123 protein-coding genes, 2 tRNA genes, 1 rRNA gene, 1 other RNA gene, 3 pseudogenes and 1 riboswitch (1 of these 131 running past the window's edge) are annotated in these 115,343 nt (G+C 28.9%); of the genes and pseudogenes, 50 read left to right on the top strand and 80 right to left on the bottom strand.

Annotation, left to right across the window (positions count from 1 at the left end):
* The 28 genes from yqeK to T514_RS0111945 form a co-directional block, all read right to left on the bottom strand.
* Positions 1-569, bottom strand: the 5' portion of a protein-coding gene (gene yqeK / locus T514_RS0112080) for a bis(5'-nucleosyl)-tetraphosphatase (symmetrical) YqeK (protein WP_027625008.1). Its footprint begins 4 nt before the window's first position; only the first 569 of its 573 coding nucleotides appear in the window; the start codon lies at positions 567-569; its stop codon lies off the left edge, out of view.
* 61 nt (positions 570-630) lie between these two features.
* Positions 631-1,233 (bottom strand): nicotinate-nucleotide adenylyltransferase, encoded by a 603-nt coding sequence (gene nadD, locus T514_RS0112075; RefSeq protein WP_027625007.1) that lies wholly within the window; start codon positions 1,231-1,233, stop codon positions 631-633.
* 27 nt (positions 1,234-1,260) lie between these two features.
* Positions 1,261-1,551 (bottom strand): ribosome assembly RNA-binding protein YhbY, encoded by a 291-nt coding sequence (gene yhbY / locus T514_RS0112070; RefSeq protein WP_027625006.1) that lies wholly within the window; start codon positions 1,549-1,551, stop codon positions 1,261-1,263.
* A 54-nt stretch (positions 1,552-1,605) separates the two neighbouring features.
* Positions 1,606-2,880, bottom strand: coding sequence for a GTPase ObgE (gene obgE, locus T514_RS0112065; protein WP_027625005.1), 1,275 nt, complete (start codon positions 2,878-2,880; stop codon positions 1,606-1,608).
* A gap of 31 nt (positions 2,881-2,911) precedes the next feature.
* The gene (locus tag T514_RS0112060; RefSeq protein WP_027625004.1) at positions 2,912-3,454 is read right to left on the bottom strand and encodes a Spo0B domain-containing protein; all 543 of its coding nucleotides are present in this window, start codon (positions 3,452-3,454) and stop codon (positions 2,912-2,914) included.
* A gap of 61 nt (positions 3,455-3,515) precedes the next feature.
* Positions 3,516-3,821: a 50S ribosomal protein L27 gene (rpmA, locus tag T514_RS0112055; RefSeq protein WP_027625003.1), complete on the bottom strand. Its 306-nt coding sequence runs from the start codon at positions 3,819-3,821 to the stop codon at positions 3,516-3,518.
* A 1-nt stretch (position 3,822) separates the two neighbouring features.
* A complete protein-coding gene (locus T514_RS0112050) occupies positions 3,823-4,152 on the bottom strand; it encodes a ribosomal-processing cysteine protease Prp (protein ID WP_027625002.1) in 330 nt (109 codons plus the stop codon).
* Between the two features lie 2 nt (positions 4,153-4,154).
* Positions 4,155-4,469 (bottom strand): 50S ribosomal protein L21, encoded by a 315-nt coding sequence (gene rplU / locus T514_RS0112045; RefSeq protein ID WP_027625001.1) that lies wholly within the window; start codon positions 4,467-4,469, stop codon positions 4,155-4,157.
* A 125-nt stretch (positions 4,470-4,594) separates the two neighbouring features.
* Positions 4,595-6,037 (bottom strand): Rne/Rng family ribonuclease, encoded by a 1,443-nt coding sequence (locus T514_RS0112040; protein ID WP_027625000.1) that lies wholly within the window; start codon positions 6,035-6,037, stop codon positions 4,595-4,597.
* A gap of 118 nt (positions 6,038-6,155) precedes the next feature.
* On the bottom strand, positions 6,156-6,869 hold the full coding sequence (locus T514_RS0112035; RefSeq protein ID WP_034869023.1) for a TIGR03936 family radical SAM-associated protein: 714 nt from the start codon (positions 6,867-6,869) through the stop codon (positions 6,156-6,158).
* Complete coding sequence (locus T514_RS0112030; protein ID WP_027624998.1) at positions 6,844-8,700, bottom strand: TIGR03960 family B12-binding radical SAM protein; 1,857 nt, start codon at positions 8,698-8,700, stop codon at positions 6,844-6,846. Before T514_RS0112030 ends, T514_RS0112035 begins: the two co-directional genes overlap by 26 nt.
* Before the next feature lie 69 nt (positions 8,701-8,769).
* Positions 8,770-9,627 carry a M50 family metallopeptidase gene (locus T514_RS0112025; RefSeq protein WP_027624997.1) on the bottom strand — a complete coding sequence of 286 codons (858 nt, stop codon included), beginning with the start codon at positions 9,625-9,627 and terminating at the stop codon, positions 8,770-8,772.
* A 16-nt stretch (positions 9,628-9,643) separates the two neighbouring features.
* Positions 9,644-10,411 carry a M23 family metallopeptidase gene (locus T514_RS0112020; protein ID WP_027624996.1) on the bottom strand — a complete coding sequence of 256 codons (768 nt, stop codon included), beginning with the start codon at positions 10,409-10,411 and terminating at the stop codon, positions 9,644-9,646.
* Positions 10,412-10,744: 333 nt separating this feature from the next.
* A complete protein-coding gene (gene mgsA / locus T514_RS0112015; RefSeq protein ID WP_027624995.1) occupies positions 10,745-11,119 on the bottom strand; it encodes a methylglyoxal synthase in 375 nt (124 codons plus the stop codon).
* 12 nt (positions 11,120-11,131) lie between these two features.
* Entirely contained in the window at positions 11,132-12,241 is a 1,110-nt protein-coding gene (rodA, locus tag T514_RS0112010) for a rod shape-determining protein RodA (RefSeq protein ID WP_027624994.1), read from the bottom strand.
* Positions 12,242-12,325: 84 nt separating this feature from the next.
* Entirely contained in the window at positions 12,326-12,595 is a 270-nt protein-coding gene (gene minE, locus T514_RS0112005) for a cell division topological specificity factor MinE (RefSeq protein WP_027624993.1), read from the bottom strand.
* 11 nt (positions 12,596-12,606) lie between these two features.
* Complete coding sequence (minD, locus tag T514_RS0112000; RefSeq protein ID WP_027624992.1) at positions 12,607-13,407, bottom strand: septum site-determining protein MinD; 801 nt, start codon at positions 13,405-13,407, stop codon at positions 12,607-12,609.
* A 14-nt stretch (positions 13,408-13,421) separates the two neighbouring features.
* A complete protein-coding gene (gene minC / locus T514_RS0111995; RefSeq protein WP_027624991.1) occupies positions 13,422-14,054 on the bottom strand; it encodes a septum site-determining protein MinC in 633 nt (210 codons plus the stop codon).
* Positions 14,055-14,252: 198 nt separating this feature from the next.
* Positions 14,253-17,105: a penicillin-binding transpeptidase domain-containing protein gene (locus tag T514_RS0111990; RefSeq protein WP_027624990.1), complete on the bottom strand. Its 2,853-nt coding sequence runs from the start codon at positions 17,103-17,105 to the stop codon at positions 14,253-14,255.
* Positions 17,106-17,118: 13 nt separating this feature from the next.
* Entirely contained in the window at positions 17,119-17,610 is a 492-nt protein-coding gene (mreD, locus tag T514_RS0111985) for a rod shape-determining protein MreD (RefSeq protein WP_027624989.1), read from the bottom strand.
* A 20-nt stretch (positions 17,611-17,630) separates the two neighbouring features.
* Positions 17,631-18,491 carry a rod shape-determining protein MreC gene (mreC, locus tag T514_RS0111980; RefSeq protein WP_027624988.1) on the bottom strand — a complete coding sequence of 287 codons (861 nt, stop codon included), beginning with the start codon at positions 18,489-18,491 and terminating at the stop codon, positions 17,631-17,633.
* Between the two features lie 2 nt (positions 18,492-18,493).
* Positions 18,494-19,507, bottom strand: coding sequence for a rod shape-determining protein (locus tag T514_RS0111975; RefSeq protein WP_027624987.1), 1,014 nt, complete (start codon positions 19,505-19,507; stop codon positions 18,494-18,496).
* A 20-nt stretch (positions 19,508-19,527) separates the two neighbouring features.
* Positions 19,528-20,214: a RadC family protein gene (gene radC / locus T514_RS0111970; RefSeq protein WP_027624986.1), complete on the bottom strand. Its 687-nt coding sequence runs from the start codon at positions 20,212-20,214 to the stop codon at positions 19,528-19,530.
* A 15-nt stretch (positions 20,215-20,229) separates the two neighbouring features.
* Positions 20,230-20,808, bottom strand: a complete 579-nt coding sequence (locus tag T514_RS0111965; protein ID WP_027624985.1) for a Maf-like protein — start codon at positions 20,806-20,808, stop codon at positions 20,230-20,232.
* A 275-nt stretch (positions 20,809-21,083) separates the two neighbouring features.
* Positions 21,084-21,785 (bottom strand): hypothetical protein, encoded by a 702-nt coding sequence (locus T514_RS0111960; protein ID WP_156939898.1) that lies wholly within the window; start codon positions 21,783-21,785, stop codon positions 21,084-21,086.
* 204 nt (positions 21,786-21,989) lie between these two features.
* Positions 21,990-22,589 carry a C40 family peptidase gene (locus T514_RS0111955; protein WP_027624983.1) on the bottom strand — a complete coding sequence of 200 codons (600 nt, stop codon included), beginning with the start codon at positions 22,587-22,589 and terminating at the stop codon, positions 21,990-21,992.
* A gap of 1 nt (position 22,590) precedes the next feature.
* A riboswitch (cyclic di-AMP (ydaO/yuaA leader) is annotated at positions 22,591-22,740 on the bottom strand.
* 190 nt (positions 22,741-22,930) lie between these two features.
* The gene (locus T514_RS0111950; RefSeq protein ID WP_027624982.1) at positions 22,931-23,572 is read right to left on the bottom strand and encodes a lactate utilization protein; all 642 of its coding nucleotides are present in this window, start codon (positions 23,570-23,572) and stop codon (positions 22,931-22,933) included.
* Entirely contained in the window at positions 23,572-24,096 is a 525-nt protein-coding gene (locus T514_RS0111945; RefSeq protein WP_027624981.1) for a GNAT family N-acetyltransferase, read from the bottom strand. The genes T514_RS0111950 and T514_RS0111945 overlap by 1 nt, the downstream gene beginning before the upstream one ends.
* A gap of 259 nt (positions 24,097-24,355) precedes the next feature.
* Here T514_RS0111945 and T514_RS0111940 point away from each other — a divergent pair, with 259 nt between their 5' ends.
* On the top strand, positions 24,356-25,246 hold the full coding sequence (locus T514_RS0111940) for a DegV family protein (RefSeq protein ID WP_027624980.1): 891 nt from the start codon (positions 24,356-24,358) through the stop codon (positions 25,244-25,246).
* Between the two features lie 176 nt (positions 25,247-25,422).
* On the opposite strand, the gene recQ is transcribed toward T514_RS0111940, so the two are convergent.
* Positions 25,423-27,585: a DNA helicase RecQ gene (gene recQ, locus T514_RS0111935; RefSeq protein WP_034868985.1), complete on the bottom strand. Its 2,163-nt coding sequence runs from the start codon at positions 27,583-27,585 to the stop codon at positions 25,423-25,425.
* 299 nt (positions 27,586-27,884) lie between these two features.
* Here recQ and hutG point away from each other — a divergent pair, with 299 nt between their 5' ends.
* Positions 27,885-28,910 carry a formimidoylglutamase gene (gene hutG / locus T514_RS0111930; protein WP_027624978.1) on the top strand — a complete coding sequence of 342 codons (1,026 nt, stop codon included), beginning with the start codon at positions 27,885-27,887 and terminating at the stop codon, positions 28,908-28,910.
* Between the two features lie 873 nt (positions 28,911-29,783).
* Here hutG and T514_RS0111915 read toward each other — a convergent pair.
* The 8 genes from T514_RS0111915 to aroC all read right to left on the bottom strand — a co-directional run bounded on the left by T514_RS0111915 (position 29,784) and on the right by aroC (position 36,764).
* Positions 29,784-30,692 carry a hypothetical protein gene (locus tag T514_RS0111915; protein ID WP_027624977.1) on the bottom strand — a complete coding sequence of 303 codons (909 nt, stop codon included), beginning with the start codon at positions 30,690-30,692 and terminating at the stop codon, positions 29,784-29,786.
* Entirely contained in the window at positions 30,685-31,230 is a 546-nt protein-coding gene (locus tag T514_RS0111910; protein ID WP_084284523.1) for a sigma-70 family RNA polymerase sigma factor, read from the bottom strand. Before T514_RS0111910 ends, T514_RS0111915 begins: the two co-directional genes overlap by 8 nt.
* A gap of 143 nt (positions 31,231-31,373) precedes the next feature.
* Positions 31,374-31,566: non-coding RNA, 6S RNA (gene ssrS / locus T514_RS26150), on the bottom strand.
* 60 nt (positions 31,567-31,626) lie between these two features.
* A tRNA-Leu gene (locus T514_RS0111905) sits at positions 31,627-31,708 on the bottom strand.
* 42 nt (positions 31,709-31,750) lie between these two features.
* The gene (locus T514_RS0111900) at positions 31,751-32,299 is read right to left on the bottom strand and encodes a lytic transglycosylase domain-containing protein (protein ID WP_027624975.1); all 549 of its coding nucleotides are present in this window, start codon (positions 32,297-32,299) and stop codon (positions 31,751-31,753) included.
* 18 nt (positions 32,300-32,317) lie between these two features.
* The gene (gene coaE / locus T514_RS0111895; RefSeq protein ID WP_027624974.1) at positions 32,318-32,914 is read right to left on the bottom strand and encodes a dephospho-CoA kinase; all 597 of its coding nucleotides are present in this window, start codon (positions 32,912-32,914) and stop codon (positions 32,318-32,320) included.
* Positions 32,915-32,957: 43 nt separating this feature from the next.
* Complete coding sequence (polA, locus tag T514_RS24520; RefSeq protein ID WP_034868983.1) at positions 32,958-35,594, bottom strand: DNA polymerase I; 2,637 nt, start codon at positions 35,592-35,594, stop codon at positions 32,958-32,960.
* 24 nt (positions 35,595-35,618) lie between these two features.
* Entirely contained in the window at positions 35,619-36,764 is a 1,146-nt protein-coding gene (gene aroC / locus T514_RS0111880; protein WP_027624973.1) for a chorismate synthase, read from the bottom strand.
* 278 nt (positions 36,765-37,042) lie between these two features.
* Here aroC and T514_RS0111875 point away from each other — a divergent pair, with 278 nt between their 5' ends.
* Positions 37,043-37,693, top strand: coding sequence for a hypothetical protein (locus tag T514_RS0111875; protein ID WP_027624972.1), 651 nt, complete (start codon positions 37,043-37,045; stop codon positions 37,691-37,693).
* A 37-nt stretch (positions 37,694-37,730) separates the two neighbouring features.
* Here T514_RS0111875 and T514_RS24515 read toward each other — a convergent pair whose 3' ends face one another.
* From T514_RS24515 to T514_RS0111860, 3 genes are all read right to left on the bottom strand, one after another.
* Positions 37,731-39,725, bottom strand: coding sequence for a sigma 54-interacting transcriptional regulator (locus tag T514_RS24515; protein WP_051542024.1), 1,995 nt, complete (start codon positions 39,723-39,725; stop codon positions 37,731-37,733).
* A gap of 136 nt (positions 39,726-39,861) precedes the next feature.
* Positions 39,862-41,046 (bottom strand): M20 metallopeptidase family protein, encoded by a 1,185-nt coding sequence (locus T514_RS0111865; RefSeq protein WP_027624971.1) that lies wholly within the window; start codon positions 41,044-41,046, stop codon positions 39,862-39,864.
* Positions 41,047-41,102: 56 nt separating this feature from the next.
* Positions 41,103-42,626, bottom strand: a complete 1,524-nt coding sequence (locus T514_RS0111860; RefSeq protein WP_027624970.1) for an AbgT family transporter — start codon at positions 42,624-42,626, stop codon at positions 41,103-41,105.
* Between the two features lie 278 nt (positions 42,627-42,904).
* Here T514_RS0111860 and T514_RS0111855 point away from each other — a divergent pair.
* Positions 42,905-42,991 (top strand) — tRNA-Leu (locus T514_RS0111855).
* A 246-nt stretch (positions 42,992-43,237) separates the two neighbouring features.
* Here the strand turns inward: T514_RS0111855 and T514_RS0111850 are convergent.
* The 5 genes and pseudogenes from T514_RS0111850 to T514_RS26645 all read right to left on the bottom strand — a co-directional run bounded on the left by T514_RS0111850 (position 43,238) and on the right by T514_RS26645 (position 49,264).
* Entirely contained in the window at positions 43,238-43,795 is a 558-nt protein-coding gene (locus T514_RS0111850; RefSeq protein WP_027624969.1) for an outer membrane protein assembly factor BamD, read from the bottom strand.
* A 690-nt stretch (positions 43,796-44,485) separates the two neighbouring features.
* Positions 44,486-47,035 (bottom strand): RyR domain-containing protein, encoded by a 2,550-nt coding sequence (locus tag T514_RS0111845; protein WP_027624968.1) that lies wholly within the window; start codon positions 47,033-47,035, stop codon positions 44,486-44,488.
* 100 nt (positions 47,036-47,135) lie between these two features.
* Positions 47,136-47,916: pseudogene (locus T514_RS24510) on the bottom strand (pseudouridine synthase).
* 202 nt (positions 47,917-48,118) lie between these two features.
* Entirely contained in the window at positions 48,119-48,970 is an 852-nt protein-coding gene (locus T514_RS0111835) for a DegV family protein (protein ID WP_027624967.1), read from the bottom strand.
* Positions 48,971-49,090: 120 nt separating this feature from the next.
* Complete coding sequence (locus T514_RS26645; protein ID WP_156939896.1) at positions 49,091-49,264, bottom strand: hypothetical protein; 174 nt, start codon at positions 49,262-49,264, stop codon at positions 49,091-49,093.
* Between the two features lie 249 nt (positions 49,265-49,513).
* On the opposite strand from T514_RS26645, the gene T514_RS0111825 reads away from it, so the two are divergent.
* On the top strand, positions 49,514-50,509 hold the full coding sequence (locus tag T514_RS0111825) for an alpha/beta hydrolase (protein WP_027624966.1): 996 nt from the start codon (positions 49,514-49,516) through the stop codon (positions 50,507-50,509).
* Between the two features lie 403 nt (positions 50,510-50,912).
* Here T514_RS0111825 and T514_RS0111820 read toward each other — a convergent pair whose 3' ends face one another.
* Positions 50,913-52,022, bottom strand: coding sequence for a Coenzyme F420 hydrogenase/dehydrogenase, beta subunit C-terminal domain (locus tag T514_RS0111820; RefSeq protein WP_027624965.1), 1,110 nt, complete (start codon positions 52,020-52,022; stop codon positions 50,913-50,915).
* 177 nt (positions 52,023-52,199) lie between these two features.
* Between T514_RS0111820 and T514_RS0111815 the strand changes: the two genes are divergently transcribed.
* Together T514_RS0111815 and T514_RS0111810 are read left to right on the top strand one after the other, a co-directional pair.
* Positions 52,200-53,096, top strand: a complete 897-nt coding sequence (locus T514_RS0111815; protein WP_027624964.1) for a LysR family transcriptional regulator — start codon at positions 52,200-52,202, stop codon at positions 53,094-53,096.
* A 161-nt stretch (positions 53,097-53,257) separates the two neighbouring features.
* Complete coding sequence (locus T514_RS0111810) at positions 53,258-54,037, top strand: TSUP family transporter (RefSeq protein ID WP_034868979.1); 780 nt, start codon at positions 53,258-53,260, stop codon at positions 54,035-54,037.
* A gap of 122 nt (positions 54,038-54,159) precedes the next feature.
* Here T514_RS0111810 and T514_RS0111805 read toward each other — a convergent pair whose 3' ends face one another.
* Positions 54,160-55,110, bottom strand: coding sequence for a LysR family transcriptional regulator (locus T514_RS0111805; RefSeq protein ID WP_034868977.1), 951 nt, complete (start codon positions 55,108-55,110; stop codon positions 54,160-54,162).
* 199 nt (positions 55,111-55,309) lie between these two features.
* Here T514_RS0111805 and T514_RS24505 point away from each other — a divergent pair, with 199 nt between their 5' ends.
* The 4 genes from T514_RS24505 to T514_RS0111785 all read left to right on the top strand — a co-directional run bounded on the left by T514_RS24505 (position 55,310) and on the right by T514_RS0111785 (position 58,599).
* A complete protein-coding gene (locus T514_RS24505) occupies positions 55,310-55,873 on the top strand; it encodes a 5' nucleotidase, NT5C type (RefSeq protein WP_051542023.1) in 564 nt (187 codons plus the stop codon).
* Between the two features lie 162 nt (positions 55,874-56,035).
* Positions 56,036-56,185, top strand: coding sequence for a hypothetical protein (locus tag T514_RS26640; protein WP_156939894.1), 150 nt, complete (start codon positions 56,036-56,038; stop codon positions 56,183-56,185).
* A gap of 185 nt (positions 56,186-56,370) precedes the next feature.
* Entirely contained in the window at positions 56,371-56,712 is a 342-nt protein-coding gene (locus T514_RS0111790; protein ID WP_027624961.1) for a DUF3784 domain-containing protein, read from the top strand.
* Positions 56,713-56,886: 174 nt separating this feature from the next.
* Positions 56,887-58,599 carry a methyl-accepting chemotaxis protein gene (locus T514_RS0111785; protein WP_027624960.1) on the top strand — a complete coding sequence of 571 codons (1,713 nt, stop codon included), beginning with the start codon at positions 56,887-56,889 and terminating at the stop codon, positions 58,597-58,599.
* 159 nt (positions 58,600-58,758) lie between these two features.
* On the opposite strand, the gene T514_RS27560 is transcribed toward T514_RS0111785, so the two are convergent.
* Positions 58,759-58,893, bottom strand: a complete 135-nt coding sequence (locus T514_RS27560) for a hypothetical protein (protein ID WP_278246526.1) — start codon at positions 58,891-58,893, stop codon at positions 58,759-58,761.
* Positions 58,894-59,157: 264 nt separating this feature from the next.
* On the opposite strand from T514_RS27560, the gene mreB reads away from it, so the two are divergent.
* The 3 genes from mreB to T514_RS0111765 all read left to right on the top strand — a co-directional run bounded on the left by mreB (position 59,158) and on the right by T514_RS0111765 (position 61,860).
* The gene (mreB, locus tag T514_RS0111775) at positions 59,158-60,159 is read left to right on the top strand and encodes a rod shape-determining protein (protein WP_027624959.1); all 1,002 of its coding nucleotides are present in this window, start codon (positions 59,158-59,160) and stop codon (positions 60,157-60,159) included.
* A 311-nt stretch (positions 60,160-60,470) separates the two neighbouring features.
* Positions 60,471-61,166, top strand: a complete 696-nt coding sequence (locus tag T514_RS24495) for a GGDEF domain-containing protein (protein ID WP_051542022.1) — start codon at positions 60,471-60,473, stop codon at positions 61,164-61,166.
* Between the two features lie 70 nt (positions 61,167-61,236).
* The gene (locus tag T514_RS0111765) at positions 61,237-61,860 is read left to right on the top strand and encodes a cupin domain-containing protein (protein ID WP_027624958.1); all 624 of its coding nucleotides are present in this window, start codon (positions 61,237-61,239) and stop codon (positions 61,858-61,860) included.
* Positions 61,861-61,983: 123 nt separating this feature from the next.
* Here the strand turns inward: T514_RS0111765 and T514_RS0111760 are convergent, their stop codons facing one another.
* Together T514_RS0111760 and T514_RS0111755 are read right to left on the bottom strand one after the other, a co-directional pair.
* Positions 61,984-63,348: a DUF4179 domain-containing protein gene (locus T514_RS0111760; RefSeq protein WP_027624957.1), complete on the bottom strand. Its 1,365-nt coding sequence runs from the start codon at positions 63,346-63,348 to the stop codon at positions 61,984-61,986.
* The gene (locus T514_RS0111755) at positions 63,338-63,865 is read right to left on the bottom strand and encodes an RNA polymerase sigma factor (RefSeq protein ID WP_027624956.1); all 528 of its coding nucleotides are present in this window, start codon (positions 63,863-63,865) and stop codon (positions 63,338-63,340) included. Before T514_RS0111755 ends, T514_RS0111760 begins: the two co-directional genes overlap by 11 nt.
* 528 nt (positions 63,866-64,393) lie before the next feature.
* On the opposite strand from T514_RS0111755, the gene T514_RS0111750 reads away from it, so the two are divergent.
* Positions 64,394-64,666 (top strand): CD3324 family protein, encoded by a 273-nt coding sequence (locus T514_RS0111750; protein WP_027624955.1) that lies wholly within the window; start codon positions 64,394-64,396, stop codon positions 64,664-64,666.
* Between the two features lie 123 nt (positions 64,667-64,789).
* A complete protein-coding gene (locus T514_RS0111745) occupies positions 64,790-65,539 on the top strand; it encodes an alpha/beta fold hydrolase (RefSeq protein ID WP_027624954.1) in 750 nt (249 codons plus the stop codon).
* 371 nt (positions 65,540-65,910) lie between these two features.
* On the opposite strand, the gene T514_RS0111740 is transcribed toward T514_RS0111745, so the two are convergent.
* On the bottom strand, positions 65,911-66,108 hold the full coding sequence (locus T514_RS0111740; RefSeq protein ID WP_027624953.1) for a hypothetical protein: 198 nt from the start codon (positions 66,106-66,108) through the stop codon (positions 65,911-65,913).
* Between the two features lie 88 nt (positions 66,109-66,196).
* On the opposite strand from T514_RS0111740, the gene T514_RS0111735 reads away from it, so the two are divergent.
* From T514_RS0111735 to T514_RS24490, 4 genes are all read left to right on the top strand, one after another.
* Positions 66,197-66,751 carry a GNAT family N-acetyltransferase gene (locus T514_RS0111735; protein ID WP_027624952.1) on the top strand — a complete coding sequence of 185 codons (555 nt, stop codon included), beginning with the start codon at positions 66,197-66,199 and terminating at the stop codon, positions 66,749-66,751.
* 159 nt (positions 66,752-66,910) lie between these two features.
* Entirely contained in the window at positions 66,911-67,624 is a 714-nt protein-coding gene (locus tag T514_RS0111730) for an alpha/beta hydrolase (protein ID WP_027624951.1), read from the top strand.
* Positions 67,625-67,643: 19 nt separating this feature from the next.
* The gene (locus T514_RS0111725) at positions 67,644-68,270 is read left to right on the top strand and encodes a hypothetical protein (RefSeq protein WP_027624950.1); all 627 of its coding nucleotides are present in this window, start codon (positions 67,644-67,646) and stop codon (positions 68,268-68,270) included.
* Positions 68,271-68,309: 39 nt separating this feature from the next.
* Positions 68,310-68,774: a hypothetical protein gene (locus tag T514_RS24490; RefSeq protein ID WP_051542021.1), complete on the top strand. Its 465-nt coding sequence runs from the start codon at positions 68,310-68,312 to the stop codon at positions 68,772-68,774.
* A 231-nt stretch (positions 68,775-69,005) separates the two neighbouring features.
* On the opposite strand, the gene T514_RS26635 is transcribed toward T514_RS24490, so the two are convergent.
* Both T514_RS26635 and T514_RS0111710 read right to left on the bottom strand, forming a co-directional pair.
* Positions 69,006-69,200 (bottom strand): hypothetical protein, encoded by a 195-nt coding sequence (locus T514_RS26635; RefSeq protein ID WP_156939893.1) that lies wholly within the window; start codon positions 69,198-69,200, stop codon positions 69,006-69,008.
* Positions 69,201-69,437: 237 nt separating this feature from the next.
* Complete coding sequence (locus tag T514_RS0111710) at positions 69,438-69,689, bottom strand: hypothetical protein (RefSeq protein ID WP_027624948.1); 252 nt, start codon at positions 69,687-69,689, stop codon at positions 69,438-69,440.
* A gap of 189 nt (positions 69,690-69,878) precedes the next feature.
* Between T514_RS0111710 and T514_RS0111705 the strand changes: the two genes are divergently transcribed.
* Both T514_RS0111705 and T514_RS0111700 read left to right on the top strand, forming a co-directional pair.
* Positions 69,879-70,784: a YIEGIA family protein gene (locus T514_RS0111705; RefSeq protein ID WP_027624947.1), complete on the top strand. Its 906-nt coding sequence runs from the start codon at positions 69,879-69,881 to the stop codon at positions 70,782-70,784.
* 14 nt (positions 70,785-70,798) lie between these two features.
* Positions 70,799-71,005, top strand: a complete 207-nt coding sequence (locus tag T514_RS0111700) for a capping complex subunit for YIEGIA (RefSeq protein WP_027624946.1) — start codon at positions 70,799-70,801, stop codon at positions 71,003-71,005.
* On the opposite strand, the gene T514_RS0111695 is transcribed toward T514_RS0111700, so the two are convergent.
* Complete coding sequence (locus tag T514_RS0111695) at positions 70,992-71,561, bottom strand: nucleotidyltransferase family protein (RefSeq protein WP_027624945.1); 570 nt, start codon at positions 71,559-71,561, stop codon at positions 70,992-70,994. The two genes, T514_RS0111700 and T514_RS0111695, sit on opposite strands and share 14 nt — an antisense overlap.
* A gap of 86 nt (positions 71,562-71,647) precedes the next feature.
* Between T514_RS0111695 and T514_RS0111690 the strand changes: the two genes are divergently transcribed.
* Complete coding sequence (locus T514_RS0111690; RefSeq protein ID WP_027624944.1) at positions 71,648-72,478, top strand: FUSC family protein; 831 nt, start codon at positions 71,648-71,650, stop codon at positions 72,476-72,478.
* A gap of 151 nt (positions 72,479-72,629) precedes the next feature.
* Here T514_RS0111690 and T514_RS0111685 read toward each other — a convergent pair whose 3' ends face one another.
* The 6 genes from T514_RS0111685 to T514_RS0111660 all read right to left on the bottom strand — a co-directional run bounded on the left by T514_RS0111685 (position 72,630) and on the right by T514_RS0111660 (position 78,867).
* Complete coding sequence (locus tag T514_RS0111685) at positions 72,630-73,127, bottom strand: (2Fe-2S)-binding protein (protein WP_027624943.1); 498 nt, start codon at positions 73,125-73,127, stop codon at positions 72,630-72,632.
* Positions 73,128-73,131: 4 nt separating this feature from the next.
* Complete coding sequence (locus T514_RS0111680) at positions 73,132-73,962, bottom strand: FAD binding domain-containing protein (protein ID WP_027624942.1); 831 nt, start codon at positions 73,960-73,962, stop codon at positions 73,132-73,134.
* Positions 73,949-76,294 (bottom strand): xanthine dehydrogenase family protein molybdopterin-binding subunit, encoded by a 2,346-nt coding sequence (locus T514_RS0111675; RefSeq protein ID WP_027624941.1) that lies wholly within the window; start codon positions 76,292-76,294, stop codon positions 73,949-73,951. Before T514_RS0111675 ends, T514_RS0111680 begins: the two co-directional genes overlap by 14 nt.
* A 526-nt stretch (positions 76,295-76,820) precedes the next feature.
* Positions 76,821-77,678, bottom strand: a complete 858-nt coding sequence (locus T514_RS0111670; RefSeq protein WP_027624940.1) for a DL-endopeptidase inhibitor IseA family protein — start codon at positions 77,676-77,678, stop codon at positions 76,821-76,823.
* 171 nt (positions 77,679-77,849) lie between these two features.
* Positions 77,850-78,395, bottom strand: coding sequence for a cyclase family protein (locus tag T514_RS0111665; RefSeq protein ID WP_027624939.1), 546 nt, complete (start codon positions 78,393-78,395; stop codon positions 77,850-77,852).
* A gap of 1 nt (position 78,396) precedes the next feature.
* Positions 78,397-78,867, bottom strand: a complete 471-nt coding sequence (locus tag T514_RS0111660) for a MarR family transcriptional regulator (protein ID WP_027624938.1) — start codon at positions 78,865-78,867, stop codon at positions 78,397-78,399.
* Between the two features lie 257 nt (positions 78,868-79,124).
* Between T514_RS0111660 and T514_RS24485 the strand changes: the two are divergent.
* Together T514_RS24485 and T514_RS0111650 are read left to right on the top strand one after the other, a co-directional pair.
* A pseudogene (locus T514_RS24485) lies at positions 79,125-79,823 on the top strand (ABC transporter ATP-binding protein).
* A complete protein-coding gene (locus tag T514_RS0111650) occupies positions 79,823-82,066 on the top strand; it encodes an ABC transporter permease (RefSeq protein WP_027624937.1) in 2,244 nt (747 codons plus the stop codon). Before T514_RS24485 ends, T514_RS0111650 begins: the two are co-directional and overlap by 1 nt.
* Before the next feature lie 99 nt (positions 82,067-82,165).
* On the opposite strand, the gene T514_RS0111645 is transcribed toward T514_RS0111650, so the two are convergent.
* The gene (locus T514_RS0111645) at positions 82,166-82,435 is read right to left on the bottom strand and encodes a hypothetical protein (RefSeq protein ID WP_027624936.1); all 270 of its coding nucleotides are present in this window, start codon (positions 82,433-82,435) and stop codon (positions 82,166-82,168) included.
* A 258-nt stretch (positions 82,436-82,693) separates the two neighbouring features.
* On the opposite strand from T514_RS0111645, the gene T514_RS0111640 reads away from it, so the two are divergent.
* The 8 genes and pseudogenes from T514_RS0111640 (at position 82,694) to T514_RS0111600 (ending at position 88,076) form a co-directional block, all read left to right on the top strand.
* Positions 82,694-83,686 (top strand): hypothetical protein, encoded by a 993-nt coding sequence (locus T514_RS0111640; RefSeq protein ID WP_027624935.1) that lies wholly within the window; start codon positions 82,694-82,696, stop codon positions 83,684-83,686.
* 87 nt (positions 83,687-83,773) lie between these two features.
* The gene (locus T514_RS0111635; protein ID WP_027624934.1) at positions 83,774-83,956 is read left to right on the top strand and encodes a hypothetical protein; all 183 of its coding nucleotides are present in this window, start codon (positions 83,774-83,776) and stop codon (positions 83,954-83,956) included.
* A 433-nt stretch (positions 83,957-84,389) separates the two neighbouring features.
* Entirely contained in the window at positions 84,390-85,103 is a 714-nt protein-coding gene (locus T514_RS0111625; RefSeq protein WP_027624932.1) for a histidine phosphatase family protein, read from the top strand.
* Between the two features lie 93 nt (positions 85,104-85,196).
* Entirely contained in the window at positions 85,197-85,592 is a 396-nt protein-coding gene (locus T514_RS0111620) for a hypothetical protein (protein WP_242850596.1), read from the top strand.
* 315 nt (positions 85,593-85,907) lie between these two features.
* Positions 85,908-86,048, top strand: a pseudogene (locus T514_RS27690) (acetyltransferase); the annotation flags it as partial.
* A gap of 41 nt (positions 86,049-86,089) precedes the next feature.
* Positions 86,090-86,821, top strand: coding sequence for a polyprenyl diphosphate synthase (gene uppS, locus T514_RS0111610; protein ID WP_027624930.1), 732 nt, complete (start codon positions 86,090-86,092; stop codon positions 86,819-86,821).
* Positions 86,818-87,366 carry an RNA 2'-phosphotransferase gene (locus tag T514_RS0111605; protein ID WP_027624929.1) on the top strand — a complete coding sequence of 183 codons (549 nt, stop codon included), beginning with the start codon at positions 86,818-86,820 and terminating at the stop codon, positions 87,364-87,366. The genes uppS and T514_RS0111605 overlap by 4 nt, the downstream gene beginning before the upstream one ends.
* Before the next feature lie 218 nt (positions 87,367-87,584).
* Positions 87,585-88,076 carry a DUF6803 family protein gene (locus T514_RS0111600; RefSeq protein WP_027624928.1) on the top strand — a complete coding sequence of 164 codons (492 nt, stop codon included), beginning with the start codon at positions 87,585-87,587 and terminating at the stop codon, positions 88,074-88,076.
* 163 nt (positions 88,077-88,239) lie between these two features.
* On the opposite strand, the gene T514_RS0111595 is transcribed toward T514_RS0111600, so the two are convergent.
* Positions 88,240-88,926, bottom strand: coding sequence for a DUF6033 family protein (locus T514_RS0111595; protein ID WP_027624927.1), 687 nt, complete (start codon positions 88,924-88,926; stop codon positions 88,240-88,242).
* Between the two features lie 390 nt (positions 88,927-89,316).
* On the opposite strand from T514_RS0111595, the gene T514_RS0111590 reads away from it, so the two are divergent.
* The 9 genes from T514_RS0111590 (at position 89,317) to T514_RS0111550 (ending at position 97,203) form a co-directional block, all read left to right on the top strand.
* Positions 89,317-89,805, top strand: a complete 489-nt coding sequence (locus tag T514_RS0111590; protein WP_242850595.1) for an NUDIX hydrolase — start codon at positions 89,317-89,319, stop codon at positions 89,803-89,805.
* Positions 89,806-89,886: 81 nt separating this feature from the next.
* Positions 89,887-90,399: a GNAT family N-acetyltransferase gene (locus T514_RS0111585; protein WP_027624925.1), complete on the top strand. Its 513-nt coding sequence runs from the start codon at positions 89,887-89,889 to the stop codon at positions 90,397-90,399.
* Positions 90,400-90,639: 240 nt separating this feature from the next.
* The gene (locus tag T514_RS0111580; RefSeq protein WP_027624924.1) at positions 90,640-91,086 is read left to right on the top strand and encodes a hypothetical protein; all 447 of its coding nucleotides are present in this window, start codon (positions 90,640-90,642) and stop codon (positions 91,084-91,086) included.
* A 325-nt stretch (positions 91,087-91,411) separates the two neighbouring features.
* Positions 91,412-92,278 (top strand): DUF4085 family protein, encoded by an 867-nt coding sequence (locus T514_RS0111575; RefSeq protein WP_027624923.1) that lies wholly within the window; start codon positions 91,412-91,414, stop codon positions 92,276-92,278.
* Between the two features lie 33 nt (positions 92,279-92,311).
* A complete protein-coding gene (locus tag T514_RS0111570; protein WP_051542020.1) occupies positions 92,312-93,082 on the top strand; it encodes a YhfC family intramembrane metalloprotease in 771 nt (256 codons plus the stop codon).
* 311 nt (positions 93,083-93,393) lie between these two features.
* Complete coding sequence (locus T514_RS0111565; RefSeq protein WP_027624921.1) at positions 93,394-94,101, top strand: hypothetical protein; 708 nt, start codon at positions 93,394-93,396, stop codon at positions 94,099-94,101.
* A 319-nt stretch (positions 94,102-94,420) separates the two neighbouring features.
* On the top strand, positions 94,421-95,767 hold the full coding sequence (locus tag T514_RS0111560; RefSeq protein ID WP_027624920.1) for an MATE family efflux transporter: 1,347 nt from the start codon (positions 94,421-94,423) through the stop codon (positions 95,765-95,767).
* Between the two features lie 261 nt (positions 95,768-96,028).
* Entirely contained in the window at positions 96,029-96,601 is a 573-nt protein-coding gene (locus T514_RS0111555) for a phosphatase PAP2 family protein (RefSeq protein WP_027624919.1), read from the top strand.
* A 20-nt stretch (positions 96,602-96,621) separates the two neighbouring features.
* Positions 96,622-97,203 carry an undecaprenyl-diphosphatase gene (locus tag T514_RS0111550; protein WP_027624918.1) on the top strand — a complete coding sequence of 194 codons (582 nt, stop codon included), beginning with the start codon at positions 96,622-96,624 and terminating at the stop codon, positions 97,201-97,203.
* 273 nt (positions 97,204-97,476) lie between these two features.
* On the opposite strand, the gene T514_RS0111545 is transcribed toward T514_RS0111550, so the two are convergent.
* From T514_RS0111545 to T514_RS0111530, 4 genes are all read right to left on the bottom strand, one after another.
* Positions 97,477-97,776, bottom strand: a complete 300-nt coding sequence (locus tag T514_RS0111545; protein WP_027624917.1) for a hypothetical protein — start codon at positions 97,774-97,776, stop codon at positions 97,477-97,479.
* 33 nt (positions 97,777-97,809) lie between these two features.
* Complete coding sequence (locus T514_RS0111540) at positions 97,810-98,178, bottom strand: hypothetical protein (protein ID WP_027624916.1); 369 nt, start codon at positions 98,176-98,178, stop codon at positions 97,810-97,812.
* A 262-nt stretch (positions 98,179-98,440) separates the two neighbouring features.
* Positions 98,441-98,704 (bottom strand): hypothetical protein, encoded by a 264-nt coding sequence (locus T514_RS0111535; protein ID WP_027624915.1) that lies wholly within the window; start codon positions 98,702-98,704, stop codon positions 98,441-98,443.
* A 95-nt stretch (positions 98,705-98,799) separates the two neighbouring features.
* Positions 98,800-99,168, bottom strand: a complete 369-nt coding sequence (locus T514_RS0111530; protein ID WP_027624914.1) for a hypothetical protein — start codon at positions 99,166-99,168, stop codon at positions 98,800-98,802.
* Between the two features lie 250 nt (positions 99,169-99,418).
* Here T514_RS0111530 and T514_RS0111525 point away from each other — a divergent pair, with 250 nt between their 5' ends.
* Complete coding sequence (locus T514_RS0111525) at positions 99,419-99,757, top strand: hypothetical protein (protein ID WP_027624913.1); 339 nt, start codon at positions 99,419-99,421, stop codon at positions 99,755-99,757.
* A 56-nt stretch (positions 99,758-99,813) separates the two neighbouring features.
* Here T514_RS0111525 and T514_RS0111520 read toward each other — a convergent pair whose 3' ends face one another.
* From T514_RS0111520 to T514_RS0111510, 3 genes are all read right to left on the bottom strand, one after another.
* Positions 99,814-100,479: a hypothetical protein gene (locus T514_RS0111520; protein WP_027624912.1), complete on the bottom strand. Its 666-nt coding sequence runs from the start codon at positions 100,477-100,479 to the stop codon at positions 99,814-99,816.
* A 233-nt stretch (positions 100,480-100,712) separates the two neighbouring features.
* Complete coding sequence (locus T514_RS0111515) at positions 100,713-100,982, bottom strand: hypothetical protein (RefSeq protein ID WP_027624911.1); 270 nt, start codon at positions 100,980-100,982, stop codon at positions 100,713-100,715.
* Positions 100,983-101,563: 581 nt separating this feature from the next.
* Positions 101,564-102,259, bottom strand: coding sequence for a hypothetical protein (locus T514_RS0111510; RefSeq protein WP_027624910.1), 696 nt, complete (start codon positions 102,257-102,259; stop codon positions 101,564-101,566).
* 185 nt (positions 102,260-102,444) lie between these two features.
* Between T514_RS0111510 and T514_RS0111505 the strand changes: the two genes are divergently transcribed.
* Positions 102,445-102,960, top strand: a complete 516-nt coding sequence (locus tag T514_RS0111505) for a hypothetical protein (RefSeq protein ID WP_027624909.1) — start codon at positions 102,445-102,447, stop codon at positions 102,958-102,960.
* A gap of 18 nt (positions 102,961-102,978) precedes the next feature.
* On the opposite strand, the gene T514_RS0111500 is transcribed toward T514_RS0111505, so the two are convergent.
* Together T514_RS0111500 and T514_RS0111495 are read right to left on the bottom strand one after the other, a co-directional pair.
* Entirely contained in the window at positions 102,979-103,749 is a 771-nt protein-coding gene (locus T514_RS0111500) for a DUF4367 domain-containing protein (protein WP_027624908.1), read from the bottom strand.
* The gene (locus T514_RS0111495) at positions 103,746-104,324 is read right to left on the bottom strand and encodes an RNA polymerase sigma factor (protein WP_027624907.1); all 579 of its coding nucleotides are present in this window, start codon (positions 104,322-104,324) and stop codon (positions 103,746-103,748) included. The genes T514_RS0111500 and T514_RS0111495 overlap by 4 nt, the downstream gene beginning before the upstream one ends.
* 197 nt (positions 104,325-104,521) lie before the next feature.
* On the opposite strand from T514_RS0111495, the gene T514_RS24475 reads away from it, so the two are divergent.
* Together T514_RS24475 and T514_RS0111485 are read left to right on the top strand one after the other, a co-directional pair.
* A complete protein-coding gene (locus T514_RS24475) occupies positions 104,522-104,869 on the top strand; it encodes a DUF3795 domain-containing protein (RefSeq protein ID WP_242850594.1) in 348 nt (115 codons plus the stop codon).
* Positions 104,870-105,095: 226 nt separating this feature from the next.
* On the top strand, positions 105,096-105,959 hold the full coding sequence (locus T514_RS0111485; protein ID WP_027624906.1) for a cation diffusion facilitator family transporter: 864 nt from the start codon (positions 105,096-105,098) through the stop codon (positions 105,957-105,959).
* Positions 105,960-106,044: 85 nt separating this feature from the next.
* On the opposite strand, the gene T514_RS0111480 is transcribed toward T514_RS0111485, so the two are convergent.
* From T514_RS0111480 to T514_RS0111445, 8 genes are all read right to left on the bottom strand, one after another.
* Positions 106,045-106,344, bottom strand: a complete 300-nt coding sequence (locus tag T514_RS0111480) for an ArsR/SmtB family transcription factor (protein ID WP_341350169.1) — start codon at positions 106,342-106,344, stop codon at positions 106,045-106,047.
* Between the two features lie 156 nt (positions 106,345-106,500).
* A complete protein-coding gene (locus tag T514_RS0111475) occupies positions 106,501-106,728 on the bottom strand; it encodes a thioredoxin family protein (RefSeq protein WP_027624904.1) in 228 nt (75 codons plus the stop codon).
* Between the two features lie 32 nt (positions 106,729-106,760).
* Complete coding sequence (locus T514_RS0111470; RefSeq protein ID WP_027624903.1) at positions 106,761-107,777, bottom strand: permease; 1,017 nt, start codon at positions 107,775-107,777, stop codon at positions 106,761-106,763.
* 27 nt (positions 107,778-107,804) lie between these two features.
* A complete protein-coding gene (locus tag T514_RS0111465; protein ID WP_027624902.1) occupies positions 107,805-108,137 on the bottom strand; it encodes an ArsR/SmtB family transcription factor in 333 nt (110 codons plus the stop codon).
* 252 nt (positions 108,138-108,389) lie between these two features.
* Positions 108,390-109,460 (bottom strand): ACR3 family arsenite efflux transporter, encoded by a 1,071-nt coding sequence (gene arsB, locus T514_RS0111460; protein ID WP_027624901.1) that lies wholly within the window; start codon positions 109,458-109,460, stop codon positions 108,390-108,392.
* A gap of 89 nt (positions 109,461-109,549) precedes the next feature.
* Positions 109,550-111,295 carry an arsenical pump-driving ATPase gene (arsA, locus tag T514_RS0111455; RefSeq protein WP_027624900.1) on the bottom strand — a complete coding sequence of 582 codons (1,746 nt, stop codon included), beginning with the start codon at positions 111,293-111,295 and terminating at the stop codon, positions 109,550-109,552.
* Positions 111,296-111,315: 20 nt separating this feature from the next.
* Positions 111,316-111,687, bottom strand: a complete 372-nt coding sequence (gene arsD, locus T514_RS0111450) for an arsenite efflux transporter metallochaperone ArsD (protein WP_027624899.1) — start codon at positions 111,685-111,687, stop codon at positions 111,316-111,318.
* 17 nt (positions 111,688-111,704) lie between these two features.
* Positions 111,705-112,028 (bottom strand): ArsR/SmtB family transcription factor, encoded by a 324-nt coding sequence (locus tag T514_RS0111445; protein WP_027624898.1) that lies wholly within the window; start codon positions 112,026-112,028, stop codon positions 111,705-111,707.
* A 320-nt stretch (positions 112,029-112,348) separates the two neighbouring features.
* Here T514_RS0111445 and T514_RS0111440 point away from each other — a divergent pair, with 320 nt between their 5' ends.
* The 4 genes from T514_RS0111440 to T514_RS0111425 all read left to right on the top strand — a co-directional run bounded on the left by T514_RS0111440 (position 112,349) and on the right by T514_RS0111425 (position 114,958).
* Positions 112,349-113,149, top strand: a complete 801-nt coding sequence (locus tag T514_RS0111440) for a GNAT family N-acetyltransferase (RefSeq protein WP_027624897.1) — start codon at positions 112,349-112,351, stop codon at positions 113,147-113,149.
* 335 nt (positions 113,150-113,484) lie between these two features.
* On the top strand, positions 113,485-113,682 hold the full coding sequence (locus tag T514_RS0111435; RefSeq protein WP_027624896.1) for a helix-turn-helix transcriptional regulator: 198 nt from the start codon (positions 113,485-113,487) through the stop codon (positions 113,680-113,682).
* 3 nt (positions 113,683-113,685) lie between these two features.
* Positions 113,686-114,090, top strand: coding sequence for a hypothetical protein (locus tag T514_RS24470; RefSeq protein WP_051542019.1), 405 nt, complete (start codon positions 113,686-113,688; stop codon positions 114,088-114,090).
* 178 nt (positions 114,091-114,268) lie between these two features.
* Entirely contained in the window at positions 114,269-114,958 is a 690-nt protein-coding gene (locus tag T514_RS0111425) for a DUF421 domain-containing protein (protein ID WP_027624895.1), read from the top strand.
* A gap of 34 nt (positions 114,959-114,992) precedes the next feature.
* Here the strand turns inward: T514_RS0111425 and rrf are convergent.
* A 5S ribosomal RNA gene (gene rrf, locus T514_RS0111420) occupies positions 114,993-115,109 on the bottom strand.
* Positions 115,110-115,343: the final 234 nt, after the last annotated feature.

Raw genomic sequence — 115,343 nt, 5'->3', positions numbered from 1 at the left:
TCACCTACTATTTTTATTAGGTAATTTCTACCCTCTATAGTATTTAGATGAAGCATTTGCCCTTTTTCAACAACATATTTTATAGTTACATCAAAAGATTGAATTAAAGCTTTATTAATATCTTTATATGCTAGTTCCCTTAACTCTTCTACTCCTGGATATTTTCTTAAAGGCTCTACATAATCAGCTAAATATATTATTTTCTCTAATAAAGACATATTTTTTCTTCCAGTAGTATGATAAGCTATAGCATTAAATATGTCCTTATCTTTTATTCCCATGGTCTCTTTGGCAATAATAGCACCTACTAGTCCATGTAAAAGTTGCGGACTTTCTTCGTATATTGAACTAATTTTATATCCATGTTTTCTAGCTATATTCATTAGTTCATATCCATTCATATTTTTAGCACAATCATGTACTAATCCAGCTATTCTAGCTTTATTTTCATCTTCTCCATAGCATATAGCCATTTTAACGGCTGTATCTCTTACGCTTAAGCTATGAAGGAATCTTTTGTTATCTAACTTATCCTTTAGATAAGTTTCTATATGTTCTTCACTCCACATCCCTTAATCACTCCTAATAGTAAAATACAAGAAAAAGTCCATCTCTGTATAAGACCTTAGGCTAAGTATAAAGTTTTAATTGTGTAATTGTATTGTAAACACCTTCTGGGAGAAAGTATCTTACATTCTTTTTCTCCCTTATTAACCTTCTAACATCTGTAGAGGATATATCTAGTAATGGGATATCTAAAAAAATTATTTTTTTATTATATTTTTCTTCTACTCTTGCTTTTTGTTTTAATATGTCACATTTATCAAAACCCGGCCTATTAAATACTACAAATTCACATATATCCATTATTGCATCTATTTTCTTCCATCCATTTAACTCCATTAAGCAATCCACTCCAGTAAGAAAGTACCACTTAACTTGTGGAAACTTATTCTTAAAATATTCTAAAGTCTCATAAGTATAACTTAGTCCCTTTTTCTTTATCTCATAATCGCTTAATTCAAACTTTTTCTCGTCTCTTATAGACATGCTTACCATTTCGTATCTAATATATCCATCAGTAATTTTTTTATTAGATTTATGAGGTGGACTTCCTGAGGGAATAAATATTATCTTATCAAGATTTAATTTATATAACGCCTCATAGGCTATATGGAGGTGGCCATTATGAATAGGATCAAATGTTCCTCCAAATATAGCTTGTTTTTTCATGACAAATCTAACCTCTCCATTATATTTCTATGGTAACTCTATTTTAGGCTTCTTTTTAGATCTTCTATACAACACCAATTTATTCCCTATAGCTTGAATTCCTTCACATTGTAATTCTTCACATATAATATCTGATGCCTCACGAGCAGTTAATCCACTATTATTTAAAACTGCAACTTTGATTATTTCTCTTGCTTCTAATGCACCATCAATTTGCTTTAAAAAATTTTCTTCAATTCCACCCTTACCTACTTGAAATATTGGCTGAATTGTATTAGCGATAGATCTTAAATAACTTCTTTGTTTGCTAGTTATCATACTTTTCCTCCTAGTAGTGTTTTATATTTAAGCAAATTTTACCTATTACTTATATTATAATACAAAATCAAATTCAAAGTCATTAAGTCTTACAGCATCTCCATCTTGAATACCCATTTGTATTAATTCATCCATAATACCTTTATTCCTAAGTACAGTATGGAAATATCTTAATCCATCAGGATCATTTATATTAACACTTGCAAGTAATCTATCCACAAAGCTACCTTCAACTATATAAACATTTTCTTCTTTTCTTATAGTATAAGTAAATTTCTTCTCTTCTGGAATATATCTATCTTTTTCCTCTATCTCTAAGTCTGTTAATGGTATTGTAGATAATACCCTAGCTGCTTCTTTCATAACTTCTGTTATTCCAGTATTTGTTGCTGCAGATATTTTGAATATGCTCTTGTACCCAAGTTCTTCTACTTTCTTCTTAAAGTCTAAGAAAATAGTTTCATCTTGTAATACATCACTCTTATTTGCTACCACTATCTGTGGTCTATCCCATAGTTTTACACTATATTTTTTAAGCTCTTCATTTATTCTTAAGAAATCTTCAAAAGGATCTCTTCCTTCTATACCAGAAATATCTACCACATGAATAAGTAATCTTGTTCTTTCAATGTGTCTTAAAAAGTCTAAACCTAATCCAACACCTTCTGAAGCTCCTTCTATTATTCCTGGAATATCTGCTATAACAAAAGGTTCTATTCCTTTTACTGCTACCACACCTAAGTTAGGGCTTAAAGTAGTAAAATGGTAGTTAGCAATTTTAGGTCTAGCATTTGATACCATAGAAAGTATAGTTGATTTTCCTACATTTGGGAAACCTATTAAACCTACATCTGCCAATAATTTTAATTCTAAAACTACATTTCTTTCTTCTCCTGGCATACCTGGTTCTGCAAAATTAGGAGCCTGTCTTGTAGGTGTAGCAAACTTTACATTTCCTTTGCCTCCCTTACCACCTTTAGCTACTATAAATTTATCTCCTGAATGAGATAAATCCGCCATTATCTTGCCAGATTCTTGATCCTTTATAACTGTTCCCATAGGAACTTTTATAAATAAATCTTCTCCATCTTTTCCATAGCATTTAGATCCTGAACCATTTTCTCCTCTTTCTGCTACATACTTCTTTTTGTAGGTAAAGTCCAAAAGAGTAGTCATATTGACATCAGCCACTAAAACTACATTTCCACCGTCTCCACCATCTCCGCCGTCTGGGCCTCCTAGTGGAATATACTTTTCTCTCCTAAAAGATACAGAACCATTACCACCGTCTCCAGATTTAACAAATACTTTTACTCTATCTATAAACAAGTATATTCACCTCTTTTTATTAAATTTTTATCTAGCCTTTAAATACAAGTCTATAAGCTAGACACTCTCCGAACTCACATTTATATACTTCTATATCTTCTATACAGTTGTCTAAAATACTCCAACTATCCATCCAATTGATTTCGTCTATCATAGAATCATCATTGGAAATAAATAGACTTACTCCTATAGAATCTTCAAAGAAATAAATATATATGCATTTAGGTTTATTTTTTTCTAACTCATTAAATATATTATTAACTAAATTTATTTTTTTATTGTATTCAAGTTCAAAAGGATTTTTATTAAACTGTGAAATTTCTATATCTATATTAATTTCTATATCATTAGAATTACACTGCTTTATATTTTTTTCCAAGCTATACGCTAAATAATTATCACCTAAACCATATATTTCACTTAAAGCCTCATTTTGCAAACTTAACTTTTTTATGTAATCTTTCGCTTTATTCTCTTTTCCTATTTGTAAATAGCCATATACTATTTGAAGATCATTCATAAAATCGTGTCTTTGCTTTCTTAATGCTTCTATAAGATTATATAGGTCATCCATAAAAATAAACCCCTCTATTAAAATTTTAAAAAAAGCACCCTAAACCAAGGGTGCTTTAAAACTATTCAGCTGCAACTGTTTCTTCAACTTCTATTGGATAAACAGAAGCTCTTTTTTTGTCTTTACCAACTCTTTCGAATTTAACTATTCCGTCGGCCTTTGCAAATAAAGTATCATCGCTACCTTTACCTACATTTACACCTGGATGAATCTTTGTTCCTCTTTGTCTAACTATGATGTTTCCAGCTAAAACGAACTGACCATCTGCTGACTTAACGCCAAGTCTCTTAGATTCACTGTCTCTACCGTTTCTTGAGCTACCTACTCCTTTTTTATGAGCAAATAACTGAAGGTTCATAAGTAACATACTACTCCACCTCCTCCACTTTTACTTTTATATATTCACCGTAACTAAGTTCTACATTTTTCAATCCAAGTAACATAGTATCCATTAAAACTCCACACTTATGTATCATTTCATCACTTTCATCTTCTAAACTTAAATTTAGAAATCCATCTTCTGCTTCTACATAAGCCTTAGCTTTTACAACCTCAGTTATACCATTAGCTATAGCTAAAGATATAGCTGACACAGCCGAACATACCAAATCATAACCTTCATCTACTGAATCAGCATGACCTTTTATGTTAAATGAAACTAAATTATCTCTTCTTTTTTTAAATACTGCATTAATCATAATTATGCATTAATTTTTTCTATCTGAAGTTTTGTGTAAGGCTGTCTATGTCCTTGTCTCTTTCTGTAGTCTTTCTTTCTCTTGTATTTGAATACAAGGATTTTCTTAGCTTTGCCCTGCTTTACAACTTTAGCAGTAACTTTAGCTCCTTCAACTACAGGCTTTCCAACTACTAATTCTCCATTTTCCTTGCTTACTGCAAGTACATTGTCTAATTCTATAGTTGCTTCAGCTTCAGCATCTAATTTTTCAACGTATATTACGTCTCCTTCAGATACTTTGTATTGTTTTCCACCAGTAACTAATATTGCGTACATTAAAAACACCTCCTCTTACCAGTCTCGCCAATTAGGGTACACAGCCAAGGCCATGATTTACAAACCCTTTCTGTGCGGTCTACAAAAGCCATTTTAACATATAAAAAACCCTTTGTAAAGTTTTTTTATCCATATACTTTATACATTTGTAAATTTTCTATTTGATTCATAAAAATAAGAGGTTCTACTTTAACATAATCTTCCTCGTTTACAAACTTTATGTATATAATTTTATCTAAAGAATTTATATCTTTAACAAAGCTTACAATATCTCCTCTAATTTCATATTCATATACATTACTGATTTCTATGTATATATGTTTTATATTATCTTCATTACGAATTTTTGATAACTCATTTTTAATCAAAGAGTTTATATAGGATAATTTAAGTCTTCTTCCTTTACCATGACATTTTTTACAAGGCTCATCTATATACTCATATATAGCTTTTCCTACTCTTCTTCTTGCAATTTGAACAAGATTTAATTCTGTAAAAGGATATATTACAGTTTTGCTTTTATCCCCTTCAAATCCTTCTCTAAGTTTATCTAATACTTTCACCCTATCTTCTTCCTCATTCATATCAATAAAATCTATAAGAATAATGCCACTTAAATTTCTAAGTCTTATTTGAGAAGATATTTCTTCTGCTGCCTGCATATTAGTGATAAAAGCTGTTTTTCTTAAAGAAGCACCTTGGGTATTCTTACCTGAGTTTACGTCAACAACATACATAGCTTCTGTTTTCTCAATAATTATATATCCACCACAGTTCAACTGTACTTTACTATTTCTAAGCTTTAATATTTCTTTTTCTATACTATAATAATCAAATAATTCTCTTTCTCCTTCATAAAGCTCTAAATATACATTTATATCCTTTGTATTTGATATATAATTATTTATCTTTTCATGATCTTCAGAATTATTAACATATATTTTTATAGTATCACTATCTAATTTATCTCTTAATATTCTTCCAAGTGTTCCACCAGTTTTAAGTAAGATACCTGGCTTTAAGGAATAATCTCCTTGTTTCTTAATGTCAGTATATATTTTATTTATGCCTTCTATTTCATCATTTATTATCTCAACTGGTACTTTTTCAGCATTGGTTCTTATCATAAGGCCAACATTTTCAGGTTTTTTTATATTTTCCTTTATATATGTTTTAACATTTTCATCTTCTATTTTTTTTGAAAAAGTTATAGAAGAATCTAAAGTATTAAATACACAATATCTTCCTGGTATAGATACTGCATTGGTTACTTTAGGACCTTTCTTACCCATGGATTCTTTTACCACTTGAACTAATATATGATCTTCCTTTTTTATATGGGTATTTTTAAATTTTCTATCCATATACATATAACAATTTTCTTTATATCCAATATCCACAAACGCACATTTTATTCCAGGCACTATGTTTTTTACTATGCCCTTATATATTTCCCCAGGCATAGGTTCTCCTGTATCTTCTTCTATAAAACACTCTTTTAATTTATTATTTTTTTTTATAGCAATTCTCAATATATCCCCTTGACGTTCTATAAATATTTCTTTCAAAGTTAACACCCCTTTCTTCAGTGAATAATTAAAAATGAAGAATAAAGGATTATTATTCTTCACTATTCATTACTCATTCTTCACTTCCAAGTTTCTATGTTCTAAATTTTACTATTTTTTACATATTTCCAAGGCATTTATAAAGAGGTACATATTTCTTGTTTTCAATAGCATACATTTCTTCTCTTTCTACTTGAACAAAAGCGTCCATATTAGCATTAGAAGTATTATTTTGTATAAACTTTGATAAAAGATCAGCTGATAAATTTTCTCTACTTCCACAGCTTACAAGAACCTGTAAGTTTAAAGTATTATCTTCTATCTTAAACTTAAATTCCTTTATCATTGGCTTTATATCAACTTCTTTTTCTCCGCTCTTTCCCTTTTTAATAATATTCCACTGCTTCATTTTAGGTAATGCTTTAATTTCTTCATCAATTTTTGAACCATCTTTGTATTTTATTCTTATTGAATATCTTGCTCCATCTACAGCTGCCATTGATTGAGGTATTTTCTTTTCATTATCACCTATTTTTCTAATTTTAACTACCTCAATAAACCTAATTCCTGATGGAGAATTTTCATTAAGTTTATCCTTTATATATAAATTACTTAATTCTTTACTAAATACCACATCCATATATTCACCTTTTGAATACATACCTACAGAAAGTGGTTGAGCTATGGAAATATTCATATGTGGATTAAATCCCTGAGAATATTCTATGGGAAGCTCTGCTCTTTTCACTATTTTTTGTAAAGTCCTCATCAAATCCAAATGAGATACAAATTTTATATTACTTTCCTTACTGAATTTTATTAGATAACGCACCTTCAAAACACTTCCCTTCTAGATTTACATTTACGCCACAATTAGTACAACCTAATCTACAATCTGGTGTAATTATTCCCTCTTTAGCCTTATTATTTTCACTAATAAGGAATTCTTTGTTTACTCCAATATTTACAAAATCCCAAGGCAATATTTCATCATAGCTTCTTTCTCTATAAGCATAAAATTCTGGATACACTCCGCATGTTTTGAAAGCATTCATCCATATTTCATAATTAAAATATTCAGACCAACCATCAAACTTAGCACCATTTTTAAATGCTTCTACTAACACGCTGCAAACTCTTCTATCTCCTCTTGCAAAAATAGCTTCTAAAAAGCTCACCTTTGAAGCATGATAGTTAAAGGATATAGCTCTGCTCTTTATAGAATCCTTTATTGCATATACTCTTTCCATAACATCCTCTTCTCTAAGTTGAGGAGCCCACTGGAAAGGTGTAAAAGGTTTAGGTACAAATATAGAAGCACTAGCTGTTACCTTTAATCCTTTCTTTCTCTTATCCTTTGGTAAACTGTAATACTCATTTACAACTTTTTCTGTTGTATATCCAATACCTTTTACATCTTCTAAAGTTTCATAAGGAAGACCTATCATATAATAAAGTTTTATAGTTGACCAACCAGATTCAAAAGCACTTCTTGTAGCATTTAAAAGATTTTCTTCTGTAACTCCTTTATTTATAACATCTCTCATTCTCTGAGTACCTGCTTCTGGAGCAAAAGTTAATCCTGTTTTTCTAACCTTTTGAATTTCGTTGATTAAATCCACATAAAAAGAATCTATCCTAAGGGATGGTAGTGATACTCCCACCTTTTCATCTTTATGTTTTTCTATTAATGAATAAATAAGATTTCTTATATCAGAATAATCACATATACTTAATGAAGTTAAAGATATTTCATTATATCCTGTAGTCTTTAAAAGACTTTGTGCTAGCTCCATAAGTTTATCTGTCTTCTTTTCTCTAATTGGTCTATAAATCATACCTGCCTGGCAGAATCTACAGCCTCTAGTACATCCTCTAAAAGTTTCTAACATAATTCTATCATGAACTATTTCTGTATAAGGTACTATAAGCTTATCTGGGTAAGCTACATCATTAAAATTAGTTATTATTCTCTTTTTAACCGTTTTTGGTACATCATCATATAAAGGCTTAAATTCTTTTATAGTTCCATCATCTTTATAAGATACTTCATATAAAGATGGTACATAAATTCCTTCTATTTTACATACAGCTCTTAAAAACTCTTTTTTAGTTTTTCCCTTATACTCTTTATATAAATCTAATATCTCGTTTAAGACCTCTTCCCCTTCTCCCATGATAAACATATCTGGTATATCATAAAGAGGTTCTGGATTGTATGCACAAGGTCCTCCGCACATAATTATCGGATCTTCATCTCCTCTTTCTGAGGCTCTTACATTTATTCCTGCCATATCTAACATATTTAATATATTTGTATAGCTCATCTCATATTGAAGAGTAAATCCTATCATATCAAATTCTTTTAAAGAGTCTTTAGTCTCTAACGTAAAGGATGGTATATTATTTTCTTTCATAAGCTTTTCCATGTCTGGCCATGGAGCATAGGCTCTCTCACAATAAGTATCTTCTCTTTCATTTAGAACATGATAAAGTATTTTTGATCCCAAATGAGACATTCCAACCTCATAAACATCTGGAAAACAAAATGCATATCTTATATCTATTTTTTCTTTATCTTTTTTATATGAATTAAATTCTTCTCCTATATATCTAGCTGGTTTCTCTACTTTATATAGAATATCATCTGGAATTAAGTTCATTAAAAATTCCTCCTCATAGGTTATTCAATTTTATATTCTAACATATAAATAAAAAAATTGAAAATCAATTTATATTTCATTTCTATCTTCAATTTCCATTAATTGTTCTAATGTTATATTTCCATAAAGCTTTAAAGCTTCTATTATTTCCTCTTCATAAATTATATCCATAACTTTCATATTGTCGTCTAAAACAAAAAAAATATTATACTTATTTTTTTCTACAATACCTAAAACGTAGATTAAATCATTTTTATAAAAAACGGACATACTCTTATTTTCAATATACCCTCTTTTTTTAAATTTATATTTCTTTTTTATAATATCTCCCATAATTAAATATACTATCCTTTCTCGCTCTTTTAATGAAGCCATTATTATAAATAAAGATATAATACCTAAATTAATATTTTTTACCCCTACAAAAAATAAAAAAATATAATAAAGAATTAATATGCTTCCAATAATTATACTTACATATACTGTTATTTTATTAGCTACCTTATATATAAACTTAAAATTTATTAAATCTCTTAATATTCTTCCTCCATCTAAAGGATACGCAGGAATAAGATTAAAAGAACCTATAACTAAATTACATTGAAAAAACAAGTTAAATAATTTAATAGAATACCTTACATTTAACTTATAAAAAATAGCTGCCATAATTAGGTTTACAAGCGGTGCAGACAAAGAAATTATTAAATCTTCCATAGGCGTTGCTTCTTCCACATCTTTAAGTTTTAAAACTGTACCTATAGGTAATATCTCTATATCAAAACCCGTAAATCCTAAACATCTGGCAACTATATAATGGATTATTTCATGAAAAAAAACCACCACAAAGGATATCAGTAACTTTTCTCTAAATCCAATAATCATTAGTACTAAAATATATGGAATAAAATATCTGTTTACTTTAATCAATTTACCCTTCCTTATCTCACTTAATTGCTATATAATTTTGTGGATTTTTATTTTCTCCCATATAAAGAAGCTCAAAATGAAGATGAGGTCCTGTAGACTTCCCCGTATTTCCTGACTTTCCTATAATATCTCCCTTTTTAACTTCCTTTCCCTTTTGTACTGATAGTGAATTAAGATGCCCATACTTTGTTTCTACGCCTTCTCCATGATCTATTAAAACATATTTTCCTAAAACTTTATCTTCCCCTGCGTCCTTAACCTTTCCGTTAAAAACTGCTTTTACTTCTGTATTTTCCTTCACATCAATATCTATACCTTCATGAAACTTTTTACTCTTATCTATAGGATCTTCTCTATATCCATAAGGAGATGAAACTTTTCCTTCTACTGGCATCTGAAACTGATTTTCTATTCTTTCCTTTATGGTTTTTCCCCCAGTAACCTTTGCTTTCATTTTTTCTATAAAATCTGTAGCTTCTTCTTCTATACCTTGTAAATTCAAAGACTTAATCTTGGTATATGCTTGTTTATAATCGTAGTTCTCATTCACAATTTTTTTGGAATAGTTATAAACAGCCTGAGTTTGTGGAGTAACTACTAATTTGCATATAATCACAATAAAAAATAATAATGTTGTACCAATTAAATCCCTAATTATTCTTCTTCCAATATATCCTGAAGCTGGGCTGGAAGATTTTTTATTAAAATAATTAAATCCATTTCCTTCTCTTCTTTTTCTCAAGTTTCTATAATACTCTTCATACTGAGAATTATAACTTCCCATTTTTCCTCCCCTTTCTTATCTAACCTAAGTATTATTTAATTCTAAAATTACCCTACAGTTATTTACTACTTATATATATTTAACAATTTTTTTAAATATTACCTTAAAGGAGATAAAAAAGAGAGTAGTTCACTTTTTTAGAGTAGAAAAGACAGTTGATAAGAGACAGGGTACAATTCATAGTTATAGATAATTTCTCGTTGCTAAACTTTAAATTAAAGATTAGAAATAATAAAGTAAATCTTAAACAATAAAAAATAGAACATATATAAAATTTTTGTTTTATCAAAAATTCCATACATGCCCTATGATTTTCACTTTATAATCTATAATCTAAAACTCGTGAGCTTTTAATGCTTTAACAAATACTTCTGCTGATCCAACATTTGTAGCAAGGGGTATGCAATGAACATCACAAAGTCTTACAAGCGCAGAAACATCCGGTTCATGAGGCTGTGCTGTTAATGGATCTCTTAAAAATATTATAAAATCCATATTTCCTTCTGCAACTTTTGCCCCTATTTGCTGATCTCCACCTAAAGGTCCTGAAAGAAATCTATGAACAGCTAGTCCAGTTTTTTCCGCTATAAGTCTTCCTGTTGTACCTGTTGCATAAAGTTCATGTTCTGCAAATACATCTTTGTACCTAGTTACAAATTCAATCATATCTTCTTTTTTCTTATCATGCGCTATTAATGCTATTCTCATAAAGTACTCCCCCTAAAAATTAATTTTCTTCCTTCTCATACCTACATTCAAAACTAATCCAACAGCCATAATATTTGTTATATAAGAACTTCCCCCATAACTCATAAAAGGCAATGTAATGCCTGAAATTGGTGCAACTCCAATAGTCATACCAATATTTTGATATATAGAAAATAACATTATAGATACTACACCTATACTGAGCATAGAACCAAAAATATCCTTAGAAGTTCTGGCTATATTTATAAATTTATAAATTAAAATACCATATAAGGTTAGTAAAAATACAGCACCTAAAAGTCCCCATTCCTCACCTACAACAGCAAAAATAAAGTCTGTATGAGATTCTGGAATGAAGCCTCCTGCTACCTGAGTTCCTTTCAAAAATCCCTTTCCTAAAATTTCTCCAGAACCAATACCTATTTGAGATTGAAACAGCTGGGCTCCAGCTCCTAACTGATCTGCTTCCGGGTCTAGAAAGGAAATTAATCTTATTTTCCAATACTCATGCATTAAAGGAGAATTCCAAACTATAGCAATCAACGTTATTATGCTTGCAAGTCCCGCACCTATTACCTTTAATTCTAATCCTGCTGCAAAAAATATTCCTAAAACAATAAAAAAACATACCATCATCATTCCCATATCTGGCTGAATTACAATTAAAATCATAGGAATCGCAGCATACATAGCTAGATTCAAAAAGTTTTTAAGATTGTTAATATTACCTTCCATACTATCAAGTTTCTTAGCAATCATTATTATCATACCTAACTTAGCAAATTCCGAAGGCTGCCCTATAGTTACAGAGCCTATCTTCATCCAAGAACCTGCTCCATTAACAGTTGACTTAAAAATTGTATCATTTAAAGCCAATAATATTACACCAGACCAATAGATAATATTAGCATATCCTTGAATTAAAGAATAATCAAAAACAAGTATAAAGTATAGTAAAACCATTCCAAACAAAATCCATACTATCTGTGATTTAAAAACACTTATTCCTACTGCGCTATAAATATTCATGGCACCAAATAAGCTTATTGCAAGAACTATAATTATAGCACTAAAATCTAATTCCCTAATTAATTTTTTATTAATCTTTAGCTTATCAAGCATTATTTAAATCCCTCCAATACAAGTATGATTATAGCAGTGTAGACCAAAAAAAGCTATGTATAATTTATACATAGCTTTAAAAATTTATCTTCTTTTTTTCATTTTTTTTATAGGAATACTAGCTATTAATGCAGGTGAACTACCTTCTACTTCGTCAGTACTTGTCATTTTAACTTCTAGCTCTTCTGTATCTATTTCTGCATATTTAGAAATTACAGCCATTATCTCTTTCTTTATATTCTGAAGTAGTTCTGGTGATAAATCTGCTCTATCATGTATTAAAATTAGCTTTAATCTTTCTTTGGCTACTTCTTTGGAGGCAGGTTTTTGCCCAAATAAACTAAAAAAATCCATATGTATCCCTCCTACTTAATGCCAAACAGCTTCTTTAATGAACCAAAAAATCCAGCTTCATTGTTATTATCAAAAGTTAAAAATGGTACCTGCTCTCCTGTAATTCTTCTTGCTATGTTTTTAAAAGCTTGCCCTGCCAAAGCCTTATCATTTAAAACAATTGGTTCTCCCTTGTTAGTTGATACAGTTATACTTCTATCATCTGGAACAATACCAATAAGTTTTACAGCTAAGCTGTCTAATATATCATTTACGTCTAACATATCTCCATTTTTTACCATCTCATTGTTTATTCTATTCACAATTAACTGATGATCTTCCAATCCCTTTGCTTCAAGCTTTCCTATAACTCTATCAGCATCTCTTACAGAAGTTACCTCTGGGTTAACTACAATTAATGCTCTATTTGCACCAACTATTGCATTCTCAAATCCCTGTTCAATTCCAGCTGGACAGTCTAATATTACATAATCAAATTCTTCCTTTAATTCATTTACTAAAGTCAACATCTGTTCCTTTGTAATATCAGTTTTATCTCTAGTTTGAGCTGTTGGTAATAAAAACAAGTTTGGTAATCTTTTATCTTTTATTAAAGCTTGCTTTAACTTACAGTTTTCTTCTAGCACATCCATCAAAGTGAAAACTATTCTATTTTCAAGTCCCATAAGAACATCCAAATTTCTAAGTCCTGTATCTCCGTCTACCACCACTACTTTTTTACCCATAGACGCTAATGCTGTACCTATGTTCGCAGTAGTTGTAGTTTTTCCAACTCCTCCTTTACCAGATGTTATAACTATTGCTTCTCCCATATAATTTCCCTCCATTAAATAAATTTATTAGGTAAATAAGGCTCTACTACTATTGTGTTTCCTTTTATTTTTGCTACTTCTGGATATTGAGGTTTAACATTATCTTCGGGTGATCTAGTAGCAATATCTCCAATTTGAAGTATTTGTGGCTGCAAATAAAAAGCTGCTACTATAGCCTTTCCATTCCCTCCCATGCCAGCATGCACGTATCCTCTTAAAGCTCCAAGAACTATTATATTTCCGCCAGCATATATTTCAGCGCCAAAATTCACATCTCCTACTATAACGATATTTCCTGGGTAATTAATGATTTGTCCACTTCTTATAGTTCTTCTCATAAACTTAGTTCTTCCTTCATATATGCCTGAAAAAATTTTATTAGTTTTTTCTTCGGAGTTTTCAAAGATGCAGTCTTTAATCAAAAATTCATCAAATAATACATCCTTTAGTCTTCTTAAATGCTTTTCGTTTATATATTTAAGTTCTGTAGTAATTTTAAGAGTACAACCTTTATAAAAAATTCTTCCTTTAGATAGTCTTTCAATTAATGATTCGAGCATTTCGTCAAAATCTTTAAATTTATTCATATTTATAACTGCGTTAAGTCCTTCTTTATTACCTTTTATGATTATACTTTCATCTAACATACCTTAAACCTCCAAAAGTCGGCATATGTTTATATTTCAACAAATATTCTTTAATTCCTTCTGTAAATTTATAGTTTTTTAAATAAGGGCATATACTATTGTACATGCCCTTATAATTTATCTGATGACTTCCCGCTCTAATACTCCCATCTTTTTTAAAGTGGAAGTAAAAATTCCCTTTGAAGTCAAGAACTCTGTTTATTTGTCGTATTTATACTGAAAATTGTAATTTCGTTTTGTTAATTCGTCCTTAAAGTATGCTTCATACATTGCTTGAGCTACAGGAACTAAGTTTCCTCCGTGTCCTCCATCAAAAACAAATACACATACAGCTATTTCTGGATTTTCATATGGTGCAAATCCTACAAAAACTGCTGCTGAAGTTCTTCCTATTTTATCCTGAATTTTTTCATTAAAAGTTGCTGAACCTGTCTTACCTGCATTTTCAATAGGGAAAGTATTCAAAGAAGAAGCTGTACCATCTTCGGTAACTTTCCTCATTCCTTCCTTTACTGCTGCTATTGTTTCAGGTTTCACATCTACTTTTTCAATAACTTCTGGTTTAACTTGTTGTATTAAATTATTATTTGAATCTAAGAATTTATCAACAAGATGAACCTTATATCTAGTTCCACCATTTGCAATAGTAGCAACATAATTTGCTAATTGTAGTGGTGTAAATTGGTTAGAACCCTGACCAATAGATGCATTATAAACATTACCTGGTCTAGTGGATTCCGCTTGAACATCATTTACTTCCTTGAAAATTTTATTAAGTGCAATAGATATATCTCCATCAGTAAAATTCTTATCCTTTAAAGAAGGAGTTTGTTCAATTAATTGTTTTAATAGCCCTTTAACAGTATCAGAGAAATTATTTACATTTTTAAATCTCATTTGTTGTTTTATTGTATCTTGAATATTTCCTTTTAAATCTTTTATTGCTTTGCTATCACCAGTTTGTATCTGTATATCTATTCCGTAATATCCGTTTCCATCTTTATTTCTTTTTAAATTTCTTAGCTCATCATAAAGTAACCACATATGTGGGTTAGCTATTTGATTTTTTTCTGATTGTACATTAAATACCTGACCAAAATTTTCTGGAATTTCTATTCCAGTAGATGGTATTGCCTTTCCTTTTGGATCTACTCCTAATCCAAATTTCCATGCATAACTAGCTAAAGTATCCAAACTCTTTTGATATAATCTATCTCCTACTTCCCAGAAAAAATAGTTGTTAGAATATGCAAGAGCTCCTGCAACATTTAACGCTCCTTTACTTTCAGTATTCCAGTCTTTTCCGTTATATCCATGCTTAGTATATATCAAACCATCATATATTGTTTCTGTTGGAGTTATTACTCCTTCTTCTAATCCTGCTATAGCTGTTAATGGCTTAAAGGTAGATCCTGGAGCCGTTAATGCTGAAGTAGCATAATTGAAGAATGGCTTAGGATATATATCATAATTGTCTCTTCTTTGAACTTTTCCTGATTTATTATCTTGATTATTAATAGGTGGAAACAGTTCATCCACAGTTACTGGTAAACTTCTCGCACTAATATAATCCTTGGCAAATTTCTCTAAATCAGGATTAAAAAATTCATTATATTTTTCTGTTGTAAGTTTTCCTGGAGTAGAAAATATATTGGGATCATAGCCTGGTCTACTTGCAAGTGCTAGTACTCCTCCTGTTTTAACATCAATAGCTACTGCCGCACCTCTTGTAGCATTGGATGTATTTACACCGTCATAACTTACATTAGGATTTTTCCTTAAATCCTCCATAACTTTATCCAATGTTCTTTCCGCTGCTAACTGAACATTTTTATCTATTGTAAGTTGGAGAGTTTGCCCTGGATACGGCTCTCTTCTTCCTAATTCTTCTATTACTCTTCCTAATTTGTTTAACTTTACAGTTCTTCCACCTTTTGATCCCTTAAGTCTATCTTCATATACATATTCTATGCCTGCAGTACCAATATAATCAGAACTTACATCATATCCTTTTTCCTTATATCTTTCTATGTTATTGCTTATTTTAGAAATGTATCCTAAGAAAGCTGATCCTAAATCTCCAAATTCATAATGTCTCAAAGGTTGAGTAGTTACATCTATTCCTGGAAGATCATTTAATCTTTCAAGAAAAATAAAGGCTGTATCCTTTTTAATATTGCTACCTATTATTACAGGTTTATATCCTGAGTAACTTTGCATTTTGATGGTGTCTTTTATTATCATATAACTTCTTTGAAGCTTTAAGTCATATTGCATTTTATCAATACCATATTGTAATACTAAATTTTCAACTATCTTCTTCTTATCTTCTTTAGACTTGATATTCTTATATGCTTCTAATTGAGTTTTAAAGTCACTTTTAGGGTTTATCTTAAATCTTTCCAATATAATTCTGTAAGCTTCGTCACCATCAATCTTATATTGTTCTAAAAGATTTTTAAAATCCTCTTCCGGAGATATATTATACTTCTTTACCAATAAATTATAAGTTTCTTCAGGAGATATTTTAGCTAATTCCTTATCTACCATCTTATTCTCTTCATTAGTAAATTTTTCTTGTGGCTTTTTATCAGGAAATAATCTTTTTTCTATATCTTCATTTAAATTTCTATCTCTCTTAAATCTTATTTCTTGAATTTTTTTTGCTGTCTCATCTTCTGTTTTAAATTCAAATCTATAAGGGTTTATCTTTAATTCAAAATCATCTTGTTGTGGTTCTCCGTTTTTGTCTAAAAGGTTAAATATTTTATCCATAGTTTCAAAAAAGTATATTTTATTATCACTAGTTTCATTATATACAAGCATATAACTTTGATTGTTACTAGCAAGGACAATACCATTTTTATCTACTATATTTCCTCTTGGTGCTGGATCTGGAATCTCTGTTATAGCAGCCATTGCTCTTTCTTTATAAAATTCAGCCTTTATTACTTGCAAATCTATAAGCTTATACCCTAATATAGAATATATTACAGCAATCACCAAGAAAAACGATGTATATCTATTTAATTTTTTCTTTTTACCTTTCATAAGTCACCCTTCCTTAAAATTTCCACTTTCTTTGCATATATTCTTTTTTACATAACCAGTAAACAAACTTATACATCCCTACAGAAACTATCATATTATATATACCATTAAAAAATATAACTTTCATTTCCATCTCCATCTTTATGAAATATAATATGATTAGCACAAATAAACCTTTAAATATGCTTAAAAAAAAGCTAGAAATAACAGGTATAAAAATCTTTTCTTTAAATATACTAATGCCTATGAATCCAGCTAGTACACAACTTACCATATTAGTAAAAGCATTTATTCCTAAAACATTAGAAAAGTATAAATCTTGAAGCAATCCGGAAAAAACACCCAGCCACAAACCTTCCCAGCTTTCATTTATTATAGAGTAACTTATTATAAATACAAATAATAAACTAGGGCTAAAACCTTTAATGGCCAAAAATGGGGCAAAGGAATTGTCCAATATTAATAATAATATAGTTATTGAAAACAAAGTAATTATTTTTTTCATATTTCATCACCCTAGTTTTTTTAATCTAATTTATTTTTAGGAACTATAACAAAAACCTCTTCCAACTTGTTAAAATCAACATATGGTTGAACAACAGCATTTTTCATAACTCTACCTTTGTCCTCTTCTATGTCTATTACATATCCTATTCTAATTCCTTTAGGATATAATCCAGCAATACTAGAACTTGTTTCTGAGCCTATTCCTGAAGTTAGTATTACATCACCCTTTTTTATCTTAGAATCTAATGGAAGGTAATATAATTTAGCTAGCTTACTATTATTGCTGTCCTTATAACCTTTTACTATACCTACACTTTCCCTAGTTGATTGAATAATGCCACTAACTGCCATATTCTCATTTGATAGTGTTTGCACAATAGAATAATTATCAGCTACAGATGTAATCTGGCCCACAAGTCCTTCATTGGTTACAACTGGCATTTGCTTTTCAATACCATCTTTTCTTCCTTTATTTATTACAAATTCATCTAAAAAAGCTCCACCACTTTTCCCTTTGATATCACAACCAACATAATTGTACTGAGTTGTTTGATTCTTAAAGTTTAACATTTCTCTTAATCTATCATTTTCAGCTTTTACAACATCATACTCTGATGCCTTAATTTCTAAATCAATATTTTTTTGCTTTAATTCTTCATTTTCTTTTTTCACATTGGAAAAATTCCAAAAAAACTCCATAAACCCTTTAATACTACTATTCATATTATAAAAAATCCCTTGAACAGAATTAACTGTTACACCTACGCCGTTTTCCACAAAAGATACCTTATCTCTTTTATAACTATAACCAATCAATGCTAAAAATGTAACTGACAGTACAACTATTGTTACTGCCAGTTTATTCTTCAAGAAGTTCATATTTATCTTTTCTTATTGCTCATTAATGTATCTAAAGTATCCAATGCTTTTCCGGCTCCAAGGGCAACACAATCCATAGATGATTCTGCTATATGAACGGGCATATGAGTTTCTTCATTTATAAGTAAATCTAATCCTTTTAATTCTGCTCCTCCACCAGCAAGCATTATACCTTTATCCATAATGTCTGAAGCAAGTTCAGGCGGTGTTTTTTCAAGAGTACTCTTTATAGCATCTATAATAGAAGCTACTGGCTCTCTTAAAGCTTCTCTTACTTCGCTTTCTGTAATATTTATAACCTTTGGAAGTCCTGTTATTAAGTCTCTTCCTCTTATTTCCATTGAATTATCTTCTCCTGTATCGTATGCAGAACCTAATTCAATCTTAACATTTTCTGCTGTTCTCTCACCAATCATTAAATTATATTGTTTCTTAATATAACTTATTATAGCTTGATCAAGCTCATCCCCTGCAACTCTTAAAGACTTACTTGTAACTATTCCACCTAAAGATATTATAGCTACTTCTGTAGTTCCACCACCAATATCTACTATCATGCTACCTGTAGGTTCATTAACAGGTAGACCAGCTCCAATTGCTGCCGCCATTGGTTCTTCCATTAAAAGTACTTCTCTTGCTCCAGCTTGTTTTGTAGCTTCATCTATAGCTCTTTTTTCTACTTCAGTAACTCCTGATGGAAAACATACAACTATTCTTGGGCTAGTAAAAGCACTTTTTGGACTTACTTTTTCTATAAATTTTTTAAGCATAGTTTGAGTAACATCAAAATCTGCAATAACTCCGTCCTTCAAAGGTCTTATAGCTATTATATTTCCAGGCGTTCTTCCTATCATTTGTTTTGCTTCTTCACCTACTGCTAAAACTCTCTTTGTATCACTATTTATAGCAACAACAGAAGGTTCTCTTAAAAGCACACCTTTTCCCTTTACATATATTAGTGTATTCGCAGTTCCTAAGTCTATTCCCATATCTCTAGATATTCCAAATAATCCCATTAATTTTTCTCCTTTCACTCTTACAATATACCTTTTTCTTTTAAACTTATATAAACTCCATCTCCAATAATTATATGATCTAACAATTCTATACCAATTAGTTTGCTGCATTCTCTAAGTCTATTAGTTATATTTATATCTTCACTACTCGGTAACGGATCACCCGATGGATGGTTATGGCATATAATTATAGATGAGCTACTATTTTTTATAGCCTCACAATAAATTTCTCTTGGATGAACTATAGAAGAATTTAAGCTACCTATAAATACATCCTTAACCTTTATAACATAATTTTTAGTATTAAGCATTATAACTCTAAGAAGTTCCTGCTTCAAAACTCTCATTTCTTCCATAATCAATAAAGCTACATCATTAGGATTGGTTATCTTAAAATTGTCTCCAGATTTAAATGATTTAAATCTTTTAGATAATTCCGCCAATGCCAATATTTGAGCTGCTTTTGCATTACCAATTCCTTTGATTTGTAATAATTCTTTTGAAGAGGAATTTAAAATACCATTTAATCCTCCACATTTCTCAATTATTCTTCCACAAAGATTAAGTATATTCTCTTTATTACTTCCAGTTCTTAAAATTATAGCTAATAATTCTACATTAGATAAATTTTCAGCCCCATATCTTAAAAGTCTCTCTCTTGGTCTTTCACTCTCAGGTAAATCAATAATTCTAAGTTTTTTCTCCATGAGTTCAAACTCCTTTTATAGATCTACCCCCATCTCCTTTAAAAGAAAATATAGCTTATTTAACGGAAGCCCTACAACATTATAATAGCATCCATTAATTTTTTCAACAAAAATTCCTCCATAACCCTGTATTCCATAAGCACCAGCTTTATCCATCGGCTCGCCAGATTCTATATACTTTAATATTAAATCATCCGGTATATTAGAAAACTTTACCTCTGTACAAACATATTCTGTAATTATTTTTTTATTATACGTATTGTAAATTGCTATGCCTGAATAAACCTGATGAATTTTTCCACTTAACGATTTGAGCATATCAAAGGCTTCTGATTTATCCTTAGGTTTCCCTAAAACCTTATTATCTAAAAAAACTACAGTATCAGAAGCTATAATAATATCTTCATGTGTATTTAGATTTGAGGCTACATTTAAAGCTTTTCCTTTAGCTAAATCCACTACATATGAGCCACAATCACCTTGGAATTCAATTTTGTTTTCATCAAAATTACTAACTACAATTTGAAAATTATCTACAATTCTCTTGAGTAATTCTTTTCGTCTTTCGGAAGCAGACGCTAAAATAATATTCATTTTTTTCACTTCCTATACTAACTATTTAGTATTCTTGCCATAATTATACAAAATATAGCTTTATTGCCACATTTTCCATACATATAATTATTCACAATTCTATGTCTTTTATAGTTTATCATTTAATAAATTGTTAAACAAGTATATATAATATATTGTTAATAATTTTTTTATAAATAAATTCATTCCAATAATAAATAAAAGAAAAAATTAGAGATTTATGTAGATAAATCTCTAACTTTTCTATAAAATAATCATTCTATTATATATTTTTCCTAGCTCAATTTTTTCAATAAATTATATAAAAATACATAATTTTCAGAAGCCTTATCTTTAGTTGTTTCATCTGGAAGTTTATTTACTCTATCCTTTAATTCATTTAACAATTTAATATTTTTATCCTTATCTTTAGCTCCCTTAAGAGAAGCACACCAAGTTTTTAATTCTTTGGTTTGTATGGATTTAACCTTAGCTTCAGATAATTTATTAATTACTTGTGTATAAGCATTAATTATTTCAACGATTTCCAAATCACATACATCTTCACATTTTACTTCAAAAACTATTTTTGAATTTTCTATTTTCTTATCATTTAACATTTTAGTTATCTTTTCACTTTGCTCTTCTGTATATATTCCTAAAAGAATTCTTTTACAATCTTTTTCTGGTATAATAAAAGGATTTCCAAAAGCACTTATTTTTTTAATTGATTCATTAGCATATGCTTCATTTTGATACATCCCCTGCTGAACTGCTATATACTTTATCTTTTTTCCCTTTGCTGGAACTACTGCTTTTGTATTTTTATCTACATTACTTTTATTATCATTTTTGCTTTCAGTAGGTTTTGCTTGTTTTTCTTCTATATACTCTACTTCTTTAATATTCGATGAAGTCTTAGACTGTTTATCTTTTATAAATATTTTAGAAAATAAACTTCCTAATATAAGTGATAATATTAATATTACTATAATCATAATAAAAAACACAAAATTATTTTTCCTTTTTCTTTTCAGATCATACCTAGTATATTTAATTTTTATCACCTCCGCTAATGATTATTTTACCTTACTTTAATAATATTTTATAACTTTACTATTTATGATAAAAAGTTGCCACACAACTTTTTATATATGTATTCTAAAAAAAATACCCAACTTAATTAAAAGTTGGGATAAAAACTATTTTAGTATTCTTCTAGCTCCAGCGTATCTAGAGCTATAATAGCTTCCTGAAAGTTCGCTAATTGTTACTTTTCCACTTCCTGATGAAGCATGGATAAATTGTCCTCCACCTATATAAATACCAACATGTGATACACTTTCATAAGTGTTAAAGAAAACTAAATCTCCTGGCAGAAGATTATCTTTTGATACTGATTGTCCTACTCCAAACTGAGAACCAGTATAGTGATCTAAACTTACACCAAATGAACTGTATACGTATGCAGTGAACCCTGAGCAATCGAATGATGATGGACCTGAAGCCCCCCAAACATAAGGCTTGCCTAAAAACTTATAGGAATATGATACTATATCGCTTCTTCCACTGCTACCTCTACTTACCGATGTTTTTGATTTAGATGCACTTGAATCATTAGTTTTCTTAGGAGTTACTATTACTTTATCTGTTTTCACGCTAGCAGAACGCACAACTGTTTTAGTATTAGAATTCTTAATAGTAGCGTCAGCCTTTACATGGTTCACTTTGTTTGAACCAAACATCAATATTGAGAATATAAACAGACTAAATAACATAATTTTTTGTTTTGCCAGTTTCATTTTTTTCCACCTTTCTTGCTTCCGAAGTTAGCTGCCGGGTTCGGGAGAAGGTTCCCCTACTTAACTATCCTTAATACATTAGTTAAGATTAACCCCAAATATTGGTTCCTCCGTACCTAAGCAATATCTTAGGATTCAGCCATTATTATTATAATTTAACTATATGCCAAAAGTCAATAAAATTTAATAGATTTTTTAAAATTAGCACTTTTTTCTGAAACTTTTACCAACTTTATTACGTATTAATAAGTTTAGACCTTACTTTATTGAAAGCAAAATAGTAATTAACAAGTTAACAATTTATTAACTTGTTAATTACTATTTACACTCTAAATTGCCATTTAATATCCAAGTTCTTTACCAACAATAATAACCTTAATTCTTCCCTTAGTTCTTTGTCTTTTCATAACTACATAATCACAACAAATTCTATCTTCACTATTACAATCCATACAATAACCTATTTTTGCACAAGGAGTATTTTTGTTTAATCTTTTTGCATTAATAGGTGAAGCAATTCTTTCTAATCTTTCTTCTCCTTCTTTTAAATCTTTTACAATCTTATTTACACCAACAATAATAATAACCTGATCTGGTCCATATATCATAGCAGCTACTCTATTGCCATTTCCATCTATATTATATATTTCTCCCTGCTCTGTTATAGCGTTACTACTTGATAAATACGTATCAGCAAAGAAAGTTTGTCTGTATATATTTTTTACTTGTTCAGGAGTTAAACCTTCTTCATATCTATCTAAAAATTTGTATTTTCCACTTCTTAAAAATTCTATAATACCTGCTTCAAATAAAGTCATAGATCCTCCTACAGATACTGTTGAATCTTCCTTTATTAACTCACATAATTTATTCTTTAATTCATCTTCGTCACTTACATAATAAGCTTCCATATTATTATTTTGTAAAGCTTTAATAGTTCTTTCTACCCTTTTTTCTAAATTCCATAAAACATTTTTATCCATCATATCACCCTATCCTTCTTTTTTAAAATAATCATATCTATGTCTTTTCCATCTATATTGTAATAGTTTTTAGAAATTCTCAACACTTCATATCCATTGTTCTTCCAAAAACTCATTCCATTATAACGTTTACCCATAATAGTAGAATAAAAATACTTCACACCATACTCATTTTTAACATATGTCATAAATTCTTGAAGAGCTTTACTACCAATTCCCTTATTTCTTACGTCTTTTCCAAGAAAAAAACACCATATCCAAGCTTCCGCATCATTTTTAAATTCCAATCTTCCTTTTAACACACCTATTAATTTATCTTCTCTGTATATCTTTAAAAAAAATTCATTTTCACTTATATAACATTCTAAAAACCTTTCATATAATTCTTTTAATTCCATGGAATTGTCTCTTTTATTTTTCATATAAAAACTTTGTAGATTAATCCAGTTATGCAAAGTTAGGATATCTTCTTTTTGGATATTGGATATAGTAATATCATCAAAGGCTACTTTTATATTTAACATAAATTCACCTCACTTTACCTCACTTTATTTATTTTTATTCTACAACTTTTATAAAAATCCTCTTATTTCCCTTCAATTGTATATTAGCTTTAAAATCATTCCAAATATAATTTTTTTATTTATAAAACATCTTTATTAATTTGCTTATATCTAATATAATATAATTTACTAATCGGTATTTTAATGTACTATATTACATTTTTAAACATTATACATCATCATAATTGTGTCGAAATATTACCTATATGGAGGATTTTATATGAATAAATTTACTATTATGACCGATTCTTGTTGTGACTTACCTATAGATTTTATAGAGAGAAACAATATTCCATTTGTTAGTTTGACATGTAATTTTAATGAAAAAGAATACTATGATGACTTTGGTAAAAGTTTATCTTCTGAGGATTTCTTTAATAAAATTAGACAAGGTGAAATTCCTAAAACTTCTCAGCCAAGTAGCCAAATTATATATGAAAAATTTAAAGAACTCGCCCTATTTGGAAACGATATCATCTATATTTGTGTATCCTCTGGATTAAGTGGAACTTTAAATAGTGCAAATATTGCTAAATCTGCTATAGGTGAAGAATTCCCTAATACAAAAATTTATATAGTAGATATTTTAACTTCTTCTCTTGGACAAGGATTGATGGTAATAAAAGCAGAAGAAATGCGAAAAAATGGGGCATCCTTTGAAGAAATAATAGATTATCTTGAGAATATAAAACAATATTTAAATACTTATATTACAGTAGATGATTTAAGTTTTCTAAAAAATGGTGGAAGAATATCTTCTACTGCTGCAATACTAGGTACTGTTCTTCACATAAAACCTATACTTACATTAAATCATGAAGGTAGAGTAATTCCTGTTCTTAAAGTAAAGGGCAGAAAAAAATCTATAAATACATTAGCAGATATAGTTAAAGAAAGAATTGAAAATCCAGAAAATGAGACAATTTCTATTTGTCATGGTGATTGCTTAGATGGAGCTTTATCACTTAAAAATGCAATACTAGAAAAAGTAAAAATTAAAGATGTCTTAATTAACAATATAGGCCCTGTGGTTGGATCTTATAGTGGCCCTAATGCTTTAGCAGTATTTTTTATAGGGAAACATAGACAACATCATATGATCAAAAATTAATAAAAAATATAGATTTTTTTCATAGCATAAAGTATAGATTAGTCTTTTTACAGTAAAAAGTAAACACTAAAAAGCAAAGGATAATTTTTCTTCGTTTAAATTATCACGAAAATTTTTTTAGTCTAAACTTTTCATAATAAAACGATAAAAATTATCCTTAACTATTCACTAAAAAGTTAGCTTGTTAAAGAATTACTATTGGAAATTTTTTGACTCTTATACTTATACCAAACAAACTTTATAGATGTATAATCAACCTGATCTGGTAGCGCCTCTTTTATTGGTTTTAATTTATTACCACCTACGCTCTTTATTGCATCTACTATTATTTCTTCATATTCTTTTTTAATAAAATTATCTACATTAATGTCCATACCTTCAGTTAGACATTTAAACAAATGCTCTTCTATTGTTGTTTTGCTTAAATCTCTTTCTTTAGCAATTTCCTCTATACCTTTTCCTTCTTTATATAAATTATATGTAAGTATATGAGTTTTAATTTTATTTTCCTTAGGTAGAATGCTTGTTTTATCATCTACAATTTCATTTTTTATTTCTATATTATTTTCCTTAGCATATTTAGTAATTGCATCTATAAATTTTTCTCCATAAACCTCAGCTTTTCTCTCTCCTATTCCTTTAATTCTTAACAGCGACTCTTTATCTCTTGGCATATATTGACTTAGTTCTTTTAATGTGGAATCATGGAAAATCATAAACGGAGGAATTCCTTCCTCTTGTGATATCTCTTTTCTTAAATCTTTTAAAATATTTAACAATGTGTTATCTTCATTTACTACTTTCTTTACTTTTGTAACTTTCATAAATACAGATTCTTTACCCTTTAATACATTAAAAGATTTAGGTTTTAATTTTACTACTGGATACATGTCATCTGTTGTTAATAAATAATCATCTGCTATTAATTTATTTATTAAAGCTACTATATTCTTTTGAGAAAACTCTTTCATTATTCCATAGGTAGAAAGCTCATCTAACCCTAAAGTTAAAACCTTTTTATTTTTTGATCCTTTAAGCACATCTGCTATCATATTTGTTCCAAAACGTTCTTTCATCCTATATACACATGAGAATATCTTTTGAGCTTCTATAGTAATATCCTTTTCTTCTCTATCATCATTACAATTACTACAATTATTACATTTCTCCCTAACATCTTTTTCACCGAAATATTCTAATATATAAGCTCTTAAGCATTTTGAAGTATAACAATAATCTACCATAGCTCTTAATTTATTGTATTCATAATTTTTTCTATCCTGTGGTAAATAACCTTCATCTATAAAATACTTTTGAGTTTGTATATCCTGTGGTGAAAACAGTAGTATACATTCACTTTCTTCTCCATCTCTTCCCGCACGACCTGCTTCTTGATAGTAAGCCTCCATATTTTTAGGAATATTATAATGAATAACAAACCTTACATTAGATTTATCAATTCCCATACCAAATGCATTGGTTGCAACTATTATATCTATATTATCAAATGAGAAATCATCTTGAACCCTTTTTCTCTCTTTATCACTTAATCCAGCATGGTATACGCCTGCCTTGTACCCTTTAAGATTCAACTTATTATATATACCTTCCGCTTCTCTTCTAGTAGAAGTATAGATTATACCAATCTTTCCTTTATTGCTTTCCAAATAATCATATATAAATTTGTCTTTATTTTCTCCTTTTATAACTGTAAAGCTTAAATTTTTTCTATCAAATCCTGTTATAAAAATTTGAGGATTTTGTAAAGCCAAAAGATTTAATATATCATTTCTAACAACCTCTGTAGCTGTAGCCGTAAATGCTGAAACTATTGGTCTGTGTTCTAAACTATTAATAAAAGAAGTAATTCTTGTATAACTAGGTCTAAAATCATGTCCCCACTGAGAAACACAGTGAGCTTCATCTACTGCTACCATTGAAATATGTAAATTATTTAAACTCTCACAAAAACTTTCTGATTCTAATCTTTCTGGCGCAACATAAATCAGCTTATATATGCCCTGTCTAGCATTATGAAGTGTTTCATTTATCTCTAAATTGTTTAATGAACTATTAATATAAGCAGCCTCTATCCCTAATGCCTTCAATGAATCCACTTGATCCTTCATAAGTGAAATAAGTGGTGATATTACTATGGTAACTCCCTGTAAAAGCAAAGCAGGTATTTGATAACATATGGATTTTCCCGCTCCTGTTGGCATAATAGCTAAAGTATCATCTTTATCTAAAATACCTTCTATAACTTTTTCTTGTGCTCCCCTAAATTCATCATATCCAAAATATTTCTTCAAAACCTGTTTGGCAGCTTCTACTGACATGCATATCTCTCCTTTACTATTTTTCCATAAACAGAATTCTTGGCTTCAGGGGGAGTTTTTTCTCACACTGAAGCTTAGATAGTTATCCATGGACGTAGCCGCTCTTTACTTCCACTTTGAATAAGATGGGAGTATTAGAGCGGGTAGTCATCGGATGAACCTATGTACCATTATACCCTAAAAACATAGTTATTTTCACTATATACTAAAGAATAATTACATCTTAGTTCATCTTGTATTATTAAATGTAAATAATATATAATTATTATATTAGGAGCATATAGACGGGAGAGGATAAAATGTTTAATGATAATTATAAACCTACAGATGACACAACTTGGCAGGGAAGAATAGACAGCGATAGTAATTTTGATGCTTTTAGATGGCATCAATGGATTAAAAATATTGATTTAAGAGATGAAAATTTAGTTCCCTTTACTGGCAAATTAGGTTTTGCCTTTATCGGTTTTTGCTGCGATGAAGGGGTTAGACGTAATAGAGGTAGAATAGGAGCTGCTAATGGTCCTCTAAGTATTAGAAAAGAAATGAGTAATTTACCATGCTGTTTTTCACAAGAGGTTAAACTTTTTGATGCAGGAAATGTATTTTGCGAAAATATAACTTTAGAAGAAAGCCAAGCTCTACTTTCAAAAGCAGTAGATAAGATTTTAAGTTTAAACCTATTCCCAATAGTATTAGGCGGTGGTCATGAAACTACCTTTGGACACTATAATGGTGTTTTAAGTCATTTGTCAAAAGATGAACCTAAACCAAATATAGGTATAATAAATTTTGATGCTCATTTTGATCTTAGACCTTATCCAAATGGGGGAAGTTCAGGAACTATGTTTAGACAAATATCAGATATATGTAAGGAACGTGATTTAGACTATTCATATTTGTGTATGGGCGTTCAAAAACATAGTAATACTGTTGATTTATTCAAAACTGCAGATAGATTAGGCGCAGAATATATATTAGCAAAAGACATTTCAAATGGAGATACATGGTCAGTATTAGAAAAGTTAGATCACTTTATAAAACATCAAGATCATATTTATATTACTATTTGTTCTGATGTATTCACCTCAGCCTTTGCACCTGGAGTAAGTGCAACTCAATCATTAGGTTTAAACCCAGAAACAGTATTAAAATTTATCAAATACATATTAAGATCTAATAAAGTGGTTAGCTTTGATATAGCAGAAGTTTCACCAAGATTTGACCAGGATAATACTACTGCAAACTTAGCTGCAGTAATAATCTTTTCATTAATTGATACTATATCAGAAATACACAACTTATCTATTGAATATTTAAGATAAATCTTATTTGAATAATAATAAATATTATTGAAATTTATCCGACGGCTACCATCCGTAACACTCCCATCACACTCTGTGAAAGCGATTCACACAAAATCAAAGATTTTAGTTCTCTGCTTTTCTTTAGGTGGGAGATATAAGAACTCTTGAGCTTCAGCGATTTAGAGTTCTTATGCTGTGCATAACAGCTGACACGCCCCTGGATAAGTTCTTCTAAGACTCAGATGAAGAAAGGTATTCCTCATAAACAAACTCCACCTGAGTCTAAGAATCACTTGATGTTAAAAAGTTATTTACAACATTTCCATTATATGATATTATTATAATGTAATTAAAGTAAATTTTGTTTAAGGAGGTAGAGTTATGTTAAACTTCAATTTTTTATCAACAGATTCAACTAATTTAATAAAAATTATTGATAACTCTGCCATAAGTGTCTTTTAAATACTTACTTTATGCTTTTATGTCCATGGGTTATCATAACCCATGGCTTTTTATTTTTAATATTTTGTTTTGATATTGAAAAAGCCGTGGAACTTCCACGGCTTTTTTTATATAAAAAATGTGAAAGGAGAGATGTATGATGAGTAACACAAAAATTAACTTAACACACAACACTATATTGGGAGGTGATATGCATGCTTATGTTCGGTGTACCTAATTTAGATTATTATGTAAACTCTTTTGATAGCAGTAAATATAATAATAATATTAAATTATACTGCAAAAATGAGGGTTTTCATTTAGAATATTTTAAAACATTATTATCTTTAATTTTAAGGAAATAATTATAAATACAAAAAAGCTATGTCAAAGTTTTATTTTGACATAGCCTTTTATCTTTTAAAAATTTCATTTCAAACTAGCAATTACCTAATCCAAAGGTTTGGGTATATCCGTTCCCTTTCTTTCTTCTATAGATAAATTCAACTGTGCCCCATACTTTTCTTTAAATTCTTTAAGCTTATTTTCGGCTTCTTCATAAGATTTATAAATTCCAGTTTCCATACAGAAGGTGCCTTTTGAATCTTTAAGCATTCTTATCCCTTTTTCATTATATAAAATTTCTTCTACCTGACCAATTCCCTCACCAAATGGCTGAGAAGCAGTTCTTATAGAATACATAGTTTCGTCTTTAGCATTATCCTCTTTTAAATTAACTTCTAAATAGGCAGGTTCTTTATATTCCTTCACTTCATATTTTACAGGCTCTTTTAATACCACTGTAAATCTAACCATAGAGTCATCAAGAGTCATAAGCTTATATACATCTGATATATACTTGCTCTTTTTTAAATCTTCAAAATAACTTTCAGCATTTAACTTCCTTGCCCCACTTATAGTAAAAGTGAGAGTATAAGGATTAGTATTATATTCCACTTTATAGCTTGGTGATATAGTTGCAGCTTTTTCATTCTTTGCAAAATTAATTAATATACTTTCACTGTTTTTATAACTTTTAATCCTTATAAGATTTACATCAGCTCCATCTGTTACCTTTCCACCATTTCCTTCTCCATTATTAAACTGAAGAATTTTAACCAACCTCCCTACCCCTGGAACACTAATTAAAGTATTAGCAAACACAGGCATAGTATTTATACCTATTGTTGCTGCAATAATTATGGCTGCTGCAATTCCGCTGCCCTTTAACCATCTTCTATTCCCCTTTTTCATTTTACCTTCTCCTTTCCTTAGAGCGCTATTAACCGCTTCATCTAAATTTTCAGGAATCTCTATATCATCATAAATTTTCTTTAAGTCATCTATCTTATTATTCATCTAAATCCACCTCCTTAAGACTTATCTTTAGTTTTTCTAGTGCACGGTATAATTGTGTCTTAACTGTGCTAATAGGTAAATCTAAAACTTCTGCAATTTCACTTAAGGTCATATCTTCAAAATACTTCAATATTATTACAGTTTTATATTTTACATCTAGTTTTTCAAGTTCTCTTTTCAAATCTATTACTTCTTCATTATTACAATTTGTATAAGTATCTTTAATATAGCTTTCATCCATATACACAACTTTTTTATGCTTTCTTAAATGATTTATAGAATAATTTATAGTAATTCTAATTATCCAAGTATTAAAGTATTCTGGTTTCTTTAAATCTTTTATAGATATTAATGCTTTATAAATAACATCCTGAACTATGTCCAAAGCATCCTCAACATTATTTACATAGCTATAAGCTATTTTATAAATTTGTTCTTTTCTTTCCTGTATTAGTATACTAAAACTTTCTTTATCACCTTTTATTGCTTTTTGTACTATATCTACCAGTGTTATCACTTCCTTACAGCTTAAAATCATAGACCTATATAAATCAAACTTAACTATTAACTACCTGGCTTCATCAATTAGACAAACCATCTTCTTAAAAAGTTTCATTTAAATAAAACTTTTTAAGAAAATTAAAAAAGAGAGATATTTCTATCTCTCTTTGTGTTTACTAGTTAAAATCCAAAATACCGTCACCCTAATTTTGACACCTATCTTCCGATAGGTGGGTGTTCTCACAGATGTTTCTATCGCCTTCAATGCCATATAGAGGTCTCACAAGAAAGTACATATCACCATCTAAATGTTGAACTCCCTTTTCTGTAATGTAGGTTCAAAATTTAGAGCCCGCGCATATTTCAGAAATTATTCAATTTTGCTACAATTGTATTTTATCAAATATTATTAAAATTTGCAATAGTTATTTTTTGGTGCGAAAGACGGGACTTGAACCCGTACGGTCTCCCACACGCCCCTCAAACGTGCGCGTCTGCCATTCCGCCACTCTCGCATTACAATATTATTATACTATCCTATGTAATATTGTCAATAACTATTTACTGTATAAAAATCTATAAATATTATAACTTACCTTTACCTTCTTTACATACTTATCTGTTTCCTTAAAAGGAATGTAGTGAAGATTTTTTCCATCCTTAGAATGCTCAGTTTCGCTTAACCATTTTTGCACGTTCCCTCTTCCACCATTGTATGCAGCTAAAACTAAATCCATGTTGCCACCAAACTCTTTCTTTAAATCATCTAGATACCAACACCCCATGGAAATGTTATATTCTGGCTGAAAAAGTTTATCTACCTGAAAATCCTTTAGTTTCATTTGCTCTGCAATCCAAATTCCTGTACTTGATGTGATCTGCATAAGTCCATAAGCATTTTTACAGGATACTGCATTAGAATTAAAATTACTTTCTGTTTTTATTACCGCCGCCACAAAATACGGATCTAAATCATATTTTTTAGCATAATTATATATTAATTGTGAATGCTTCATAGGGTATACTTTTTTTAGCATAGATGGTACTCCATTGTAAATTACTACCGCTATGAGTACAAATATTATAATTTTTCTTAGCTTCCTCACCTTTCTTTCCCACTCCCCCTATAAGCCATTGATTAGACTAATTAATCTATGGACTTGTTCTTCTGTTTCTTTTAATGTACATGTATTATCTACTACAAAATCAGCCACTTTTCTTTTTTCATCTAAAGACATTTGAGAATTTATTCTTTTTATTACTTCATCTTCACTAAATCTATCTCTTCCCTTTACCCTTTTAATTTGGGTACTTTTATCTGCCCATACTAAAACTACAAAGTCCATATCTTTATGAATATTTTGCTCTATTAAAGTTGGAGCATCTAAAACACACACCTTTTCACCCTTTATTTCATATTCATGAAAAGAACTAAATATTTCTTCTTTTATATATGGTATTATCATATCTTCATATTTTTTTCTTCTAGCCTCGGATGAAAAAATATAGTTTCCAAATTCTCTTCTTCTTAAACTTCTATCAGAATTAATAAATTCTTTTCCAAATTCTTCTTCAATCTCTTTTATAATACTTGGATATTTATTTAACACCTGTCTAGCAATTATGTCTGCATCTATTATAGGTATTCCTTTTTCCCTTAACATTTTAGATACCGTACTTTTACCGCTGCCAATTCCTCCTGTTAAACCTACTTTTAACATTTTTCCATTTGTAGTCCTTAATTTATGTGAAACTTCATTTAAATTATTTAGCTTCATACCAATTTTCACCTTCACTTATATCAACTTCTAACGGAACACTTAAAGGCATAACATTTTCCATGGAGTCTTTTACAATGGTTCTCACCTGTTCTAACTCATCTTTATATACATTTAATATAAGTTCATCATGAACCTGAAGTATTAGGGTACTTTTAAGCTGTCTTTTTTCCAGTTCATTATAAACCTTCACCATAGCTAATTTAATAATATCTGCTGCACTGCCTTGTATTGGACTATTCATAGCAAGTCTTTCCCCTAATGCTTTAACCATTTTTTTAGAATTAGCTATTTCAGGGATAAATCTTCTTCTGTTTAATATGGTAGTAACAAACATATCTTTTTCAGCTTTTTTTACTGTATCATCCATATATTTTTTTACATTAGGATATCTTTCAAAATAAGTATCTATATATTCCTTAGCTTCTTTTCTTGATACTTTTATATCCTTTGCTAAACTAAAATCACCTATACCATATACTATACCGAAGTTTACTGCTTTAGCATTACTTCTCATAGTTTTAGTAACCTCTTCTATAGGAACTCTAAACACCTCTGAGGCTGTCTTTGTGTGTATATCTGCATGATGTTTGAAAGCATTTATAAGATTTTCATCTCCTGCAATATGTGCAAGTACTCTCAATTCTATTTGTGAATAATCTGCAGATAAAATAATAGAGACATTATTATTAGGAACAAATACTTTTCTTATTTCCCTACCCATTTCATATTTTATAGGTATGTTTTGTAAGTTAGGTTCTGTACTAGAAAGCCTCCCAGTAGTAGTTACTGTTTGATTAAAGCTAGAATGTATTTTCCCATCTTCATCAATTACATTCTTTAAACCTTCTACATAAGTTGAATAAAGTTTTGTAAGCTGTCTATAATATGTTATTTTTTCTATTATAGGATGTTTTCCTTCCAAAGCTTCTAAAACTTCTGCATTAGTGGAATATCCTGTTTTTGTTTTCTTTATAACAGGTAAATCTAATTTTTCGAAAAGAATTTTACCAAGCTGCTTTGGGGAATTAATATTAAATTCCTCTTCTGATAATGAATATATCTCCTTTTGGACTTTTTCAATTTCTTTTGTAAACTTCTCTCCTATATGAGTTAACATATCTTTATCTACTTTAAATCCATAACTTTCCATAGAAGCTAACACTGTAGTTAAAGGTAATTCAACTTCATAAAAAAGCTGTTCCATATCCAAAGATTTTATTTGCTTTTCTAACTCACTGTATACTTCTTTTAATAAGGATACTTCCTTTACTTCTCTTTCTTCCTCATCCTTTAGTATAATCTTTAGATATTGTTGTATTAGTGTATTTAGATCATAATCTCCCCTTGAAGAATCGATTAAATATGCAGCTATTTTTGTATCAAATTTCACCCCATTTAAATCTACTCCCATTTTATGAAGAATAGTATGAGGCATTTTTATGTCATGACATACCTTTTGAATTTCTCCATTTTCAAATATTTCTTTTAAACAACTAATAGTTTCTTCATTATTTTCATTTAAAATTTCCTGTAAAGATACAATAAAATTTTCTTCTCCACAGTTAATAAATATTTTTTCTATTGAACTCTTAGAATATATATTCTCATTTAAAAGTTTAAATGTCACATACAATAAACTATTTTTGAATTTTGATACTATAATATTACATAAATTCTTTAGTTCATTTATACTCTGTACTAATTTATATTCTACTTTTATCTCATTGTTTTCTTCCTTAAAATCTTTAGAATGAGGTAATTTATCTATTAAAGTTTTAAACTGTAAATCTATAAAAATTCTTTTTACTGCTTCTTCATCATAATTTTCTTTTGATTTTATAGAATCTAAATCTATTTCTATAGGAACTTCTCTCATTATAGTGGCTAACTTTTTACTAAAAATCGCCTGTTCACTATTTTCTGTTAAATTTTCCTTTAGCTTTTTACCACTAATCTTATCTATATTTTGAAGAACATTTTCTACACTTCCATATTCTTTTATAAGCTTATAGGCAGTTTTTTCACCTACTCCAGGCACTCCTGGTATATTATCTGAACTATCTCCCATAAGTCCTTTTACATCTATAAATTGAGTAGGAGTAACTCCCATTTCTTCTATCATTCTAGTTCTATCATATATTTCTTTTTCTGTTATACCCTTTTTAGTAATTACTACTTTTGTAGTATCTGAAGCCAATTGAAGAGCATCCCTATCTCCTGTTACAATGTAAACTTCTATACCTTTCTCCTCTGCAAATTTTGATAATGTTCCTATCAAATCATCCGCTTCAAATCCATCTATTTCAAATATATCAATAGCAAGTTTATATAAAAGATCTTTTACTATTGGAAACTGCTCCGCTAATTCTTCAGGCATCCTTTTCCTTCCAGCCTTATAATCTTTATATTCATTATGTCTAAAAGTTGGTGCGCTTCTATCAAATGTACATACTATGTAATCTGGAGCTATTTCTTCCTTCATTTTTAAAAGCATAGTAGTAAATCCATACACCGCATTAGTATGTATTCCATCACTATTCGTTAGGGGTGGTAATGCATAAAAAGCTCTATTCATTAAGCTATTTCCATCCAAAATTAATAATCTTTCTTTCTTTTCCATTAACTTATCTCTCCTATCACACATCTATCGTAAATAAACTGTTTTTCTATAATTATTTATATTTTCTTTAAGTTCACCAAATTCGTCTGCTGGGAACTTATTCATTACTTCTCTTAGTATATAGAAAGCTGCTACATTTTCTATAACTATGGAAGCTGGTATTACAGCAGATACATCTGAACGTTCATATCTAGTCTTAGTTTCCTTTTTTTCTCTTAAATTCACGGTACCAATATCCTTCTTTATAGAAGGTATAGGTTTTATATATGCCTTTAGTTCTATATTTTCACCATTAGATATTCCTGCTTCTATTCCACCAGAATTATTAGATTTTCTTTTAATTCTTCCATTTTCATAATTGATTTCATCATTAAAAGTACTGCCTCTTAAACTTGAGTCTAGACCATTACCAAATTCTATAGCCTTTACTCCTTGAACAGACATAATGCCATAGCTTAATATAGCATCTAATTTTCTATCCCATTGCGAATAACTTCCTACCCCTATTGGCACACCTTTTATGGAAATAAATACACTTCCACCTATAGTTTCTCCCTGTTCTTTACAAATATCAATTTTTTTAATAAATCCTTTTTGAACTTCTCTATTATAACATCTAACAGGGCTCTTATCTATTTTTTCATATATACCATCATAAAACAAATCCACTGTATCATCATAAAGATTTCCTATACTATGTACCTTACTTCTTATTTCTATACCTAATTCTTTAAGAATTTCTTTACATAGTGCTCCTACTGCTGTTCTTATAGATGTTTCTCTAGCAGAAGTTCTTTCAATACTATCTCTTATATCACCAGTGCCATATTTAAAATATCCAACTAAATCACCATGTCCTGGACGGGGCACAGCTATTTTTTCTTCCTCCTTAGGTTCTTTAGTTATTATTTCTTTCCAATTTTCAAAGTCCTTATTAAATATAATCATGGTTATAGGATTTCCTGTGGTTTTACTTCCTCTAATACCAGATAAAAATTCTATCCTATCCTCTTCTATTTTCATCCTTTCCCCTCTACCATAGCCACCTTGCCTTCTTTTCAATTCACTATTTATAAAATTTATATCAATATTAAAATTTGAAGGGATTCCATCTATTATACATATCATTGCCTTACCATGGGATTCCCCTGCATCTAAAAATCTAAGCATAATATTCTCCTTTGTATGAAATAATAATTTTATAATACCATTGTAATTATTATTTTACTATAAATCATTCATTTATTTAACATTCAATGATATTTTACATTTTACAACTTCTATTTTAGCCTTTTCTAAGCTATATACTGCATGTAAATTAATGTATTATATTACTTTTTAATACTTTCTTTCTAAATTTAATTATTTCATGCAACTTTGAAAGTTGATTGTTGTGCATTTTTTTTATAAATTATTAATATTAAATGTTAATTTTTGGAGGAATTATTATGTATAAACTTAGTTATGAATATAAAGATAATATTCCTGTTTTCAAATGTAATTTTTGTGGTCATTGCTCAAAAATTTTAGAATCCACCTCCCACACAACTACTGAAAATAGAGGGTGTTGTTGGTATTTTCCTAAATACACCTTAGTTGATATAAAAAATATTTTAGATATGGAAAAAAAGAATTTTATACTTGCTTTATTAAATATGAAAAATGCTGTTATCAATAAATATAGTATTGAAGTAATTGGAAATTTTGATGAAGAAAAGTATTTAAACTTTATAAAAGAAAATCCTGACAGCATTGAAGATAATTTTGATCCTAAATTATTTTTTAGGGTATGCGCTTTTTTTAGACCAAATGGATGTCATTTAGATTTTAGATTAAGACCTCATCCCTGCAATCTATATCTATGCAGAACAGTAATAGGTTGCTGTGAGGAAGAATATAAAAATTTTTCCCGTGAAAGAAAGGATTATTTCTCCTATTGTAATTATTTTAATGAAAGCATTAGGCAAACTTTAATGGACGCAAAAGTTAATTTGCAATCAGCCCCTTTTAAAGCACTAGAAATAATAGAAAACTTTGAGATGCCACCTTTTGGCGAAAAAGAATTAAAAAGCATTTCCTTTAATGAAAAAAGATCATAGCAAAAGATAGGTTAGTGATAAATCACTAATCTACTTTTTACAATTTTTTAGCTAATTCCATTCCTTTATAACTAAGCTTAGTTCCCTGTCGTCCTACACCAATTAATACATATCCTTTATCACTTAAATATTCTAGTCTATTTCTAACCTCTTTTTCTGTTAAAAAAATCTCATTACATTCCAATAAAGAAGCTATCTTGCCTCTTCCAACCTTCTCTTTACTTACTATCTTCTTATGTAATATTTTTAATATTTCTTTATCTACATATGCTATATTATTTTTATTTTCTCTTTGTATATTCAACATAAAATTATAGGGCAAATCCTCCCTGACTATTGGATTAGAACCCATTTTACTTAAATATTCTGCTAAATTTCTTAATTCTCTTATATTTCCTGGCCAATTATGATTTTTTAATACCTGTATAACTTCCTGGTCAATTTCCTTATTGCAATTTAAATTATTAAGAAACCATTTAAATATAACTTCTATATCCTCTTTTCTTTCCCTTAAAGAAGGTATCCTTAAAGGAAATACATTTAGTCTATAGTATAAATCCCATCTAAATTTTCCTTCTTGCGCTAACTTAAATAAATCTTTATTTGTTGCTGAGATAATTCTTACATCTACTTTTCTTATTCTTGTGCTGCCTATTCTTACTACTTCCCTTTCTTGAATAACTCTTAATAATCTAGCCTGCATATTTAGCTGTAAGTCTCCTATTTCATCTAAAAAAAGAGTACCTAAATGTGCTTGCTCAAATAAACCAGGTTTCCCTTCTTTTTTTGCACCTGTAAAAGCGCCTCCCTCATATCCAAACAATTCGCTTTCTATTAAATTCTCAGGAAGTGCCGCACAATTTATAGCAACAAAAGGAAATTTATTTCTATTAGAATTATTATGTATAGCTTGGGCAAATAGCTCCTTGCCTGTACCACTTTCTCCTATTATAAGTACAGATGAATTAGACCACGCCATGGTTTTAGCTAGCTTTTTAGTTTCTTCTATTTGTTTACTTTGCCCTATTATATGCTCCATGTTATACTTTGCCAAATACCCCTTTATGGATACTTCTCGTCTGATCTGTTCTTCTAACTTTCTCAACTCAGTTACATTTTTCACGGTAATAATATTTCCTATTGCTTTATTAAATACCTGCATAGGTTTTAAATTTATTATCAATTTATCCTTTTTATAATCTATTAATAAATCATTTACTTCTTTATTAAAATCCACGTTTAATTTATCTTTATTAAATACTTCATTTATATTTTTACCTATTAGCTCTCTTTCCCCAACTCCCATAACTTGTTGAGATTTTTTATTAGCCATTATTATATTACCTTCGTCATCGGTTTCCAAAACTCCTTCATTAATTAAATCCACTATAGTATGCATAGCAGTTTTAACCATTACATTTGTACCAAATAGAGCATGTACACCTTTTCCAACTGGTATTATTTTTTCTTCATATTTATGAAGTATTTCATCTCTTTCATCAGTATTTATATCTAGCTCATTCATCAAGTCTACAATTGTGCTCATATCAAATGCCATATGTCCTATATTATATATTTTATTAATATTTTTAGGTACAATTCTTTCTTCATTGGTAGTAATTGCTGTATCTATATCAGTTCTAGGCTCAACCCCTGGATAATATGGATATAATTCAAACTCAAAACCTAAAGAATAAATAAGTGATATGGTTTCAAAAGTAGTATTTAAACCATTGTTTACTAAAAGCGCTCTTGTTCCCTTGGGTATATCCTGCAATAATTTATAAACATATTTAGTAAAAGTTCTACTTATACAAATTAGTTTAGTATCATCACTTATATATTGTTTTACAATGTTTATCATAATTGGGGTAGAAATAAGTAATATATCTGCATCTATTTTATTCCCATTATATTTATTAAAATTATAAGATTTTACTTTATATCTTCGTCCCAAAATATCTATAAGACTCTTTTCGTAAAACTCTCTTGTATTTTCATTTAAAGCTCCTATAGCTATAATTTTATCCATTGTTTCTAATATCCTCCAATAAAGTTATTAATTTTATAATAATTCAAATTTTCAACAAAATCAAATATATATGTAAAAGGACTCTCCTTATCTGTATATATTTCATAAGAAAAGTCCTTTTATTAAACCTGTATATTTAATTATTTAAAAAATTTAAAGCTACAGCACACATAGCTTTAATTCCTTTAGCTATAGCTCTCTCATCTAATAAGAATTTAGGATTATGAAGTACGCAGCAATCTTTATTTTTTTCTGATTTACATCCTATCCACATTAAAGCTGAAGGAACTTTTTTAGAGAAGAAGGCAAAATCCTCTGCTCCAGTAGCTGGTCTATCCAAAATAACCACATCTTCTCCAAAGAAATTTTTCAATCCTTCTACTGCACAATCTGTTAGCTTTTCCTCATTATACATATATGGATATCCCTTTACATATTTATATTCATATTCACAGTTTAAACCTTTACATATTCCATTTACTATAGTTTCTATTTTCTCAGGCATAATGCTTACAGTTTCGCTGTCAAATGTTCTTACAGTACCCTTCATGTTTACTTCATCAGCTATTACATTTTCTCTATATCCTCCATTAATTAGCCCTATTGATACTACAGCACTATTTAAAGGATCTATATTTCTACTTACTATGGTTTGAAGTGCAGTTATCACGTGAGCAGCTGCTACAATAGCATCTACCCCTTGATGTGGAGCAGAACCATGAGAACTTTTACCCTTAATCTTTATATATATTCTATCTGATTGTGCCATCATTACCCCTGGCTTTATTCCAACTTTCCCCAAAGGTAAATCCCAAACATGTAATGCTGCTGCTGCGTCTACCTTAGGGTTTTCAAGCACTCCATCTCTAATCATAAAATTTGCTCCCCCTTCAGGATTGCACTCTTCTGCTGGTTGAAAAGCAAACTTTATATTACCCTTTATTTCTTTCTTCATTTTGCTCAATACTTTAGCAGCCCCTAATAGTATAGCTACATGAGCATCATGCCCACAAGCATGCATTATCCCTTTATTTTTCGATTTAAATGGTAAGTCTGTAAGTTCTTCTAGCGGAAGAGCATCCATATCTGCTCTTAAAAGCATGGTTTTTCCTTCTTCTTCTCCTCTAAGTAAACCTACTACTCCAGTATTTCCTACTCCAGTGCATACTTCTAAGTTTAACTCCTTTAATTTATTTTCTATTAACTTTGAAGTACCATGTTCTTCCATTCCTAATTCTGGATTAGAATGAATTTCTCTTCTTATTTTTATTACCTCTTCAAGACATTCCTCTATAAAATTATCTATATATAAACAACTCATTTTTAGCCCTCCTATTAAAAAGCAATTAAATATTTTTTAGCCTTTATATTTTAAAACTATCTTACTGGTGCTCCTGGTCCTAATGGAATTCCTATTAAGTACCATACAATAGCTAAAAGTATCCATCCTATTAACATTGCTATAGAATAAGGAATCATCATAGAAAGTACAGTACCTACGCCAGCATCCTCATCATATTCATTGAAATATTCTAGTATTATTGGGAAATAAGGAAATAATGGAGATATTATGTTTGTTGGAGAGTCTCCTATTCTATAAAGCACCTGTGTAAGAGCAGGACTATATCCTAGCATATAAAACATTGGTACAAATATTGGAGCTAATAGAGACCATTTAGCAGAACCACTTCCAATAAATAAATTTATAAAAGCTGTAAGGATAACAAAGCCTATAAATAGTGGTATTCCAGTAAAATTAGCAGCACTTAGTAAATCTGCTCCTTTAACTGCCAGCACATAACCTAGATTACTCCAGTTAAAATGAGCTATAAATTGTCCTATTACAAATACAAGAACTATATAAGAGCTCATTCCTGTTATTGCAGCACTCATATACTTAGGTATATCTGCCATAGATTTAATTTTTCCAACTTCTTTACCATAAACTATAGAGATTAGAATAAATAAAAATAGTATAAAAGGTATTAATGAGTCTAGAAATGGTGATGGTACAAGTGAATGAGTTTTTGGATTTCTTAAAAAGCTAGTTTTAGGTATTAAAATTGCAATTAGACCTACCATGTATACTAATGTTGCCCATCCTGCTTTTCTTAATCCTGCTTTTTCTTCTTTAGTAACTTCTTCAGTTATAATTTCTTTCTTTCCATTATATTTGCCTAATCTAGGCTCAATGATTTTTTCTGTTACAAGAGTTCCTACAATAGCAAGTAATACAGTAGATACCAATATAAAATAATAGTTAGCTGCTGGAGAAATAGTAACACTTTTATCTACAATTGCCATAGCTTCATTTGTTATTCCTCCAAGCAATACATCTGTTCCGCTTATTATAAGATTTGCACTAAATCCTGCTGTAGTAGAAGCATAACCTATTGCAATACCTGCAAAAGGATGTCTGCCTAAAGATGCAAATATCATTCCTGCTACTGCTGGTACTATTATTATTGCAGCATCAGAAGCAATATTACCACATATACCTATTATCAATATGGAGAATGTAACCAACTTAGGTGAAACATTTAACATTGTAGATCTCATAAATGAAGATATTAATCCTACCTGTTCAGCTAGTCCAATACCAAGTGTCATAGTTAAAACTAATCCTAACGGTGCAAAACCTGTAAAGTTTTTTATCATATTTTTAAGTATATAAGTTATTCCCTCAGCAGATAGTAGACTTTTCACCACTACTACCTTTTTTGTGCTAGGGTTAATTACACTAACTCCAAAGAAAGCACATACTGCTGATGCAATCCAAACTATAAGTATTAACCATAAGAATAATATGAATGGATGAGGAATCTTATTTCCTACCCTTTCTACCCAACCTAAAAATCCACCAACACTTTTTCTTTCACATCTTAACTCTTGTACCGCCATATTTATCCTCCTTCTTTTGATTAAATTATGTATTTGCTTTAGGATATATCTTTAAAATTTATCCCCTCTCCTTTCTTATCCCGCCACTAATATATTGAGCAATTAATGTGCCAAATGAATTTCAGTGAATTTTCACGCAATTCTCTATATTTTCTCAAAAAATAATTATTAAACTGGCCTAACTGTATAATTAAGTGTTTCATTGGGCCAATTTAATAAATATTATTAGATTTCTCTTGACTTATACTGGTGTATATGTTATTATTTTTTTGTCACGAGCCGAAGTGGTGGAATTGGCAGACGCAACGGACTCAAAATCCGTCGTTGGCAACAACGTGCGGGTTCAAGTCCCGCCTTCGGCACCATTTATATATCTATGTTTAAAGCACTTAGGATTAATTTTCCTAAGTGCTTTTTTCTTGGTTTTGTCCGTAATTTGTCCGTGTTTTATTTAAACTATTTTAAAATTAAATAATATTAGAACACTATACTAAAATAATCAAGCTTACCAATATTAATTTTAAGTAATAAAAAATTAGCATAGGCATGCCCCCACACTAACTTCTAATAAAATAGATTCATATTAATCTTTATATAAATTCCAATAAATTTTATCTACCTTTTACAGTTGGCTGATAACTATTTATCACTTTTACACTCTGTTCTCCATCATCAATTTTATTAACACCCCAAACTTCTGTTTTACCTGCTTCTTTTTCTACATTATCTTGTATCTTTTGATTAATTTTATTTAATAATTCCATTGCCTTTTTATGCTCTTCATTTATTAATAACACCTTTGACAACTCTTCCATAGCTCCATAATAATTTCCATCTTTAAATTTAGTTTCTGCAATATCTACATTTTTTTCCATTTTTATATCATTAATTTTCTTAAGTTGTTCTTGAGCTAATTTATAAGTTTTCTCATATTTGTCATCTATATCATTTAATAATTCTTGTGCCTTATCATAATTCTTATTATTAATGGCTGTAAGTGCTTGTTCATATTTTTGAATATATTCCTTTTCCATGCTTTTACCAATAAAAGGTGTTAAAATAAGTATTACAACAAAAAACATTCCAGATATCTTCCATTTCCTTATAAATAAGCAACCTAAAAATATAAAACTAACAAGCCCATATAAAACCATCAAATACCACAACATCAAATTACCCTCCTAATACATTATCATACTCATTTGTAAAATAAATACTATAGATGACTTGATTATAGGTCTTTATACTGCATTATGTCAATAAACAAATGGCAAATGTGATTATTTTAGATATACTTGTGAATTTATTTTTGGCTCATTATAGCACAAAATAGGAGTGCATATTTTAATGTATCATTGCTTAGTATCCATATCAGCAATATAATTATACACATATTTCCAAAACATTATCCCTTATTGCCAAGTTTTATAATATATATTCTTTACTTGCATCAATTTTCACAGGTAGAATGGTATAAGCTTAACTTACTACAGTTCAACCTACTTCTTATTATTTCCATTGAACTAGCTTTCTTTTGCCTCTCCCCAAAGGAATACCTAAAGGCAAATAAAAATTTGTACAACATTTTCTCTTTGATACTTTAAAAAAGTAATGCAGTCCTAGAGGACTGCTTAATTTGGCATTTCTTTTTTATTATACTCTTGCCATTGGACTAGCTTATTTCTACCGCTACAGAAAAATACTTAAAACTAGCAGGCATAACCACATATCCCCTTACTTACCTGAAAAACGAGGGGATTATTATATTATTTTTTCAGCTTTTTATAAAATAGGTATTGATAACTTTCAGCTGTTCTTTTACCCTCTCATCTGTTGATTACTGCACCTAGAAGATCATATCAGGAAAATTTTACTGGTTCTATCTTAAAATTTGATTTAGCCAATATTTGTGGCCAATTTTCAACCATTTTATATAGCTTATCTTTTTTATCCTGTGTTAAACTGTTCCATGAAACAAGATCAGAATCAGTTTTTTTCTTGCTGTCCTTAACTTCGCCATACTTCCAGCCAGACTCTTTTCTATATCTATACCATCGCATATGCTCATTTTTAGCTAAAATCTCTAATTCTTTAGGTGTAAATCTTTTAAACTCCGGTTTATCCTTAACTGAAACAATATCATAATTAATTTTAATTAAAGCACTTGGAATATTCCTAGCTTGTTCACGGCTAGAGTTTTTAAGCTCCTCACTGAGTTCCTCCCAAGGCTTTATGCAGGCCTTATCCATGTTTTTATTATTTGCATTAAGCATTCTATACTTTTCATGAATTTCCATTGCAATACTTTCAATTTTTTCACCATAAAATGCATCATGCATTAAATGACGTAAGAATTGTTCTTCATCTACATGAAGCTTTAGCTGTTCTCTAGAAGGCAAACATGATTGCTCCCATTTTGTAGAGTTAGTCAACATACTCATATCCAATATAGCTTCCATAGATCTTGATTCATGCTTATATCTTGGAATTTTAAGCATTGCCCTTAGTACTCCATTATCAATTTGAGCCTCTCCATTATCATTTATAAGATGAGGTACTTTACGTTCCAATAATGATCGAAGTAGTATTGCTCTTCTAATTATAAATAACTGATCCAATTTTTCATCTGTTTGATTTGGTCCCTTGATATTTACATAGCCTCTTAAACGACTTACAAAGTCTGGCCCTTTAGCACTTTTAAACTTTAATAAAAACTGTCTTTGTTCTTCTTTATCTTCTATATCTTCTCCACAGAATTCGCTAAAAGTGCTGCTTGTCCCACCTGCAAATGCAAAGATAGCTTTTCCAATAGGATGAATAGAATCCCCTTCTCTAAATACACCATCTTGCATAGGGGCTAGGAAATATTTGAGCCATCCAATATTACCCTCAAAAGCAGAATCAAATTCATCAAAAACTACTAGTGGGATCTTACCTTCCAGTACAATATCTCTTACTTTATGAAAAGCATTGATTAAATCCATTGTGGATCTAAATTGCGACAAATTAAAATCTACCTTTTTAATTATATTTGGTGCAATACTATTAGCCACCTCAACTATACCAAAGGACTTACCAGACCCAGGAGTTCCAAATACAGCAATTGAAAGAGGGCGTACAGTATTTTTATTTGAAATATACTCCAGCATAAGATTTTCTATACTCTTATAACTCTCAATCTCTGTTTTATCTACAGTTGTTAAATTTCCAAACTTAGCTATTGGTATAGACTTAAGTGCATTTTTAACTCCATTCTTAACAATGCCATAAGCTATCTCTGCTAGGCTTGTAGAACTTTTATCTTTTAAAATATACCAGCGAGAATTAGGAGAAATAGGCACTATTACATCTTGCACATGATCCCTATGTATAAGATCCTCTTCCCTTTCGGTAAATATTTCTAAGCTAGGAAATATATATTCTTCAACATTTTCCCCAAATCCTTCAAGAAAGTATTTATGAGCAGAAACAATTCCTTTACGAATACCCATATTTATTGATTCTGATATTTCTTCATTATCTTGATTTCCTGAAACAATAGTGCTTGCAAGCCCTGCAACAAAGCAAGAAGTAAGCCCATACATCTTACCTTGTGATTCCTTAACAAAACCGCCTTCAAATTCATATGGTAGAAAATACAACTTAACTTCACGTACATCTTCATTTTTATAATAAATAGCCCCTTCAAGTCCAAAAGGAACTATAATATGACGGCAAGTTGCCAGGAATGCAAGATTAGGATTATTATTAATTTGCCATACAAAATCCTGAGCTGTTTTTTCCCATGACAGACCTTTACTTATATTAACCCCTTTAGAACGCAAATCATCAGCATTTACAATTACTATTACATTTTTATTATTAAGTCCCTGGATATGTTTCCAAAGTTCACTAGAATCAATAACATTGCTCATCTTATATAATATTATTGGTGATGCTTCAGATGATTTTAACGCTAATGGCCAATACTTTTCATTAGAGTTAAAACCATTATTTTCATCATCTATTATGACTATATCTGCATTAGGATCATCATTTACAATAGGAAGTAACTTAGTGCTCCTGTCTTTTGGACCCGTAAATCCCATCAAACGGCTTATTCTATAAACTTTTTTATCATTATTTTTATCGCCATATACAGGAAAAAGATCTAATTCTGCAGTAGACCGAAGGATTTCTCCTGATAAAGTTAACTCCATGTTCTCGGTATTTGGTGATATCACAGAAGCCCCAGTTGATAAAGCTACCAGCTTTGATAAAAGTAACGCTTCTCCTGAACTAAAAATACTGTGCATATTTAAATGCGTTTGCCAATTTAAACCTGCATTTATGCTCGGGTATGTTACCCATTGTAACTGATTTACACATATATCACCTGATATTACAATTTTTACATTTTTATTATCCATATTTACGCTCCTATAACATTTGAATTTCTATTTAATATTATACTAGATTAGCCGAAAAGAAAAAGTAGTATTTCCCATATTTTTTATTTTTCTTCTATTATTATCCTACTAGCTTTTTAACTTCTGCTTCTGTCAACGACCTATACTCACCCTTGTTTAGTGATTCATCTAGTATTAATTCTCCAATAGAGACCCTCTTTAAACTTACCACATAACAACCTACTGCTTTTAACATACGTTTAACCTGATGTTTACGTCCCTCGGAAATAGTAAGATATCCAGATACTATAGGCTGGCTGTATTGTGTTGAATCAATGTTCTCTAAATTATCAATAGATATTTCATGTTTAAATTCCTCATATGTCCCATACTTGTCTACTTTTATTTTTGCAGGCTTTGTTAATATTTCACCTTTCCCAATATAAACTCCCTGCTCTAATGCCTTTATATCTTGTTCTTCTAAAGAACCAAGAGCCCAAAAAAAAATAGATTTTTTCAACATATTTTTGCGGATACATTAATTTATGTTCAAACTCACCATCATTGGTAAATAATAATAATCCTTCTGTATCTTTATCTAATCTACCAGCATGAAATAACCCATCCACGTTAACATCATGAAAAAAATCAAATACTGTTTTATTAACTGTATCTCTTTTTGCAGTAATAAAGCCTGCAGGCTTATTAAACATATAGTATACTTTCTTTGTATACTGAACTATATTATCAATGTATTCAATAACATCAATATTTTCGTTAATTTCCATTGCAGGTTCCATTACCACTTCTCCATTTACCTTTATCATACCTTCTTTGATATAAATTCTAACTTCTTTTCTTCTTCCAATAGCTGATTGTGCTAAAAATTTATCTAATCTCATATTTTATTTTATAAACTCCATTTCCTACTTATAATATTACATCTTATCATCTTTTATTAATATTTCTCTTGCAACAAGCTGCTTTATTAGTTTACTTAATTTAAATCAATCTATCAAGTTGATGTAAATTTAAAAGCCAATGTTTAGTATTATTAAACATTGGCTTCTAGACTTTCTATGTGTAAAACATTCTTTTTTAACATTAAACTTCAAATCCTGCTATTCCTATGGCTCCAGGACCACCATGGGTTGATATTACGCAGCCTGTTTGAACCCATATAATTTTTTTGAAACCTTTTTCCTTTGCAATATTCTCCATCTGATGCTTTATTTGTTCTTCAAGTCCCAAAGAATATAGAAAATAAAGTTCCTCTTTATGAAAATTGTATTTTTCAAGATATTCATTTAAATATTTCTCAGCAATACGACTCATTGTACCACGAAACTTTTGAGTTGCAACCAATTTTCCATCCAAAATTTCAATTAGTGGTTTTATCTTAAAAATAGCTGCACCCAAATAAGCTGCATTGGATAAACGTCCTCCAGCCTTAAGATATTCAAGATTGCCTGGAATAAATGAAACTCTTGCCCTAGATATAAAGAATTGAATTTTTTTAATTAAATCATCTGGTTCAATATCTGGGTGTTTTTCAATTATCGCAGCTGCTTTAACAATGATGGATGATTCACCGCCTGAAACATTTAAAGAATCAATATGATAAATATTTTTCATGCCCTCAGAACCAATGAGTGCATTTTGATAGGTACAGGATGCTTTAGATGAATAGCCTATGTAAATAATAATACAATCAGGATTTTCTTTTGTTATCTTTTCAAATGCACACTGATATTCATTTGGATTTGTAGCTGATGTTGTTGGTATCTTTTTAGTTCTATTATAATAATCATAAACCTCCGTTACTGGTATAGAACCATCCTTATAATCTATATCATCCATAATTACATGCATAGGAAGCACATGAATTTTATACAAATTTGCTAAATCTATAGGCAAATCTGCCCCACTTTCTGTTACTATAATATATTTTCTCATACTCTCTTTTTAGTGAGAGAGTATATCGTAAGTACCAACCCCTCACTAAAACTCACTTCCTTTCTTTTTATACTATCTTTTTTATATAACATATTGATAATTAGTCATATTATCATAATTTTATTTTATTACCAAAAAAGGAGTGTTCTCAACACTCCTCTCCATCCCATTAGCTATTGCATTATCTTCGCCAAAGTCCTCTTCTCTACAATTCCATCTACCAATACTATAACCTTTTTCTATAAGTTTCTTTTGAATAAGTCTTACATTATTATATTTTACATTAGGATTCATTATAAGTAAATACCCATGATTTGAAATTTATATGTAACAATCTATTCATTTGGGTTATAGGTAATTATTTGGAAATTGGGTATCACAATGTTCATTGATGAAATAATTTCATATTTATCAACAAGATAACTATCCTTCATGTATAAATTATGATATAATTTCCATTATCAAAATCAGAATAATGAGATATTGTTGCAATACTTACAATATGAACTTGTGAATAGTTATATTATAGAGGAGATTTTATAAATGAATTTAGAAGCAAAAAAAGATAAAAGAAAAATTAAACTAATAGATGTAAGAAAATTTAGAAAGTATGTATTTAATGCTTTGATTTGTATAGTTATTATTTTGTTAATTGGTTTTTCATACGAAAAAATTGGTGAATATAATGATACTAATAACTACACTCCAGTAGGAAAAATGATTGATGTAAATAATCATAAAATAAATGTTTACAGCAAAGGTGATGGGAATGTTACTGTAGTTTTTTTATCAGGCATGAATACTCCAAGTGCATATGCAGATATGTATCCTCTGTATAACGAGATTTCAAAATATACCAAAACAGTTGTTTATGACAGACCAGGACATGGGTGGAGTGAGATAACAGATAAAACAAGAGATATAGATTCTATTGTAAAGGAAATGCACACTTCACTAATAGAATCAGGGCAAAAACCTCCATATATATTAGTTGGTCATTCATTAGCATCTTTATCAGTAATAAGATTTGCACAAACTTATAAAAACGAAGTATCTGGGTTAGTGTTAATAGATGGTGGTGCTCCTGAGTTTTATGCAAAAAATAGTTTAGTAGTTCCTAATAGTACAGTGCTTAAATATAAGTTACTAAAGACTACAGGCATAGCAAGGTTAGTACTTTATCATACAGATTACTATTCAAAAAATCTTAATTTCCTACCTGATAATTTAAAACAATTATATTTAGGAATGATTTTAAAAACTATGTATAATAAAAATATTATTGATGAAGGTATTATGGAGAGCGCTGGTGCAAAAACCATTTTAGCAAATGATCATTTAGGGAATGTACCACTTAGAATATTTACTGCTGAAAGTAATAGTTTAGATACTGAATGGAAAAATAGCCAGGAAGCTTTGAAAAAATGGTCTACAGATAGTATGCAAATGGTTGTTAAAGGTTCAACACATGCTATACATCATACTTCTCCTGATGTTATAAATAATGAAATAAAAAAACTGATAAAAAATCAGAAATAGAATTTCCCTAGATTTAATGCAAGTAAAATGCTCATACAAGCACTACAGAAACTTACTACTCACACATTGACAAAGAAGAAATTGCTGTGGTCATGAAAGGTCAATCGAAGGTACGGAATATTTTTTAGATGAAAGAGACGTTGTCCGTATTCCTCCAAATATAAGGTACAGATTTTTGAACAAAAGTAACAAAACAAATCATGTCTTATTTGTACTAACGCCTTCACTCATTTAAGTTCATGTTTTTTATATTCTTTAATGACCTCACATATTTTCTGTAGCCTTGTTCTTATATTGTGAAATAAAGGAGTATTTTACGGATACTCCTTTTATTAATATTATTTATTTGAGACTTTTTCAATACTCTTGGATATATAGATAATTTTACAAAATTTCAAAGGCGTTATTTGCTTAATTGTTGAATAATATACTGAAAACCATATTTTCTATAATCCTCCCAGAATTTTTTACGACTTTCTGGAAACTTTGTAGGTTCACTTAAACGTTGTTGTTCTGCAAGAGATTCTTCCTTAGGACGCTTTTCATATTTCAGTTCCTCATTACATTTTTTTAGAAGTTCAGCACCTTTTCGATTATTAATTAAGATTACAGATACTCCTTTTGTATCCATCCATTCAGGAGCATACTTCTCAATTCCCCAATAATCTGCAATAGTAATATCTGATGCACGATGTATATCTGTAAATGGGCATTGTTCACAGGAAGGACGCATAATAGTCTTTTCTCCAAAGAAAAGCTTATAAAATCTTTCATCGTTATGAATATCTTGACTATTTGAAGTAGTAAATAAAAATGTTTTGTTACTGTTTTCTCTACTCCAATCAATTATCTTAGAGCGAAATTGAATACTGGTTAATTTTCCACCATACTCTTTTTCCAATAGTCTTTTGTAATCCTCCCAAACTAGAGGACTTGGAATGCTATGACAAATCAAATCACATACATATAAATTTTCAGTAAGTGGTAAATTACCCATATATCCACGTAATCCTGCAGTTTGACAAGGCGTTCCTGTAAATAAGACTTTTCTTTTATTAATTAAGTCCTTTTTTATTTGTTCAAAAATATTACCTATATTGCTCTGTACATACTTAGATATTCTCATTCGATTTCGATCTTCAAAAGTTTCAGCCCTTTTATGCAACACATGGAATTCATCATCGTAGTCAACTCCATAAACAACTCCACCTTCCCTAAGTATAACATCGGAAAGTGCTGTAAAAGCTACTCCAGACGTTGATTTCATGAGAACCTCCTCTGACTTATGCTTAGCTACTAAAAATTCTGGCACAGTTTTTTCTCTGTAACTTCCCTCACAAATTAAAGGACAAATATTTACACATTTATGGCAATCTATACATAGATTTTGGTCTATAGTTGGATACAAAAATCCCTCTTCATCTGGTTTCATATTAATTGCCTTTGTAGGACAAGCATTATAACATGCACTACAACCCGAACAATTCTTTTTGTTTGAATAAACTTTCTCCATAATAAATCTCCTTTCGTTAAAAATAAATATTTTACTTTAGTGAAAAGCGTGATTTTATTATCTAAAATGATATACAAAAGTTTAGTTTTATGGTAGCATGAATTTCAATATCGTACAAACGGATTGTTTCTATAAATATAATCGGTTATACAGATAGATGTGATAAGGAGTGTTATTATGGAATTTAAGCAATTAAAATCTTTTATAGTGGTTGCTAAAACTCTTAGTTTTAGTAAGACAGCAGAGATTCTAAATTTTGCTCAATCTAGCATATCAGATCAAATTAAATCCTTAGAAAGTGAATTTGGTTGTAAGTTATTTGAACGTTTAGGTAGAAATGTTTGTTTAACTGAGGAAGGAAATAAATTATTATCCTATGCTGAAAAAATTTTAAATTTGTGTGATGAAGCAAAACAGAATGTATCAGGGAGATTAATTCCAACAGGCTCTTTGACTATTGCTACAGCTGAGACTCTCTGTGTGTTCCGATTACCAACTTTGTTTAAAGAATATTGTAGTCGTTATCCGAATGTAGATGTTAAACTGAAAATTGGTAATTGCAAGGACTTCCCAGATATGATAAGAAAAAACAAGATAGATGTTGGCTTTGTTTTGGATAACGAAAGAGTTTATCCAGATATAGTATCAAAAACTTTGTTACGGGAACCTTTGGCTGTAGTTTCCAGTAATGCTGACTCTTTAGCTCAAAAAGATATGGTTGATATGGTTGAATTTCAAGGAAAAAATCTAGTACTTACTCAAAGGGGATGCAGTTATAGAGCTAGTTTTGAAGAGTTTTTGTCAAGCATTAATGTAACTCCAAATTCTATTTTTGAATTGGAAAGCATAGAAGCTATAAAACAGTATGTTATTAGCGGTTTTGGAATCTCCTTTCTACCACGTATTGCAGTTGAAAAAGAGATAGGAAGTGGAGAATTAGTTGAAATAAAATATAACGGACCAAAATTCTATACTTCAGCTCAAGTGATTTATCATAAAAACAAATGGATATCCCCAGCATTAAAAGCTATATTAGATATGACAGCAGAAATGTTTAAAATAGAGGCTCACTAATAAATACTAGTATACATAAACCTTACCTCAAACACTGTTATACTTTCTAAGTATAATTAAATTTATATAATAGTTATATAGTTATATGAATTGGATTATAGTAATTTGATGTGATACTATTAAGAAAAAGACAGAAGATATTATTTAAGGAGATATTGTTTATGCTTACGTTTTTAATTTCTAATCAATCGTTGCTTGTTCTTTATTTTTTAGTTTTTGTAGCTGGAGTTATTGATTCTGCTGCCGGTGGTGGTGGACTGATTGCACTTCCAGCTTATATGGTTTCTGGTATGCCAGTTCATGTAGCTTTTGCATCCAATAAGTTTTCTTCTGCATGTGGGACTACCTTTTCTACTCTTAGATTTTTAAAACATCGATCTATAGATATTTATATTGCATTAGCTGCTTCTGTAAGTTCATTTATAGGTTCTGCCATAGCATCAAAGATTGTATTGCTACTTGATGCAAAAATTTTAAATAAGATGCTTGTTATAATAATACCAATTGCAGCTATTGCTATTTTATTTAATAAAAACTATAGTGATGAAAATATTTCTAGAAAGAGCCGCGGTATAAAAGATTATATTATAGCAGTATTAATAGGGTTGCTTATTGGTTTCTATGACGGATTAATTGGCCCTGGATCAGGTACATTTGCTATTATTATTTTTTCAGTCCTTATGAAATATGATTTGAGAACTGCATCAGGAAATGCAAAGCTTTTAAATCTTGCATCTAATTATGCTTCCTTAATAACATTTATATTTGCTGGCACAATTAGATATAGTGTAGCAATTCCAGCTGCTTTCTGCTGCATTCTGGGAAACTATATTGGAGCTGGCTTAGCTATAAAAAAAGGATCTAAATTTATTCGCCCTATGATGATAGTTGTACTAGCTCTACTATTAATTAAAATGTTATCAAATGTATTGGGTTGGTAAAAATCAGCATTAATTTAGTATTTCTAGTACTTATTATAATTAATTAAACATAAAAAGTCTTCTAAGCTTCAGAAGAAGTTTTTACTCCTACTGAAGCTTAGATATCCTTATCCAATGACTATCTAATGCGTTAAGAAAAAAGAGGTAATTGAATTTATGAATGCATCAACGCTTCTAGATAAAAATCGATTTTTTTTCCGTATCAAAACCAGTTCTCTACTAGAAAGCTCATTAGCTAATTTATAGAACCAAACATCTTCACTAAATTTTACATATTGCACCAAAGAATCTCGAATAAATGCAATTCCCATGCCTTTGCAAGCAATATGATAGGATGTCACTAATTGATCTACATTCATTACTATTTTTGGTGCAAATCCAGCTTTTTGACATAATTTCATACCACGTGAATACATATCATTACCTTTTCTAAGCATCACAAATGGTTCATTTTCAAATTTATTTAACTGTACAGATGGAAAATTAGATGATAGATATCTCCCCCCTGCTATATCCTTAAAAGATAATTGGTAATCACTTAGTCCATCATTAATTTTATAATTTTTTGGTACTGCTAAAATAATATTTTCTTTACCAATTATGTGATTTTCAAAGTGTTTTCTATCTAACTCACAACTTTCTATTCCTAAATCAATTGTTTCTTTCAGTAACCCTTCCTGCAAATCATGGAAGTTAACTTCAATTAAATCTACAGTTATACCAGGGTGCTGTTCTTTGAACTTTGCTATTACGTCAGGAAGTACATAGGAACAAAAAAAATTGGAACCACCAATGGAAACCTTCCCTACTTTTAGATTAGTTATATCTTGAAAATATTGTTCAAGATTATATTGAATAGCCTTAACTTGGAGAATTGCTTGCATATAAATTTCACCTGGTTCAGTTAAATGTATTGGAGTAGTGCTTCTATCAAACAAAGGAACACCTAATTGTGCTTCTATTTTTTTAATATATGCACTTAATGCTGGTTGACTTATATAAAGATTTTTTGCAGCCTTTGAAAAGCTTCCTTCTTTATAAACCTCGTATACATAATCCATTCCTTGAAACATTTCCATATCTCCTACATATAATTAAATTTATATAATAATTCAATAGACATACGAACTGGATTATATCATTTTTATGTGATATTATCAATAAAAGAGTTTGGTGATAGATGTCTTCCATCACTAGGAACTTAAATTTTAATTTAAAATATTACACTGTATTTATAAAATTAATTTAACTATGAAAGGTTGCGAATAACAAATGAGTAAGATTTTTATTGATTTTGATTGCACTATTGCGGATTCAGTTAAAACATATTGCAATGTGTATAATTCCTTTTATAAAGAACGAGATGGATTTAAGCAGGCTGACCACAATAAAGTAAATAGATATGATCTTAAAGACCAATGTCATTTAATAGACCATCAAGAAACCATATTTTCAAATGAAGAATTTTTTAAACGTTTGGAATTTATGCCTTATGCTAAAGAGGTCATTGAAAGATTAGAAAACAAATATGAGTTAGTAATCTGCTCTATTGGAACTTTGGATAACATTTCTTTCAAAGCTAAGTGGATTAAAAATAATTTGCCTTTTATAGACAATGTTATATTAATTTCCAATGTTGTGGAAACTACTGGCATAAAGACGGACAAGAGTAGTATAAATATGAAGGATTCCATATTCATTGATGACCACGTAGAAAATCTTTTAAGCAGTAATGCTGATTTTAAAATATGTTTTGGTAAAGAATATGATTGGAATAAGAATTGGACAGGCCAAAGATGTTTTAATTGGAAAGAAGTCGAAAAGTTATTGCTGTAATTCCATGAAAGTATTTTATAAAATGCTAGAACTTATTGTTTTCTTTCCAATGCCTTTAGTAGTATGTTATAATTAATTTATTATGTAATAAATTTACATTCTATAGCCGAATCAAAATTTGAAACTTCACTGAAACTATTAGATATATATAAAGATGATATTATGGTCGGATTTGCTTCATATATTTTAGATGAAGAAGAAGATATGAATCTTTATAAATTAATCATAGATAATCATTATCAAGAAACCGAATATGGTAAAGAGGCCTTATCACTTATAATAGACATACTAAAAAAAAGAAACTATAAATAAGGAAATATGGTTAAGTTTACACCTTAATAATTCAGTTGCCATAAAACTATATTGTAATTATGGATTTAAAAAAGAACTAACAGGACTTGAAACAGAAGATGAGATTTTTTTAATATAGTTTTTAGGATGGCTCTAATTTAAAATATAAATTAAATAATATCTATATATTTAATGGGAGGCTTATTATGGCAGTATGGACAATAACATGTTTGGTACTTGCAGTGCCTTTGGCAATAACGGCAATAGTTTTTGCTTTGTTAAAAGAAAAAGGTGCGATATTAATAAGTGGATTTAATACTTTACCTAAAGAAGAAAGAGAAAAATATGATGAAAAGAAAATGAGTATAGATATGAGAAATTCTCTTTTACTCTGGTCTGGAATTTTATTTATTGGAGCAGTTTTAACGTATTTCTTTAGCAATTATTATGCTATGATTGCAATTGCCCTTTGGATAATTCTTTTATGTAAAGATGTTCATATTGATACTGACAAAGCCTTTGGCAAATATAAGAAACATAATTTTTAATAGATTAAGCTATATTATTCATACATTATGTTAAAAGCACCTGGAATTAATTTTCCTAAGTGCTTTTTTCTTGCTTCTGATTAACAAATAGTTAATTTCCATTATTTATGATATTAAGTTTACAAAAATACTATCGAAATATATGTATATTTTTAAAGAGAAGGGGTAAATATTATGAAGTGGTTTAATGATTTAAAAATAGCTCAAAAGTTAATATTGTCTTTTATTATGATTTCACTATTTATAGGGATAGTAGGTTCTATAGGTGTACTAAATATGAGAAAAATAAATTCAGGTTCTGTTTCAATGTACAAAACAGACCTAATGGGCGTAAAATGCATGGGACGGCTAAAAGAAAACCTTTTACAAATTAATTCTGATATACTAACACTCCTATATGACAAAGACAGAAGTAAACTTGAAAACTTAAAAAATGAAATTGCTCAACTTAGAGCTGAAAATGATAAAATCTTATCTGACTATGAATCAACTATAACCACAGAGGAAGATAAACAGATGTATGCACAATTTACTAAACTTTTGCAAGATTATAGAGTGTCTCGTGATGATACTATAAAATCTATAAGTGATAATAAGTATGATCAAGCACTATTATCATTTCCTAAAATGGACGCAACAAGGGTAAAGATGTCCGAACTCTTGAATAAGTATGTAGATTTTAATATGAACTTAGCACAAAAAGATTATGAAAAAAATAATACTATATATAAAACATCCTTTTTTCAAATTATTATTGTAATTGTAATAGGTCTACTTGCAGCAGTTATATTAGGATTTGTAATTGCCTCAATAATTTCAAAAGAATTAAATAAAATAGTTATATTTGCTGAAGCATTAGGTAAAGGTGATCTAACCAAAACAATACAAATTGATTCAAAAGATGAAATAGGGTATTTGTCTCAATCATTAAATAAAGCTAATGAAAATGTAAAAGCATTAATTTCTAAAATAATGAATAGTTCTAGTGATATAAGTGCTACAAGTGAGGAACTATCAGCAACAACTGAAGAAGTTTCATCAAATATGCAATTTGTAAACGAATCAGCTAGACAAATAGCGCAAGGAACTGAAAGCTTAAGTTCCACAACTGAAGAAATAAGTGCTTCATCTCAAGAGATAAGTGCAACAACTCATGAACTTGCAAAAAAATCAGCAAATGCTGCTGCTTCTGTTGAAGAAATAAGGAAACGTGCTATTAGCATAAAAATTAAAGCAGAAAAAAATATAGAACTTGGCAATTCAATCTACAGTGAAAAACATAATAAAATAATAACAGCAATAGAAGATGGAAAAGTTGTTGAAGAAATAAAAGTTATGGCAGATGCCATAGCAAGTATTTCTGAACAAACTAACTTACTAGCTTTAAATGCTGCCATTGAAGCCGCAAGAGCAGGCGATCAAGGAAAAGGATTTGCTGTAGTAGCAGATGAAGTAAGAAAACTTGCTGAACAATCATCCCAAACTGTTACTGAAATTCAAAATTTGGTTACACAAGTACAAACTGCATTTAATAATCTCTCTAGCAGTGGAAATGAAATATTAAGCTTCATGGCAGATAACGTAAAACCAAGTTATGAGCTTTTATTAGAAACCGGTATTCAATATGAAAAAGACTCAGAATTTATTAATAATATATCTCAAGAAATAGCTTTAGCTTCAGAGCAAATAAGTGAAACAATAAATCAAGTAGCTGAAGCTATCCAAAATGTATCAGCAACATCTGAAGAATCTGCTGCTAGTTCTGAAGAAATATTAAACAATATAGATGAAATATCAGGAGCTATCAATAATGTATCTCAATCTTCTCAATCTCAGTCTGAACTGGCACAAGAACTTAATGCCATGGTACAACAATTTAAAATTTAGCTTTTTAATTTGTAAAAACTGTTATAAAAATTCCAGTGAAAATTTTATTTTTACTGGAATTATATTTTTTATACTCATTTGCTTGAAGTAATATTTGAAATAAAAGATCATTTTTTTCTTATCAGTCATTAACTCACTTTCCTCACTTTCTCTAAGTCTTCATTCCGCTACATCTACTAAGACTTTATCTTTTTTATCATCTCCAGAAGTCATACTAACTTTTAAGTTATCTAAAGACTTTTCATAGATATATACAAAATATATTTTATTTTTAAGGGGGTAGGTAAAAAACATATACAAAATATTTTACATCAATAAACTCTCCATTTTGTAAGTGTATTTCAGTTATTGAAATATAATTAATACCATTTAATTTATACCATAAAATGAATTATTTATGTGTTGAAAGCAGACAAATGAAGATATATACTGTAAAAAAAGTAATCTAAGGTAATCTAGGTAAGACTTATATGAAAGATAAAAGTCTATTTTTTTACACATTATCCTCAATAATATCTAAGAAGGAAGATATATTGTAAGTTTGAAAGGAGAATTTTGATGGGATTTTTTATAAGGACTAAAGATATAGGAATAGATTTAGGAACATCAAGTACTTTATTATATGTAAAAGGACAAGGAGTTCTATTACAAGAGCCTTCGGTTGTAGCTATAAATACTACGAATAGACAAGTTTTAGCAGTTGGTTTAGATGCTAAGAATATGATAGGCAGAACACCAAAAGGTATTGAAACTATTCGACCCTTAAAGGATGGGGTAATTGCGAACTTTGATTTAACACAGCAAATGCTAAAAAGGTTTACGGAAAAGATTAATGGCAAAGGTGCTTTTAAAAGTTCTAAAATTGCAATTTCCCATCCTTCAGGAATTACTGAGGTTGAAAAGAGGGCAATTAATGAAGCAATAAGTCAATTAGGGGCACGTAAGGTTATGCTAATTGAGGAACCTGTTGCTGCTGCTATAGGATCAGGATTGCCTGTAAATGAGCCAGTTGGTAACATGATTATTGATATAGGTGGAGGCACTACAGAAATAGCAGTCATTTCTCTTCAAGGAATTGTTACAAGCAAAACATTAAGAGTTGCAGGAGATGAATTAGACGAAACAATTATGGGCTATATAAAAAGAGAATTTAATCTAATTATAGGCGAAAAAACAGCAGAGAGAATTAAAATTGAGCTAGGTTCTGTCTATGCAGATGAGGATGAAGAAGAACAGATTATGGAAATAAGGGGAAGAGATTTAGCAACTGGACTTCCAAGAGCTGTTACTATTGGAGATAGTCAAATACGAGAAACTTTGAAAGAGCCTGTAGCTTTAATAATTGAAGCAATCAAAGCTACCATTGAACAAACTCCACCAGAGCTTGCAGCAGATATAATGGACAAGGGTATAATGCTTTCAGGTGGTGGAGCACTTCTAAAAGGCTTAGATAAGCTTATATATAGCGAATTACATATACCTTCATATATTGCAGAAACCCCTCTTGAATGTGTTGTCCTTGGTGCTGGAAAGTGTTTGGATATGATAGATAAGGTTTAATTTAAGCTACAGTTTATTTTACATTTCAACCATATTTAAAATACCTGAATATACTAAAGTAAATATATTAATACTACTATTTAATTATAGAATTTTTGAAAAAATGAGTACATATTAAATCAACAGCACCTAGAAAACAAGATATACTTTCTAGGTGTTTTATTATAAAGAATTTTAGAATGAAATTGAAATATTGTTTTTCATTAATTCCTGTTTCATTTAAACTAGTTACTAAATTTTTTTATAAAAATTACATCTATCCCCCCCTATATTTAACACAGTTTGTGTACATATTATCGGAGGTGTTATTAATGATGAATAAATTTTTTATTAAGTATTTTTATATAACAGCATCAGTACTTATACTGTTTATACATATATTAGGATACATAGCCACATTATACTTATCAAGTTATTCAATGATTCTAATATGGTTATTGTCAGGATTTATTGATATCATCTTTATACTTAAGCTTGGAAAAATGACATGTTTTTTTCATAAATCTATGTATGTAGATACTTTAACCCAGTTAAATAACAGAGATTTTTTTTATGCTAATATATCTAATTCCATGGAAAAATTACAAAAAAAGCAATCAGATATTTCCCTCCTAATAATAGATTTAGATAATTTTAAAAATATTAATGATACATATGGTCATATTGCAGGAGATGAAATCTTAAAACAGTTTTCAAATATTTTAAAAAGTAATATTAGAACTGCTGATATAGCTACCAGATGGGGAGGAGATGAATTTATTATAACACTCAATGGAGTTAATAAAAAAGATGCATTGAATATTGCACATAGAATCAGAAATGATATATACAGCCATGATTTTTTTTATAATAATATTCTTTTTAGAATTACTGTTAGTATAGGAATTACTTCAATTAGAAATAAAATAGATATAAATGCATTTGTAGATTTAGCTGATAAAGCCTTATACAAAGCAAAGGCATCTAAAAATTCAGTTGTATTTTTAGATGCCTGTATTGATTTATAATGTAGACAAACACTTTTTCTAAACATATAACATATAATAATGTTGTAAGTCTATGAAAGGAATGAACACTATGTATAATGATTATGAAACATATACATGCCCCTATTTCATGAACACACCAATGTATAATCTTTACAGAGCATATCCATGCCCTTACTGCATTAATACACCAATATATAACCAAGGTTTTCCAAATCAGTTCACTAATGATTATATTCCTTTTACTGATGAAATGGAGTATGCTTCCAGATCTGATTTTCTACAATCTGAAGAGAATGCTAATTTAATTCCCTTAAAGGATTATGGACCAGAACCATTTGCAGTTAATATTAATGAGGTTACTAAGCAAAACACCAATTATCGTACAGCTTTATGGACAGGAGAACATTTACAACTTACCTTAATGAGTATCAATACTGGTGAGGATATAGGTTTAGAAGTTCATCCTAACCTTGATCAATTTATACGTATTGAAGAAGGCGAAGGGCTTGTTCAAATGGGTGATAGTAAGAATAACTTAAATCTTCAAGAAAAAGTCTATGATGATTTTGCCTTCATTATCCCTGCTGGTAAATGGCACAATCTAATCAATACAGGTAATAAACCAATTAAATTGTACTCTATCTATGCACCACCTCAACATCCACATAGTACCGTTCAGGAAACTAAAGCAATCGCAGAAGCTACTGAATAAAACCACAACCATTAATATGAAAATAAACTGTGAAAAGCAGCTTTCTATGCTAAAATGAAATTATCATAGGAAGCTGCTTTTTATAACAAAAAAGCTCTTAAGGGAGGTAGATAAAACATAACTTTATTTGTGTATTACTACTTCATCTTCATTATAAATAATATTTTTAACAGCAGACACACTAAATTCTGTTTTATTAGAGGTTGTAGTAACAGTAGCTCCTACAGCTCCAGCTTGAAAACTTCCAAACTGCTTTTCAATATTCTTAAGATTAGGAACTGCTTTCTCTAATGAGTTATAAATTGAATTCCTTGAATTCTGATCTTTAAATTGTATGGTTTCACGTTTATTAGTTAATCGACTTGAATTTACTCCTGGAAAAACAAAATCAAGTTCATTATATATTCTATCTGTTTTATTATATTCTACAGTATATTCAGTAAAATCGCCTTTTTGACTTGTAGAAGTAATTTTAAACTTTTCACCATTGTAGTCAAATTCCATTGGCAAATTATTTTTATCTATTTTATATAAATTTGAATTATTAGATTTATAATTAGCTTGTATGCCAATTAATTTTATTCCTATCTGATTTAAGTCCTTATAATATATTGAGTCGAAGGATTGAGTTCCAGTAGTACTTCCATCTTCGTTGTAAGCACCACCGCCACCTTGATCCATCACATATTCATTGCCTAATCTTACAGAAAATAAAGGGTGTATTCCACTTATGTTTCTATCCTTTGGAACGAAAGTATAGTCAAGGATACTTTTAAATATACTTACTTTAAAGGAATTTATTTTTAATGTACCTATATCAAGGGAATATTCTTTATTAACAGGTATAACTTTAACTTGTTGCATAGGTATCTGCATTTTTAAAGTCCAGTCAACATTTAAATTACTACCATTATTGATAAGTGAACTAACTTTATCAATAATATTCTCAGATTTTTTATCGCTTACTACCAGATTAGTTATCTTTATGGATACAGGATTATTTCTTATATAATTTGCAGTATTATCATTAAAACAGATACCAAAAGATTTTTCCTTATCAGTTGAATTTAAATCTGGAAGAGTGTATCCCCCAAGGTAACCTAAATCTTTAGTAAATTCTTTGTTATCTTTGTCTCCAAAACTTATTTTATTAATAGAATATTTTGGATCAGATACATCGTATATAACCTCTATTCCTGTATCATCTGCCAGAATTTCCTTGATTGTAAATTGAACATTATTATATTTAAAGGTTTTGTTTACTTCAGTAATATTTTTGTTTTTACGAGCTAAATCTATTTCCTGCTTATATTGAATACTACTGCTATACTTAGTAAAAGCAAGAGTTGATGCAGGTAATATTGTTAATAATAAAATTACAGCAGCTGTTGCTTTATATATATTTTTTCTTCTCATTTTATTTTTAACATGTTTTCTAAGATTTTTCTCCACGTTATTCATTAAATCATCTGGAATATTATAATTCATTTTTTATACCTCCATTTTTAGCTCTAAGGAAACTTAACGTTCTATATATTTTTGTTTTTACTGTGCTCAAAGGCATATTCATTATAGATGCAATTTCCTTTATTGAATAATCTTTAAGGTATCTAAGTGCAATTATATCTCTTTCATCTTTTCTAAGTTTAGAAAGCAAATCTTCTATAATAAGTCTATCATCAATGGATCGATAAGAAAATTCATCTTTTATGGTATTTATTATTTCATCAGATGAAACTGTTGCTTTTCCTTTTATGTTTTTTCTGCATACATTTATAAGTATGGAAATAAACCAGTAATAGAATTTTTCTTCGTTTTTTAATTGTTTTAGTTTGTCAAAAGCTTTTATAGAGGCTTCAGATATGCAATCTTCAGCATCATAGGAATTCTTTGTATAGGAAAAAGAAATATTATAAATATCATTTTCTTTTTGCTTCAAAAGTAACATAAATGAAGAAATGTCTCCATTTTTACTTTTTTGAACAAGTTCCTGTATATTGTACATTTTCTACCTTCTTTCACTGCTGCAGCAATATTGTTTTTACATAGGTTAGATATTTAGGAAGCACAAAAAGTTTCAAATTAGTTTAAAAAGTTTTTAACTTATTAAATAGTCTACTTTAATTACCGTATAAATTTCAAGGAAATAAGCTTGATATAAAACATACTTAGAAATAATTAAGATCTCTTTTCCATAACTCCCCTTTGGTAATATGTTATAATTACTAAATAATAGCAGATTATTATTCAGTAATTTAAGTTTTATAGTATTTAAACAATTTATAATTAAATAAGATAATAAGGGGTTATAAATTAGAGCTAAGAATGAAAAGATAATAATTAGAAAAGCAAAATAATGTTGATTTTAACATAACCATATAATATATTAAGTATAGACAAACGAAAGGTGGGTTGTACGATGGGCGTTGGAACAAAACTGTGTTAATAGCAGGGCTATTGCACAGTGAATTAAATTTAAAATAAGCAAATGTAATAGTCACTGCTAATCCTATATCTAATCAGGAGGTGCAGCATGGGCTATTTTAAGGCAAATGATATTTTGCCAAATGAGATAATTGAAGAAGTTCAAAAATATATAGATGGTGAGTTGATTTACATTCCTCGAAAAGAAAACACACGAAAAAAATGGGGAAGTAAAACAGGGGTAAAGGTTATTCTTGCTGACCGAAATCGTGATATTTATCGGGACTATCAATCTGGTATGTCATTCGATGCGTTGTCAGAAAAATACTACTTAGTTCCTAAAAGCATCCAGCGAATTATTCTTCAGCAAAAGAAAAAATAGATATTTATTATTAAGTGTCATAGCATTTGCTATGGCACTTATTTTATTATAAAAATGTGTGTGGTAGAACTAACACTTTTGTCAATGGTATACTGATAAAAACAAATACAGGAGGATTTTAAAATGCCATATTTTGAATATAAGAACAAAAATATTTATTATGAAGAAAACGGGAGCGGAAGGCCCTTCCTATTTTTACATGGCAATGCTTCTTCTTCTAAAATGTTTGAATCTATAATCAAGTTATATTCAGACGAATATAGGGTAATTACCATAGATTTTTTAGGACATGGTAAATCTCAACGACTGGAGAAATTCCCTTTAGAACTATGGTTTGATGAAGCAATGCAAACAATTGCCTTATTAGATTTTTTGTCCTTGGAAAATGTCAATTTACTTGGAACAAGCGGCGGTGCCTGGGTAGCCATTAACGTTGCTCTAGAAAGACCAGATTTAGTAAAGAAAGTTGTAGCAGACAGCTTTGATGGAAGAACTCTTGCATCTGATTTTGCTAAAAAGCTATTAGAGGGCCGCTGCTATTCTAAACAAAATGAAACTGTAAAACAATTTTATGTTTTTTGGCATGGTAGTGATTGGGAAAGTATTGTTGATCATGATACGAACTGCTTGCTAAAATGCTCGAAGGAACATATTCCATTATTCCATAAAGATTTATCAGAATTAAAAGTTCCATTGCTACTTACTGCAAGCAAAACGGATGATATGATTAGGAATGATTTTGAGGACGAATATACTTCAATTTTGGAAAAAGTACCATATGGAGAGAAATATATATTTTTGAATGGGTTTCATCCAGCAGTTATATCCAATGATATGGAATTTGCAAAAGTAATAAAGAATTTCCTAAAATAAGTGTAAGATATTTTATCTACCATGCAGTAAATAAAAAACTTAAAAAATATAAAGAGCTTATAAGTGATGTTTTTAAGCTAACTTCTGAGCAGCTTTTGAATTAGAACATAATTTTAGCTTAAAATCAAACTGCTTTCTTTATTCGGCTCAACTTCCGAATCCAACTCTATTCAGAATTGGACGTAAAAGCACCACAAAATTCGACTTTGAATAATGTGGTGCTTTTATTCATCGAACTTTTTTCAAACACTTTACCCTACTATTTTTAAAATTATTATTGGGATAACTAAATAATACTAATTATCGTATATCACAGTTAGGCAAATACTTCTTTAAGTTAACTAAATTTTCTATTCCGCCAATATTCTTTATTATGTTAATACTTTTTTTCCATAATTCTGCTCCATTAATTCTGTTATATTCTCCACATCACTTTTATAAATAGGTTCCAAATCATCTTTGTGTATTTTATCCCTTTTATCATTTGAGGCATATATATTAGAAGTAAAAAGTAAAAATAAACATTCACAAAAACCACAAATTATATGATTATACTTACTTTTTAACAATATAAACTCCCCTTTGGTAATATGTTATAATTAATTCACGATAGTTAAATTATGCGAATAGAACTGTATAATTTTATGGAGGGTTGTAATGAATAATAGTTTAAAACAACATGATGAAATTTATAAATTGATCTTATTAACAGAACAACATATCCAGACAATATATGATTGGAATATTGCGGAAAAGCACTTTGAATATTATACTTGTCGCCCTTTAAAAGCATGTGAATCATTTGAAGAATATGCCAGTAAAATATTAAAAGCTATTTCTGAAAGAAAAGAAGTAATTTATGTGCTGGTAAAAGAAGAGGACTGCACCAAACCTTTAGGCAAAATAACATTATTTGATTTAAATCCAAGAAATCATAGTGCTGAATTTGGTTATTATATACCAGATAATAATAGAGGTAATGGATTGGGTAGCATTATGCTATCAAAATTTATTAAAACCATATTCCAAGATTATGATCTAAATTTAAATAAGATTTATGCAACTACATCTTCAAACAATTCCCCTTCTATAAAGCTTTTAGAAAAATACGGCTTTAAATTAGACGGAAGACTACGAGAACATTATTGGATTAATGAAAATAAATACGATCAACTTGTTTATTCACTAATTAAGCAGGAATGGAATAAATAATACTTAATAATATATTAAATATATGTATGAGGGTGAAAATTGTAATTTTCAACAACTTTATTACAGAATTATTTATGAACTAGATAAATCATGAGATATAAGACTATAATTTTAAAGTACAGAAGAATTATATTTATATTTTATGGAGGAAAAATTACGATGATAAAACAAAGTTTAAAAATAGAAAATATTCCTGCAATCTTATGGGGCAAAAAATCAAATAAATTATTCGTAGTAGTACATGGTACCATGTCAAATAAAGAAGACAACTCAATTGTTATATTTGCAGAGGAAGCAACATCAATAGATTATCAGGTGCTTAGTTTTGATTTGCCTAAACATGGTGATCGTAAGGAGGAAGCCTATGATTGCAAAGTTCAAAATTGTGTTCAAGATCTTAATACCATTATGAGATATGCTCAATCCTTATCAAATAATATAAGTGTATTTGCTTGCAGTATGGGAGCATATTTTAGTCTACTAACATATAGCCATGAAACATTGGAACAATGTTTATTTCTCTCTCCAGTGATAAGTATGGAACGTATCATAGATAATATAATGACATGTTTTAACATAAGTGAGGATAAGCTAAAGGCAGAAAAGGAAATCACTACACCTGTTGGACAAACACTCTATTGGGATTATTATTGCTATGTAAAAGAACATCCTATTGTTACCTGGAGCAATCCTACTTCAATTTTATATGGTTCAAAAGATAAACTATGTGAATTTAATGTGGTATCTGCATTTGCAAAACACTTCAACTGCGATTTAGAAGTAATGGAAAATGGAGAACATTATTTTCATACAGAAGAACAACTGCTATTTTTCAAGAAATGGGTAAAAAAACATATCTACAACAATAACTAGCAACAAGGAGCTGTTTTTAATGATAGAACAATGTTTAAATGAATTAAAATTAATAACATCAAATTCATATGAAAAATATACAAAAGAGGAAGTTAATAATTTTGAAAGTACAATGCAAATAAAATTTCCTATAGCCTTAAAAGAGTATTATTCAATTATAGGAAAAAGTAGAAATCACTTATCATTCTTGCCTTTTGAAGATATTGAAATTATTGATGATATAATGACTTTTTTTAAGGATGAAGACTCTATTTTTGGTATAAAATTAGATAATAAAGAAAAAGAAGATCCTCCTGTATACCAACGTTTTTTAACAGAGGATACTGGCAGGTGGTATTGTGAGGGTAAATGCTCATATTTTATTTTGAATTTTATAGCCCTGGAAATAGTTTACTCACTGCCATATATGACAAAGGTTAGAATTAGCAGAAATAGATTTAGTGAATTAATTGAAAAAAAGTTAATTAAAATAAATAAAAATGCTTTGAGTGAAATATTTACTGATGAACATAGAAAGGTTTTAGTAGTATTTATTAATAGATGTACTCCTACTCTTTATATAGCTTCACATAATAAATCTTATATTACTAACATAGTTGAAAATACAGGAATAAAAATAAATATAAAAGAAAACAGTAACACTTAAAAATTATTTACATAACAAACAAAAAGGGGAGGATAACATATGAATAAGGAAGAAATTAAAGAACTTTTAAAAAGCTTTGGATTACCAGAAAATACAGCAGATTATTATGCTAATCTTGACATTGAAAGCAATAATTTTGCATGGCTGGCTGCTTTTCGTTTTGCAAGACCATTAAATAATAGCCTTGAATTTTATGAAAATGAATATGGAGATATGTTAAAGAATAGAATTAAAGAAAATTTACCCAATTCAGAAGTTGAAACAAAACTATTAAAAAATGGTGCAACACCAGAACTATTGGGTAAATTTGCATATGAAATAGCATTAACAACTTTAAATGAAGTTTTATATCGTTTATCAGACCCAGCAGGAGGAGATTATAACTTAGAAAATGAAGGAAACGGATTACCTTCTTGGACATTAATGGAAGTAGACTCAAATAATAAAGTTACTAAAAAACGCTTAGCTGAAACACATAGTTTGATTCCTTTTTCAAATTTATAACAAGTAACTTTCAATCTACTGCATTAAATTTCCTATGCTCATATGACTTACTTATTCAAATGTCAGTTTTACAATATTTTCAATATATGGTATATTAAATGTAATATAGTATTTACAATGTCAAAGGAGAATACTTATGAAATTCAAAAAATATATACTATATATCTTATACGTTATATTAATATGTATTTTAGTTTTATTTATTAATTGGTGTACCTATTTATCTAAAGATTATTTTAAAACTACCTTCGAAATTAATATTTTATACTCAATTATACTAGGATTTGCAGCTATACTACTAGGTGTATTACTGTCTATAGAATACTTAATTAAGCAATTTAAAATGGATGGAACATGGAAAGTTAATGTAGTTAAATTAATATTTGTTGTACTACCTTTACTATTTTTATCTTTTAGTTTAAACATTTACTATTTAAATATATTTCCTGGGCTATGTAATACACTATTAAAATTAAACTTAAGCATACCTTCTTATTTAATTTTTGGCATTTTCTGCGGATATAATTTTGCAACAAGTTTTTATAAAGTGAAAAGCGTTAATAACAAAAGCATTCAACTTTAAAATGTTGAATGCTTTAATATTTAAGATAAATCTAATTATTCACTACTTCGAGATTTCTAAACCAGCAAAAAGCTTACTGTTTAACCTTTAAGCCCATTGGCTTGGCGTTCCATGTTTTCTACAACGATATCATAAATTTCTCCCAAAGAAGCACAATATTCAAGCACCTTCCATGGTGTATTGGTATGAAAATGAATTTTAATCATTTCATCATCACCAACAGCAAGCAAGCAGTCACCTTCAATATTGTTTGTAATATATTCATTGATTGTATCTTCTGAAAGATTATGTCCTTCAATTAACAATTGGGTATCAAATTTGTATTCAATCATAATGCACTCTCCTTTGTTCCTTCTATTCTACAAATTCCTATTTATAAATTAATTGATAAAAAACTAATACACATTATAATACAAGCATTCGTTATTTTATTATACATAATTTTTCCCCCTAATACAAAAACTATTAATTATTATTACCTTTTAAATACACTATTAACTACTAAGTATTCGGAGGATTCTATGGAAAAAGAAGCACTTTCGCAGTATTATATTTTTTTAATATTAATACCAATATTATGTGGAACTATATCAAGATATGTTACTCTTATCGTTGACTACAGACAATATCCAAGTTATCCAAATGCATATCTAATTCACTTAGTAACTGGATTTATATCTTCTGGAATAGGTGCTATTGCAATTCCTGCATTGCTTGAAAAGAACTTTGAAGCAGTAACCTTTCTTTTTCTTGCTACTGAGCAGTTTAGAGAAGTAAGGAGAATAGAAAAAGAAAGTCTTCAAAATCTTGATGATGTTGAACATGTTTTTAGAGGAGAAGCCTACATCGACGGTATAGCAAAAACCTTTGAGGCACGAAATTATATTTCATTATTAGTGGCCTTTACAACTAGCCTAACTATGCATATTGTGCCTAATAAAATTCTGTGGATAAATATAATATGTGGAGTACTAGTTGGCATACTTACACTTTATATACTTAAAACTTTTTCAAAAGGTAAATCTGTTGGAGATATTGCTGATGTAAAATTGGCTAAAGTAACCATAAAAAACTCTGAATTATATGTAGATGATATCTTTGTAACAAACCATTTAGGAACAGATATCTCTAGAAAACTTATTGAAGATAGTAGTATAGCAGCAATGATTTATCCCAAAGAAAAACATTTTAGCATAACACTTAACCATAATGGGCAAAGGCAGGCTATAATATTTGAAGTCTGTAGAGCATTGGGGCTTAAAAGATATCATTACACTAAGCGTGATTATGACACAGGAAGAATTGCTCTTGTGATGGTTCCAATTATCTATGATGAAGGAGCATTTATTGAAACTATAAAAAAGACTCCTCTTTTGGAAAGCATAAGAAAAAGCTACAAAGTAATGAATACTAATCTTTATAAATAGAAAGGATTGATATTATGAGTGCAGATTTATATAATACAGGTTATGAAATAGTAGCATATATAACTTTAAGTAAAGATAGGGCACAAAACGGTAATCCTTTAATTTTAGTTGCCAGTAACTTAGAGGAACAAAAACAATTGACAAAAGATATTGCAAAAGCTCTAAAAGCCGAAGTAGTTCAGCTTACCTGTGGAGATTATATGGTTATTAGTAAAACTTAGCCTTATTTATAATGTCAATATAATCTTTTTCAGTATCTATATCTAATAGTATACCTTCATCTTCTAGGAATACGCTAGAAAAACCGTGTTCCCATGTAAATTCTCTTAAACTAACATATTTTCCAGATAAAATATCATTAATAATATAACTTTTTATGAGTATTGGATGTCCTTTTATATTTTTATAAATTGGTACAACTATATCATTATTAGTAGAAAGCATTTTTACATAGGTTTCCCTTTTTATTAGCGGATAATCTGCTGGGGTTAAAAAGAATCTATCTTTCTTTACCTGTTGTAATCCTTTTTTTACAGAACTAAACATACCCTCCTTATAGTTTTCATTTAAAATCAGCTTTACTTTAGAGTATGGTTTTAATATATCCACAAGTAGGTCATAATTATATCCACCAACAACTATTACATTAGAACAAATATCATACATGGATTCTATGCATCTTTCTATAACTTTCTTTCCTCCCATATCTAATGTTAATTTATATTTTCCCATCCTTGAGGATAATCCTGCTGCTAATACTATGCCATCAACGCCCATAATACGCCCTCCTTCTAAACCTGCTTATACATATTTTGATCCTTTTACGAAAAAAATATAACTAACATATCTAAGAAGGTGAATTAATGGATTTAAAAAGAAAAGCAATTAGAGTAGGTGTTGCGGCTTCTTTATGTATGCTGGTATCAAACTTATTAAAACTTAAGTTCCCTTTTTTCGTTTTGCTACCTGCTGTTATGCCAATATCTACTTTTTTTGGAGAGACAGTTAAATTTGGAATAAATAGAATTATTGGCAGTACTATTGGTGCTATTGTTGGTGTTGTACTTGCAACTATTCAATCACAAAATATACTACTGGTTGGTCTAGGGGTTATATTAATTGTTTATGTGTGTAACTATCTTAAGTGGGATAGTACAACATCTATCGCCTGCCTAGTATTTGCATCTATTATAGTAGGTGTAAAAGGAACTTCTGCTTTTGAATATAGCGTTCATAGACTTCTTGATACATTTATAGGTATATCTATCACAACCATTGTAAATCATTATATATTCAATCCAGATTTAACACAACTACTTAAAGACAGAGCAAAAGATATACAAAAAAGTTTCTTAAATATAGCTAATACCAATGACTTTTCTCAAAGCAAAAATGAATTAGATGACATTGAATGGAAAATACATGATATGAAAGCTAAGTTAAAATTATATAATGAAGGATTTAAATTTAGTTCAAAATTTTCTCCTATAAAAAACAAACTAGAAAATATGGTTTATACCATTACTATTATCTTTGAGCAACTAAAAATAATTAATTATATTAATAACAACAAAAACACTATCCACATTCCTAATGTTGATGAAAATAATATTGATGCAGTTATTAATTTAAATAAAAATATATTTTTTAATGAAATGAATAACTTAAATAAGATTATAAATGACATCAAGTGATTTTTAGACTCAGGTGGAATTTGTTTATGAGAAATACCTCTCTCCATCTGAGTCTTATTAAAAGAGTTCTAATATCTCCTACCTAAAGAAAAGCAGAGAACCAAAATCTTTGATTTTGTGTGAATAGCTTTCACGGAGTTTGATTGGAGTGTTACGGATGGTAGCCATCGGATAAATTATTTTGCTTACATGACATAATTGATTTTATAGCATTTTCTATCTCCTCATATCCAGTACATCTGCAAATATTAGACTGCAGCCACTGTTCTATTACATGATCATTTCCATCAGGATGTATATTAGCTAAGGCATGACAAACCATCAAAAACCCAGATGTACAATATCCACATTGAAAGCCCCACTTTTCTACAAAAGCCTTTTGTATTGGTGCATTCTCTAGACCTTCAATAGTAACTATTTTTTTACCTATTGCCTCAACTGTCAGAATTAAACAAGATTTTATAGGCCATCCATCTACAAGAATAGTACATGTGCCGCAGTCTCCATTTTCACATCCTGGTTTAGCTCCTGTAAGCCCTAATTCATTTCGAAGAGTATATAGCAAAACATCTGATGGCTTTGCAACAACTTCCCTATCTTCTCCATTAATATTTAATGTTATTATTGTTTTACCAGAGACTTTTAGCATTTACCTATCCCTCCAGTTTATCTAAAACTTCTGTAAGCATTCTTTGCAACATAAATTTTCTAAAGCTATCAGATCCAGCTAAATCACTTAATATTGAATCTGGTATGTTATTTATTGCATTATTAATTTTCTCATTTGCTGGTAAGCTTTTATCGTTTAGATAATCTTCAATTAAAGAAGACCTAAACGGATAACTACAAACTCCACTAAAGGCTATATTTATTCTATTGTTATCCTTAAGTGCTGCAAGAGTTATTAATGGATAATCTATCTTATCACTTTTAGTTCTTTTCACATGGAGATACGGTAAGGAGAGAAATCGGTTATCTATTATTACATTCACTATAAATTCTCCCTCCTCAAGCTTTATTCTTCCATCAAATACATCACTCAATAAAACTTGCTTTCTCCCATTTAAACTTCCTATAATCACTTCACTATTAGATATTAAAAGAGGTAATACTGCTTCCCTATATATAATTGTTCCTGCTATATTTCCCCCAAGTGTAATTTTATCTTGTATAGTGTGGTCTGCAATTCTCTGAACTGTTAACCCCAGTACTGGGAATAAGTTTGCTTCAGCAATTTGTGTAAGAGTAACAGCAGAACCAATAACTAATTTATTATCTCTTAACTCCTGAACATTACATTCAGGAATTCCTTTTATGTCAATTACTGCTTCAGTGTATACATTATAGGCTCTTGCCATACTTATAATCTCAGTTCCACCACCATAATATAGTGGCTTCTTTCCTTTAGTATTTAATTCAATATATAACTTAACAGCCTCATCAACAGTTTCAGGTTTATAATATTCAAAATTAAAGGGTATCATATTTTCCTCCAGTCTTAGCCTTCCAAATTGATTCAGGCGTAATAGGCAATTTATCAAACTCATACTCAGCTGCATGAGATATAGCATTTGCAAATGCAGCTGGAATTGCTATTATTCCATGTTCAGCTAATCCACGTGCTCCAAAAGGTGCGTCAATCTGAGGTGTCTCAATAAAATCAATTATGTATTCTGGATTTTCACCAAGCCTCATTGGTTTATAAGTTCTTAGTGTAGTAGTTTGTAGCCTAGCATCTCCATCATATTCAAAAGCTTCTCTAGTTGCTATACCAAACCCCATATTTATTCCTCCCATTAACAGTCCTCTTGTAGTTTTCGGGTTAATTATTTTGCCTGCATCTATAACGGTAATAGCTTTTAAAAACCTATATGTAAAATTTGCAGGATCATATTCAATCTCAACTGCTTGCGCACCCACAGTCCATGCTGGCCCAGGTTTACCTTTTCCTGTTTCTTCGTCTATATCAGTAATATGACTCATTATAAAGCTTCCACGCCCAAGTATTTGCCCGTCAACTGCAAGACCATTAGGTTCCTTATAACCTCGAACTAAATCCTTGAATGAAACATATATTTCTGGATCTTGTCTCAAATATACCTTCTCCTCTGCAACCTCTAAGTCTTCTGGTGGAGATTTCATAACAGTAGCTGCTAAGCTTTTTAGCTGCCTTATAAGATCTTCAGCAGCTCTAAGAACTGCCCTACCTGCCATAAATGTTGTCATACTTGCAACGGTTTTCCAATGTTCTGGTGAAGCTTGAGTATCCACTTCCATCATTACGTGAATTCTGCTTACATCCATTTTTAATCTTTCAGCAAGTATCTGAGCTAAAGTAGTCTTTGTAGATGGTCCCATTTCAATTGCACCAGTATTAAGATTTATGCTTCCATCTGTATTGAAAGTAAGAAAAGCTCCAGAAACAGCATCTGCAGGCGAATCAGATGTTTTCCAAAAACATCCCATTCCCTTTGCCTTTATCATACCTCCTTCTGTTTTTATTACCTGTCCTTCATCCCATTTTGCTAACTCCTTTAATTTTGTCAAACAATCTTCCAGTTTGCCTATATTACTTAAAGTTGTTTTTACTTGTGTAGGTGTATACTGACCAGGTTTTATAGCATTCTTAATTCTTAATTCTAAAGGATCCATACCAAGTTTTGCTGCTAATTTATCCATCATTCTTTCCATACAAAAGGTATACTCTGTATGACCAAATCCACGATAAGCAGTAACATAAGTATGATTTGTATAAACACATATTGAATCACACCATATATTTTCAATATTATATGGACCAGAGCAATCTACTGCCATAGCCTTAGCCATACGTGGACCGCTATCTGCATAAGCTCCACCGTCAACCATATATCTGGCTTCAAGAACTTTAATAATTCCATCTTTTGTCGCACCTATTTTTAAATTTCCCTCAACCCCAATTCTGCATGGTGAAGTTTTAATATCTTCTTCTCTTGAATTAGCTATAGTAACCAATCTACCATTAACAGCCTTGGAAGCCAGATATGCAATAAATTCTAGTTGGACAGCTGCCTTGCCGCCAAATCCTCCACCTACAAGTGGTACTTTAACAACTATATTTCCTTCTGGTATATTATAAATCTTACTTAGACGCCTCTTAACAGCATAAGGGGCTTGTGAAGAAGTATAAATTATTATTTTTCCATCTGGCATAATTTGTGCTCTCACACTTCGAGTTTCCATTGCAATATGATCTGACTGTGGAAGAAAAAAACTCCCACTTACTGCAATTTCACTTTCTGCCCATCCCTTTGTAGCATCACCTTTTCTTATTTTAATTCGGTCTGAAATATTAGTGTTCAGCTCAGGATACACATCCTCTACTGCATGTTTGTAATCACCCATATTTTCATGTATAAGAGTAGCACCTGGCTTCAAAGCATCACTTATTGAATTAACAACAGGCAAAGGCTCATATTCTACATTTATTAGCTTTAAAGCCTTCATTGCTTCTTGCTCACTATTTGCTATTACTACTGCAATAGGCTCCCCATAATAACGAACTCTATCTCTTGCTATTGGAGGCCTATCCTCTATTACTGGTCCACAAAGTACAGGCAAATACTCTCCTGTTATTACCTGCTGAACACCTTGTGCTTTTCTAGCTTCGGATACATCAATAAATTTAATTTTTGCATGTGCATAACGGCTTGTGAGCATTTTAGCATATAAAGTACCAGGAAGTTGTGTATCATCAGTATATTTTGCAACTCCTGTGACTTTATCAAAAGCCTCTTTTCTTGGTATACTTACACCAATTCCAATTGTATTTCCCAAGTATTCTTACCTCCTTGCAGAAGAATATATCTTTGCACATATTCAAACTATAAATCTATTTTTTGCCTATTTGCTGTAATTTATTCAATGTCTCCTAAGTTACCCATCTAATTAACTTTATACAAAAATAAAAATCCTACTAATACTTTGTAATACATATACTCTACAAAGTATTAGTAGGATCTAGCTATACCTAAGAAGATATACCTTTAAAATTATAAAAGCTTATTTTACCACTTCCATATAAGTCATTTATTTTATTAAATTATCAAAACATATAAACAGAGTTCTTGGCTTCAGAAGGAGTTTTTACTCCCACTGAAGCTTTATTAACAGAATTCTTAGGAGTTTTACTCCTTAGAAGTCGTTATCCTTTAGGGGAAATCGTTATCTAGGGACGTAGCCGCTCTTTACTCCCACTTTAAAGAAAAGCAGAGAACCCAAATCTTTGATTTGGTGTGAATCGCTTTCACAGAGTGCGATGGGGTATTAGAGCGGGTAATCATCGGATAAATGCTTTTTTCCTTTAAATATACCTATCAAACTTGTCTACTTTCCACTTGTTATTTTCTTTTATTAATATAAAATCTTCTCTTTCACCTTTATTTTCTACAGTCACATAGGCTCTATCTTTATCCATCTTTTTAGATATTACTTTATATTTACTAATCATAGTAATATCACCAAAATTGCCTACCTTCATGTAGTACTCCCCGTTTTTTTCTATAAACATCTTTCCTATAAACTCTTTAGAAAGTTTATCTGAAAAATATGTATTATAATAGTTAAATAATCCTTCATATTTATTTAATCCATTATTTAATTTACGATACTGCTCTCCTTGTATTAAAATTCTATTGCTATAAGCATCATTCATCTCACTCTCTATTTGTACAAACCTTTCATCTGCTGCAATTAAAATTTTCATAACATCATCATCTGATATTTCATTTTCTTCACTGTTTGCTTCTTTCTCTATTTTTTCACCATGGTTTTTGGACTCTTTATTGTCCTTGCTATTATCTTGTCCATTTTCCATTTTATTTGTGGTTTCATTATTATTATTTGTTTTTTTATTTTCATCTTTTTGCAACTCATTTTGTATTTTCTTTTCAATACTTGCAGTACTACTAACATTCTCTACATTTCCTTTTTCTCCAATATACTTGTTAGTTTTAGTATTAGAATTACTTATAAATATATCATTTTTAAATAGCAGTATAAGTAGTATAGTTAATACTATATATAATAACATTACAAAAAAATAAACTAATTTAGCATTACGTTTTTTCTTAAACAATACTGATGATCCAAGTGAAACTTTTATAAATAAAGCGAAAAAAATTATAATCATAATGCCAAAAAATATAAGTGTATAAATCATAATTAGCCCCCATCATATAGATATTATCATTTTTATTACAACATTAAGTACTACTCCTTTTACACAATTTTTATATAGCCAAAATATTGTTTTTTAATTATACCATAATATCCATATTTCATGGAAGCTTTCCCATGTAATGGTCAACTAGAATTCAAATACAGACCCAAATTATATAGTTTCAATCTCAACTTTTATGGCTGTAGCACCTTCTAATTGAATCCAATTTAAATTCACTTTAAATTCTGTAGTAACCTTATCTAAATTACATATATTTTCTATAACATAAGCTCCTTTGTTTTCAACGTATTTATCTATTGCTACATGATGTTTTCCATGCTGTATTCCACTTAAGTCAATTCCTATTAATTTCACATTGAAATTTAGTAATTTATCTATAATTTCATTGGTTAAATAAGGCATTGATTCAGAATTAAAATATTCCTCACTTCCATATCCATAGTTCTCTAAATATCCAGTCCTAAATATTACAAAAGAATTTTTCTTAATGGATAGATTGTCTAATATATCAACATCTATAATATTTAAATTTCTAGCATCTATTACATTAACATCTATTGTTGATGGTAATTCTATATTTGACAGATTGTAACAATCTATATGAGTTCCTATATGTTGTCTTTGATGCTCTGGTTGTGAGTCTCCCCATTTTAATATTTTACTTGGAATATTAAATTTCGTTAAATGTAAATTCATATTATATTTCTCCTTCTGATTCTATTATTTCATCTAAATAATTATTAAATTTCATTAAAAAACTAGCTACAATTTCTTGATTTTCCTTAGTTATATTTTTAAAAAATTTATTATTTCTTTCTTCCCACTGCTTATGCTTTATTTCATGATATCTATATAATTCTTCACCTAATTCTGTTAACTTAAAATATATTTCCTTATCATTCTCAGGCTTTTTATATTTATTAATAAAATTATTCTTTAAAAGTTTTTTGCATAATTTACTTATTGCACCCCTTGTCATATTCATACTTTGAGATATTCTAGTAACATTGGGATCTTGTATTCTTCCTATAAAATCTAAACAATGTATTTCTGAAATTCCATAGTTCTCATATTCATCCTTAAATGCTAATTTTCCTAAAGTTTCTTCCTTTTCATATATGCTTTTTAGACTCTTCATAATAATATCAATATTATCTATTCTAAACACCTCCTTAAAAACTCTAATAAAACAATATAGTTAAAATTTGTTTCCCAGGAAACAATATTACTTTATTTTTGTTTCCTTGTCAACATTTTGCACAATTTAATTTATGGTTTAGCTCCATTAATCCATATAAGATAACATACGAGGAATAAAGCTATAAGTGTAGGAAATGATATAATAAGTAAACTTTTTGAATTATACAAAAGATTAAATATCATACCTAATTTTTAGAAAATGGACTTTTGAAAGGAATAAAATAAATGTTTTTAAAAGTAGAAAATTTAAAGAAAAGTTACAAGACAGCGGATGTAACTACTACGGTTCTAAAAGGTGTGAAAATGAATTTAGATAAAGGTGAGATTGGAGTAATACTTGGTCCCTCTGGCTCCGGCAAGTCAACCATTCTTAATATTTTGGGTGGAATTGACAGATGTGATTCTGGTATTATCTTTGTGAATAACATTGAAATTACTAAATTAAATGATACTGAGCTTACAAGCTACAGAAGAGAAAATATAGGTTTCATATTTCAGTTCTACAACTTAATACCTAATCTTACTGTAGTAGAAAATATAGAAATTGTTTGAAACATAAGTAGGTCTCCATTAAATACTGACGAAGTTTTAAAAGCTGTAGGTTTGCTTGATAAAAAGCATAGATTTCCCAGGGAATTAAGCGGCGGTGAACAACAAAGAGTTTCCATTGCAAGATCAATAGTTAAAAATCCAAAACTTTTGTTATGTGATGAGCCCACTGGTGCACTTGATTTTTCAACCTCAAGAGAAATATTGAAGCTTCTTCAGAAAATTAACAAGGATTTTGGGTCAACCATACTTATGATAACACATAATAATGCAATCAGTGATATGGCTAATAGGGTTTATAAAGTAAGAAGCGGAGAAATCGTAGAAAGCATAGTTAATAAGACAACTATGCCTGCGGAAAGGATTGAGTGGTAATGGTTATAAATAAAAAAATTAAAAGAACCATTCTAGAAAACAAATCTCAATATCTTGGTTCCTTATTGCTTATTATTTTTAGTTGCCTTCTTTTTACAATGTTTAATTTAATTTCAATCAACTTGTCTTATCTATTATCTTCTTTTGAAAGAGACTATAAGCAAGAAGATGCTAGCTTTATTATCAGTAGAAAATTAAATAACATTGAAGCTCTGGAATCAAAGTTTAATATGAGCATAGAAGAAACAAAATCGATTGATTACTCTGTATCAAAAAATAAAATACTGAGAATATTTAGAGAAAATACTAAAGTTAATATACCTGCAATAATTGAAGGTAAAGCTCTAAGTGACATGAATATTCTTATTGATCCATCTTATGCAAAAGCTAATAAATTAAACATCGGTGACAATATAAAAATATATAATCAAAATTTCACTATTTCTGGCTTCATGTCTCTGCCAAATTATATATATCCATTAAAATCAGAATCAACTATAATGAATGATCCAAACAGTTTTGGCATAGCAGTAATGAAAAAAAATGACTTCGACATTTTAAATAAAGGCAGCATTTCTTATTCTATAAGATTTAATGGAGATAGAATCCTTTTAGATGATAGAATATCTCAATTTAAAGATTACTTAATAACAGAAAATGTTTTTATACTTAGCTGGTTGAATGTCACCGACAATCCAAGAGTAACCTATATGACTGCCAAACTTGCCGGGATTGATGAGATGAGTTCATCTATGCCTATAAGTATACTTCTTCTTACCTGTATTCTAACGGCAATTATAATGTGGAGAATGCTAAAGAGAGAAGCTGTTATTATAGGAACCCTTTATGCGCTGGGTTATAGAAAAAGAGAGATTATAAAACATTATCTTTTATATCCTTTAATTATCTCATTATTAGGTGGTGTACTTGGAACCATACTTGGAATCATAACCTTAAAACCTATGATTACATATTATGTATCATACTTTAATATACCTGTAAGTTCTTTAAGCTTTAATATAAATTACGTTATAATGAGCATCCTGCTTCCAGTAATCTTTTTAATTACCTGCAGTTATTTTGTTGTAAATAAATCACTTAAAGATTCACCTGTAGAACTTATGAAAGGTGTAAAGAAAAAGAATAAGGTTAGCTTCATAGAAAGAAGTTTAAAACTTGATAATCTAAAATTTAATACTAAATTTAAAATAAGAGAACAGCTTAGAAGCATAGCAAGAAGTGTATTTCTTTTACTTGGCATTATTATGGCAACTATGTTGCTTTTAATGGGCTTTACAGCAAAGAGTTCTATGAATTATTTAATTAAAAATTCTTTTAGTGAAGCATTTAAATATAATTATCAATATGTATTTAACTCTATTCAAAATGGCAAACCAGAAAAAGGTGAGGCTTTCTCTGAAATACCATTTTCATTAAAATCGGATAGTAAGCTAACTTTTACAGTGTATGGTGTAAGTCCTAATTCTCAATATATTTCCTTTAAGGACAAAGCAGGAAGTATCCTAAAATCAGATAAAATTATTATAACAAGACCCTTGGCTGATAAACTTAATATAATACCAAAGAATACTATTAAACTTATTAACAGGCTGGACTCAAAAGAGTACAATATAACAGTTGATAGTATCGCCGAAACTTATGTAGGTGAACATATTTATATGCCCCTTGATAAACTTAATGATATGCTGAAATTTCCATCTAGCAGCTATATAGGCCTATGGAGTAAAGAAAAGCTTGACATCCCAGAGAATAAACTACTGGCTACTGTAACAATTGATGATATGAGAAATGCCTTTAATACAATGACACAACCACTTCAGGCCGTTATAGCAGGTATAACTTTTATATCTTTTATAATTGGACTTATAGTTATATATGTTGTTACTTCCATTACAATAGAGGAAAATAAGGAGAATATCTCCCTTATGAAAGTCTTAGGCTATAGAAACAAGGAAATTTATTCTCTAATTCTAAACAGTTCCTCCTCTATAGTAGTAATTGGTTATATTTTAGGAGTACCACTGCTTCTTGCATCCATGCGTATCCTATTCAAATCAATAACCAAAGACATGAGTGTATCCTTCCCCGTAACTATAAATTACATTTATGTTTTAATTGGTTTTGTTATAATATATTTAACCTATGAAATATCAAAGTTATTAAGCAGAAGAAAGATAGATAAAATTTCTATGACAGAAGCTTTAAAATCTCCAATGGAATAAACTTCTTAATTTAAGCCAATCTCTTTTAAAATTAGAGATTGGCTTAAATTATACTATTCTATTCTGACATGTTACCCTCAACATAAAAATCCACATCATTTATAACTTATTATAGACATCTACAACCTTTGCCACATAATCTTCTTCTCCAGATTTGGCCAACACTACAATAGACTGATTTTCACCTGGTATCTCCACTCGATATGCCTGTGCTTCGTCCCTATCAAAGTAGCTATCTCTATTAACATTTACTTTTTTTCTATTTGCAACCCCATAATCCTCTAGTATTCCTGCAACCCTATTCTCTAAATCCCCTGTTGGACATTCAAGTATCTTAATTCTATTAATAGCTTTATCAATTCTTCCCATTTTTTTATCCTCCTATAGATTAACTCTACTTTGTATTATGTCCCTTTACTTTTTCTTAATTCTATACTAATAATTTGGTTATGATTTTGCTCATATGTTATAATTAACTAATAATAGAAAAATAATACAATTAGTATTTCTACTCTTAACCGTTACTCCATAACAGAACAAGATATTTGATTCCCATCAATGGCTTTTACAAATTGCCATAGCAGTATTAGGGCAGATAAAACAAATATTAACAAGGGAGGTATAACAATGATAAAGGAGAATTTTATTAAGTTTTTTAAGCACTATATTAGGCCTTGGAAAAATTCCCTAATAACATTGATAATTTCTATGGTGGTTGGCTTCTGTTTCGGACTAAAATTTTCTGAAGGATTCAATATTGAATTCTATAAAGATGATGGACAAGTAGTATTATTAATTTCTATTGGTATTATTTTGATTACATATGTATACATTTATTATAGGCATAAATGTATAATGTCTCATATAAATTTAGATATTGATACTACATCTTTTAAATATATTTTTTATTCACTGTCCTTTTTCATTTTTGCCTTATACTATAATTTAAACAAAGAATATTTCTTTAAATCATATTCTTTAAATGGGTTTGGAATTGCCCAATCCCAATATATATTTATAATAAACTTCATTGGATATTTTATAATTACTACCATAGTATACTCTATTATTTTTAAAGAATATTCTATTAAAAAGATAGGAAAGGATGGAGTAGAGTTTGAAACAGAGAAATCCATAGCTGAAATACAAAATGAACTTATTAACCAATATGTAACCATAATAGATGACTTTTCGAAAAACATGTGTGATATTGATAAATTAATGACAGAATTGGAAGATGATAATTTGGTAAGAGATGATTATACTCTTGAAGAATTTATCATTTTGCTCGATGGATTTTTAAGTTTATTTATATGTCAAAATACAGACTTAAGTATTGTTGTAATTCCATATAGTAAATCGGATGAATTTTTAACAAATGAATTATCCTATAATGCTTTTGTTCTAAAAAAAGTAAAAACAAATATGCAGAATAATTATGTATACGCATATGAAAACAAGATATTTGTAAAATATTATGTCAGCTTGTTTGGCGATTATATTACGGTTATTATTGATTGTTTAAAAACTTATCCAGCAGGCTTAGGAGAATTATTATATTCATATATTGTTGCTTTAGAGACAAGCTACTCTAAACACCTAAGAAAATTGAATAATTGAATTATGGTGAAAAAAAGATAAAAAAACTTCAACACTTGACTAATTATGATATTGATTATAAAATAACAGTTAAATAGAGGTGGGAATATGGCTAAAAAATTTGATATTTTAAGAGAAATTGCAATTACTAAAGATCAACTTAAAATTAGTAATAAAAATGAGCAATATTTAAAATCAGATAGAGTTATTAACCCAGCCGTTCCTAAAAGAGCAGGTATAGATGCTACAGAAAGGGTTAATCGGTTATATTATAAATTTATTAAAAGATAAACATTCAATGACCGTGTTTTTTATTCATGGTCTTTTTTTTATTTATTCATTTTGACGGCTTTTATGAATATACTATATTTAGTAAATACTTAATATTAAGGTGATACTTGATGAAATTGAAAAATATCCATATTCTTCGTACTATAGCCGCTAAAAAAGAAGCTGATCCAGATAATCACAAAACACATTTAAATGTGAATGCAATTATAAATCCTCCTATCCCTCGGAGGTCTGGAGAGGACATTACAAAAAAAGTTAATAAACTATATTTAAAATATTTCAAACAACATTGCTTATAATATAGCAAACTCCTCCCGGCAAATATCCGGGATTTGTTTTTTTATACAACTATTGCTATGTTATAATTATTTTATACTCACCTGATAATTCTAACAGTTTAATATAAATTTTATTTATAATTATGGAGGAAAAAATGAACAATAAAAATAAAGGAAAAGTTATTTTATATTTAATGAGACATGGACAAACTATTTTAAACAGAGCTGAAAGAACTCAAGGATGGTGTGATGGAGTTCTTACTAAGGAAGGACTTGAAGTAGTTTTAAATACTGCCCTCGGACTAAGTGATATTAGATTTAAAGCAGCTTATAGTAGTGATTTAGGTAGAGCAATAAAGACTGCAAAAATTGTTATAAATGAAAATAAAGCAAGTACCAATTTGCACTTAAAGGAACTTGAAAGCTTAAGAGAAGTACACTTTGGTAAATACGAAGGTGAACTTGAAAAAATAATGTTTAGAGATATACTTGCTTATCTTAATGTAAATTCTATCGAAGAAGCAGAGGAACAATACGATTTCCAAAAAGAATACTGTAATTCATGTTGCGCTTTAGATGAAACAAAACAGGCAGAAAATTATGATAAAGTAATAAAAAGAGTTATGAAAAGTTTAAAGGATATATGTATAGAAAATTCCGGTAACAATATAGAAAATGTACTTGTAGTAGCTCATGGAGGAATAATTAGATTAATTATTGATCATTTAGATAAAAGCTTTAATATAAGACATATGGATAATTCAAGCATATCAAAAATTATATATGAAAATGGAAGCTTTAAAGTCGAATCTATAAATGATACTAGTTATAGTGAAAAAGGTAAAGCTCTAAAAAGAAAACTTCGCTAATTTCGGTTAATTTTTACAGTTAATTACCGACATTAATTATATACCAACAAATCATATACCAACAATTACATTAAAGGAGGTGTAAAAATAGATTTGTATATAAATAATTCTTATAGTTCTTCTATAACATCAGAACATAAGAATAAAAATAAAGATGCAGAGAAATCACAAAAAAAGAAACAAATTGCATCAGAAAAACAAGGAAAATATTACTGTACATATGTAGTCGGTGAAGACGGTAAAAAAGTTTTATTAAATAAAATTCCTATTGCTCAAGTGAAAAAACAAAAAGTTCTAGGAAATCCAATTGAATCTGATAAAACAAAATCCTGTGACTATAATGTAGTAAAAAATGATAGTACAGCTTTTGAGTATAAGCAACAAATGCACATGAACGCAAATCACAGAAAAAATCTACAAGAAGTAATGAATATTCTAAAAGAAAGCGTAGGAATTCCAAACACTTCAAACAAACTTTTGGGATATTAACCTTCATAAGTTCCAGCATAACAATAAACTTGCCGCTAAAACGGCAAGTTTATTGTTTAGAATTTTACATATAATTATTCTTTTAAAGGGTTTATTTCTACATTGTAATAGTATTCTGTACCCTTTTCAATCCAGCCTTTATTTTTCCAATATTGATAATCTGCAAAATCCTTTTCTGAACCATAAAAAGCATACTTTTGAAGCTTGCTAATATATTCTTAGCAAAATGAAATCACTATCTACTTATACATTTCCAATATTTTATGAGGAATGGGTTTAGACATCAGCCATATAACATATGCTTGAAATAATAACGGCGATATTATAATTGGCAATGATGTATATATAGGATATGATGTTATAATTATGTCAGGTGTGAAAATTGGAGATGGCGCAATTATTGGAACCAGATCAGTAGTTACTAGTTATGTTCCACCCTATACTATTGTTGGCGGAATACTAGGAAAAACTATGATATAAAAGAAAGGCTGTGCAAAATGAATAGTATAATTAAAAATTTATTAGCTGATAAAAAAATTAAGATACCAAAGCATATTGCCATAGTTTGTGATGGAAATGGTAGATGGGCTGAAATGAAAGGTTTTCCTCGAACTTTTGGTCATAAAGCTGGTACAAAACCAATTGAAAATATTACTAGAGCTTGTTCTAAATTAGGAGTTGAAGTACTCACTTTCTACGTTTTTTCTACTGAAAACTGGAATCGTTCAGATCAAGAGGTAAATTTTTTAATGAAACTTTTTACAGAATTCTTCATAAAATTACGTAATGAAGCTAGAAGAAATATTAGGGTAAAACATATTGGCATAACTGATAATCTTTCTTCTGAATTAATAAATGAAATTAAAAAAACGGAAACCTCAACGGAAAATAATTCAGGTATGCTATTAAATATTGCACTAAATTATGGAAGCCGCTGTGAAATAGTAAATGCTACAAAAAACATAGTCCATGATATAGATATGGAAAATATTAATGCTGATAAAATAAACGAGGATTTAGTTAGCAGTTACATGTTCACTTCTGGGTTACCTGATGTCGACTTAATTATTAGAACAAGTGGCGAAATGAGAATAAGCAACTTTTTGTTATGGCAGTCTGCAAAAGCTAAGTTATGGTTTACTAAGGACTTTTGGCCGGATTTTAAATATGACCACTTAGAGGAAGCTATTAAATACTACAATAAAGTAAAAGGTTGTGAAATCATATGATTAGTAAACGAGATATGAAATTTAGTAAATTTATAAGCTTAGTCTTAAGGCATAAACCTGAAACAATAGGATTAGATATGGACGAAGAAGGATATGTAAATGTGAATAAACTTATTGAAGGCATGAATAAAATTGGTATGGCTATTACAAGACAGGACTTAGATAGGATAGTTGCTGAAGATAATAAACAAAGGTATTCTTATGATTTGTCTGATGATAGAGATAAAATTAGAGCTAACCAAGGACATTCTATCAAAGTAAATCTTAATCTAAAACCAGTGTCCCCTCCTGCAGAATTATATCATGGGACAGCTAAAAGATTTCTTAATAGTATTCTTAAAGAAGGTATAAAAAAAGGCAATAGACAATATGTTCATTTATCCAAAGATATTGAAACAGCTATTAAAGTTGGTGTTAGACATGGAGAAGTAGTAGTGTTAAAAATAGATTCCTATAATATGGCGAAGGATGGTTACACTTTCTACTGTTCAGAAAATAAAGTTTATTTAACAGATTATGTGCCAACAAAATATATAACGTGGTAAAAAAATTCTAGTAAGTTCAAAAGATAGGAGTGTCCTATCTTTTTTATTTTATATGATTTTTTCTGAAGAATCTTCTGTATTTCTTTTATACCTATACACTAATTAGCTTAAATTTTCTTCTCTAAATATATTAATATTTTAAAAATACTCTCTCCTTCATAACATCTTCATAGGGTTGTACTAATATTAGATCATAAATTTAAAGGAGGTGAACACCTATGAATATGACACATTATATGTCTTTATTAGCTGATAATCAACCTTGGAACTTACTTATTTTCATGGCCATACCTGTAATATGTGCTGAAACTCTTACTATAACAGAGTTCTTCATTATATTTAACAGGACACAGCGAGGTGGTTTAAGAACCTTAAATAAATTTGTAGGAATTTTTGATGGAATATACTTTACAGGCATATTTATTTATCTTCTTATAAATGCAGTAATTCCACTTACTATGACTGGTGGATGGCATACCTGGGTAGATGTAGTTGCCGTAGGATTTTATTTAAGTGGAGTTGTTTTTCTTCTTCCAATGGCATTAATGGAGCTTGGAATAATATTCAAGAACAAAACAGATAACCAAAAGATGAAAATTCATTTTATTCTTGTTGGTGGATTCCTTGTAGTTGCACATATTGCCATGATTTTTGGTATGATAAATCCAGAAATAATTAATAATATGAGTACAATGCCAAATAATATGTAGTTTATTGTATAAGGTTTAAGTAATGTTTTTACAGTTTCAAATTCTAAAGTAACCAATTTATAATATTACACATTATGCATATTTAGATTCACAACTAAAAAATAAAGTAATTTATAAAAACACCACAAAATTCAAAATTGAATAATGTGGTGTTCAATAAACTTTATTTTAAATTAATAACTTTATTTTCATTTTTAATTTTATTTACAACTCCTATATTAAAAAGGTATTGTGATTCAGCAAATGGAGTCATCTTAATTTCTTCCTTTGATATGGCTTGTGATTCTGGTAGCTCATATATTCTTCTATGCCAATACAAAAGTTCAAGTTTCTTATTCTTAGCTTTTTTCTTCTCTTCATCATCATTTTTCGTATTTTGTTTTTTTTCATTTTTCCATTCTGCACATGCCATAGTTTCAATTTCTCCATCATCTCTTACTATTACCTTATACTCGTATATCGTAGCATTACCAAATCCCTCTGGAATAGCGGCCTTCTTGATTTTTTGTAACATTTGCTCTGCGTATTTAGGATCCTTTTCCATCCTTTCTAATACCTTAGGTGAAACAGTTACACTATGACTAAATCCCGAACAGCAAACTGCCTTATTCTTCCATTTTTCATAATACTTTTGTACATCTCTAGCGGTCATAGATTTTATCGTTACTGCTGTGTTAGGATAACAACTTTTAATCTCATTAAGATATATATCAGTATTTTTTGCATTTTTAAGTTGTGTTGCAAATAAACTACTATTAAGATCTTTATAGTTTATTTCATTGGAAGATTTGTGTGTAGAAATACTATTATTAATAAATGAAGAATTTATAGAATTTAAATTAGTTATCATAATATTACCCCCAAATATAAATTTACGCTATAAATTTAATATCGTACAATAATACAATAATATTACTTAAATGTAAATATAAAATATAAAATATAACCATATAAAATTTTGCTATTTTCATTTAAATAATTAAATATAGTATATATTTAATTACTGTACATTGCATTCCGCGATAACAAGTACCTCTTTCTTTTCCATTAACTATTTATTATCTTATTCTAAGTCTCCTCCCATACATTTCATTCCTCAATAACAAACACCCCTTTGCCATAATTTCCCCATAATATATGCTATAATTAATTCACGATAGTTAAATATTATGAATTAAAAACTAACTTAATATATTATAGTTATTAAAAGAATGTTTATATTATGAGAGGTGTGGGAGTATTGAAACAGAGAGATATTTTATTCAAAACAGAAAAAAACATTTTTAGTTATAGAGTTGCAGGAATATTGATAAGGGACAGAAAAGTTTTACTTCAACGACCAATAAATGATACTGGCTATTCTTTTCCCGGTGGTCATGTTAGTTTTGGTGAAACTAACGAAGAAACTCTTATAAGGGAATTTAAAGAAGAAATATCAGCAGATATAAATGTTCATGGTTTGCAGTGGGTAGCAGAAATATTCTTCCCTTGGGGGGACAAACCTTGTCACCAAATATGCCTATTTTATCGTATTTCACTTTGTGATGAGACACAAATAGCATTAGGCGGTACCTTTAATGCCATTGATGAATTAGATAAAATGAATATAAATTTAGAATTTTCCTGGATACCATTATCTAAGATTAAAGACATAGATTTATATCCTGCAAAGGCTAAAGAAAAATTATTAACATTATCAGATAAAATTGAGCATTTTATAGATAAGTAATAATGTTTATTTAAAGGTGAATCTTACAATAGCACACAAACGTATATATTTAAAATAAAAAACTGTTAGGAGTGATAACTTATGATAAGAAAAGCAGTTATAGAGGATATAAAAGATATTATGGAAATTATAGGGCTAACTATTGCCGAAATGCGCTCTTATAGCAATACTCAATGGGATGAAAACTATCCTCGGGAAAAAAACTTTTTAGATGATATTAAAGAAGGAAATTTATTTGTCATAGAAAGAGAAAGAACCCTAGTTGGTTTTATGTGCATAAATAAAGTAGCACCAGTTGAATATAATGGATTAAACTGGTCATTAAATGAGGATACTATGGTTATTCATAGAATGGCGGTTAACCCAGATTACAGAAGGATGGGAATTGGAAGTGAATTAATGAAATTTGCTGATGAATTCGCTTTATCAAATAATATAAGATACTTAAAAACTGATACTTATTCTATAAATACAAAAATGAATTGCCTATTTAAAAAATGTGGCTATAACATTATTGGTGAAATGAATTTTTTAGGAAAAGAAAAGCCATTTTATTGTTATGAAAAATTATTAAATAAAGACTGTATTTTATAGTGCAGTCTTTATTTAATAAACAATAATATATATGCTTCCTTAATTATATATAGTTTTTTCAAACCATTCTCTCCTATATATTTCACTAAATGAATTGCATTAGCCCTACCCATTTAAAGATTACTACAAATAGTGTGTATTATAATATTATTATAATACACATGGAATATAATGTAATAAGAGCATATTGGTACTCTATATAATTAACTCATAGTACTAATCTATTGGAGGCATGATAAATTGAGAAAAAAGTTACTTATTTTAATTGTCATAATGGTATTTATAGTTACAGGTTGCTCAGGCAAAAACATTACTAAATACAACTATAATTACAAAGGAGAAAATAATCTTTGGACTGCAGAATATAAGGTAAATGGTACAAGTACATTTATTGAACAAGGCAATAAAATTTATTACGATTCGGATTCTAAATCAACATTAATAGTAACTTATAAGAAAGACCTATCAGATTTATCTTCAATAAAGCATTTAGTAATATCTTATGAAAGCAGTGCCGGAAATGGAAATTTAAATCTTAAATTTGATCATTATCCTCCAAATAAAAAAACTTATATGATTGAGTCTGGGGGCACAGGAAGGGCATTAGAAAATACAAATGAAATAATAAAAGTTACTATAAATATTGATGGAAAAGCACAGACAATTAAATTAAAAAATGTACAGTAATTTTTATTTGTGTCACAGGATTAGTTTATTTAATTATAAAAGCATTCAACTTTAGAAAGTCTGAATGCTTTTTACTCTTACCTCCCCATAACTTCCTTCAAAATATGTTATAATTACTCTATAATAGTATTAATTTTTCTAAATAACTTCATTCTTATATCCCCTTAAAATTTATTGCATTACATAGCAATATCATTACAGTATATAATTACATTTGTGACAAAATGAGTATATTTTTTATACAAAGTATATTTATTGTAAAAAAGACTTTAGGTTCTTATTCATTAATTCATAATAATAAAACATAAAGGAGAAAATTAAAGGAATGCATTATTTTACTAAAAAATGGTACGAATTGTGTCAAAAGACCAATGCTCATTTAATTTTAGAGGAGGAAGAAAAAGCAGCCTCTTTTTCTGATGAATATTTTCAACAATTATACAATGAAAAATTGACAGAATATCTAGCTTTACAGAAGAAAATTGCCTCATGCACTTTTGATGATATTTATCCTAAAGAAATGAGTGCAGAATATTTTAATGATAATATGTCCCAAAGAGAAATTGAGTCACTAAAGGCTTCATATAAAACCAACCGAGAATTAGCAAAAGAAAATTATGTTTCACCTGAACCTTTTGACTCAGAAAAATTATCAAAAAAATTTTATGAAACATTTATATATAAACAACAATATATTAAAAAAATATTACCAAAAGAAATATTAGAAAAAATATTAGATATTAGAGTTTATGTATTGGACAAGGCATCTAATGAAGTAATAAAAGCTGTAACTGAATTTTGTAAAGCTAATGAAACTTCAGTAAAGAAAACATTCAAAGAATATGAAATTTACTATAAAAAAGCATTGAAATCATTTGATGTAAATATAGTAGAAAATTTAAATTTCCATGATTGCACTATTGTAGATATAAAAAAAACAAAACAGTGTTTATCAATACTATTTGATAGCTCAAATGGTTTTACAGATATAAATGAAATTCAATTTAATAATTTTAAAATAATAAAACAAGATGGCTTACTTAAAAATTCATGGTGGCTTTATGATGAAATATATAAAATAAATAACAAATATGAATTACATGTTTTGCTTCAAAATAAAAATATGGGTTTAGTAGAATTTATCATTTCTGCTGAACACATTTTCTTTAAGCACAATAAAGAAATAGATTAAAAATATATTTATAATATTAAAGGAGGTGTCTTTTTGGTTAGTTCTACATCAATAATTTCCATGACAATATCCGCAATTGGGTGTTTTTTATTCCCCATAATTATGTTTATATACTTTAAAAAGAAAGAAAAAATAACTTTAAAACCTGTTATTGTAGGTATAGCTGTTTTCTTTGTATTTACACAAATACTTGAAAAACTTCTTCATATGTTTGTAATAAAAAATAATTTAATTCCTAATCCAATATTATTTTCCATATATGGAGCCTTGGCAGCAGGTATATTTGAAGAATCAGGTAGATTCATTGCTTTTAAAACAGTTCTTAAAAATAATCATGAATGGAAAGATGGCCTCGCTTATGGAATAGGTCATGGTGGCATAGAAGCCATACTTATAGGTGCTATTACAAATATACAATATATAACATTTAGTAATTTAATAAATAATGGATCATTTGATAGTGTAATAGGATCAAAAGTTCCTGCTTCACAGATATATCAGCTTAAACAGTTAAAAGAAATGCTAATACAAGCATCTGCTAGTAATTTTATAATTGGCTTTGCAGAAAGAATCTTCTCATTTGGAATACACCTAGCATTAACAATGATAGTTCTATATGCTATAAAATATAGAAAAAATATATACTTACTTATAGCAATATTGGTACATGCATTAATTGATTTTCCTGCTGCATTATATCAAATGAAAATAGTAAACTTATTTATTGCAGAAGGCATGATAGTTATATATTTTATAATATCTCTAATATTCTTATCTAAAACCAAAAAAATTTTTAAAATATGATAAACACAAAAATACTTGGTTAAAGCCAAGTATTTTTTATAATAATTTTATTTTAATTTATAAAATTATAGATTATAGTTAACAATTATATTAAGTGTAGAATTAATTTTAGCCAGTATTCTTTTCATTTATATAATTGGTCTTTTATAAGATATATAAATTTATAAATGTTAATAAACTTTAAACATAATCTATATCTTAATATGTTGTTATGTAAATGTAAACTTTTTATATAATTAGATTCATATTCCACAAAGTTTGGTATACTATAAGTATACAGAACATTCAAATAAATTTTAGGAGGAAGTTTTATGTATAAGGAAGTTTGGAACAAGTATATGAAAGGATTCAAATTCTTACTACCATTTATTTTAGTACATGTACTGTTTCAAAGTACTAGTCTTAATCTGAACCTTAACCAATATACTTTCTTGGGGGGAAGTTTCACAACCTTCGAGCAAACGATAGCAAGTAATTTTGTACCAATTCTATTTATTTTATTTGTAGGTTCATTATTTTACTCATTTTTAACTGTAGTTATAAAAAAATTAATAAATGGTGAAAATATAAATTATATAGAAAGTTTTAAAGAAAGCCTGAATATCTATTTGAAATATTTGGGATTAAATATAATTCTCTCTACTATTACTTTAGGCGTAATTCTACTAGGTTTCTTAAGTATATTAATGTCAATTGCATTTATTTTAATGATATATCTTAGCATAGTATTTACTCCATGTGAAGCATACTTAGTATACAATAACACAAGACCAGTAACATCTCTAAAACAAGGAATAGCAGTTGGTAAAAAACATTCTGGAGAAATAATATTATTATCATTTATGCTATGTGTTATATTGAGTATAATTGCAGCAGTAACCTTAAATTTTAAAACTAATGTTATAAGTGAAGTATTCCTTAACTTCATAACCACATGTGCATCATTTTATGTATATACTTTTGCTATGACAATTTGCAAAAAAGAAGAAAGAGTAGAAGCGTTAACACTAGAATATTAATCTATTAATTAATAAGATGAATAGTGAGGATTTGTATTATGAATTTTCACTATCCATCCTTTATTTATCATGTTTTTTATTAAAACTTTAAGCTATTTTTTATAACAACTTCATATAATCGTTAAATACTTGATAGCCTAAGGATTACTCACATAACTTTATCCCTATCTTGACAAATATGTAAACAATATGATATATTACTTGTAATCATCGGAGGCAAATTACTCTTGAAGTGATAAGCCGGATAAGATGGTAGGCTGGAACGCCTACTCTCTTTTCCGGCTTTTTTTGTTTTTTTAAATTGAAAGGAGGAAATCAAATGAATAACAATCAAAGTTTTACTGAAGGAAAAATCTTATCACCTCTATTACGATTCGCCATACCTGTGCTGCTTGGAATTTTTCTGCAAACCTTGTATGGTGCAGTAGATATGCTCATAGTAGGACAATTTAGTGATGCCGCCAATGTTTCTGGTGTATCTACAGGCAGTTGGATCATGCAAACAATGACAACGGTAATTGTAGGACTTTCCATGGGAACTACCATTATGCTCGGTCAAAAAATTGGCGGAAAACAACTGGATGAGGCAGGTGATGTCGTTGGTGCAAGCATATATCTATTTGCTGTTATAGGTGTGACTATTACTGTAATCATGCAGTTTCTTGCAGCTCCCCTTGCGAGTATCATGCAGGCACCTGCTGAAGCATTTGATAGTACTGTTTCATATATCAGAATCTGTTCTGCCGGCTCAATCTTCATAGTTGCCTACAATGTTTTGGGGGGGATTTCTCGTGGTATAGGGAACTCAAAAATTCCGCTTTTAACGGTTGCAATTGCTTGTGTTATCAACATTACAGGAGATTTGCTATTAGTGGCCATTTTTGATATGGCAGCCACAGGTGCAGCAATTGCCACGACTCTATCACAGGGGATCAGCGTTATATTATCTGTCATAATCATTAAGCGTCAAGATTTACCCTTTGTATTCAGCATGAAAAATATTAGCTTCAAGAAAAGCATCCTTCAACAGGTAATAGAACTTGGATTTCCTATTGCATTTCAAGATTTGCTTGTTTGTATTTCATTTTTGGCGATCACTGCTATTGTCAATTCCTTGGGTGTTATTCCATCAGCAGGTGTTGGGGTTGCCGAAAAAATATGCGGCTTTGTGCTCCTTGTTCCATCCGCCTATATGCAGTCTATGTCTGCATTTGTAGCTCAAAACATTGGGGCGAAAAAACCTAACCGTGCAAAAAAGGCATTGCTCTACGGTATCTTAACTTCAGTTATCGCAGGCGTTTTCTTGGGATATTTCTCATTTTTTCATGGGGATATTTTAGTAGGGTTATTTGCAAAAGACGGTGCGGTTATCACCGCTGCTGTAGACTATCTAAAATCATATGCAGTTGATTGCCTGCTGGTTTCATTCTTGTTCTGCTTCATAGGATACTTCAACGGCTGCGGCAAAACAACCTTTGTTATGATTCAAGGCATTGTAGGCGCTTTTTTGGTGAGAATTCCTGTTTCATATATGATGAGTCGTATTGTGCCGGTTTCACTATTCAAAGTTGGACTTGCTACACCGACATCTACCTTGTTGCAAATCATTTTATGTGGAATCTATTTTGTGATGATAAGTAAAACTTCAAATAAGGGTTTAGCGTAAATTGTGAATAAAACCATTGGTAAGCAAAGGATACAGTTAATTCGTGTTATGGAGATTACGACATATTTTAAACATTACTGCATAGCCTTAACTCTATTTTCACTTATATATATGATATTCTCACTACAGTTGCAGTAAAAATATAGAATATTTTTTTAAGAGAAATCTAAGAATTTTTTAATATAATTTTAATCTTAATTGTTTATTATTTATAATATAAAAAGCAAATGGAGGTAATAAATGTGTAAAGGAAGTGATTGTATGTATTTAAATATTTTAAGGAGAATAAATATATTTGATAATTATATCTTATTAGTTATTAGAAAGTATTTACAAAATAAATATTTAGATATATTAATGCCTATAATAACAATCATGGGAAACTTAGGATTAATTTGGATTTTAGTAGCTTTTGGTTTATTATTAAATAAGACGTATACAGTAATTGGACAAATAGTTTTAATAACATTAGTTATAAGTACAATTATCGGTGAAGGGGTGGTGAAACATTTAGTTAGACGTATAAGACCATGTAATTATGTAAATGACATTAAACTTCTCATAGCAAAGCCTGTATCCTACTCATTTCCGTCAGGACATACATTATCTTCTTTTGCTGTTGCAGAAGTTTTATCAGTATATTTTAATGAATATAGTTTTATTTTTATAGGTATAGCATTTTCAATCGCTTTATCAAGGTTATATTTATATGTTCATTATCCAACTGATGTTATAGCTGGAATTATATTGGGACTTCTATGTTCGAAGTTAGTTTTTATAATTTTACAAGGAGGATATTTTCAGAGGTTTATTATAGTATACAAAAGCATATAAATAGAAAGGATATTTTAGATATGAATATGGAAATTTTTAGATCAATAAATAATTTAGCAAATAAAAATTCAGCTATGGATGGAGTGATGATTTTCTTTTCAAAATATGTACCATACATATTTATGGCAATTATTGCATCAGTATTTTTTCTAGGTGTTATTAAGAAGAATGAAGATTATAGAAAAGTTTCTGTAAACACATTTATTATCACAGTAATTAATTTAATACTAAGTTTTATAATTGGAAGCATATATTATGTAGATAGACCATTTGTACACAATAAGGTTAACTTGCTTATTCCACATGATGCCAATGCGTCTTTTCCAAGTGACCATTCTACAGGGACTATGAGTATAGCTTTAGGTTTAGAAAAATACAATAGACTACTTGGAATAATAATGACAATAATATCAATAATTGTAGGTTTTTCAAGAGTATATGTTGGCAATCATTATCCTTCAGATGTTATTGGTGCATATATTATGGTGTTTATTACAAATTATCTATATAATTTAATCTTAAAAAATAAAGTTGAAAAACTTTATACAAAAATTGAAAAGTTATTAGCCAATACCTTTAATATTTCTATTTTATCAGATTAAATGTATAAATAATGTTTATGGTGGATAGTTTTAAATGAGGTTGATCAATATTTTATTAGAGGTTTATCATGTATAATCTAAAATATCATAATAATTAACAAGTGATAAATAATGCAAGGTTATTCATCACTATATGACTTTAGATAATATATTATAATCAACGTCACCTTAACTCTCCACCAAAATAAATATTATTAATAATATTTATCTTCAACTGACAAGTGCTTTAGCTATAATCAATATTAATAAAATAATTATTAATCATTAAATCTTTTAATGTAACTGTTTAATGAACTGATATATACAAACAAGAGTTAACATAAAGAAAAAAAGTACATCTACAGCAATTCTTCTATTTTCTTTTTCATTTCTAGAACTTTTACATTTTAAATAAATTAACACTAAAAACAATAAGGCTAATCCAGATAAAACAATTCTAAATATAGTAAGATATACTTTCATCTCTTCAATAGTAATTATAAAAGACAAGATAAAAATAAGTGCATATAATATATAATATCCTTTCTGATCTAAAATATCTTCCTGTAAATCATATAGAAATTGATTACTCATAAAAATATCCCCCTATTACCTAAATATATGGTTTTAATAAAAAAATCTTTTAGGAATTTTAAAGCAACCTATAAGTAAAAAAATAATTGATGTTGCAAAAAAAGGAAAACCCAATTCATTATACTTTCCAAATATAAATATTAAGCTAGTCAATAAAAAAGTTAGAATAAAAATTAATGTTAAATTCATAAAATTTTTAGTAGATATTTGCTCTTTCTCTTTGTTTAAGAAATTATTCTTTAGTTTATTAAAAGATCTCATTTTATCCAAGCTAGGAATATATAAAGATGTAGCACAAAAACATGCAAAAAACGAAGGGTATTTGTTAAACATAAAAATATTTAATAAATACAGCAAAAATATTGGAATAGAAAGTATTAAAACTAATTTTGCTACTTTCATAATTTTCCCCACCCTTCTATCATATAACTTACTTCTTGTCATATATAATCAAGAATGCATCTAATAGACATAACTTTTTATTATCTATTATCAATCATATAACTATTTGAAATAAGATCATATACTTATTAGTTTATTAGTCCATATTATGTATTAAATTGCAGTATTAATGCTAGCAGTTACTATCAATTGATTTATTTTCCCTTTTAATCACAAAATAATAATTATTATAAATTGTATTGCTTTATGACATATCTATGAATTATTTTCTCATAATAGTTATTGCAAGTAAGCTAAGGATTACTATAGATCCAATAATATTTATTCTATCTATAATCAAATCTATTTTTTTATTTTCATTTTCTACCTTTCTAAAAGTATTAGTTCGTAATATACTAGCTAAAATAACTGAAAATATAATAAAAACAGTCATATAATTATTAGAATACAAACCATATACACCTATAAGCATTGATATTAAAGACAACAATTGAATAATCTTTTTGCTGAAATATAATTTTTTCATAAACTTCTTTTTCCCCCATTAAATTTTATTTAAAAGTAAGTGATTATTATTTATAAACAAAAATATATATATAATCAATATTAATATTACGTTTTTTAAGAATAAAATCTTTTAGGGAATTTAAAATGCCCCATAAGCATAAAAATAAATGATGTTGCCCAAAACGGATACCCTAAGTCAGTTTTATTAATTAATGAATATACTAAAATGATAAATAAAAAAGTTAGAACAAAAATTAATATTAAATTTATTAAATCTCGAGTAGATAGTCGTTTCTTTTCTTCTTCTACGATATTATTTAGTAATTTTTCACAAGAGTTTATTTTGTGCAAGCTAATAATATATGTACCTGAACCACAAAAACATCCAATAAACATAGGATATTTATTAAATAAGATAATATTTAACGAATAAATTATTAAAATTGGGAAAAGCCATATTAAAAATACTTTTATTGTTTTCATGATTAAAACCTCCTATGTCCATGTATATAACCACAAGTTCAACCAATTGAACCGTGATTATCTTTTTCATAATGCCATGCTTTACACTATATAAGAGGGAATACATATGCAAAATGTTTCAATTTATCTTTACTTTTTTTACTTAATATTATTTACAAGCTATTTCTACAAATTCATTAATAAAATCAAAAAAATTCCCCTATAGGATAGATTTATTTATAGTTATCCTATAGGGGATTTTCATCTAATTATGGATTATGAACTTTTTCATTTAGTTTTATTTGATATAAAAAAGTATATCATATTTTCCAACATAATACATTCAGTAAGAATTATCAATCCCGAGGAAAGGCTATACTTATCTGGAATAATATTAATAGGTATTAGCATAACTACTAAAAAGATAATAACAGTTATTATCCTTAATTTGAGAATTGATTTATTTTCTCTTTTAATCTCAATAATAAAATATGATATACAAAAGAATAAAAATATTATACATATGTTTAAAGGTGAGCCTACTGCAAATTTAATTTTTTTAGTTATAAGTGAAATATTAAAAATACCAATAACTAATAACAAGAAATAATTATTTTTAAATATGTTTTTTATCATTATCTATCAATCCCTTTAAATTATACATACTTACTTTGTAGAAATATTTGTTGCGCCAGAAGGTGGAAAATCTGCATATGGATAATTAGACCAGTGAAACAAAATAGTAGATCTTGAAAGCTCATTATCATCAACAACTGTTACAAGCTCACCACAATGAGTTCCATTATCAATCTGCTTCCACGCACTAGAACTTACCAAATACTCAGCTATTGAGCAAGTGGCAAATATAGCTCCATATCCATAAGGAATAAACGCAATCCCATATTTGCTAAGTTCACCAATAGAATTTACTGTTGATGAATTTCTATATTTTTGAGTTTTATCTTTATCCATATAAATTCTTAACACAGAAGCTGAACTAATTTTATAAGCTACACTCATTCCTTTTGGTGCCCAATACCCACCTGAAGATCTCGCGGATCTCAAGCTCATAGTATCATTTTCTCTAGCTTGAAATTCTGATTCAACTATATCTTTATATATGTTGTAACGATCTAACTTCCCTTGTTTTTCCAATTGTTTATATACATCAGATAAAATTTGTTCTTTCTCAACATTCAATCTATTTGATACAGCTTGTTCACCTTTCTCTGATACGTTTGTGGACTTAGCATACACACTTGTAACTCCTAAATTATAAGCTATTAAAACTCCACATAATGCTAATGACATAACTTTTAATTTTTTATTCATGTTCCATTCCCTTTTCCACATTTGTTAATTTTAACATGTGGCCACATGCTTTACACTATATAAGAGGGGACAAACATACAAAATGTTTCAAAAATCTATTTTTGTTTTAGTAATTATTAACACATCAATTAGATAATATATTATTTTATATATTAGAAAACATGTTAAATTATATAGCCTCAACAATAGCTTCATTAATGGTATTTGTAAAGTAGCAGTTATTTAAATAATAATTATTTATAAGTAAATACATATAATATTGATATTAATAGCAATATACCTAATACTATACCAATGATATTAAAGACAGAATCTATTTTTTTATTAGTATAATTTATTTCTTTATAAATTCCTGTTTTTTTAATTATAAAATCCATAATAAATACTAGCACAGGAATATAATAGCCCATAAAATTATTATTTATAATAAAATATATACTTAATAGCAACAATAATAAATCAATTATACGGAAAACTGTTTTTAAAAAAATGTATTTGTTCATATACAATCCCTTCCTTTTTTAACAATTTATTAATTTTAACATGTGGACACATGTCTTACACTATATAAGAGAGAACAAGTAGCTAAAATGTTTCAAAAATTTATAAAAAATATCATAACAAACAATAAAATCAAAAGAAAGAAAGTTATTTTCAATGCATTTAAATTATTTAATAGCTTTAAATTTCTATTATGTGAATTTATTAATCTTAAATATAAATTGTAAACACACTTAATGTTATAGCATCTATACATAATATTTCAGTTTTATATACTTCTCCAGTTAACTGTTCTACCATAAAATATGCTATTATATATTATTTCTAAACATATAAAAACCACCTGTAGATTCTTACTATTGAAACTTATTAGCATACTAATTAAAGCTACAGCTATAAAAAATATTAAATTAAAGTCTTATTTTTAATAAAAATTAAAGATTTTAAATATTAATAAAGTACTGCTTAAATCAGAGGAAGTTTTAAAGGGTTAGCATTATGAGTAAAAATAAAAAGCGCTTCTTCTCAAAAAGAAACGCTTTTTATTTTAGATTTATTGAACTAAATCAACTATTCTTATTTGTTAAATCCATTTATAGCCATATGCATAACCAGGAGTCCAACCAATAGACATATGGTTATCTTCTCCATAGTACCATGTTTGTTTCCATTGTACACCATAGTTATGTGCAAATGTAGCAATTCCGCCAATTATAAATCCTGCAGCTCCCATTACAGCACCAACGGTACCTAAGCCTAAAATTTTAACTAGTGCTTTTGCAACTTCGCCTTTAGACATCAGAGCTATAGTGCCAGCTGATCCAGCTGGTACTCCTAAAGCAAAAGCTAAATCTGATATTGTAACAGTTAGAGTTAAATCATAAGTTTTCCCAATTTGAGGGTTAGGCGGAAATGGACTTTTATTATATGCACGACTGGATCTCCTATTTAAATTCATGGAAGATGCATAATCTTTTTGAATATTTTCAGATAATTTATTTGGTAATTTTAGAGGTGTACCTAATTTTTCTGATTCTTTTAAATACAAATCATACATTTCATTTTCTGTAAAACCGAGTTCAATTAATTTATCATAATAAGTATCACTAGAAAAACAATTTTTAAAACTTTCTTTAGAATCAATAGATTCAGTTGATACAGCTTGTTCACCCTTAACTGGTACATTTGTAGACTTCGCATAAACACTCGTAACTCCTAAATTAGAAGCTATTAAAACTCCACATAATACTGATGACATAACTTTTAATTTCTTATTCATTTTCCATTCCCCTTTTCCACATCTCATTATTTCAACATGTGGCCACATGCTTTACACTATATAAGAGGGGATAAACATACAAAATGTTTCAAAAATTATAAAAAAATTATTTTTTTGTACATTTTGAAACATTTTACCTGTAAATTTCCTCTATATTATGAATATAAAACTTAGGAGGATATAATATGAAAAAACTTTTATCATTATGGGCATTTATTTTAGTTTTAATTATGTACCCTACAACAGCTTTTGCAGGGGAAAATAAAAAAGATAGTGAGGATACTAAACAAACCATTAATTTAACTATCAATTTACAATCATTAGACGAAACTAAGGAATCCGAAGAAGAACAAACTAAAATTAGAATAAGAAAATCAACTTCATCTAAAAACTTAGATTTATGGGATTGTTATATCAGTAAAATTAAAAGTGGATACATAAAAGGAAGTTCAAGAACTTCATCAGCTGTAGTTGCTGATGAAATAGGGTGTACCATTTATTTTCAAATGTATGATGGTAGCAGATGGAAAACTGTAGGCAGTAAATCATACACAAACTATAATACAGATTCCATTAGAAAATCTTGTAGCATAGCAGTTAATAGTGGAAAAGAATACAGAGTTGTAGTAGATCATTATGCTGTATTTAATGGTCATAAAGAAACCGTTACATCCACCTCTTCTAGTATATATGTAGATTAAGATAAGCCCTATATGGGCTTATTTTAATTCCTCAATTATTTTAATTACCTCATTTCTACTAATAGGATCTCTAATTATAAGTTCAAATTTGAATCCATTATAAAACCAAAGAGCTGTATACATAACATTAGGTCTTGTTATAAGATTTACTTCTTTTCCATCTATATTGATCTTTTCAAATTTATTTTCTGCTCTTGTGTTAACCTCTCCATTAGCTTCATCACCTTTTGTATACTGGGTAAATTCTATTTTATTCTTCCCACCATCTTTTATATAAATTTGCTCAACTATTTGCTGATTATCAGGATGGGTAAAGAGTTTAACACTTTTTTCTTTATATCCCTTAGGTAAATAATTGGGAATTAATGCATGAAACTCAGTTTTATCTTGAAGTTCTTTTAATGTTAAAATTTCTTCTAACTCATCACTATCATTGGCAGAAGGTTGTACCTGTTCTTTTTCATCAGAGAATCTAATGCTTCTGACACCATTTTCTACTTTATTAATCTGCTTCCTTATATTAAATTTTAATGCAGAAACCTGTGGAATATCCTGTATTAATATAGGAATTATGAAAATTACTAAAACGCTGGCAGCTGTAATTGCTGCTTTTTTACAAGGTGAATATTTATTTTCTTTTTTAATACCATGCTTTTCATTTATACTTTCATTGAACCTACTCATTACCTTATCCATGGGTGGAATAGGAATATCCTTTAAATCTTCTATTCTTTCCCCTTCATTTTCATATATATGTTCAAATAACCTGTCCATGTTATCTTTTTTCATATACTATACTCCTTTTTAGTACTTTTTTTCTTAAGATCTACCTGTAAATAATTATCCTTTATCCAATTATAAACTTCCTTTTTTGCTCTCATATGCCATACTCGTGCTGTACTTGAACTAATATTTAATACAGTTGCTATTTCATCAAGGGGCAAGTTATTATAATATCTTAATGTGATAACTTGTCTATATTCAGTTCTTAATTCATTAATAGCCTTTATAACATGATCGATTAATTCTTCTTTTAAAACACACTGTTCAGGTATTGAAAAATCTTCATCTGTCATAATTTCAATTATATTATCTTCTATTGCTACTTCCCTTTTGTATTTCTTTATAAGCGCAATAGATTCTCTTCTGGCTATAGTTAAAACCCAAGATTTAAATTTATCTATATCCTTTAGTTCTGAGAAATTTTCATATGCAATAATTAAAGTGTTTTGAAGTACATCTTCTGTCAATGTTTCATTCCTTGTAATAGAAAATATGTATCTAGCAACGTCTTTGTATATTAGAGGGACTAGCTGGTTAAAATGTTTCAATTTATCCTTACTTTTTTTTCTATGTAATATCATTAACAAGCTCCTTTTTAATATAGAATATAATAGTACAATAATATAATAATACAATAATTCCATATTGTACATATTTTAAATTATTTAGGAATATGAATCCACATATAACTTAGTTATTTTATTTATACACAATAAAAACTTATTTAAAAAATAAATATGATATAATTAATAAAAAAATAGCATTCTCCTTAATTGATATGTTTGGATTATCTTTAGATGAAGTTTCAGAAATACTTGGCATATCAAACTATGAACAAGCTGTAAAGGACTTAGCCCCTTGCGGAAATGACTACTCAAGGTGTGCAAATTATGAAAAGAGCCAAATAGTACTATTAAGCAAGGAGCTTAATAAAAATTTAAAGAACTTTGAAAATATGGATGAAAAAATAAAAGACTTTATGCCTATATTTAATTACTATGAAGAATTTTTAGCTATTTTAAGGCATTCTTCAAATGGTAACTGCCCAGGATGTCGTTTTAGTGATAAGCCCACCTGCCAATGCAGTATAAATATGTGCCATAAAAAAGAAAAAGTAAGATATTAGCTTAATGTTTTATTCTAAAAAAGGCACTATCCTTTTGGGGATGAGTGTCTTTTCTATTTTTCATTAAATACCCTTTAAGTTATATCATTATCTAATATTAAATAAATTAAAAACAAATAGAATATTGTTTACGAATATGAAGATAAAAACTGAGGAACTATAAACATTATAGTCTCTCAGTTTTTTATATTGCATAACTTTTGTTTTAAAGGGAGGATTTAAACACATGGTATCATCAAATAGAAAAGTTAAAGTTGCTGCCTTATCAATTGCTTCAAATACAATTTTAATTATTTTAAAAGTAGTTGCTGGATTACTTAGTGGTTCTGTTAGCATTGTTTCAGAAGCAATTCATTCAGGCATGGATTTAGTGGCATCTATTATTGCTTTTTTATCTGTTCGTATTTCCTCAAAACCAGCAGATGAAAAACATCCCTATGGTCATGGAAAAATCGAAAACATTTCTGGACTGGCAGAAGGATTATTAATATTTGTGGCAGCCTTTTTAATTATAAAAGAGTCCATTTTAAAAATACTACACCCTGCAAAAATAGCAGAAACAGGTATAGCTATCATAGTAATGATAGTATCTGCCGTGGTAAATATACTTGTTTCAAGAACTCTTTTCAAGGTAGCTAAAGAAGAAGATTCTCTTGCATTAGAAGCAGATGCTCTACATTTAAAAACCGATGTATATACTTCCTTTGGAGTTGCCCTAGGGCTAATTCTTATAAAATTCACAGGAATAAGCATCCTGGATCCTATTGTTGCTACTATCGTTGCGTGCCTTATTATAAAAGAAGCCTGGCACTTATCACAAAATGCATTTAATCCACTGATAGATTCAAGGCTTTCTGATGATGAGGAGGCAAAAATTAAAGAAATTATGAAAATGTATAAAGGTGAAATATTGGACTTCCATGAACTAAAGACACGAAAATCTGGACATATACGTTATATTGATTTTCATATTACTATAAAATCAAGCCTTACTGCAAAAGACATACATGAACTTATTAAAAGAATAGAAAAAAGTTTGGAAGAAAAAATTAAAAATATCCATGTAACCATACATATAGATCATGATTAAAACTAACCTTGGTATAAATTCTTTTTATATACAAAAACATAGGAGTGTTAATTTAACACTCCCACAAATATTATTAATTTCTTAATTACTTTATGTCATTTAAAAAATCTTTAACGTAATCTTCAACATTATAAATAACATCCTTAATTTTATCATTATAAATTTGATAGTGCATTTCCAGTCCCACTTTTTCACTTTTAACAAGTCCTGAATCCTTTAAAACTCTTAAGTGCTGAGATAAATTTGCTTGACTATATTCAAACTCTTCATTCAGTTTGCATACGCATTTAGGCCCATCACATAAAAACTTCATTATTTTAAATCTTACTGGATTACCAAGTGCTTTAAAAACCTTTATGCTTAAATCTTGTTGATTCAATTTCATTCCTCCTTAATTTCTCATTCTTTATAAAAACTAAAAATATAGTATTTCTTAATTAATTACTTATATATCTAATAAAGTATAAGTCACTTTTATAAAGATTTCAACGTTCAAGATTTAAACACAAAATGGGTTCCTTTACAGAACCCATTTTTAGTATTAAAGATATTTTTTTATTTCTTCTGCTGATGGTACTCTTCCCATTATCTTTACTTTTCCATCTACTACAAGAGCAGGAGTTTTCATTACACCATATGACATTATGTCTTTAATTTCTGTTACCTTTTCTATGGTAGCGTCAATACCTAGTACTTGTACTGCCTCCCTTGTATTTTCTTCTAACTTTTTGCAATTAGCACATCCTGTTCCTAAAATCTTAATTATCATAATATTTTCCTCCCTTTAATCTTTATTTATATTTACATAAAAATATATGAATATAAATTAAATGAATATCCTATTATTATTATTCCCATTGCTACTATAGATACAAATACATATAATAGTTTACGTTTTACAACTTTACTAAGCATAATCATTGATGGTAATGAAAGTGCTGTTACTGCCATCATGAATGATAACACTGTTCCCAATTGCACTCCTTTGCCAACTAGTGCTTCAGCTATTGGAATTGTACCAAATATATCAGCATACATTGGAATTCCTACTGCTGTAGCAATTAATACTGCAAATGGATTTTTGCTTCCAATTATATTTTCTATTATATTTTGAGGTATCCAATTGTGAATTGTAGCTCCAATACCTACTCCAATTAAAACATATAACCAAACTTTATGAATTATATCTAACACTTGTTCCTTAGAATAAGATATTCTTTCTTCACGTGTTAATTCCAATATTTCTCCATCAACATTCTCTATTTCTTTTACATAACCTTCTACATATTTTTCCATACCTAACTTATCAATAACAGTTCCACCTACTACAGCAAGTATAAGTCCTACAACTACATAGGCTATAGCTATTTTTACACCAAAGAATGACATAAGTATCATAAGTGATCCTATATCAACTAGTGGAGAAGATATTAAAAATGAAAATGTTATTCCCAGTGGAAGACCTGCGGAAGTAAACCCTATAAATATAGGTATACTTGAACAACTACAAAATGGTGTTACTGTTCCAAGTAATGCTCCTAATATATTTCCTTTAATACCTTTCATATTGCCTAATAACTTCTTTGTTCTTTCTGGTGGAAAGTAACTTTGTATATAAGAAATAATAAAAATTAAAACTGATAATAATATAAAAATCTTTATAGTATCATAAATAAAAAAATGTATACTTCCTCCCACTCTTTCATTTACAGATAGCTTAAAAACCTTTTCTACCAATAAACGTATAAGATCAGACAACCATGTCATTTTTAATAATTGATCATTAAGGAAACTAAATACTTGTCCTATTGCATTCATAAAAACTCCTCCTAGTATCTATCATCTTTATTTTATAATACATTTATTCACTGTTTCTAATTTATTTAAATCCTTTTTTATAATAGGATAATTATCACAATTTAAAATTATTTTTTCTAGTAAATCCTTTAATATTTCATTATCATCATTTAAATAATAATATATAAACTGCTCTTGCCTCTCATCTTTAATTAACCCCATGTTTTTTAACTTTGCTAAGTGCTTTGATACTTTTGGCTGACTCTCTTCCATTATTCCATGTATCTGACATACACATAATTTTTTATTATAAAGTAATATTAATATTCTTACTCTGGTTTCATCTGATAGTGCTTTAAATAACTCTATTAGTTTATCCATAAATTTCACATCCTTTTAGTTTAATATATAAGTATATAATTATATACTTATATACTCTTTTAGGTATATACTACTCTGAAATTTTATTTTTGTCAATATTTTATTTCCTTTCTTGTCTTAAATATTCACCTGCTTTATATAAAAAAATGTGCAAATAATAAAATTTATTTTTTATTACCTACACAATTTTCAACAAAACTTCAGTTTAATATTTTACCTATTCCAATGGAGTATACTCATTAAACTTATTTATTATTCTTTTATTGTCTCAATTCTAAACCACTCTCTTGTATTATTTGCAATCTTCACAAGAGTTAGCATTATAGGTACTTCTGTTAAAACACCAACTACAGTTGCAAGTGCTGCTCCTGACTTCAACCCAAATAGTGATATTGCAACTGCAACCGCTAATTCAAAGAAGTTACTTGCACCAATCATACCTGCTGGTGCAGCAATACTATGAGGTAATTTCCATAACTTTGCCCATCCATAAGCAATTCCAAATATTAAAAACGTTTGGATTGTCAGCGGTACTGCAATCAATAAAATATGAAGTGGATTATTTATTATAATCTCTCCTTGAAATGAAAAAATTATAACTAAAGTTAAAAGTAATCCTATAATGGTTACATTATCAAATTTTTTCAAAAATACATCATTAAAATACTCTGTACCTTTATTTTTTATAACTGATTTTCTTGTTAAATATCCTGTTGTTAAAGGTATAACTACGAATAAAATAGTTGATAAAATTAAGGTTCCATAAGGAACTGTAACCTCACTTACCCCTAGTAAAAATGCCACTATAGGTGTAAAAGCTATTAGAATAATTAGATCATTTACAGCTACTTGAACTAAAGTATAGGCTGGATCTCCTTTAGTGAGATAACTCCATACAAATACCATAGCTGTACATGGTGCTGCTCCTAATAATACTGCTCCTGCTAAATAATCTGTTGCAAGATTTGCCGGAATAAATGATTTAAATACAACCTTTAAGAAAAATGCTGCTATAAAATACATTGTAAATGGCTTTATAAGCCAGTTAGTAACACATGTAACTATTAATCCTTTAGGTTTTTTAGTTGCATTTACTATGCTATTAAAATCAATTTTTAACATCATTGGATATATCATAAGCCAAATTAAAATAGCAACTGGAATAGATACATTATAATATTCAAATTTATTTAAAGTTTCAGGTATACTAGGAATAAACTGACCTATAAGTATTCCTACTATTATACAAAGTGCTACCCATACAGTAAGATACTTTTCAAATACTCCAAGCCCCTTCTTTTCTTTTTTATTTTCTAAAGACATAGTTAATTCCTCCTTAATATATCTCCCTTATTTCTACATTAAAAATTCCACTACAAAATTAATGCCTAAATTTTGCAGTGGAATTTTGCCTAGTTAATTAAATCACTAAGTCTTTCACCTTTAACTTCTTGTGGCATCCACTCTATAACTGCAAAGTTACCTTTAGATATTTCATTTACCTTGTTAATCCATTGTACTTCATTACTTGCTTTTACTTTCAAAATATCATTGGTTGTATTGGATGCATAGAAACTTGAATTGATAACCCACCATTTACTGTGTATACCAGCTCTATTCAAATCTTTCTGCAATCTCATAGCTTCATAAACTGGAGTAGTTTCAGCCAATGTTACAATAATAACTTCTGTTTCTCTTTCATTTCTAAGCTTAGGTAAAAGTTTTTTAACTGATTCTGGAATATCCCCTTGGGAACGCTGAATTTCTTTATGATAACTTTGAGTAGAATCTAAAAGTAATAGGGTATGCCCTGTTGGTGCTGTATCAATAACCACAACTTCATTTTCTGACCTTTCAACTATCTGTGCAAAAGCCCTAAACACAGCAATTTCTTGAGTACATGGTGATCTTAAGTCCTCTTCAATATAAGCAATATCCTCTTCACTCATTGTATCCCTTACCTTACTTAATACTTCTTCTTTATATTTTTCAAGCTCTTTTTTTTCATCAATATGGCTTAATGTAATTCCATAGCCTTCATCTAATACAAACTTTAAATGCCCTGCTGGGTCAGTAGTTGTGAGATGTACTTTCTTACCCTTTTTAGCCAGACCTATAGCAATTGCAGCAGCTATTGTGGTTTTGCCTACGCCACCTTTACCCATTGTAAATATTACTTTTTTATCATTATTATATAAATCTTCTATTACATCATTTAATTTAGGTATATTATTAGTCTTTAGCTTCTCATTATTGTATTTAATATTGTTATCTTTTAGGAACGCCCTTACATTCTCTAATCCTGTTACATTATAAGGCCTTAGCGGAATTTCAAAAATGTCTAATCCACTTAGATGTTTTGGAATATCCTTTAAAGCATTTTGTTGTTTCTTAAAAATTGCATTTGAAAGGCTATCGTTATAACTTTTCAGCACTCCATTAATAACTAATATCTGATTATTCACTCCTATATCTTGAAGCTCTTTAGATGCTCTTTCTGCTTCTTTTAAAGGTGATGGTTCAGCACGAGATACAAGTATAAGTGTAGTTTTTTCTTTATCAGCTAAAGTACTAACAGCATTTTTATAAACTTCTTTTTTATCTTCAAGCCCTGCAAGCTGTCCTAAGCATGATGCACCATGAGTATTTTCACTAATAAAATTACTCCAAGCTGCTGGAAGTTGAAGCATTCTTAAGGTATGCCCTGTTGGTGCTGTATCAAATATAATATGATCATACTCCTTTGCTGCTTTTTTATCAGTTATAAAGTTTGAAAATTCATTAAATGCAGCAATTTCAACAGTACATGACCCTGAAAGTTGTTCCTCCATATTTTTCAAAACTACTTCTGGTAGCTTTCCACGATAAGGAGCTATTACACTTTCCCTATATTCAGCAGCAGCTTCCTCTGGCTCAAAATTTGCCACTACTAAATTAGGAACTTCTTTTATCGTAACTCCTTTATTATTTAACTCTGTATTAAAAACATCCTGAAGGTTTGAAGCTGGATCAGTACTAATAAGCATAATTTTTTTACCTTTATCAGCTAAAGTCACTGCTGTAGAACATGCTGTTGATGTTTTACCTACTCCACCTTTTCCTGTAAAAAACAAGTATTTTGTCAAGCTAATATTATCTACATTAAAACTTTTAAACATTAATACCCCTCTTTTCTTTTTTAGCAGCATCCACCTTTACAACCGCAGCCTTTAGATGGTTTTTTTATAGTATCTTTTAAATAATCCTCTGATATACCTAATAGTTTGCAAAATTCTTTATTAGTAGGATAAGCTTTTGTTTTTACCACAACCCCATCAACCATTGTAATTGGAAGTGATTTTACACCATCTCTATTTAATATTTTGCTTATTTCCTTGTTGTCAATAAATGTTTGTGGATTACTACTTAAATTATATCTTTGAATTAATATTCCCTTGATCTTTAATTTATTTATTATTGTAGCAACTCTTAATAATTCAGGGTTTACGGATGGACCACAAACTCCTGTTGAACAACACATAGCTGGATCAAAAATAATCATTTTTTTCATAATGATTCACTCCTTTTTTATTTACATTTACATTTAGTTTTATCTTTACAAATACATTCATCTGTATCTGTTATAAGATTCATAAAAAATAAAACTAGTTTATTGCAGTTAGAAATATTTAATGAATAATAACTCCATAATCCTTCTTTTCTGCAATTAATAAGTCCACATTCCATTAATACCTTCATATGATGCGAAAGTGTAGGTTGAGTAAAATCAAAGTGTTCTAATATATCACAAGCGCACCTTTCGCCGCAGGACAATATATCAATTATTTGTAACCTGCTAGGATCAGATAGTGCTTTAATTATTTTAGAGTTTTCTTCATAATTTAATTTCATTTTTTCACCTCTTATATAGATATATATTTATATATAATATAAACTTTTATCTATATAGTGTCAATATATGCATGTCTTATCAATATAAATTTATCTGTTATATTCATTATCTTCTATATAGTATTCACATTTTATCTTAATGTTACTATGTTATATAAAATATTTTTAATTTTTTTATAATCTCCTTTTAAATAAATCTTATATTATTATATTTCAATAATATTGTTAATACATGGTATAATATTGATGTGATCTTTCTGTAAAAAATGTAAATTATCTCAATGTAAATATAATAGTAAAATAAAAAGGAGTAGTAATATATGTTTATTGAGTTAAAGCATGATGAATTTACTAGTATAAAAACTTTTTTCAATGAAAATAAATATCAAGTTCCTGCACTTGCTGTAATAAATGGAAGTTTTCCTGGCAAGGTATTTGTAGATAATAAAGATAAACCTGAAATTGCTCTTGTCTGGGCTTTTTCCAGATGGTCATATATTTCATGCAAAGAACTATTGCCAAAGCATAAAAGTTTTATTAGTAGTATTTTTAACAGCAAAATTATTCCTATAATAAAGACAGTTGGTGAGAAACAATTTGAAATTTATGCAGATAATGATATAGAATGGGATAGTATTTTAAATGAGTCTTTAAGTGAGTACCAACTTTGTAAGCATCATGAAAACACATTCGTTTTGAATAAAGAGAAATTCAAAACATTCACCTCTTATTTAAAGGTTCCCAAAGACATTGAAATCTGTGAAAATTCTTATCCTATTATTTCTAAAGAATATAGACAATATGTTTCCCATAATGAATTTGAAAAGAAGGTCTTTGGTATGACAATAAAGAAAAATGATAATATACTATCTCAATGTGTAAACAATGGATTTATTTATGGAAATAACTACTTTATTGATCTTGATACCTTTGATACTGAGGAAAGAAATAAAGGATATGGAACATTTATTTCTTACAACTTAATATGCAATCAGCTAAAAAAAGGATTACTTCCTTTATGGGAAACTACAGTTAATAATTTACCATCTCAAAGGGTTGCAAATAAATTGGGTTTTGAAAAAGTAGATGAATACCCAGTATACTCTATTACATGCTATTAAAATACTTTTATAAATACTAAATTTCTCATTTTTCTTATATTGTTTATTAAAGGATAAGCCATCTTAAAGGAAATGGCTTATCCTCTATCTTTATTATGCAAATCTCTAGTTATAACATATCTGCAAAATTATATGAATTTTCAACACCGATTTAAAACATAGCTAAAAATAAAAATCAATTTAATAAATGTAAAGCTAACTTAACTTTTTCTTGACTTCAAATGTAAAGTGAACTATACTTTATTTATAGGGAAGTTTATTAATTAATATTTATTAAGGTATATTTATACCCTAAAATGTAAAGTTAACTTTACAAAGCTTAAAAGGAGGTATTAATGAAAAATATAATTAAAAACCTAAGAAAAGAAAAAAATTTAACACAAGAGGATCTTGCGAAGATATGTGGTGTTACTAGACAAACAATAATTTCACTTGAAAGTGGTAAGTATAATCCATCAATATTTCTTGCACATAAAATAGCAGTTATATTCGATACCACTATTGAAAATATATTTATATTTGAGGAGGATTAATTTATGAGTTATATGAAAAGAGAATTGTACTTTAACATTGGAGCTTTCATTATGGGAGTGATATTTTTAATTGTATCTTTATTATTTTATGATAACTCCACATTATTTGGTGGCGGAGTTGCATTTACTATAGTGGGCCTATTAGGTGTAATATACCATTTAAAACTTATGAAAACACCAGATAAGTATAAAGAAATAGAACTTGCCCAAAATGAAGAAAGAACTGTATTTATAAGAGAAAAAACCAATAGTAAAGTATATAGCATATTTATCTATATTGAAAGTGCTGGATGTCTTATTGCAGGAATTTTAAGATATAGAGATGTAACAATAGCTTTGGCATTTATTTTATTAGCAAAGATAATAGTATGGTTTATTATTGGAACAAAAATTGCAAAAGAAAATTAATTATAGTTTGATTTTTAGCCTATAAATATGTTAAAAATAATTAATAAAATAGGCCTTGCTGACATAAAGTAAGGCCTTACTCTCCTTTATAAAAAGCCTGTAGACTTAAATAAAATGAATATTTCCTAAACTTGAGGTGAATATATAAATATAAAGATATTTATATAAGGAGTATATTATGACGGGAAAAATTATAGAAATAATTTTTAGAAGCACCTGTGCTTATATCCTTCTATTAATCCTCGGAAGAATAATTGGAAGAAAACTACTTTCAACCATAACGTTTTTTGATTTTATAGTTGGGATTAGCCTCGGATCTATTTCCGTAAGAATCGCATTAGGACCACAAGAGTCACCTGTTTTAGCTGCAATTTCAGCAGTTGTTATTACTATATTGGTTGTCATTACAGATTATTTAGATATTAAAAGCATTAATTTTAGAAAATTAGTTAATGGTGAGCCAATTATACTAATAAGCAATGGTAAACTATTAGATTATAATTTAAGAAAAGTTAAGATTACTATTAATAAATTAATGATGCAATTAAGAGAAAAAGATATATTTAATATAGATGATGTAGTACTTGCGGCCTTAGAGAGTGATGGACAATTGTCTGTATTAAAAAAGGCAGATAAACAGCCAGTAACAACTGGTGACTTAAATATTTCAACAAAGTATAATGGGCTGCTAAGTGACATAATTATTGATGGCAAAATAATGTATACTAATTTAAAAAATACTAACCATGATGAGAAATGGGTTAAAAAACAAATGAAAACTCATAATATTAATAATGTAGAAGATGTTTTCTATGCTGGTTTAAATGCTGATAGAGTTTTATATGTTTCACCAAAAACAAAAAAGTAAAAAACACCAAGATTTTACTCGGTGTTTTTTTATTACCTGGCGACGACTTACTCTCCCACAAAGCCTCCCTTGCAGTACCATCAGCGCTTCAAAGCTTAACCTTCGTGTTCGGTATGGGAACGGGTGTTACCTTTGAGCCATAATCACCAGATGCTGATTTACAGAAATCTTCGATTTCGTTTTAAATCAGTACTTCTCAGCGTTAGCTGTGAAGTTTCATTTAAAATTGTTATAAGCTACGCATTACTTCGTCAACAAGTTCGTTGTGGTGCTCATTTAGATTACTAAATTCCGCTCCTCGCTTCTCATGTTTCCTCGTACTGCTTGCTTCTACCAATTTTTGAAAGAAATATTCTTTCAAAATTGCACAAAGTAATTTTAAGAT

The sequence above is a fragment of the Clostridium lundense DSM 17049 genome (assembly GCF_000619945.1).
In the GTDB taxonomy this organism is placed as follows: Bacteria; Bacillota; Clostridia; order Clostridiales; family Clostridiaceae; genus Clostridium_AO; species Clostridium_AO lundense.
The sequence above is the reverse complement of the archived record's forward strand: the minus strand, read 5'-3'. Positions and strand labels throughout refer to the sequence as shown.

Coding starts and splice junctions, on each gene's coding strand:
- T514_RS0111640 (WP_027624935.1), top strand. CDS start 82,694: ATGATAAAGGAGAATTTTATTAAGTTTTTTAAGCACTATATTAGGCCT.
- T514_RS0111445 (WP_027624898.1), bottom strand. CDS start 112,028: ATGAAATTAAATTATGAAGAAAACTCTAAAATAATTAAAGCACTATCT.
- T514_RS0111680 (WP_027624942.1), bottom strand. CDS start 73,962: ATGATACCCTTTAATTTTGAATATTATAAACCTGAAACTGTTGATGAG.
- T514_RS0111735 (WP_027624952.1), top strand. CDS start 66,197: ATGAATAATAGTTTAAAACAACATGATGAAATTTATAAATTGATCTTA.
- recQ (WP_034868985.1), bottom strand. CDS start 27,585: ATGTCAGTAGAAGCTGCCAAACAGGTTTTGAAGAAATATTTTGGATAT.
- T514_RS0111475 (WP_027624904.1), bottom strand. CDS start 106,728: ATGATAATTAAGATTTTAGGAACAGGATGTGCTAATTGCAAAAAGTTA.
- T514_RS0111650 (WP_027624937.1), top strand. CDS start 79,823: ATGGTTATAAATAAAAAAATTAAAAGAACCATTCTAGAAAACAAATCT.
- T514_RS0111745 (WP_027624954.1), top strand. CDS start 64,790: ATGCCATATTTTGAATATAAGAACAAAAATATTTATTATGAAGAAAAC.
- T514_RS0111530 (WP_027624914.1), bottom strand. CDS start 99,168: ATGAAAACAATAAAAGTATTTTTAATATGGCTTTTCCCAATTTTAATA.
- arsB (WP_027624901.1), bottom strand. CDS start 109,460: ATGTCTTTAGAAAATAAAAAAGAAAAGAAGGGGCTTGGAGTATTTGAA.
- T514_RS0111750 (WP_027624955.1), top strand. CDS start 64,394: ATGGGCTATTTTAAGGCAAATGATATTTTGCCAAATGAGATAATTGAA.
- T514_RS0111820 (WP_027624965.1), bottom strand. CDS start 52,022: ATGGAGAAAGTTTATTCAAACAAAAAGAATTGTTCGGGTTGTAGTGCA.
- T514_RS0111945 (WP_027624981.1), bottom strand. CDS start 24,096: ATGTTAAATATAAAAGTAGCCTTTGATGATATTACTATATCCAATATC.
- T514_RS0111805 (WP_034868977.1), bottom strand. CDS start 55,110: ATGTTTCAAGGAATGGATTATGTATACGAGGTTTATAAAGAAGGAAGC.
- T514_RS0111825 (WP_027624966.1), top strand. CDS start 49,514: ATGAATTTAGAAGCAAAAAAAGATAAAAGAAAAATTAAACTAATAGAT.
- T514_RS0111695 (WP_027624945.1), bottom strand. CDS start 71,561: ATGGGCGTTGATGGCATAGTATTAGCAGCAGGATTATCCTCAAGGATG.
- minC (WP_027624991.1), bottom strand. CDS start 14,054: ATGTTAGATGAAAGTATAATCATAAAAGGTAATAAAGAAGGACTTAAC.
- T514_RS0111485 (WP_027624906.1), top strand. CDS start 105,096: ATGGTATCATCAAATAGAAAAGTTAAAGTTGCTGCCTTATCAATTGCT.
- T514_RS0111955 (WP_027624983.1), bottom strand. CDS start 22,589: ATGAAACTGGCAAAACAAAAAATTATGTTATTTAGTCTGTTTATATTC.
- T514_RS24475 (WP_242850594.1), top strand. CDS start 104,522: ATGTTTGGATTATCTTTAGATGAAGTTTCAGAAATACTTGGCATATCA.
- T514_RS0111565 (WP_027624921.1), top strand. CDS start 93,394: ATGTATAAGGAAGTTTGGAACAAGTATATGAAAGGATTCAAATTCTTA.
- mreD (WP_027624989.1), bottom strand. CDS start 17,610: ATGAAAAAAATAATTACTTTGTTTTCAATAACTATATTATTATTAATA.
- T514_RS0111790 (WP_027624961.1), top strand. CDS start 56,371: ATGGCAGTATGGACAATAACATGTTTGGTACTTGCAGTGCCTTTGGCA.
- T514_RS0111550 (WP_027624918.1), top strand. CDS start 96,622: ATGAATATGGAAATTTTTAGATCAATAAATAATTTAGCAAATAAAAAT.
- T514_RS0111480 (WP_341350169.1), bottom strand. CDS start 106,344: ATGAAATTGAATCAACAAGATTTAAGCATAAAGGTTTTTAAAGCACTT.
- rodA (WP_027624994.1), bottom strand. CDS start 12,241: ATGCTTGATAAGCTAAAGATTAATAAAAAATTAATTAGGGAATTAGAT.
- T514_RS24505 (WP_051542023.1), top strand. CDS start 55,310: ATGAGTAAGATTTTTATTGATTTTGATTGCACTATTGCGGATTCAGTT.
- T514_RS0111545 (WP_027624917.1), bottom strand. CDS start 97,776: ATGAGTAATCAATTTCTATATGATTTACAGGAAGATATTTTAGATCAG.
- T514_RS0111755 (WP_027624956.1), bottom strand. CDS start 63,865: ATGTACAATATACAGGAACTTGTTCAAAAAAGTAAAAATGGAGACATT.
- T514_RS0111540 (WP_027624916.1), bottom strand. CDS start 98,178: ATGAAAGTAGCAAAATTAGTTTTAATACTTTCTATTCCAATATTTTTG.
- T514_RS0111705 (WP_027624947.1), top strand. CDS start 69,879: ATGGAAAAAGAAGCACTTTCGCAGTATTATATTTTTTTAATATTAATA.
- uppS (WP_027624930.1), top strand. CDS start 86,090: ATGAATAGTATAATTAAAAATTTATTAGCTGATAAAAAAATTAAGATA.
- T514_RS0111605 (WP_027624929.1), top strand. CDS start 86,818: ATGATTAGTAAACGAGATATGAAATTTAGTAAATTTATAAGCTTAGTC.
- T514_RS0111730 (WP_027624951.1), top strand. CDS start 66,911: ATGATAAAACAAAGTTTAAAAATAGAAAATATTCCTGCAATCTTATGG.
- arsD (WP_027624899.1), bottom strand. CDS start 111,687: ATGAAAAAAATGATTATTTTTGATCCAGCTATGTGTTGTTCAACAGGA.
- radC (WP_027624986.1), bottom strand. CDS start 20,214: ATGGAGAAAAAACTTAGAATTATTGATTTACCTGAGAGTGAAAGACCA.
- hutG (WP_027624978.1), top strand. CDS start 27,885: ATGTTTAATGATAATTATAAACCTACAGATGACACAACTTGGCAGGGA.
- T514_RS0111600 (WP_027624928.1), top strand. CDS start 87,585: ATGAATATGACACATTATATGTCTTTATTAGCTGATAATCAACCTTGG.
- T514_RS0111440 (WP_027624897.1), top strand. CDS start 112,349: ATGTTTATTGAGTTAAAGCATGATGAATTTACTAGTATAAAAACTTTT.
- T514_RS26645 (WP_156939896.1), bottom strand. CDS start 49,264: ATGAATCCTAATGTAAAATATAATAATGTAAGACTTATTCAAAAGAAA.
- arsA (WP_027624900.1), bottom strand. CDS start 111,295: ATGTTTAAAAGTTTTAATGTAGATAATATTAGCTTGACAAAATACTTG.
- T514_RS0111435 (WP_027624896.1), top strand. CDS start 113,485: ATGAAAAATATAATTAAAAACCTAAGAAAAGAAAAAAATTTAACACAA.
- T514_RS0111685 (WP_027624943.1), bottom strand. CDS start 73,127: ATGCTAAAAGTCTCTGGTAAAACAATAATAACATTAAATATTAATGGA.
- T514_RS0111470 (WP_027624903.1), bottom strand. CDS start 107,777: ATGAATGCAATAGGACAAGTATTTAGTTTCCTTAATGATCAATTATTA.
- T514_RS0111670 (WP_027624940.1), bottom strand. CDS start 77,678: ATGATTTATACACTTATATTTTTTGGCATTATGATTATAATTTTTTTC.
- T514_RS0111975 (WP_027624987.1), bottom strand. CDS start 19,507: ATGGGATTATTTGGAATATCTAGAGATATGGGAATAGACTTAGGAACT.
- T514_RS0111865 (WP_027624971.1), bottom strand. CDS start 41,046: ATGAGTTGTTTATATATAGATAATTTTATAGAGGAATGTCTTGAAGAG.
- T514_RS0111625 (WP_027624932.1), top strand. CDS start 84,390: ATGAACAATAAAAATAAAGGAAAAGTTATTTTATATTTAATGAGACAT.
- T514_RS0112030 (WP_027624998.1), bottom strand. CDS start 8,700: ATGAACTTAATTCCAGATGATATTCTATATAAAGTAGAGAAACCAGCT.
- T514_RS0111595 (WP_027624927.1), bottom strand. CDS start 88,926: ATGATAACTAATTTAAATTCTATAAATTCTTCATTTATTAATAATAGT.
- T514_RS0111910 (WP_084284523.1), bottom strand. CDS start 31,230: ATGATTTTAAGCTGTAAGGAAGTGATAACACTGGTAGATATAGTACAA.
- T514_RS0111510 (WP_027624910.1), bottom strand. CDS start 102,259: ATGAATAAGAAATTAAAAGTTATGTCATCAGTATTATGTGGAGTTTTA.
- T514_RS0111710 (WP_027624948.1), bottom strand. CDS start 69,689: ATGATTGAATACAAATTTGATACCCAATTGTTAATTGAAGGACATAAT.
- T514_RS0111690 (WP_027624944.1), top strand. CDS start 71,648: ATGGATTTAAAAAGAAAAGCAATTAGAGTAGGTGTTGCGGCTTCTTTA.
- T514_RS0111785 (WP_027624960.1), top strand. CDS start 56,887: ATGAAGTGGTTTAATGATTTAAAAATAGCTCAAAAGTTAATATTGTCT.
- T514_RS0111990 (WP_027624990.1), bottom strand. CDS start 17,105: ATGAAAGGTAAAAAGAAAAAATTAAATAGATATACATCGTTTTTCTTG.
- T514_RS26640 (WP_156939894.1), top strand. CDS start 56,036: ATGGTCGGATTTGCTTCATATATTTTAGATGAAGAAGAAGATATGAAT.
- T514_RS0111700 (WP_027624946.1), top strand. CDS start 70,799: ATGAGTGCAGATTTATATAATACAGGTTATGAAATAGTAGCATATATA.
- T514_RS0111815 (WP_027624964.1), top strand. CDS start 52,200: ATGGAATTTAAGCAATTAAAATCTTTTATAGTGGTTGCTAAAACTCTT.
- T514_RS0111845 (WP_027624968.1), bottom strand. CDS start 47,035: ATGGATAATAAAAATGTAAAAATTGTAATATCAGGTGATATATGTGTA.
- mreC (WP_027624988.1), bottom strand. CDS start 18,491: ATGAACTTCTTGAAGAATAAACTGGCAGTAACAATAGTTGTACTGTCA.
- T514_RS0111860 (WP_027624970.1), bottom strand. CDS start 42,626: ATGGCGGTACAAGAGTTAAGATGTGAAAGAAAAAGTGTTGGTGGATTT.
- T514_RS0112060 (WP_027625004.1), bottom strand. CDS start 3,454: ATGGATGACCTATATAATCTTATAGAAGCATTAAGAAAGCAAAGACAC.
- minD (WP_027624992.1), bottom strand. CDS start 13,407: ATGGGAGAAGCAATAGTTATAACATCTGGTAAAGGAGGAGTTGGAAAA.
- T514_RS0111560 (WP_027624920.1), top strand. CDS start 94,421: ATGAATAACAATCAAAGTTTTACTGAAGGAAAAATCTTATCACCTCTA.
- mgsA (WP_027624995.1), bottom strand. CDS start 11,119: ATGAGAATAGCATTAATAGCGCATGATAAGAAAAAAGAAGATATGATT.
- T514_RS0111500 (WP_027624908.1), bottom strand. CDS start 103,749: ATGAAAAAAGATAACATGGACAGGTTATTTGAACATATATATGAAAAT.
- mreB (WP_027624959.1), top strand. CDS start 59,158: ATGGGATTTTTTATAAGGACTAAAGATATAGGAATAGATTTAGGAACA.
- T514_RS0111535 (WP_027624915.1), bottom strand. CDS start 98,704: ATGAAAAAATTATATTTCAGCAAAAAGATTATTCAATTGTTGTCTTTA.
- T514_RS0111465 (WP_027624902.1), bottom strand. CDS start 108,137: ATGGATAAACTAATAGAGTTATTTAAAGCACTATCAGATGAAACCAGA.
- aroC (WP_027624973.1), bottom strand. CDS start 36,764: ATGCTTAGATTTTTAGATGCAGGGGAATCCCATGGTAAGGCAATGATA.
- T514_RS0111525 (WP_027624913.1), top strand. CDS start 99,419: ATGGATTATGAACTTTTTCATTTAGTTTTATTTGATATAAAAAAGTAT.
- T514_RS0111555 (WP_027624919.1), top strand. CDS start 96,029: ATGTATTTAAATATTTTAAGGAGAATAAATATATTTGATAATTATATC.
- T514_RS0111645 (WP_027624936.1), bottom strand. CDS start 82,435: ATGGGAAGAATTGATAAAGCTATTAATAGAATTAAGATACTTGAATGT.
- T514_RS0111495 (WP_027624907.1), bottom strand. CDS start 104,324: ATGATATTACATAGAAAAAAAAGTAAGGATAAATTGAAACATTTTAAC.
- T514_RS26635 (WP_156939893.1), bottom strand. CDS start 69,200: ATGTTTAAACTAAAAGATAAAAATAGTAAAGGTAGTACAACAAATATT.
- T514_RS0111960 (WP_156939898.1), bottom strand. CDS start 21,785: ATGATTATAGTAATATTAATATTATCACTTATATTAGGAAGTTTATTT.
- T514_RS0111520 (WP_027624912.1), bottom strand. CDS start 100,479: ATGAATAAAAAATTAAAAGTTATGTCATTAGCATTATGTGGAGTTTTA.
- T514_RS0111940 (WP_027624980.1), top strand. CDS start 24,356: ATGAATAAATTTACTATTATGACCGATTCTTGTTGTGACTTACCTATA.
- T514_RS0111665 (WP_027624939.1), bottom strand. CDS start 78,395: ATGAATTTACATTTAACGAAATTTAATATTCCAAGTAAAATATTAAAA.
- T514_RS0111950 (WP_027624982.1), bottom strand. CDS start 23,572: ATGGATAAAAATGTTTTATGGAATTTAGAAAAAAGGGTAGAAAGAACT.
- T514_RS0112020 (WP_027624996.1), bottom strand. CDS start 10,411: ATGGGAAGTTATAATTCTCAGTATGAAGAGTATTATAGAAACTTGAGA.
- T514_RS0111760 (WP_027624957.1), bottom strand. CDS start 63,348: ATGAATTATAATATTCCAGATGATTTAATGAATAACGTGGAGAAAAAT.
- T514_RS0111725 (WP_027624950.1), top strand. CDS start 67,644: ATGATAGAACAATGTTTAAATGAATTAAAATTAATAACATCAAATTCA.
- T514_RS0111515 (WP_027624911.1), bottom strand. CDS start 100,982: ATGAACAAATACATTTTTTTAAAAACAGTTTTCCGTATAATTGATTTA.
- nadD (WP_027625007.1), bottom strand. CDS start 1,233: ATGAAAAAACAAGCTATATTTGGAGGAACATTTGATCCTATTCATAAT.
- rpmA (WP_027625003.1), bottom strand. CDS start 3,821: ATGTTACTTATGAACCTTCAGTTATTTGCTCATAAAAAAGGAGTAGGT.
- T514_RS0111765 (WP_027624958.1), top strand. CDS start 61,237: ATGTATAATGATTATGAAACATATACATGCCCCTATTTCATGAACACA.
- T514_RS0111875 (WP_027624972.1), top strand. CDS start 37,043: ATGTATAAACTTAGTTATGAATATAAAGATAATATTCCTGTTTTCAAA.
- T514_RS24495 (WP_051542022.1), top strand. CDS start 60,471: ATGATGAATAAATTTTTTATTAAGTATTTTTATATAACAGCATCAGTA.
- rplU (WP_027625001.1), bottom strand. CDS start 4,469: ATGTACGCAATATTAGTTACTGGTGGAAAACAATACAAAGTATCTGAA.
- T514_RS0111505 (WP_027624909.1), top strand. CDS start 102,445: ATGAAAAAACTTTTATCATTATGGGCATTTATTTTAGTTTTAATTATG.
- T514_RS24490 (WP_051542021.1), top strand. CDS start 68,310: ATGAATAAGGAAGAAATTAAAGAACTTTTAAAAAGCTTTGGATTACCA.
- T514_RS0111850 (WP_027624969.1), bottom strand. CDS start 43,795: ATGTTGTGGTATTTGATGGTTTTATATGGGCTTGTTAGTTTTATATTT.
- T514_RS0111965 (WP_027624985.1), bottom strand. CDS start 20,808: ATGAATATTATTTTAGCGTCTGCTTCCGAAAGACGAAAAGAATTACTC.
- T514_RS24470 (WP_051542019.1), top strand. CDS start 113,686: ATGAGTTATATGAAAAGAGAATTGTACTTTAACATTGGAGCTTTCATT.
- T514_RS0111635 (WP_027624934.1), top strand. CDS start 83,774: ATGGCTAAAAAATTTGATATTTTAAGAGAAATTGCAATTACTAAAGAT.
- yhbY (WP_027625006.1), bottom strand. CDS start 1,551: ATGATAACTAGCAAACAAAGAAGTTATTTAAGATCTATCGCTAATACA.
- coaE (WP_027624974.1), bottom strand. CDS start 32,914: ATGTTAAAAGTAGGTTTAACAGGAGGAATTGGCAGCGGTAAAAGTACG.
- T514_RS0111585 (WP_027624925.1), top strand. CDS start 89,887: ATGATAAGAAAAGCAGTTATAGAGGATATAAAAGATATTATGGAAATT.
- T514_RS0111835 (WP_027624967.1), bottom strand. CDS start 48,970: ATGAGAAAATATATTATAGTAACAGAAAGTGGGGCAGATTTGCCTATA.
- T514_RS0112050 (WP_027625002.1), bottom strand. CDS start 4,152: ATGATTAATGCAGTATTTAAAAAAAGAAGAGATAATTTAGTTTCATTT.
- T514_RS27560 (WP_278246526.1), bottom strand. CDS start 58,893: ATGTTTTTTACCTACCCCCTTAAAAATAAAATATATTTTGTATATATC.
- T514_RS24515 (WP_051542024.1), bottom strand. CDS start 39,725: ATGGATAAAATTATAGCTATAGGAGCTTTAAATGAAAATACAAGAGAG.
- T514_RS0111425 (WP_027624895.1), top strand. CDS start 114,269: ATGACGGGAAAAATTATAGAAATAATTTTTAGAAGCACCTGTGCTTAT.
- T514_RS0111575 (WP_027624923.1), top strand. CDS start 91,412: ATGCATTATTTTACTAAAAAATGGTACGAATTGTGTCAAAAGACCAAT.
- T514_RS0111810 (WP_034868979.1), top strand. CDS start 53,258: ATGCTTACGTTTTTAATTTCTAATCAATCGTTGCTTGTTCTTTATTTT.
- polA (WP_034868983.1), bottom strand. CDS start 35,594: ATGGAAAAGAAAGAAAGATTATTAATTTTGGATGGAAATAGCTTAATG.
- T514_RS0111915 (WP_027624977.1), bottom strand. CDS start 30,692: ATGAATAATAAGATAGATGACTTAAAGAAAATTTATGATGATATAGAG.
- minE (WP_027624993.1), bottom strand. CDS start 12,595: ATGGATTTTTTTAGTTTATTTGGGCAAAAACCTGCCTCCAAAGAAGTA.